Origin of the sequence: Klebsiella sp. S69 (assembly GCF_016516145.1) — a bacterium.
Classification (GTDB): Bacteria; Pseudomonadota; Gammaproteobacteria; order Enterobacterales; family Enterobacteriaceae; genus Klebsiella; species Klebsiella oxytoca.
The window spans coordinates 1-115,343 of record NZ_JACVUU010000014.1 but is presented as its reverse complement, the minus strand read 5'-3'; the positions used below and the strand labels follow the sequence as shown (position 1 = coordinate 115,343).

Genomic DNA, 115,343 nt, shown 5'->3' with positions numbered 1-115,343 from the left:
TGCGGGTGATGGTTACCGGCACCGGACGCTCGGGGATAAAGCGCATCCGCAGCGCCTGGAACTGATTAGGCAGGACAACATCCGCCCGGCTGACGATGCCAGCAGGCTGAATGCGGCTCAGAATGGCTTCCGCCTCCGGGATATCGGCTTTCAGAATAGCCGCTGACAGCGGTTCGCGAACGGAACGCGCAATGCTCTCTAACTGCGTGGCCGTGGTATAGCGACTCTGCTGAACAAAATGGAACAGCAAAATAGAACAGAAGACGAGTACAAACGCCATGGACACGCTCGCGACCATTGCCATCTGTTTAATTGTAAGTGAACGGCTGACGCGCAACGGGGTTCTCCACTGAAACTGAACGCATACCCGGTTTAGATCCATCATCTCCGGTCGTTTTCAGGCTGATTATATACTCAAATTGTTCGCTCACGCCCGCAAGGCGCGAAGCAATGCCATCGGGAGGCTTTCCCGGCGGCGGCACGGACCTGTAAGCATAGCGCGACCCGGGGACAATTCCCGGGCGGCGGCTGACGCCTTACCCGGGCTACAAAACGACAAAACCGTCCGGGGGACAAGTTCACCACCGCCATCGGGTCGGTAGCCCGGACAAGGTGCCTCTGGCACCGCCTCCGGGATACAGCGCGCAATGCAGCTTCGCTAGCTCTCCCCAGTGGCGCCGCGCTTACCGGAGCTAAAGGTTCACAATCGCCACCGGAGGGGAAATCGGGCTGTATGGCCGGAGGCAACGAGTATACGCGAAGAGCGCCGTGGAGTGACGCCCTGTCGCATAATTCAGCCTAATCTGCTACCAGTCGGCGTAAGGGACCAGCGGTTGCGGCGGCATATCCATATCGCCCTGCCAGCCGGAAGCCGAATAGCGGACGTACAGCAGCGCATGGCTCGGGGTATAATCCTTCGCCTGCTGAATATCCACCGCCGCCCCGACAAACCAGTTGCTGGTTACCCGTCGTTCAATCAGCGCCCGCGCGGTATAGCCGACGCCAGAGCTGCTGCTGCCTTCTTCCGTAAGCTGGCTGGCATCATGACGATACTGAGAGGGGATCAAATTGAGCAGCGGATAGCGCGCCTCGGTTTTGGTCCGCGAGTGGGACCACGACACCGAGCCCCCCAGCTCCCATGACCAGTTCTCCGTCCGCTGACGCCAGGTCACAGGTACCGAGAAGGAGACATATTCCTGCGGACTGTAATATCCCCCCTGACCCAGGGTATAGCCGCTCAGGTCTTTATCGTAGTGCCAGAGCATATTGTTCAGGCCGACGGTGACCCGGCGGTTATCTTCGTTGATCGCTTTATAGTAGTAGCCGGTCATCCAGCGCACGCGCCAGTTGTCGGCAACGTTTTTCCCGGTCAGCTGGTCGACGCCCAACGAAGACCAGACCCCGTTGGCCTCGCCTTTATCGTAGCTCAGACTCACACCGCCGCCGTCGGCGCGCACCCCGCCCCAGGTCTTGCCAGTATGGCCGCCGTTAGGGTTATCTTTCTGCCCGCCGAAGGCCAACAGCGAGCTGGAGATGGGTCGCCGATGAAGATTAACGGTGTAACCCAGCGGGCCAACGTCGCTGCTGTAGCTCAGGCCGCCCACCACATCAACGACGTTAAAGCCCATCGGCGTGGTGCCGATATCGCCGCTCCAGGTCTCGTTCTGCCAGCCCACCGCTACGCTGGCGCCGCTGTCGCTCTGATGTTTGCTGCCGCCGGTACAGGCGATTTCGCCGCAGGTGCCCCAGCTCGGCGCATAGCTGCCGTCGCTATTGGTAGAAAAACTCCCGGCATCCATATTAACCAGATCGGTACGGAAGAACATTCGCCCGTCGGCCAGCGGGGCATCTACGTGTAACATGGTGGTATGCGCTTTCAGATCGGAATAGCCGCCGGTACCGCTGGAGCCCCAGTAATCATGCTCGAGGGTGACGTTAAGATCCTGCTGGCGATAAAGATCGGCGGCATCGCTGCGGATCCCGCGCTTGAGCCAGTCATCGCTGCTGTCGTTACGCGTTAAGCGCGTAAAGGTGTCGTTATCCTGCGGGCGCTCGCGAGTAACCCCGGAGGCCACCATGGCGTCCTTATAACCTTCCAGCGCCTGCTGCGGCTCGCCGTTCTGCGCCTGGAAACGCGCGGCGTCGCGCAGCACCAGCGCGCTTTCCATCGACGGCGGCTGCGCTTTTGCCTGGGGCACGATGCGGGCGAAGGTTTGCTGCGCCTGAACGCGATCGCCCAGACCGGCCTGCGCGAGGGCAATACGCCGCTGCATATTGATAGAATCGATGTCTTCGCCCTTGAGCTGCGCCACCTGAGCGCGGGCAGCATTCTTATCGCCGTCGGCAAGATACACTTCCGCGAGTCCCAGACGCGCATCGCCGTTATCCGGCTGCTGGCCAAGCACCCGCTGATATTCCGCTATCGCCGTCTGGCTGTCGCCGCGCTGCTGCGCCCAGTCCGCCAGCGTGAGCGCGTAGCGCACCGACGTCGGTTGCTGTTTAATCAGCGCGATAGCCTGGGCCTCCTGGCCGCTATCGCGCAGCTGGTTTGCCTGCCGCAAGATCCTGTCGCTTTGCAGACGCGCCTCCAGCTCGCGAATATTGTCCGTCCACTGCCCTTGAGGCAGGGTGTTTATCTGCGCCAGCGCCATCTCATCCTGATTGTTACCGGATAAATAGAGGCCGTAGGCGTAAACCCGATCAGCATCGCCAGGCTGGCGGTTGACCATCGCGCGCATCAGCGCGTCAGCCTCGCTGCGGCTGCCCGCGCTGACCAGATCCCGCGCCAGGCGGTAGGTTATCCACACACTATCCGGATCCAGCGCCAGCCGACGGCGCTGCACTTCCGCCGCCTGCGCCCAGTTCCCCTGGCTCTCCAGCGCTTCGGCCTGTTTCTCCAGGCGTTCGTTCGTCAGGCTACGTTCAATATCATCAATGCTGCGCCGCTGGGCCGGCGACAGGCTGGCGATATACGCGCTAGCTTTTTCCGGCGATTCGCCGCGATACAGATTCGCCAGACCGCGTACCGCCAGGCTATTGCCGCGATCCATTCGCAGCGCGCGCTGGTAGTAACGCTCCGCCGCGGCGTTTTCTTTACGCGCCGCCGCCACGTCACCCAGCCCCAGCACCGCATAGCTATCGGTAGTGTCTATCCGCTGCGCCTGAGCGTAAGCATTTTGCGCCTGCGCCAGCTGGCCGCTTTTCAGAGCGCTATCGCCCTGCTTGATCAGCAGCCAGTAGCGGTTAGTCTTGAGCAGGCTGTCCCACTTATCGCGGCTCGGGCTATCCGGGGCCATTTTGATAGCTTTACTCAACTGAGCAACCGCCCGCGCCCGATCGCCGCGCTGGGAGTACGCCTGCCCCAATGCGCCAACCGCGTCGCTGTCTTTGGCATCCGCCCGGACAGCCTGTTGTAAATCGGCCACGGCCACCGAACCTTTCCCGGCCTTCACCGCCGCCAGCCCCTCCGCGCGATCGCGGAACGTCGGATCTTTGAGCTGGGTCTGCTGCTGATCGAGCAGAACGCGGGCATTTGCCGAGGTGGAACCGGTGGGGAATTGCGCGATAAACCGCTGTAGCGCCTGTACGCTGGCCCGGCTCACCGGCATGCTTTTCACTTCGTTAAACCAGATGTCTGCTGCGATGCCACGACCCGCCGCCGAGCGCGACATCTGTTCAAGATACGCAAATCCCTCTTCCGGCTTATTATCGCCAAACATCTGTTTCGCCAGCGCCGTTTGCAGCTGGACGTTGCCCGGTAAGCGGGCGTTGAGTTTTTTCAGCTGACTGATGCCTTCGTTATGTCGGGCGGGCAGGCGCGCCACCAGCGTCCAGTACTCAATCGCCGCCTCATCATCATCCGGGACGCCGTTAAACAACTTCTCGTAAGCGGCGATGGCCTCGTCAACTTTCCCGGCCACGCCCAGCAGGCGCGCCTGCTGCAGCTCCTGGCGGCCATCGCCGGTGCTGCTTTTCATCTCGTCGCGCGAAGCTTTCAGCTCCGCCGATTCCGGCGCCAGCTTCGCCAGACGCGCCAGCTGCTTCTGCGCCCCGGCCGTATCGCCCTGGCGGAGAAGATAGCGCACTCGCGCGGCGACAACGTCCGGATTGTTCGGATCGATCAATTCCAGGCGGTAGAGCGACTGACGCACCAAATCCTCTCGTTTGCTGGCCTCGCCGAGGCGCACCTGCTCCAGCAGATGCTCCTGAACGGGCGTGTTCACGGCGTGAGCCAGCGGCATCAGCGCGACGCTTAGGGAGAGCGTGAATAAGCTTAATGAGAACTTGTGCATTCCTGGTTCCAGTCAGGCCGTAATTCGCCACCGGCAGTGAAGCGAAAACGGTGTTGATCCCATCCCTGGCCGAAAAGGGTCAGGACCGTGCTGTAGTAAGCATCCGCGCCGGGATAGTGGTCGGCGACGCGCTGCCGCTGAATGGCCCGGGCATCTTCATTCTGCAAGAAAGGCAGTAGCGCCGCGGAGAAGCCCACCGGACCGTTGCCGGTGGTTTTACCGGTCGCAACGTTGGTTTTTTCCGGCGGCACACCCTGCACTACCGTCCGGGCCGCCATCGGTTTAAAGCGCGTCAGCAGGCGGGCTTTTTGCTTATCGCCGTCATCGAGCATACCGGCCCACAGATAGACGCGAATGGCGTCATAGCTGCCGATAATGGGTTTCTCCGCCTTCAACTGCCAGCCTTTGCCTTTTTCGTAACGGACCCAGTCAGGCGAAAAGCCTTTCGGCGCGGTCTCCAGCAGCAGGCGCAGATTGCCGTCGCGTATCTTTGGCCAGGGAGCGCCAAACGCCGCAAAGTAGGTCGCCAGCTGCGGCGGCAGATAGCTGGGATTAAAACGCCAGCCGCCGTCATCGACGAAGCCGACTCTCCCCGGCAAAATCATCGGCCCCAGCCCCGGTACGGTAGCCACTTCTTCATCAGCAATACGCGCCAGCAGCGCTTTGCCGACTTCCGTATACTGGGGCGTTTCCCACAGTCGTCCGGCCTCCAGCAGCGCCCAGGCTATCCACAGGTCGGAATCCGAGGCGGAGTTGTTATCGAGCACCGTCCATTCGTCATCGCTCTTTTTCCCCCACAGCCATCCCGGCAGATGCGCGCGCAGATCGCCCTCGGCAAGGTTGTTTTGCGTCCACTCGAACAGCTTGCGGAAGCCTTCGCGGTCGTTGGCCGCCAGGGCAAAGAACAGCCCGTAGCTTTGTCCTTCCGAGGTGGTGATTTTTCGTGAATCGCTGGGGTCGATAACCCGCCCTTCGGCGCTGACGTACTCTTGTTTAAACTGCTCCCAGGCCGGCCACCGGCAGGCGGCGCTCGCCTGCGCCGCCGCCAGCATGCATATCGACAACACCACTGCACGTACCGCGTTCATCAGCAACTACTCATCATCAAGGTGGAGGCGACGGCGGCTGATAATACGCAGCATGCGCCACAGCACCCACGCCAGTAGTACGATGCTTAATGCCGCCAGCACCGCCAGCAGTACCGGGTGGCTGGAGAGCGCAAACCAGATGCGTTCGAACCACGGCAGATGCCCGATATAGTAAACATCACCTACCCGCAGGCTGTTGACGCCCGACTCGCGAATCACCGAGACGGAGCCAAACATCGCCGCGCGTTTACCGCTATCGTTAAGCGCCTGGGTGAGCAATTCGTTACCGCGAGGGCTATCGGCCAGCAGCGCCACGACGCTGCGCTGATCGTTGTAAGGCGACTGGAAGCCGATTATCGCCGCCATCGGCCCGGATGACGTGATATCAGTGCGGGTATTCGGCGTTCTGGCTTCGGTATCGGGGTAGATGCTCGCCAGGTCGTAATGGCGCATCGGCATTTTCACCCAGCTTTTGGTCGCTTCAACCAGCAGGTTAATTTTCGTTTCGTCCTTCAGCGCCTGCGGAATAGAGCCAATCAGCAGCAGGTCGGCGTCTTTGTCCTTAATCTGGCTGCCGTCATCGGTCATGCGCAGGTTAATCGCCGCCAGGCCGGTTTGCGCGCCGATGCCGCCGGCCGTTTCCAGCAGCGTGGCCACCTGACCCTCGGTCGGCGCTTTCGGCACCACGATTAAGGTATCGGAGAGATCGGCCATCCGGCTGTAGGGGAAGCCCGCGTTAGCAAACACGCGCAGATCCGGCATGGCCATAAAGTGATAGTACTTCGAGAAGTCGATGGTCGAGTCGTCCCCAATCACCACATGATTCTGCACCGGCTGGAAGGTAATACAGTTATCGATAGAGCCGCCGGGCATCGGGTTCATATACTGAAAATCGAAGCGCAGCTGGTTCATTGCCCCAAGGCGCAGCGCCGGGATTGTCACTTCCGTTTTGCCATCCAGCAGCCCCTGCAGCACCGGCAGACGCAGAATCAGCTTATTCACATCCTGCGAACTGTTGAGGCTGAAAGACTGTAAGAACTGATCGTTCAGGCTGATATCCATGCGCGAGCTGTCCTTGATCGGCGGCATGGTGTAGCGATAGTTCAGGTTCATATCGATGCCGTTGGCGCGCAGCAGGTAGAGATCCGGCGGCAGGTTCAGCGCGACGTTAATGGAATCCGGCACCAGGCCGCTGGATTGCAGCTGCTGTTCGTAGGTTTTCAGCTCGGCAAAGGTCACCGCGCGATCGGTGCGCACCCAGTTTGGCGCATCGTACGGTTTACGCGCCTGCAGCTGTTTGACATCGTCAACCGTCACGCTGCTGCCGCGGAACAGAATATTGCCCTGCGCTATCCCCTTCGCCGCCTGCAGCAGGTCTTTGTCATCTCGCCCAAAGACCACCAGCAGCTTAACGTACGGATTATCCGGATGGTCGATCATTTCAATAGTCGGCGCGTTAACCGGTGGATGCTCGCGCAGGAAGTCCGGGCGCTTATCGTTGGTCGCAAAAACAACGGCGTTGCGGTCCGGCAGCGCGTTGAACTGCACCGGGAACTGCTGGCCGCGCCAGCCCGCCTTGCTGCCGAACCAGGAGGCAACGATCGCCGCCGCCTGCTGCTGCAGAACACCCGGCGAGGAGGCAAAGACCATCGGTAGCGTCAGCTGGCGGTTATCACGCGAATCGTAGAACGGCACAGGAAAATGCGAAAGATCGTTGCGCACGTTCAGCGACTGATAGGTTAAATCCAGATAGCTTTCGCGACCGACATCCAGCCACAGGGTACTGCTGGCCGGGTTTTCACAGACGTCGCGATAGTGGCCGACGAACTCAAGGCGCACGCGGTTAAAGTCGGTGATATAGAGCGGATCGATTGGGATCTGCGCGCTGACTTTTTTGCCCAACTGCTCTTTGGTGACCGGCAAAACGCCCATAAGCTCATCATTAAGATAAACCTTCAGCTGCGACTGCACCGGCAGCAGTGACGGAGAGGGGGTGTAGTCGAGATTAAGCAACGCTTTCGCCACCACCTCATCGCTGCGCATGCCGAACTCGACCGAACCCTCGGGGCGCGCGCCGCGCAGTACCATGCTGCCGGGAGGCGGAGCGATTTTGGCGAAGGTCAGCTTCACGTCGCGGCTCGGGGCGTTATCGAGCACCACCACCGGTGCCGCCGGATCGGCAAGGGTCGCCGTTGGCTGGCCGTCCGCTACCGTACCGGCAATACCGGGCACGGTTGTCGTCTGCGCCGCTGCCGTTGCCGCCGTCGGTTCCGCATACGACGCGAAGGAGGACCAGCCGCCAATGCCCACCGCTACTGCACAAATCAAAGAGAGTTTTCTGTTCATCGCATTATCATCATTGTTGAGCCATCGCCGGTTCTGCCGAGAGTGTCGCCGCAGCGCGTTCCGGACGGCGCGGAATAAACGAAACAAACCAGGCCACCAGCATGGTGAGCGAGCGGAAAATAACCTTCACCGACGGCGGGGAGAACTCCGCCAGGTGACGATATCCACGGAACCCCAGCTTCAGGATGTCCAGCAGGCTTTCCATCGGCTTATCTTCCGGGAAGCTATCCTGCCAAAGCGCCCACGTATCTGCGCGGGCAAACGTACACTGCACAAAATCAATATGTTGTTGATTGCTTAGCGGCAGCAGCTGTAGCCCAACCTCACTGCCGTTGACCCGCGCGACCCGCACCGGGAAGGCATACTCCTGCTGCCCGCGTTTCAGCAGCAGCTTAACGTGCTGGCTTTCCAGCACCTGCGCCTCGCCGTGAATTCTGACGCCGAGGCCGCCGCCGGAGTAATCATGGACGGTACAGGAGAACAGGTGCCCGTCCTCGCGGGCAATCGCCGCCGGCATCGACATCTCCACGCGATGCGAGCGCCGCACCTGCTTGCTTTCAACCGATACCGCCACCGCGCCGCCGAGAATAATCAGGTTATAGAACACCCAGATAATGCTGACCCAGACGGTCAAAATTTCGTTTTCCGGGCCGTACATAAAGCGCCAGATACCCACGCCAACGCCGACCAGATTCAGCAGCACGAGGTAGATATAGGGACGCGAGATCACCCAGTCGACGTACTCGTCCTCCACCAGGCCGCCTTTTGCCGTCACGTTGAATTTGCCCTTATGCGGGTTAATCAACGCGACAACGGTCGGCGGCGCGATATACCACGCCAGTACCGTTTCATAGATCTCACTCCAGAAAGAGTGGCGGTATTTACCCTGAATCTTCGAGTTAGTCAGGCTGGCGTGAATCATATGCGGTAGCACGAACAGGGCGATCATCAGCGCCGGCGCATAGATGATATAGGCGTGGAGGAGCAGAAACGCCAGCGGCGCGGTCAGGAAGATCAGCCGCGGAATACCGGACAGGAAGTGCAGCATCGCGTTGACGTAGCAGATGCGCTGCGCCAGCTTCAGCCCTTTACCAAACAACGGGTTATCAAGGCGGAATATCTGCACCATCCCGCGCGCCCAGCGGATGCGCTGGCCGATATGCGCCGACAGGCTCTCCGTCGCCAGGCCGGCCGCCTGCGGAATACGCATATAGGCCGAAGTGTGCCCGCGACGATGCAGGCGCAAAGAGGTGTGGGCGTCTTCGGTGACCGTTTCCACGGCAATGCCGCCGATTTCATCCAGCGGGCCGCGGCGGATCACCGCACAGGAGCCGCAGAAGAAGGTGGCATCCCACATGTCGTTGCCGTCCTGCACCAGGCCATAAAACAACGTGCCTTCGTTCGGCGTTTTGCGAAAACGCCCCAGGTTACGTTCAAACGGGTCCGGAGAGAAGAAGTGGTGCGGCGTCTGCATCATCGCCAGCTCTTTCTCCTTCAGGAACCAGCCCATGGTCATCTGCAGGAACGAGCGGGTCGGCACGTGGTCGCAGTCGAAAATCGACACAAACTCGCCTTTGGCGTACTTCAGCGCATTGTTGATATTCCCGGCTTTCGCGTGTTCGTGCGTGGTGCGCGCGATGTAATGCACGCCAACGTCTTTGGCGAACTGGCGGAACTCTTCGCGCCCGCCGTCATCGAGGATCCAGATATTAAGCTTGTCCTTCGGCCAGTCGATCCCCTGCGAGGCGTAAATGGTGTTTTTCACCACGTTGAGATCTTCGTTATAAGTCGGCACGAAGATATCGACCGTCGGCCATTGCGCCATATCTTCCGGCAGCGGAACCGGCTGACGGTTCAGCGGCCAGACGACCTGGAAATAGCCCAGCACCAGCACCACCCAGGCGTAGGTTTCAGCGAACAGCAGGATTATCCCGCACACCAGGCTTACGGGGTCGTCCCAGTTTAGCGTCGAGGTGTAGCGCCACCAGATATAGCGGCACGAGACCGTCAGCGAAAGCACGATCAGCATCAGCGCCGAGAAGCGCCCGGGGATGCGCCGTACCAGCAGCGCCACGCCCCACAGCAGCAGCAGAAAAATAAACTGCGAGAGCGGATTAAACGGCTGGGTAATACAGAGTAGCGCCAGGATCAGCGAGAAAAAGGTTATCGTGCCAAGGAGAAGCCGCCGCACTTTTGGATGCAGATGCCCCAGCTCCTTATGCTTATCCAGATGACCGGTGCGGGCGTTGACCTTTTCCGGTAGCTTTTCCAGCCACTGCGCATAGCGCCCCTGCACGCCTTCCAGCGCCGCCAGCGAACGCCAGTTGATCTTTTTATCCGGCTCCGGCACCCGCGTCACCAGCAGCCACAGGGCTTGCAGCAGATAGCGAATCGGGTCCAGCGGGCGCGGTCGATGCGGATTAATATGCGGAAAAAACTCGCCATGACGTTCGCGAATTGCCTGCCAGCGCGGGGTTTCCAGCGGCATCAACGCCCATGCCAGAGATGCCCACAAGCAGCCCAGCGCGGCCGCCAGCCGCGACGCGCCGTGCTGGCGATAATCGCGATAGCGTTCGCTCAACCGCTCTCCAACCGGCGGCGCCAGCAGTAGCGTACTCAGGCGAATCATTCCGCGCCCCTTCCGGCGTAGTGCAGCAGGCACCAGTTGGCCAGCGTCAGTATCTCTTCCGCCGCCAGCGAGTCCTGGCGGTATTCGCCGAGCGGTTGCTTCGCCGCCAGACACTCCGCCATCGCTTCATCACGATGAATAGTCACCGGCAGAATGCGGCGCTGGCTCTCCAGCCACAGCTGATAGAGATCCTCCTGCAGCTGGCTGCCGACGCGCAGATCGTTAATCAAAATGTCGCTATTGACCGGCAGCGCCTGCTGATGCAGGCGAATATGGCTGTTGCCGTCCGGATGCACCACGACCAGCGTGCGATCGCAGACGTCAATCAGGGAGCGGGTCAGCGGTGAGAACCCGTCCGGCAGATCAATCAGAAGCCAGCGGTGATCGCCCTGCTGATGGAGCTTCTGCACCATCCCGGCCATCGGGGCCAGCGTCGTCTGAAGCTGGTCAATATTCTCGCGCTCGCCCGGCGTTAGCTGGCCAAAGGGCAGCAGATCGATATGCGAGGTGTAGCGCAGCCCGGCGTCTCGCCAGTCGTTCCCGTCGATGAGGGCGCGCGCCCAGCCCGCTTTGTGGCGGTAATCGACGTTGAAAAAGAAGCGCAGCATGTTATCCGGGCTGGCGTCCACCACCAGCACGGTTTCCCCGAGTAATTGCAGCGCCCAGGCCAGCGCAGCGGTGATCGACGTGGTGCCGGTGCCGCCGCGCACGCCTTGTAATCCCAGAATAGCCATCGATGGCTTCCTTACTTTTTCTCTGCTAATTCAGCCAGTAGCGGCCAGCGTTTCAGCGCCGCGGTTAACTGCTCGCGTCGGGAAATATCATGATAATCAATATCAGGCAGGGAAAATGCCCGGCTTAACGCCAGGAAATCATTTTGAAACGTATAGCCCAAAGTCGCATCGGTGGGTACAGCAGGCTCTTTTGCTGGCATTTCTCTGTCCGTTGGAAAAATTAATAAATTATACCGAGAGGCGTTCGTTCATCCTTAAAATAGGTTTACATGCTAAAACTGATGTCCTTTAATTTCAATGTTAGGTTTACTCTGTCGCTTTCGCTAGTAAACTAATCAAGTGTAAAACAGGTCTCACGAGGGACACCGTGGATATCGTATATTCTTTGGGTATTTCATCATTATGGGACGAAGTGTGCCATATGCCCGTTGGCGGGGTGTGGTGGCTCAATGTCGACCGCCATGCGGACGCGGTAAGCTTGCTCAACCAAACGCTTGCGGCCCAGGATAAACAGGCTCGCGTTGCGGCGATAGCCATGGGTGATAACCCAAATGAAATCATAAAATTAGAAAAAGATCGCGGGCCTGAAAAAATCACATTATTTACCATGCCGAACCGCTTTGAAGGGCTGGAAGAAATGCACCGCGATTTAGTCTGTTCCCTCGAACCTGGCAATTATTTGTTTATTCTGCTATGTGCTGAAAATGCCTGGCAGAATATTAAAAGCGAACAATTATGCAATTGGGTTGAGAAATCATATCGATGGACTAATTATCATCGTTGTTCATTATTAGTGCTTAATTCCGGGCACGATATCGATAAGCAACTTTCCCCTTTATTACGCGAGTACCGCTCGCTTTCCGGACTGGCAAGTATACGTTACCAGGGAGATAACCACCTGTTCGATATTGCCTGGTGGGGCAGCGAAAAGGGCATCAGCGCCCGGCAGCAGCTCATTGTTTTACACGATGAAAACGGCTGGCGGCTGGCGCAGGACGAGGAAACGGTGGTACAACCGCGCAGCGACGAGAAAACCATCCTCAGCAACCTGCGCGTACTGGAGGGGGCGCCCGCGCTTTCCGAATACTGGACGCTGTTCGAAACCAATGACGCCGTTTTCAACGCCGGCAGAATGGCGCAGGCGGCGACGCTGATTTTCTCCATTACCCAGAACGAACAGATTGAACAGCTGGGACGCTATATCCACACCCTGCGCCGCCAGCGCGGTAGCGCGCTGAAAATTGTCGTGCGCGAGCAAACGCCAAGCCTGCGCGCCACCGATGAACGCCTGCTGCTGAGCAGCGGCGCCAATATGGTTATTCCCAGCGGCGCACCGTTATCGCGCTGCCTCACGCTTATAGAAAGCGTTCAAAAACAGCAGTTTACTCGCCATATTCCGGAGGATTTTAATACTCTGCTGAACTGGAGCCAGCCGCTGAAGCTGCGCGGCTACCAGAAGTGGGATGCCTTCTGCGAAGCGGTGCACAATATTATGGCCAACACCATGCTGCCCGCCGACGGCAAAGGGGTGATGGTGGCGCTGCGCCCGGCGCCCGGTCTGCGCGTAGAGCAGGCGCTGACGCTGTGTAAGCCTAATCGCATGGGCGACATCATGACCATCGGTAATAATCGCCTGGTGCTGTTTCTGTCATTTTGCCGGGTGAACGACCTCGACACCGCGTTAAACCATATCTTCCCTTTACCTACCGGCGATATTTTCTCTAATCGTATGATTTGGTTCGAAGATAAGCAGATAGCGGCTGAAATCCTGCAGATGCGCGGGATTATGCCGGAGAACTGGAATACGCCGCTGCCTGTTTCGCTTGCCAAAAAAACGCCTATCAACGCGACCCACGACGGACGTAGCTGGCGGCGAACCCCCGAGCCGCATCGTCTGTCCATCGACGGGGAGCCAACCTTATGATGTCGATTGCCGATATTATTCAGCTGGTCGTCCTGTGCGCCCTGCTGTTCTTTCCGCTGGGTTACCTTACGCGCCACTACCAGCGGCGAATTCGCACCACGTTAAGACTGATGTTCTTTAAACCCCGTTATGTCAAACCGGCTGGCGTGCTGCGCCGGGAAGCGGCATCCAGGCAAGGCAAATCAACGAAATGACCAAACCTAAAACCCCCTCAGCGTCGCTTCCGCTCTGGCGCTACTGGCGCGGCCTATCTGGCTGGAACTTCTACTTTCTGGTGAAGTTTGCCTTGCTATGGGCGGGATACCTCAATTTTCATCCCATGCTAAACCTGGTGTTTCTGGCCTTTCTGCTGGTGCCGATTCCGCAATATAAGCTGCACCGTATTCGCCACTGGATAGCGATCCCGCTGGGCTTTATGCTGTTCTGGCACGACACCTGGCTGCCCGGCCCGGAAAGCATCGTCAGCCAGGGTTCGCAGATTGCCGGCTTCAGCGCCGACTATATCTGGGATTTGGTAACCCGCTTTATTAACTGGAATATGATTGGCGCGTTCTTCGTGCTGCTGGTTCTGTGGCTGTTTATCAGCCAGTGGCTACGGGTAACGGTATTTGTCTCAGCAATTATGATCTGGCTGGTCGCCAGTCCGCTGCTACCTTCGTTTACCCTTTGGCCGACAGGTCAGCCGACGACCGCGGCGGCGAATAACGCGCCGAATACCGGTGGCGGGGCAATCGTCGCGACCAACGCCGCCCCGGCGAATAACGACATCCCGGCGCAAACGGAGCCGCCGACATCGGCCAATCTGACCAACTGGCTGAATACCTTTTACGCCTCTGAGCAGAAACGCAAAACCACGTTTCCTGATGCACTCCCGGCCGATGCCCAGCCGTTTGATGTCTTGATCATCAACATCTGCTCGCTCTCATGGTCGGATATCGAAGCAGCGGGATTGATGGAGCATCCGCTGTGGAAGCATTTTGACCTGCTGTTCAAAAACTTTAACTCGGCGACCTCTTACAGCGGGCCGGCAGCGGCGCGTCTGCTGCGCGCCAGCTGCGGCCAGCTCTCTCACGCCAACCTTTATCAACCCTCAGGCAGCGAATGCTATCTGTTTGAAAACCTGGCGAAGCTGGGCTTCACCCAGCAGTTGATGCTCGGTCACAACGGTGTCTTCGGCGACTTCCTGAAAGAGCTTCGTTCGTTGGGCGGTATCCAGAGCCCGTTGATGGATCAAAGCGGCCTGCCGATCATTCTGCAGGGCTTTGACGGCTCACCGGTCTATGATGACCAGGCGACGCTGAACCGCTGGCTGCAGTCGCTGGATAAGCTGAATACGCCGCGCACGGCGACCTTCTACAACACGCTGCCGCTGCACGACGGCAACCACTATCCGGGCCAGAGCAAAACCGCGGACTATAAAGCCCGTGCGCAGAAGTTCTTCGACGAACTGGACAGTTTCTTTACTGAGCTGGAGAAATCGGGACGCAAGGTGATGGTCATCGTCGTGCCTGAACACGGCGCGGCATTAAAAGGCGATAAAATGCAGGTCTCCGGTCTGCGCGATATTCCCAGCCCATCCATTACCAACGTGCCGGCGGCGGTGAAATTCTTCGGCATTAAGGCAAGACATCCCGATGCGCCGATTATCATCAGCCAGCCAAGCAGCTACCTGGCGGTTTCTGAGCTGGTGGTTCGCGCCCTCGACGGCAAGATGTTTGATGAGAATGACATCAACTGGCAGCAGTACATTGCCAACCTGCCGCAGAGCGCGGCGGTGTCGGAAAACTCCAACGCCATCGTCATTCAGTATCAGGGTAAACCGTATGTTCAGCTGAACGGCGGCAGTTGGGTACCTTATCCGCAATAAAACGAAAAAGGCCGCAGGATGTTACCCCTGCGGCCCCGTTCGGGCGCATGCTGCCACTAAGGCAGGCAGATGCCCCCCGGTCGTCTACTTGCGATTATCCATCCAGCTCACGATGATGCTGACCAGAATGCCAGCAATGACCGGAGCCGCCAGATCGTCCCACAGCAGCAGACCCCACTGAGCAAGCGTCATACAGCCGCCTTATTGCAATGGCAACCGTTCGCGGCTATCCTCGAATTGTTGAGGTTCGAGATTAGCCCCCGAAACGTTGCCAGGTTGATACCAAACAACGTGCGGGGGTTTTCTCTTTCCAGCAACCCATCAATCGATGCCGCCGGGGTTCAAGCCCCCGCAACATTGCGCCTCACCGGGCAAGCCGGCTTGCCGACAATTCTACTGGCCCGATCGGCCACCCGCACTCCGCCATTACGCACCATGCGAGACGCATTCCAGGAAAGTGTTTTGTTGCTGCAACAAAACGAAAAAGGCCGCAGGATGTTACCCCTGCGGCCCCGTTCGGGCGCATGCTGCCACTAAGGCAGGCAGATGCCCACCGGTCGTCTACTTGCGATTATCCATCCAGCTCACGATGATGCTGACCAGAATGCCAGCAATGATCGGAGCCGCCAGATCGTCCCACAGCAGCAGACCCCACTGAGCGAGCGTCATACAGCCGCCTTATTGCAATGGCAACCGTTCGCGGCTATCCTCGAATTGTCTAGATGCGAGGTTAGCCCCCGAGACGTTGCCAGGTTGATACCAAACAACGTGCGGGGGTTTTCTCTTTCCAGCAACCCATCAATCGATGCCGCCGGGGTTCAAGCCCCCGCAACATTGCGCCTCACCGGGCAAGCCGGCTTGCCAACAATTCTACGGCGCCCTTCAGATCTCAGCACCCGGCTCGACTGCGTTATTCGAGGCGCATTCCACAGTTTACGACCGTTCTTTCTTTGCCAGCCATACCAACAGCTTCAGGCTGGCGGAGTAATAGTCGTCCTGGGAATTAATCTGCGGCTCGGCCTGCTCTTCACCAAGGGTTAAATCGCGTACCGCCAGTAGCCCGCCGGTCATAAACCACGGCGCGGCCTCATTGGTATTGACGTTTATCCAGGCCGGCGTCTGCAGACGCGGATAGCGCTGAAACCAGTTTTTCCACGGCGTCAGCAGGCTGCTTTGCGGGTCGTCCCAGTAGACATACATAGGAATGCGGATAGCATCGAAGCTCATCCGCGTCGGCCACTCTTTTGCCGGCTCCATCTTGCCGTCCGCTCTTAAGGCGACCCAGTCGCTGGGTAGCTGCGATTTCCCCCACGCCATTTTCCCCAGCAGCGCCTGAGCATCACTCTTCAGCTTTCGCCAGGCGGTCAAATGAGTACGCGCCGCGAAGGCCTGCCAGGCGGGAAAGATAAAGTAGGATGGATTCAGATTCAGATGGTCGTTGAGATAAAATCCCTTTGCGCCCGGGAGCATCACCTGACGGTCGGCGAAGGTCACCACCGTATGCTTCAGCAGCGAAGCGGTTATCGCATCCGAAGCGGTACCGTAGGTTTTTTCATGCCACTGCTGCTGCGCGCGCAGCAGCGCCCAGGCAATCAGGGTATCGCCATCGGTGGCGTCATTTTTATCCGCCACCGGATCGGGCGCCACCGGGTTATAGCGCCAGTAAAACAGCCCGTTATCTTTGTTGCGCAGGGTTTTATCTGTCCACTGCCAGAGCTTGTCAAAGGCGGGACGATCGTCGTTGGCCACCGCTAACAGCATGGCAAAACCCTGCCCTTCAGTATGAGAGACGTTGCCGTTACCGGTATCAACAATACGCCCGTCCGGCATCATAAAACGCGATTTATAACTTTCCCACGCCGTATCGGCCCACGCGTGGGGAAGCATCATCACCGTCGTGACCACGACTGTCGCTAAAGCACGCAAGGACATAAATTCACCCATTAGGGATGGAAGTAAAGAAACTGAACGTCAGAGACTGAAAACAGCCGCTCACGCTGTAAAACCACGTGCGCCGCGCCGCCCTGTCCCTGTAACCAGCGGGAATAGAGCCCCTCGAGTATGGCACAAAATGCATTACACCAGCGGATGCGCCGCGCTTCATCGCGGCTGACCGGCAGAGCCTGATGGCGTAATCGCAGGCCTTCATCGTTCACCTCGACGCTGACGAAGCCCCACTGAAAGCGGCTTAGCAGCGCATTCATGTTGGTCTCCAGCTGGCCGAGAGTCTCAGACTCCGGCAGCGGATGTTCATCGGCCAGCGCCTCGCCCATCTGCCGCAGAAAGGGCTGGCTCTCCAGCTCACCCGCGTTGTTGACCATCCCATCAACCATAATGAGCAGCAGATCGAACCATCCGGCAGGTGTTTGCTGCTGCTGAAACCACGTCATAACCTGCGCGTTATTATTGTCCGTCACGATCAGTTATCTCCCAGCATGTAGCGGATATAGAGACCAGCGGTGCTCTCGTTATAATCGCCGAAGGTGTCATAGCCAACCTGACCACCGAGCGTCATTTGTTTGTTGACTTTGTAATCTGCGCCGGCGCGTAGGGTATAGCCGATACCGCTCTTCGAAGTGGCTGAATAGTAGGCTTCTTTGGCAAAACCGTTGCTCACTGCGGTCTCGAGGGCCTGCTGCCACCCGGCGTTAGTCGGGAAATAAGCGCTCTTATCCTGGCTATAGGATTGATAGCCCACCGAGCCGCCAAGTTTCATCGTCCAGTTGTCATATTTTTCCGTCAGGCTCACCGGCAGCGATACGCTGACGTAGTTCTGCGGGCTGAAGTAGCCCCCTTGCCCGTAGGTGAAGTAGCTCAGGTTTTTCGAGTAATCCATGTAACTCATGCTCAACCCGGTCTGCAGCTGACGATACTCATCGTGGTAAGGCCGCAAATAAACTCCGGCGTTGGCGTTTATGCTGGTATTGCTGGCGACGTTTTGTCCCAGGTAGCTATAGCCCCCGCCGCCGACGTAGAAACCGGCATCGCCGTCGTCATAGCTTAGCTGCAGGGTACCGCCGTTTTTGGTCACCTGCCCCCAGGTCTTGCCGGAATAGGAATCCTTCAGCCCTACCCAGGAGAGCAGACTGTCGGTCAGCGACCGACGCTCGCCGGTAAAAATCAACGACAGATAGTTGGTCAGCTTCGGCGACCACTTTACGCCGCCCACCACGGTATTTAGATCCTGGCCCAGCGGCGTGCTGCCGATATCGACGCGGTATTCGTCGCCGCTCAGCGCCAGAGCCAGCTCCACGCCGTTGGCTTTTTGTGAATCGGTTGAGCCGCTCGCCTGATCGACATTCGGCTTCAGGCTGGAAGAGGCCAGATAGCTGGCGACCTGCCCGGAATCGTAAGTTCCGAGTTTCGCCAGATTCTCCATGCCGCTGCTGGTGGTGGCGTTAAAGTCAGAGGCCTTGAGCGTGCCCAAACCGCTCAAGGCTTCTGCCCCCGGATTGTTGGCAAAGTACGTCGTGCGCTCGGTCGCGGTCATCGCCGCAATCGCCGCCTGCTCGCTGGTCGCGGTGGAAATCATATTGGAGACTGCATTGGATAGCGGGTTCGCGCCGTAACGCCGCCAGGCGTCGCCGGTCGCCGTCCCCGCGTTCAGCGTAATCGGCGTAACGGTAAAATCGAAACGCGAATCACCAAACGGCGATGAGGACCAGGTGAGCGGGGTTTTTATCTCGCTGAGCTTACTGGTGCCGGATTCGCCGTCGCGACCGCGAACCTCCATGCCCCCCTGCAGCCAGGTGCCGGTTTTTTCCTGCAACGTCTCCATCATGGTATCCACCTGGCGCAGCATCCGGGTCTGGGCGGTTTCGACCGGCAGATCGGTGCGCTGGATCCCCGGCAGCGCGCCGCCATCCCCGGTCGATACCTGAGAGACCTGCCACGGCATATATTGCCCGTAGGCGGAGGCCGCACGCGTCGCCCCGGGGGTACGCGAGACGCCGACAAACGGATTATCCGCCGCCAGCGCGCCGCCCACGGTCGGCGTTTGCGCGCCATTGCTGCTCTGTTGTCCCAGCAGCCTGCCGCGGGCGCTGCGCAGGTAAGTCATCGCCTGCTGATGATGCCCCTGCGACTCGGCAACGCGCGCCAGCAGCAGCAAGCGGTCCGGCGAGTTATCCGGGCGCAGTCCACCCGCCAGCTGCGCCGCCCGTTCGCTATTCCCCGCCGAGAGTGCGACATCAATAGCCCCGCTGCGCGCATCCTGCGTCGGCGTATCGCGGGTCATCAGATAGTCATAGACGACACCGGCCTCTTTGTTCATTTTGCCGCTCTGATAGAGCCGCGCCATAGCGAACATCAGATCGGTATTTTGCGGGTCGTTCTGCATCGCGCCCATCAGCCTGTCATACGCTGCCGCGTAGTTGCCCTGCTCGCGCAGATGGTCCGCTTCGTTAATCACATAACCGTTGCGAATACTGGCCAGCTGCGTCGGCGTACTGCTTGCCTGCAGCTGCGGGTTAGTGAGCAGACTCTGCGCTTCGGTTGTCAGGCCCGCCTGGTTAAGTACCGTCACCTGATCGGCATAATCCCCGGCATTACCTGAGATACCGCCGTTAATATTGTTGCGCACCAGCGATACCGCGGTGGTGACATCACCACTCTGGGCCAGCAGCCGCGCCAGTTTACCGACATCCGCCGGGGCTTCAGGCGGCGTTGCGGTCATCGTCCTGAGCGTATTAGCAGCGGCAACGGTATTGCCCTGCGCCAGATAGCTCTCCGCCATCGCCAGCTGCAGGTTGTAGTTCACCCGTTGTTTCAGGTCGCGCATCTGGCTGGTCTGACTGGCGGGGGGAATTCTTGCCAGCAGGGTTTGCGCCTGCTGCCAGCCGCCGTTCTCGCTGGCAAAAAGTGCCGCAGCGTACAGCGAGCTGGCGCCGGCGCCGGGACGCCAGGCGGCGCCCATAACCGCATTTGCCTCACCGTCGTTACCGGCTTTTTGCAGCATACGGGCCAGATCGAGGCGCATCCACGCATCGTCCGGATAGCGAGAAAGCCCCTGGCGCAGCATGGCGATAGCCGCCGTCACGTTACCGGCGCTGGCCTGCTCCTGCGCCTGGCGACGCAGCGAATCGCCGGGCTGTCCGATGACCACCCGCGGCTGCAGTTTTTGCTGCAGGCTTTCCGGCAGCGTGCGCAGCATCGCCTGCGCTTCCGCCGTTTTATTCTGTTCGCGCAGAACGTAATAGAGATTCTCCCGCGCCGGGCCGTTTTGCGGCTGGTCGTTGAGCAGCGCCCGTAGCGTTTGTTCGGCCTGCGGCAAATCTTTGTTATGGCGCAGAACGTCGGCGCGGAACAGCTTCGCCGCCGTGCCCTGCGTCCCGCTCTGCTGCGCCAGCGGCGCAGAGAGCGCCAGCGCCTGGCTAATATTCCCTTGCTTGTAAGCCTGCTGCGCCTGGGCGAGCTGCCCGTAAAACAGCGCATCCGCCGCCTGCTGACGACGGGTTTCCGAGCCATCGCCGCCGAGATCCGCCGCCCGGCTCAAATACTGAGAGGCCGCCTGAAAATCGCCGCTGCGCTGGGCGATATAGCCCATACCGGCCAGCGCGTCAGCGTCCTGCGGGTTGCTTTGCAGAACCTGTTCAAACTGCTGCTTCGCCGCGGCGGTATTGCCGCTGTTGAGGTCAGAATAGCCCTGGCCGCGCGCCTGGCCGCTGCGCCGTTCGCGAAAGTAGTTCTGGACTTCAGTATCCTGCGGATGACGCTGCATCCAGGTGTCGTAAAACGGCTCATCCCCCAGCTGCGGCCCCAGCCACAGCAGCGCCTGACGCAGCCCGCTATCGGCTTCTTTGCTGCCGCTGGCCATCGGCTCCAGCATGGCGATGCCTTCCCGGCGGGTCTCTTCGCGCCAGGTGAGCACTTTGCCCAGGGCAACGCGCGGCGCGTTCTCCTGCGGATGCTGCGCGACGTATTGACGTAGTTCGCTCAACGCCTGTGGGTAGAGCGCCTTGTCGCTGGCCATGGTCATATAGTATTCGGCCGCCAGCCCGGAAGGCGGAACGTTGCCGTTAAACATACTCCGCCAGGTCGCCAGCGCGGCGGGAACATTGCCGCTGCGCGCCTGCTGTCTGGCCAGAGTGAGCTGTCCCTGCGGCACCTGCGCCATTTTTTTTGCGCTATCCAGATCCTGTAGTCCGGGGCTGTCGGGCGCCGCTTTCTCCAGCCGCGCCCGCCACTGGGCTGCGGCCTGCAGATTGCCCCCCTGCTGCGCCCATAGCGCCATCAGGTACAGCGCCTGAGCGTTGTTGGCATCCACCGATAGCACTTTTTGCAGCGATTCCATCGCCAGTTCGTCATGCGATTTTTCGTGCCAGTAGTTGGCCTGTGCGAACAACGCTTGTAGCGCGGCATCGTTACCCGCCGCGTGCGCTCCGCCGAATGCGCCAAGCGTCAGCGCGCCGGACAGGCACAGCGTAGAAAATTGACGGGCTGCATGGGTATTCATTCTGCTGGCTCTTTTCATTGGCTCTCTCCCGAATCCAGGCGCTTACGAGCATGACGTTTAAACATGGCGGTCAGCGCCAGACCCAGAATCGATGTCATAATCAACCCCAGCACCGCCAGCAGCCCGGAGTGCTGATTGGCGTACCATACCGCCATCATGTACCACGGCATCTGGCCGCTGGGGAACGGCGTGCTGACCTGGAAGCTACGCACGCCGTTATCGCTGGTGATCACTGCCGTATCGCCGCGAATACCGGCATTGATACGCGGGGAATTAAGATCGTCTTCCAGTTTCGCCAGCTGATCGTCGCTGCTGGCCATCGCCACCACCACCACCCGCTGCGGGTTCCACGGTGAGCGATAGCTGATAAAACCGCGCCAGGCGCTGCTGGAGGAGAAATAGCGGTCGGCATCGACGCCGTCAGAAGCCCAGTCGCCGCTCAGCCTGCGCTGAATCTTTTCCCACAGCGTCGGTTCACGTACGCTCAGCAGGTTATCGACCGGGGCGTAGGGGGAATGGGCCAGCAGGCGCTGGTTAAACCCTTGTTGCTCGAGGGAACTGACCGCCAGCACGTCGCGATCGCGCAGCAGCGGCGCATTGGCGCCGCCGTCAGGAACGCCCAATATTACGCGGTTGTTGGCTAACGCTTTGCCGGTTGAATTACCCGAACGGGCTGCCAGATTCAGCATCATCGCCACCTGGGTTTCCGAAGGCTGTTCCGGCAGCAGCAGCGTAGTTTGCGAATAATCCGCTAACCGGGAGAACGGGAACGAAGCGCCGACAAAATAGGAAAGATTCGGCAGCAGCGAGAAGTGCCGCGTACCGCTCAAATCGATCCACGAATCGTCGGTGATTCGACTCTTGATAGTGCTGTTCAGCAGGAGCGAACAGGGCGCGTTATCCTTCGGCACCAGGTTGAAATAGAGCGACAGCTGGTTATCACCGTAAATCAGATACGGCGCCAGCGGGATAGTAAACCGTTCCTGACGCGCGTCGCCGCCCAGATGCCGCCAGAGCTTCTCCAGCGGCCCCTGTTTGTTCATCGGTAGATTATTAAGGAAGGTGTTGTTCAGCGTCACGCTCAGCAGCGACTTATCCTCGTTAATCCAGTTCTCCGACGGGAAACGATAGCCAATTTGCAGGGGGATAGTTTCTCCATCCCACAGATAAAGATCCGGCGCGGCGCGAAAGGCCACGCGCAGCGGTTCATGCCACACGCCGCTGACGGTCATACTTTGATCCTGACGGATCAGCTCGCTGATTTTTACCGGACGATCGGTGGCGATCCAGCGCGGCGCATCGTAGGGCTTGCCGACGGGAATCGCCTGCGGATCCACGGTCATGCTGGCCGTCTGCGGGGCGAAATCGCCGCGGGTCAGGCGCCACGCGGCCATGCGCAGTGCGGCGTCATTCTGGCCGACGATCAGCAGCAGCTTATAAGCCGGATTACCGGGATTTTCCACGATCCGCAGCAGCGGTTTGTCGGTTTGCGGCAGCGTCAGGCCGCCCACCCGATCCCCGGGATGACCGATGATAATCCCGTGTTTCTCGGGCAGGCGATCGCGCAGCGCGTCAAAAGCGATACCGCGATAGTCGGCCTGAATACCCAGCCATGACGACACCAGCGCCGCTGCGCTGAAAATATCCGCCGTTGGTTTCTCCGGATACGCGATAGCGATATCCGCTGGCGTCATCTGCATACGGTCGAAAAACGGGCGCGGGAAGTGGCCCAAATCGTTGCTGATATTGAGCTGCTGGCTCTCCCAGCTAAAGTGGGAGCCGGGCAGAATGGTTACCCGCGAGGTGTCGTGAATATCGAGCCGGCACTGCAGCGCATCGCCGTCGTTAATCTTAAAGCTCAGGTTGTTGCTGGACACCATCAGCGCCGCCGGGATATCCAGCTGGTAGTGCGAAATATCCTCGCCATCAGCCCCCAGCGGCAAGGTGCCGAGCGGCTGGCCGTTGAGCATTAATTGCAGCGTGGCGTTGCGGGACGCCATCTCCGGCGAAACCTTGACCTCCAGCATCAGCTGGGCGTGGGTGACCACCTGATCGGAGGGGAGCGTAAAGCTGGCGCCGCCCTGATTTTGTCCACCGCTGAGGATAATGCCGTCCGGCATGCCCATCTGCATCAGGTTAAGATTGCCGCCAACGATCGGCGTAAGCGGTACCGTATCAGGGACAACAGGCGTTATCGGCGGCAGCGCGGGTAGCGAATCCGGCTGAGCGGCGTTTGCCGACGCGGCTTCCGTCGTCGCCGGTGAATTCGCTTCGCTAGCGGGCGCCGATGCGCTGTTCGCAGCCGCATCTGGAAGCGGAAAGTTAAGCTCCGGCAATGAATCTGCGGGCATCTCCTCGCTGTGCAGCGCTGGCGCAGAGAGCACTCCAACCAGCAGAGCGAGCGTCGTTAAGGATTTCATAGACTGCCATCCTCCTGCGCGGGGTTTGCCGCAGAGGGCTGACGACGCTGGCTGCGGCGCGTCTTCCACGTCAGCCAGAAGAGTTCAAATACGCAGCGTAAAATCGTGGCGAAAGAGCGGAACGGGTTGTCCTGCGGGCGCGGCGGATTAATCCACGCATCGGCGCGGGCCAGCACCACCCGCACCAGTTCACGGCGACGGGAAAGCTGAATGTTTTCATCAAATTGCAGGCGGATAAACCGATCGTCAGCGGTGACCTGGCGTACCGGGATCGAAATCGCTCCGGACTGAAGAATTAGCTCAATCTCTTCGATTTCATCCTCCAGGTGACGCTTATCCGGCGCGCTTACGCGGCAACCGCCCATGGACAGATCTGCGGTGTGGCTGCGGGAGACAATGCCGCTGGTGTAGTGGATAAGCACCGGGATATCGACATCAATACGAATCGTTTTTCGTACCTGACGGGTTTCGCGCGCCACGGCAATGGCGGCCAGCAGGAAAATCAGGCTATAAATCCCCCAACCGACGTTCAGCGCGATAACGTTCGGGTCTGAGCCAAAATAGTCGTGACCGATGGCGCGGACGATACCAACCACCACTCCCAGGCCCAGCAGGCAGGCGACGACCAGGTGTGGCCTGACGACGGTAAAGTCGAAGTAGCCCACGTCCAGCAGGCCGCCTTTATCGGTCACGTTGAATTTTCCGCGTTTGGGGAAAATCATGGTGACCAGCGTTGGCAGTACCAGGTGGAAGGCCAGCACGATATCGTAGATTTCGCCCCAGAAACTGTAGCGATAGCGGCCGTTCATGCGCGATCCGACATAGATCGCGAGGAACAGATGCGGCAGCGCGTAGGAAACAATCAGGCTCGCCGAGGAGTAGATGATATTCAGGTTGAACAGCAGATAGGCCAGCGGTGCGGTGACAAAGACCACGCGCGGCAGAGCGAACTGATAATAGAGCATGGCGCTGAGGTAACACAGACGCTGCTGGAACGTTAGCCCACGGCCAAGTAGCGGGTTATCCAGACGGAAAATTTGCGTCATCCCGCGGGCCCAGCGGGTACGCTGAATGACGTGCACCACCAGGCGTTCGGTAGCCAAACCTGCCGCCAGAGGAATATCCAGGAACGCCGATTTCCAGCCCAGACGCTGGAACTTCAGCGCGGTATGGGCGTCTTCGGTGACGGTCTCAACCGCAAAGCCACCGATCTGCTCCAGCGCAGCGCGGCGAATAACCGCGCAGGAACCGCAGAAGAAGGTCGCATTCCAGTTGTCGTTTCCCTGCTGAATCGGACCATAAAACAGCATCCCTTCGTTGGGAATATTGCGGCCGACGGAGAGATTGCGCTCGAAGGGATCCGGCGAGTAAAAATAGTGCGGCGTCTGCACCAGCGCCAGCATCGGGTCTTTGAGGAATCCCCCCACCGTTGCCTGCAAGAAGACGCGGGTTGCCACGTGGTCGCAGTCAAAAACGCAGATCAGCTCGCCGTTGGTTAGCGTCATCGCGTGGTTGAGGTTGCCTGCCTTGGCGTGTTTGTTATCGTTGCGGGTGATATACCCTACCCCAACGTCGGCGGCGAATACCGCGAATTCGTTACGCTTGCCGTCATCCAGCAAATAGATTTTTAATTTATCTTTTGGATAATCAATACATTGCGCAGCGAGCACGGTATCACGCACCACTTCAAGCGGTTCGTTATAGCTGGGAATATAGATATCTACCGTCGGCCACTGGCTCATATCATCGGGCAACGGGACGATTTCACGCTTCAGCGGCCAGACCGTTTGCAGGTAGTTCAGCAGCAACATCACCCAGATATAGACTTCCGCCAGAAACAACCCCATTCCCAGAATCGCTTCGATGGTGGAGTTGAAATGCAGGGTCTGCGTCAGACGAAAATACATATAACGGGTCGACATCAACAGCGATGTCACCACCATAATGACGGAAACGCTGCGGTTTTTACTGAAACCCATAACAAAGAGAATACCGATGCTCAGCAGGCCAAAAATAGACTGCTTTTGGCTGTCCATCGGCGTAATCACCACCAGCACGGCAATGGGCGCAAGCACCAGTACCAGCGCCCAGAAAAGCGTTTTTTTCATTCAGCAGCCCTGCAGTTAAATTAAAGACCTGACCTGCGAGGCTGGCTGTGCACCGTGCCGTCGCCGATATTGATACCCAACTGCGCAGAGATTTTTTTGGCAATAATTTCAATATCAAAGGCGGCTGCGGAGGATGAGTTAAAGTCGAGGATCGACTTCTGGGAGGCATTTGCCTCCACCACGCTTTCATCACGATGAATAATGCCCAGCAGACGATCGCCCAGCTTTTCTTCCATCAACGCCGTGACATCGCGACTGACCTGGCGACGGTTATCGCTCTGGTTAATCACAAAATAGTGACCGTGTTTAGCGTTGAGAGCGCCTCCGGTCAGGCGCTGCTTTTCCACGTGCGACAATGCGGACATCGATGCGGTATCCGCCAGCAGCGGTACCAGATGCATGTCGGCCAGCGAAGTCAGCGCCTTTAGCGCGGGTGAAGGACCCGGCGGCAGGTCGGCAACGGTAATCAGCCCAGGGTAGTTAAGCAGTGCCGCCAGCCCGCGCGTCAGGAAATGCGCGTCATGGGTCAGACGCTCATCGAACGCCTGTCGCTGCGCCTCGCTCACCTCGCCGTAGGGCAAAACGAAAATATTGCTGCCGGCGCTTAACACGCACTGGCTCCAGTCATGGAGCTCCAGCGCTTTTGCGGCATACCCACGCTCATCGCCGAGAGGCACGCCAAAATGCAGGCGCAGCGCGTTCTGCACATCAAAATCCAGAGCGAGGACTTTGCTGCCTGCGCGGGCCAACGCCCAAGCCAGGTTTGCCGCCAGGGTCGTCTTTCCTACGCCGCCTTTCGGCGAACACACGCAGATCAACGGCATGTCGCAATCCTTTCTAAGAGTGATTTCAGGGGCTGATCTTTATCTTTCGCCGCTGGCGCCACCGTTTTTGCCGCAAAGAGATGGGCAAAACCGTCCACCGTCGGCGCTATCGCCGGGCGAGGTCTGACAGCCGGAGCTGGCACGTGGTCAGATAGCGGCGCAACAGGTTGCGATACGGCTGTCCGGAACGCTTGCCCGGTCGCGGCCTCGCCTGCCTGCACTATCGGTTCTACGGCAACCGGAGCAATATGACTCACCGCGGGAACAGGCTGCGGCGCGGATGGGGCGACAGGGTCGGGAATCATTACCGACGGCGCAACCGACGATGCCGCCGGCGCGGTCTGAATGGCTGTCCGCTCCACCTGATGAAACATATTGGCCGGCACCAGCTGCGGCAGGGGTAAAGATACCGATCCTCCCATAGCCAAAGAGGATGCTTGCTCCGCAGGAATAAGCTGATTGAGAATAACCCAATCGCCTTTTTCACCGGCGCCGGTTTCTGATGAGAGGTCCTTGAATGGGAGACTGTGTGTCCGCGTCTTTTCCTTAAAGCGCTGCAAATCATCATAATGGTTCATAGATAACCTCATGATTTTAAATACATCATATTTAATCTGTTTTAATTGTCATGCTATGCCGCCAGAGCATAGTTTAATGGGTTGTTTTTTGGGGAGTTACGCCCGTCACGATACGCTAACTTTAGTATTAATTTGATTATTTTGAATAAGCCTGACTGGTTTAATTCCATAGCGGTAGTGCGGCTACACTAACAGCTCTTTTTCAAAATGATAGCCCCATTTTTTGGGCGGCAGCGTCATCAATCCCCCCGCAACCTGCCGGGCTATCAGCAGACCGTAGTTTTTTATGCCGTTTAACTTTTAAAAACCGTGTAATACGCGCCGACTGAATACGAAAGAGAAAACATTTTAATATTTTTTAATGTCTTTAGTAATCACCTGCCACGCTTAATTAAAATAATAAATAACACCGTGGCGCAAAATAAATAGCTCAGGATGTTAGCCAAAAACCAGGAATATAAAGCGTTGACCGAACAACAAGGAACAACTTCATGAATCACCTTTGCTGCTTATCCGCTCCAACCAAAGAAAGAACGAAGATAAAACAAAATATTTTCATGTAGTTATCTCGCTCTCCCGCAATAACTATTGTACTGGCGTAGGGTGCCAGCATTGTTCGTTGTAGGTTTGTTCCAACAGCGCTGAGTCCGGGCTAAAAAAAGCCGAAGCACAGGCTTCGGCTTTGATTATCGGTTACCTGGATCAGCTCAGCGGCTTCTCGCCGTTTTGATCCTGGTCGACCGCAAAGCAGGCCACCAGCTGGCCGCTGTAGTCTTTCAACTGCGGTTGAAGCTGGGTACATGGGCCAAAACGGCGGCGACAGCGGGCGTTAAACGCGCATCCCGGCGGCGGATTCAGCGGGCTCGGCAGCTCGCCGGTGAGCTTGATACGCTCGCGGCGGTCATCCGGATTCAGACGCGGCGTGGCTGACAGCAGCGCCTGAGTGTACGGATGCTGCGGGTTATTGAAGATTTGATCCTTCGTCCCTTTCTCCACGCAGCGGCCCAGATACATCACCATGACTTCATCAGCGATATGCTCCACGACCGACAAATCGTGAGAGATGAAGACGTAAGAAAGCCCCAGATCCTGCTGTAAATCCATCATCAGGTTCAGCACCTGCGCGCGCACCGAAACGTCCAGCGCGGAGACCGGTTCATCGGCAATCACCACGTCCGGGTCCAGCATCAGACCGCGGGCAATCGCGATACGCTGACGCTGGCCGCCGGAGAACATATGCGGATAACGGTCGTAATGTTCGGTTTTCAGACCCACTTTCGCCATCATCGCCAGCGCCTTCTCCCGGCGCTGCTCTTTGCTCAAGCTGGTGTTGATCTGCAGCGGCTCCTCGAGAATCTGCCCCACCTTTTTACGCGGGTTAAGCGAACCGTAGGGATTCTGGAACACAATCTGGATTTTCTGCCGGCGCAGCTTCTGCGCCTGCGGATCGTGCTTCAACAGGTCCTGTCCCTGGTAGTAAAGCTCGCCGCCGGTGGGAATTTCAATCATCGTCAGCAGACGACCGAGCGTCGACTTGCCGCAGCCAGACTCCCCTACCACCGCCAGCGTTTTACCGCGTTCAAGGGTAAACGAAACGCCGTCCAGCGCTTTGACCAGGCGTTCCGGCGCAAACAGCCCCTTCTTCACCGGGTAGTATTTTTTCAGATCGGTGGCCAGCAACAGAGGCTGTTGCGTGATGGCCTCATGCGTACTCATAGCCCAGGCCTCCCGGCATCATCAAGTGGGTAATGACATTTCGACTGGCGACCGCCGTTAAGCAGGTTCAGCTCAGGTTCTTCACTGCGGCATTTGTCTGTCGCATAGGGGCAGCGCGGATTGAGCAAACAGCCGTTCGGACGGTCGTATTTACCCGGCACCACACCCGGCAGCGAGGCAAGGCGCGCTTTATCCTGAGCGAACTCCGGCAGCGCGCGCAGCAGCGCCTGCGTATAGGGGTGGCGAGGCGCGCGGAAGATATCCTGCGCGTCGCCGGTTTCCACCACCTGCCCCGCGTACATGACGATGATTTTGTGCGCCGCTTCGGCCACCAGCGCCAGATCGTGGGTGATCAGGATCAGCGCCATATTCTCTTTTTGCTGCAGCTCCAGCAGCAGCTCAATGATCTGCGCCTGGATAGTCACATCCAGCGCCGTCGTGGGTTCATCGGCAATCAGCAGCTTTGGCCGACAGGCGATGGCCATCGCAATCATCACGCGCTGGCTCATACCGCCGGAAAGCTGATGCGGATAGACATCAAGACGCGAAGCCGGGTCGGGGATACCGACCAGCGTCAGCAGATCAATCGCCCGCTGCACGCGGGTTTTCTTGTTGCCGCCCTGGTGCACCTTAATGGCTTCCATAATCTGGTAGCCGACGGTATAGCACGGATTCAGGCTGGTCATCGGGTCCTGGAAGATCATCGCCACTTCCGCGCCCACCAGCTGGCGGCGCTCTTTTTCGGAAATGCGCTTCAGGTCGCGACCGTTAAACTCCAGCTTTTCAGCCATCACCCGGCCGGGATAGTCAATCAGCCCCATAATCGCCAAAGAGCTAACCGATTTACCCGAACCGGACTCGCCGACGATACCAACCACTTCGCCCTGATTTACGCTGTAGCTCACGCGATCTACGACGCGGAACGGCGTCCCTTCGTCGCCGAAGTGCACCGAGAGTTTATCTACATTTAATAACGCCATCTCGAACCTCTTACTGCTTCAGTTTGGGATCGAGCGCGTCACGCAGACCGTCACCCATCAGGTTAAATGCCAGCACCGTCAGCAGGATAGCGACACCGGGAAAGGTGACGACCCACCAGGCGCTCTGCGCGAACTGCAACACGTCGGAGAGCATCGTGCCCCACTCCGGTGTCGGCGGCTGCGCACCCATGCCAAGGAAGCCAAGAGCGGCCATATCGAGAATGGCGTTAGAGAAGCCCAGAGACGCCTGAACAATCAGCGGCGCAAGGCAGTTAGGAAGAATGTTGATGAACATCTGACGCATCGCGCCAGCCCCCGCCACGCGGGAAGCGGTGACGTAATCGCGGTTCACCTCTACCAGCACCGCCGCGCGGGTCAGACGCACGTAGTGCGGCAGGGCGACAAAGGTCAGCGCTATTGATGCATTGACGATCGACGGGCCGAAGATGGCCACCAGCACCAGCGCCAACAGCAGACTTGGCAGGGCCAGCATAATGTCGACAACGCGCATAATGACCGAGTCAATCACGCCGCCAAAATAGCCCGCGACAAGACCGAGTACCACACCGAGGATCAGCGATAGCACAACGACCAGACAGCCTACCAGCAGCGACAGGCGCGCGCCGTACATCAGGCGCGACAGGATATCGCGGCCAACGTCATCGGTGCCAAGCAGGTGGGACATGCTGCCGCCCTCCTGCCAGAACGGCGGAGCCAGCAGCGCATCGCGGAACTGATCCGCCGGATTGTAAGGCGCGAGGAAGTTGGCGAAGACGGCGATGATGATCATCACCGCGACATAGGCCAGCCCCACGACGGCGCCTTTATTACGTTTAAAATAGTGCCAGAACTCCTGCAACGGGGTCATTGGCACCGGCGCGGCGACAACTTTATTTTCAGTAACTTGTGACATGATGGCCCCTTACTTCTTATGCCGGATACGCGGGTTCACCACGCCGTACAATAGGTCGACCAGCAGGTTGACGAGAATAATCATCGTCGCCACCAGCAGCACCCCGCCCTGCACCACCGGATAGTCGCGGCGCTGCAGCGCATCAATCAGCCAGCGGCCAAGGCCCGGCCAGGAGAAGATGGTTTCGGTCAGGATAGCCCCCGCCAGCAGCGTACCGACCTGCAGGCCGATAACCGTGACCACCGGCAGCATCGCGTTACGTAAAGCATGCACGATGATTACCCGCATCCGCGTCAGGCCTTTCGCGCGCGCGGTACGGATATAATCCTCACCCAGCACTTCCAGCATCGACGAACGGGTCATACGCACGATCACCGCCAGGGGAATCGTCCCCAGCACCACTGCGGGCAGGATCATATGCATTACCGCATCAATAAAGTCGCCCGGCTCGCCCCAAATCGCGGTATCGATCAGCATAAATCCGGTCAACGGCAGGGTATCGTCAAGGAAGACGGTATCGCTGATACGCCCGGAAACCGGCGTCAGATTGAGCTGCACCGACACCAGCATGATTAGCATCATGCCCCACCAGAAGATGGGCATAGAGTAGCCGGTCAGCGCGAGGCCAACGGAGGTGTGGTCGAAGATAGAGCCGCGCTTAACCGCCGCCAGCACGCCCACCGGGATACCGACAATGACGGCAAAAATCATCGCGCAGACGCCCAGCTCCATCGTGGCTTTAAAGCGCGGTACGAACTCTTCCCAGACCGGAATACGGCTTTTCAGCGAGATGCCCAAATCACCGTGCATCACGCCCCAAATATAGTTGACGTACTGCTGCCACATCGGTTTATCAAGGCCCATCTCGGCCAGCAGCTGCGCGTGACGTTCAGGGGAAATACCACGTTCGCCCGCCATAATCATCACCGGGTCGCCGGGAATCATATGAACGAAGGCAAAAGTGAGAAGGGTAATACCGATAAATGTCGGGATGACAAGTCCCAAACGTCGGAGAATGAACTGCAACATAACCCGGATTCTCTCTAGTGACGACCCGCCTGGTGACAGGACGTCTGTATTGCTCACAAATGTCAATTCCCTCTCCCCAAGGCGGGGAGAGGGGAAACACGCTGTTATTATTCGATAGAGACGTTATCGAAGTGGTGTTTACCTAATGGATCGACCACGTAGCCTTTGACCTCTTTACGCACCGGCTCATAGACGGTGGAGTGAGCGACGATCAGCGCCGGCGCCTGGTCGTGCATCACAACCTGAGCCTGTTTGTACAGCTCAATACGCTTGTTGTGGTCGTCGGTAGCGCGAGCCGGTTGAATCAAGTCTTCAAACGGCTTGTAGCACCAGCGGGAGTAGTTAGAACCGTCTTTTGCCGCGGCGCAGCTAAACAGGGTCGCGAAGAAGTTATCCGGATCCCCGTTGTCGCCGGTCCAGCCCATCATTACGGTCTGGTGCTCGCCCGCTTTCGCGCGCTTGAGGTATTCACCCCACTCGAAGGTCACGATCTTGGCCTGGACGCCAACTTTAGCCCAGTCGGCCTGAATCATCTCAGCCATACGGCGCGCGTTCGGGTTATACGGACGCTGTACCGGCATCGCCCACAGGTCGATGGTAAAGCCTTTTTCCAGTCCCGCCTCTTTCAGCAGCGCTTTCGCTTTTTCTGGATCGTAGGTGTAGTCTTTAATGTCGTCGTTATAGCCCCACATGGTCGGCGGGATCAGGTTCTTCGCGGCCTGGCCGGCGCCCTGATAAACGGCTTTGATAATCGCTTCTTTGTTTACCGCGTAGGTCAGCGCCTGACGAACTTTGACATCATCCAGCGGCTTCTTCTCGGTGTTGAAAGAGAGGTAGCCGACGTTCAGACCCGGCTGTTCCAGCAGGGTGATATTTTTGTCTTCCTTCATGCGCGCGATGTCTGCCGGGTTCGGGTACGGCATGATCTGGCATTCATTTTTCTGCAGCTTAGCGTAGCGCACGGAAGCATCAGGGGTGATGGAGAAGACCAGGCGATCGATTTTCGGCTTAGTGCCCCAGTAACCCGGGAAGGCTTTATAGAGAATACGGGAGTCTTTTTGATACTGCAGCAGCTGGAACGGACCGGTACCGATTGGGTTGAGGTCCACTTTCTCCGGCGTACCGGCTTTCAGCATGTTATCGGCATACTCTTTTGACAGAATAGAGGCGAAGTCCATAGCGAGGTCGGCAAGGAACGGCGATTCCGGACGGGTCAGCACGAACTGGACGGTATTATCGTCCACTTTCTTCACTTCGCTAATCAGGTCTGGTAATCCCATGCCTTCAAAATATTCATAGCTGCCGCCAGACACTTTGTGGTACGGGTTATTGGTATTTTTTTGTCTGTCGAATGAGAAAACGACGTCATCGGCGTTCAGCGTGCGGGTCGGTTTAAAATCTTTGTTATCCTGCCACTTCACGTCTTTACGCAGATGGAAAGTATAGGTTTTTCCGTCTTCACTAACTTCCCATTTCTCCGCCAGGCCCGGAATAACTTCCGTGGTGCCGGTTTTGAATTCTACCAGGCGGTTATAAATTGGCACTGAGCTGGCGTCATAGGTGGTACCAGAGGTGAAGAGCTGTGGGTTAAAGCCTTCCGGCGAACCTTCTGAACAATAAACCAGGGTCTTCGCTTGTACGCTTGCTGCGACGGTCATGGCAACCAGGCTCAGACCAAGCTTCAGCATCCCTGATTTCTTCAAGGAAATACTCATTATTCTGCTCCAAATGTGATGTTGTTTGCATATATCCGCCAGACCTTTATTTATTTTTATTCGTCATATTTCGAACTACGGATGCGTTGGCTGCGCTCGATCGCTCCAGTCACATAGCCATCTATGCTCCTGGGGATTCTCAAGCTTGCCGCCTTCCCGCAGCTCGAACTATTTAGAATATACCCGGTCCGGTCGGTGGTGCCCGAAAGCGTTGAGAGAGATGGGGATTCCTTTCGCAAAAACGACTGAGTTGCAGTACGGATTCTCCATGAAATGCCCCTCATGCCCTACAATCTGTCAACAGAATGGGGAAACGTCAATACAGCCAACCTGGTTTTACATCCGGGGTGAGAATCGGCAGGCAAAGATTAAAAAAAGTGCAATGCGCTATTTCCAGCAGAGAAATTTATGCTAGCGGCCAATAGACAGAATAAAGCCCTTTATATTTTTCAACAGGCAGTCATAAGCAATTCCAGGAAATGGTAAAAATTTCTTGCGATGTGACCAATATGTGAGCGATAAATAGCGTGAACGTTAAAACGCACAGCGGAAAATGCTGAAGTTATCCATAAGCTTCGCGAAAAAAGATCGGAGTATATATAAAAAAATACAATGGAAGATGTCACAAAACAGGGAATTGGCGGCAGGAAATGAGGATGGATGCGTTTTTTCACACTCTTAGCAAGCAGCGCCTTTTCCCGGAGGCGATGCTGCGCATCTGTCCGGGCTACCTGCCCGCAGACGACGCTGAACCTGTAGCCCGGGCAAGGCGCTTTGCGCCGCCCCCGGGAGCGGTGTGCGATGCGGCTAATTTCCCGGAGGCGATGCTGCATATCAGTAAGAGCTACAGATGCAAAAAAGCCTGCTCGTTGAGCAGGCTTTTGAATTTGGTCGGTGATAGAGGATTCGAACCTCCGACCCCTTCGTCCCGAACGAAGTGCGCTACCAGGCTGCGCCAATCACCGAATGCGGGCGCATCTTACTGCTGCGATACACACCCGTCAATGCCTTATTATGAAAAAGTCGCTCAAGCGGCGAGAAACTCGCCACTCCGCTACGGCTTTTTCGCCGCAGCGTCAGGAACGTGGCACCAGTTGTTATATTGGTTAATCCCGCCATCCGGCGAAGTATAGCCAAGACAGCCCATAATGGTGTCATACAGCTCTACGTGGCGGCGCGGCACCTTCATGGCTGCCTGCTGCTTCAGACGAGCAAAAGAGGCGGCATGATCGGGAGACGCCAGATACTTATCCGACATCCATACCATCATCGGCACGCGGAACTGCTCCGGCGGCGCCATCTTGCGAGGCGTACCGTGCAGGTGCTCGCGCTCATTAATGGACTCGCCGTGGTCGGCGGCATAGAAAACAATCGCTTTCTTATCCCGCAGCTGATCCAGCACGCTTACAATAAAGTGATCGACATAGGTCACGCTGTTATCATACGAGTTAATCAGCTCAGCCTTCGAACACTTATTATCGACGCCAACGCACTCCGGCTGCCACTGCGCAAAACTGCGCGGATAGCGCTGGGTATAGTTAAAGTGCGACCCTTTGGTATGCAGAATAATCAGATGCTTACCATTGGGATTCTTCGCCAGACCGCGCTTCATTTCGTCCACCAGCAGCATATCGTCAACGCTCTTGCCGCGGTTACTCGGCTCCGCGCCAATCTGCTCGCGATAGGCGATATTGTTCGCCATCGTGTTGCTGTAGAACCACATCTCGCTCTGCATGGCATACAGGTCGCCGGTAAAGCCAAGCTGATGCAGAACGGCAAAAACGTTCTGCTCTTTCAGCGTCCGCTGCGGATTATCATCCGCCCCGCCCTGACGGACGAACATACAGCGCAGGGACAGCTTAGTCGCGGTATCACAGGAGTATCCGCGAAAAGCGACCAGGTTTTTCTCCTGCGCCAGCTTAGGCGTGGTATTACGGCTATAGCCCAGAATCCCCATATGATCCCAGCGGGTGGTTTCGCCGATGATAAACACCACGTAGGTATCGTCGAGCCCTTCGGGCGCCACGTAGGTAAATTTTTTCGCCGGATTAATCAGGGATTTAGTATCCGATGACTCATCAACCTGCGCCCACGCGTACAGCCCCAGCGCCGAAAGCCAGTTTGACGGCAGGTAGGAGTTAGCCACTACGCCGCCGTAGCTTGGCAGATCGACCTCTGAGCTCCGCTCGAAGTTCTTCTGACGGACCTCCAGCAAACGGATTGGCCCCCAGACCATCAATCCCGCCAGCAATACGATCGTAATATTCTTCATCCGCTGGCCAGGGGTACGAATTTGCCGCAGCAGCGTGAAGCGGCAGCGGTTGCTCCAGATAAGCAGCAGCGGTAGCGCGCTCATCAGCACCAGCCAGAGGATCAGGTGCCAGCCGATCACCTCTCTGGATAAGTCGATGTCGGTGGTCATCACCGAGGCGATAATCCCGTAGCCGATCACCACGTTCAGGAAGGTCATGTAATAGCTGGCGGCAGCGGAGAATAGAACGACGATAGTCGCGAGGATACGCCAGACCCGGCGTCCGAACAGCGACAAAATACGCAGCAGAAAGAAGGTGACCAGGAAAGTCCCGACCAGTTCCACTGCCCCTGAGAGTCCTTTCCAGATGGTAAATTCCTGAGCGTACCCTTCGAAGCGGCGGAAGAGTACGGCAGCGTTCATAAACCAGCCGATGTACAGCGCCAGCCAGATACTGAGCTTCAGCTGCGTCATCGTTTTAATGTATTTCATGCAAAAAACCTGGAAAACGAAGAGATAAAACCGCCCGACTTAAGCAATATAAGTAAGCAGGTTAATAAAGTGCGTTTAGCTTGGTTATAAGAAACCTCTACAATGCGCGCTAAGTAGACCACAGCGGAAGGGAAAAGTATCAGGAGGGAATGTGATCCAACCAAACATTTACAAAACATTTGGTTGGATTGGCACTATTAGCTTAGGTGATTAATCATCGAGACCACGATAACGCCCGGCTTCAGGCATGCGCTTCGTGATAAATCTCACTTTTCGGCTGGCGGATGGTGGTCGATAGCGCCAGAGAGAGAATCAGCAGCGCAAAGATGACGCAGAAGGTCACGTAGAAACCGCCGAACAGGGACGCAATCAGGGAACCGCAAATGCTGCCGATACCAAAGCCGAGATAAATCACGCCGTAGTTTTTCGCCAGGTTATTGAGGCCAAAGAATTCGCTGACCAGCGACGGGAAGACGGTAATCGTACCGCCGAAGTTAAAGGCCACGCAGGCAATGGCGGCGAAGAAAGTGGTGGCGTTCAGCGGAGCGAACAGCAGCGCCGCCATACCGATAAGCGAAACAACCTGCCCGATGGTAATCACTCGAATACGGGACATTTTATCAGACAGGATCCCCAGCACCAGGCGACCGCTAAGGTTAGCGATAGAGATCACCGTGACCGCGTTAGCTGCCGTCGCCACATCAAGGTGCACCATCCCCTGGGCAATATCTTTCGCCACGCCAATCACGTACAGGCCGCTCATGCAGGCGGTCAGGAACATTACCGCCAGCATCCAGTACTGTGGTTTACGCATCGATTCGGCAAGGGTGAAGTCGTTTTCGACGACGCCGTTGTTGGCGGTAGCGGTATGGTTCGGTGCGTCTTTCATCAGCGTCGCGCCGAACACAATCATCACCAGCACGATAGCGCCCCAGATAATAAAGGTTTTCTCAAGGCCGACCGTCGCCAGCAGATGGGAATCAATAAATTTAAAGCCCAGGCTGCCAAGCCCATAAGAACCGATGGAAAAGGCGGAGATCAGCCCCTTACGTTCCGGGAACCATTTGACGCAGTTTGACAACGTGAGCAGATAGCCGGCGCCATCCGCCAGCCCCACCAGCAGGCCCGCGCTCAGCCACAGCATCATCAGGCTGTTTGAATGAGCGGTAAGGAAGAAACCGAGGCCCAGCAGAACGCCTGACGCCATGGTGACGCGTTTGACGCCAAAACGTTCCTGTAATTTACCCGCCACGGATGAGGAGAGCGCCAGACCAAGGCTTAGCAGGCCAAATGAGAACGCCACCTGGCTTACCGGTTCGTCCAGCTTGGCGGAAAGGGAACTATTGAACAAACTCCATGTATAAACCGATCCCAGCGCAAATTGCGTAATGATAGTGCCGAGCAGCGTGAGCCAGCGGGTGTATTGACGGTTTGCAGCGTTCATAGCAGTTGTCCTGAATAATTAACTGCCGCCACCATAACGAAGTCCCCTGTAAGCCTGGGGAAAAAAGGCATGAGCTGCCGCTACTGCGGAATGAAATGCATAAAAGACGGAATGAATGACATTGCAAAACATTCACGCCTTAAATATTTACTGCAAAGTTAGTGTCCACTATCACTGCAAGATGCGTCACTGCTGTAACTGATACGTTAATAAATTAAATAAAACATGATACAAATAAATTAAAAATTGGCGCTCACGCCCATTAAATAGAGATAGTTTTCCCCGGAGGGCACATTATCCGCCTGCGATAGCGCCGCCCAGGCGGCTATATGGGGGTTAAGCGACATATCCGCGCCAAAGGTCACGTCCCGCCAGGCGCCATCCTGCGCGCGATTCGGCCCGCCAGAATCCGTCGTTAATCCCTGGTTATAGCTCACCTGCGCCCACGGATGTACGCCCCATAATTTCTGGTAATCGACCCGCCAGCCCAGCGTATTCACATAGCCGGCTCCGGCGGCATTTCGGCTAAGCAACGGCGAAGTCAAATCGGTATGTAAACTGGCTACCGGACCGGACGTCATGCCCTCGAGCAGAGAGAAATTCCAGCCGACGCTCATCCCGCGGGCGCTATCTGCCGGGGAGACTGCCTTATTAAATGCCAGTCCTGAAGGATCGTCGGCCGCATTTATCCGCTCCGCGAGAATATCTTCATAGCGCGGTTGGTGATCGCTGTCCCATGTATAGCGTTCCGCTGTATTACTTTTTGTATCGATAGCGATATATTCCTGTTGCCAGGCATTCGCACCGGCAACACACGACGCCCAGACGGATACGCACGCCGGGACCAGGAATCCCCGGAGGCCATTGCATTTCTTTATTATCATTAATGCGACTCCAAAAAGAGCCGAAACGGCAAGGTTGCTGTGTTTTTTTATGGGGTGCCCTATTCCTGCTGTGGGAATAATAACCCTGTATTAACTATTATCTTTATCTTTCAGCCGTCAAGTTGAACGACTGATTTTTATGACAAAAGGGAGAGGCAGATGCAACGTTGCGGATGGGTCAGTCAGGATCCTTTATACATTGAGTATCACGATAGCGAGTGGGGCGTTGCGGAAAAGAATCCCCGTAAGCTGTTTGAGATGATTTGCCTTGAGGGCCAGCAGGCCGGACTATCGTGGATCACCGTGCTGAAAAAGCGTGAAAACTACCGCAACGCTTTTCACCAGTTTGACCCGGTTCGCGTCGCCGCTATGGGTGAAGAAGATATTGAACGTCTGCTTCTCGACGCCGGTATTATTCGCCACCGCGGTAAAATCCAGGCCATCATCGGCAACGCTCGCGCCTTCCTGGCAATGGAAGAAAATGGCGAACCTTTCGCAGATTTCGTCTGGTCGTTCGTCGACAATCAACCGCAGGTGACGACCGCCGCCACGCTGGCGGAGATCCCGACAACCACCCCCGCTTCTGACGCGCTATCGAAAGCGCTGAAAAAACGCGGCTTTAAGTTTGTCGGCTCCACTATCTGCTACTCCTTTATGCAGGCCTGCGGTCTGGTCAATGACCACGTCACCGGTTGTTTCTGTCGCACAGGAGGCCAGGATGATTCGCCACTGGGACGCTAGCGAAACCGGCCCGCTGCTTGAGCTGTGGCTGGAAAGTACGATCCACGCGCACCCGTTTATCGCCGAAAGCTACTGGCATGATAGCCTGGCGATAGTGCGCGACGTTTATCTGCCCGCCGCCCAAACCTGGGTATGGGAACAGGATGGCATGCTGAAGGGCTTTATCAGCGTAATGGAATCCCGCTTCATCGGCGCGCTGTTCGTTGCGCCGGACGCCGTCAGACAGGGTATCGGCAGCGCGCTAATCGGCGAAGTCAAAAAACACTACGGCTGGCTCAGCCTCGAGGTATATCAGAAAAACGTTCAGGCGGTAAATTTCTACCATGCGCAAGGCTTCCGCATTGAAGACTGCGCATGGCAGGATGAAACCCAGCATCCAACCTGGATTATGCATTGGTCGGCGGATCAAATGCCGTCAGCGTAAGCTCGGGTCCGGTATATTTTTCCAGCCAGGCCAGCGCCGTATTTCCGGCGCAGCCGTTGCCCAGCCGCGAGGTGGGAATATCTTTGGTGAGCACGTTTACCGCACCGTTTTTGCAGATACCCGCCTGAGCGTCGAGATCCGGCCACGCCCCTTCATGCAGGCAGATAACCCCCGGACGGATACCCTCGGTTACCACTGCGCCGGCCAGCACCTGACCGCGTGAATTCCATACCCGCACCAGATCGCCATCGGCAATATTGCGCGCCTGCGCATCCTGCGGATGAAGGGTTAACGGTTCACGGCCCGCCACCGCGTACCGTTCGCGCAGCGACGTCTGGTTGAGCTGGCTATGAAGGCGATGCGCCGGATGCGCGGAAAGCACCTGAAGCTGGCCTGCCTGCGCATTGCCGTGCCACTCGTCCGGCTCCAGCCACATAGGATGCGGCGGGCAATCCGCATAAGCAAACCCGGCGATGGTCGGCGAGTGAATTTCAATTTTTCCGCTGGCGGTTTTCAGCGGATTCGCCAGCGGATCGGCCCTAAAGGCGGCAAAGCGGGCGAAACGCGCGTTTTCAGGATTTTCCGGCATTTCAATCAACTGATTGTCCTGCCAGAACTGGGCGAACGGCGGCAGGGAAACCTGCTGCGCCGCCCCGCGCTGGGCGGCAATCTGGTAAAACGTCTCCAGCCACTGCAGATCGTTTTTACCCTCAGTGAAGCGCTCCCGCCCGCCCGCTTCCCAGCGCTCGCTGAGATCGGCGAAGACCTCGAAATCATCGCGCGCTTCATCGCGCGGCGCGACCACCCGCTTCATCGGCACCAGATGCTGGTTACTGTAATCGCCGGTCATCGTCATATCGTTGCGTTCAAATGAGGTTGTCGCAGGCAGGACGATATCGGCATGGCGCGCCGCCGCGGTCCAGAAGCATTCGGAAATCACCACCAGCTCCGGCTTTTGCCAGGCGCGGATCAGGCGATTGGTATCCTGATGATGGGTAAAGTTGGCGCCGCCCGCCCACCAGATAAAGCGGATATCCGGGAAGCGGCGTTCCATACCGTTATGTTGATAAGACGCCCCGGGGTTTTCCAGCGCTTCAACGATGCGCGCGACCGGGATTTTTTCCACTGCATCGGTACCGCCCGCCACGCTGCCCTGCATTGAGGCCAGCACCGCCGCGCGGCGCGTAGGGTTGCCGCCGTTGGCAAAGTGATAGGAGAGGCCAAAGCCTCCGCCCTCGGTGCCGATCTGGCCGAGCATGGCGGCAAGGGTCACCAGCATCCAGTGCTTTTGTTCGCCAAACTGCTGGCGCTGCATTCCCCAGCCGGACATTAACATGGTGGTGTTTTCGTGGAAAAGTTGTGCCAGTTCGCGAATTTTCTCCGCGCTAATGCCGCAGATCGCCGCCGCCCATTCCGCCGTTTTGGCCGTTCCGTCGCTCTCCCCGGTCAGATAGCGGGCGAAAACGTCATAGCCGCTGGTGCAGCGGGCCAAAAACGCGTCATCCTGCCAGCCGTTTTCCACCAGCGTATGGGCGATACCGAGCATCAGCGCCACGTCGGTGCCCATATGCGGGGCGATCCACTCCGCCGCGTCGCCAAAGAATTCCGCCGTTTCCGATCGCATTGGATCGATGCAGATCACCCGCTTCCCGCTCTGACGCAGACGATCGAACCACGGGATGCCCTGCTCATCGGAAGCGTTCCAGGCAATTTTTAGCGTATTTAATGGGTTAGCGCTCCACAGCACCACCACATCGCTATGTTTCAGCACCATTGGCCAGCTGGTCTGCTGCTGATAAACCTCATTACTGCCAACCACGTACGGCATGATCGCCTGCGCCGCGCCGGTGGAATAATCGCCCAGATGCCCGGTATAACCGCCCGCCAGGCTCATATAGCGCTGGAGCAGCGTCGCCGCTTTGTGCAGCACGCCGTTAGAACGCCAGCCGTAGGAACCCGCGAAGATGGCGCTCGGGCCATAGCTATCGCGAATGCGTCGATGCTGAGCGTGAATCAGATCCAGCGCCTGCTCCCAGCTCACCCGCACAAACTCGTCCTGCCCGCGCACGCCTTGTGGGCTTTCTGGCGAGGCGAGAAATCCCTTACGCACCATCGGGTAACGTACCCGAGTTTTGCTGTGCACCTGATCGCGCACGGCAGTTTGCAGGGAGTTGGCGAAAGGCGTATCAAGCGCTCCGCGCGACGAGATGACGTTTTCACCATCGGTTTCGACCAGTATGGGTCCCCAGTGGGCGGCGGTCAGAATAGTTTTGGTGGCAGATGAGGTTGGCAAAACGGGCTCCTGGTCAGCGATAGCAGGTGTAGTGACGACAAGTTATTCAGCCGTTCAATGTTATTTACAAATTGAGATGCTCTCTGCGGAATTTTCTCCGGCTTCGGGCGTCATAATCAACCGTCACGGTCGCTGTGGCAAAGAATAAAAAGGATTAAGGAATTAAGATGAAAAAACGCGTACTCATGATTGCGGCTATCGTTAGCGGCGCACTGGTCATTTCTGGCTGTACCACCAACCCCTACACTGGCGAACGCGAAGCGGGTAAATCCGGGATCGGCGCGGGCATTGGTTCATTGGTCGGCGCAGGCGTCGGCGTGCTCTCCTCTTCCAAACATGACCGCGGCAAAGGCGCGCTGATTGGCGCAGCGGCCGGTGCAGCGCTGGGCGGCGGCATCGGTTACTACATGGACGTGCAGGAAGCGAAGCTGCGCGACAAAATGCAGGGAACCGGCGTAAGCGTGACGCGCAACGGTGACAATATCGTACTGAATATGCCAAACAATGTGACCTTCGACAGCAGCAGCGCCAATCTCAAACCGGCAGGCGCCAATACCCTGACCGGGGTGGCAATGGTGCTCAAAGAGTATGAGAAAACCGCGGTTAACGTAGTTGGCTATACCGACAGTACCGGTAGCCAGGATCTGAATATGCGTCTTTCTCAGCAGCGCGCGGAGAGCGTCGCCAGCGCGCTTATCACCCAGGGCGTAGCGGCCAGTCGCATCCGCACGACTGGCATGGGTCCGGCGAACCCCATCGCCAGCAACAGCACGGCGGAAGGGAAAGCGCAGAACCGCCGCGTGGAAATTACCCTCAGCCCGCTGCAGTAACCTCCCCCTTTGCCCGGCGAATCGCCGGGCAAAATGCTTGATATAGCGGATTTTCGCGCTAAGGTGTGTGCAGATTTCAGCAAAGGAAGCCACCATGGCGAAAGCGGCGCGAGCAACCATTAGCGATGTGGCGAAAGCCGCAAAGACCGGCAAAACCAGCATTTCACGCTATCTGAACGGCGAGAAGCACCTGCTTTCCGACGATTTGCTGGGACGCATTGAAAAAGCCATTGCCGAGCTCGACTATCGTCCCAGCCTGATGGCCCGCGGCCTGAAGCATGGCCGCACCCGACTGATCGGCCTGATCATCGCCGATATTACCAATCCCTACTCCGTCAACGTGCTCAGCGGTATTGAAGCGGCCTGTCGTGAAAAGGGATTCACCCTACTGGTATGTAATACCAACAACGAGCTGGATCAGGAACTGCACTATCTCGACCTGCTGCGCAGCTACCAGGTCGAGGGGATTGTGGTCAACGCCGTCGGGATGCGTGAGGATGGCCTTAACCGCCTGCAGCAGTCGGCGCTGCCGATGGTGCTTATCGACCGCAAGATTCCGGAATTCGCCTGCGATGTCGTCGGCCTCGATAATACCCAGGCCGCCACCACGGCCACCGAACATCTGGTGGAGAAAGGCTTCGAAGCGCTGTTGTTCCTCAGCGAGCCTCTTGGCTCAGTCAATACCCGTCGCGAGCGCCTGAGCGCGTTTCGCCAGACGCTCCAGCGCCATACCGGCATCGTCGCGGAAAACGCCGAAGTGCCGTTGAACGATGGCGCGATGCTGGATAACGTCCTGCGTCATTTCCACTCCCACCATCGCGGCATGCGTAAGGCGGTAATTTCCGCCAACGGCGCGCTGACGCTGCAGGTGGCACGCTCCCTGAAACGCGTTGGCCTGATTTGGGGCAGCGATATCGGCCTGCTGGGCTTCGATGAACTGGAGTGGGCCGAGCTGGCGGGCGTGGGGATTACTACGCTCAAACAGCCGACCTGGCAGATTGGCTTCGCCGCCGTCGAGCAGGTGGTGCGCCGGATTGAAGGCAGCACCGACCCGGTCTGCGAAAGGGTATTTTCCGGAGAGCTGATCGTCAGAGGCTCAACCTCCCGCTAGCGATCCTTCGTGATGGCGATCATAAATCAGACATCCTGGCCTTTGCTTTGGAACCGATACCATCTAGCGTAATAAGCAACGCATCAGATAATCGTCGGGAGTATTGGGATGGCCAGAAAGATTATTGTCGTTACCGCCGCGTACGGGAATGACCACGTTAAAGCGCTGGGCGGACAGTCCGCCGTCCTGCCGTTTATCGCCGGTTCCGGCGCCGATGGCGTAGAGATCCGCCGCGAACTGTTCACCCCTGATGAACTGTCCCGCCTGGCGGAATTAGCGGCCGACATTGAGCGTCGCGGCCTGCTGGTCTGCTATTCCGCGCCGGAAGCCCTGTTTGCCGCAGACGGCTCGCTCAACCCGCGTCTTAGCGACTTTTTACAGGAAGCGCAAACGCTCAACGCGCTGTGGCTGAAGCTCTCGCTGGGCCACTTTAGCCACCACGATGACCTCGAAGCCCTGCGCGAAATTCTGCAGGAGAGCGGGATGGCGCTGGTGGTGGAAAACGACCAAACCGACTGCGGCCAGCTGGCGCCGATGCAGCGCTTCAAAGCCGCCTGCCGGGTTAATCAGCTGCCGATCACCCTCACCTTTGATATGGGCAACTGGCTATGGGTCGGCGACTCGCCGGAAGAGGCTGCTCGCCACCTGGCCCCGGCCGTTAGCTATATTCATGTTAAGGCGGCTGAGCCGCACCATTCGCAGTTTCGCGCCGTGCCGCCGGATGAGGCCTCCGCACGCTGGCTGGCGCTGCTCAACAACCTGCCCGCCGATGCCCCGCGGGGGATCGAATTTCCGCTGACTGGCCATGACCTGACGGCCGTGACCCGCCGCTACGTCAAGCTGTTACGTGAGGATTAAGTTATGCAAAAACCATTAGATGTCATCACGATAGGCGAAGCTATGGCGATGTTTGTCGCCACCGAAACCGGCGAGCTGGCCGATGTAGAACACTTTATGAAGCGCGTGGCGGGCGCGGAGCTGAACGTCGCGACCGGGCTGGCCCGCCTCGGCTTAAGCGTCGGCTGGGTAAGCCGCGTTGGCGCGGACAGCTTTGGCCGCTTCGTCCTCAATACGCTGGCGAAGGAGGGGATCGACGCCTGCGGCGTGAGCACCGATAGCCGCTACGCTACCGGCTTTCAGCTGAAATCTAAAGTTGAAAATGGAACCGATCCCATCGTGGAATACTTCCGTAAAGGATCCGCCGCCAGCCATCTTTCGCCGGACGACTTTAACGAATCGTACTTCGCCAGCGCCCGCCACCTGCACTTAAGCGGCGTGGCCGCCGCGCTGTCGGAAAGTTCATACGCCCTGCTGGACCGCGCGGCACGCACCATGAAGGCGCAGGGAAAAACCATTTCGTTCGACCCCAATCTGCGGCCGGTGCTGTGGAAAAGCGAAGCCGAAATGGTGGAGAAGCTTAACCAGCTCGCCTTCCAGGCCGACTGGGTTCTGCCGGGTTTAAAAGAAGGCATGATTCTGACCGGCCAGCAAACGCCGGAAGCTATTGCGGACTTTTATCTCCGCCACGGTGTTCGCGCGGTCATCATTAAAACCGGAACCGATGGCGCCTGGTATAAAACCGCCGACGGCGAACAGGGGGCCGTCGCGGCAATAAAAGTGGATAACGTCGTCGATACCGTCGGCGCGGGCGATGGTTTTGCCGTCGGGGTCATCAGCGCCCTGTTGGAAGGAAAACCGCTGCAGCAGGCGGTAAAACGTGGAAATAAAATTGGCTCCCTGGCCATACAGGTTCAGGGCGATAGCGAAGGCTTACCCACGCGCGAGGCGCTGGACGAGTAAACAGATTCAGCACAACGTCAGGCCGTTCTGTACCCTACATGCAGCGCGGCGTAACGGATCTTTTCTATGATGAGCGTCACCTCAATTACAGAGGCAAACCTATGAATAGTTCAACGAATGCAACAAAACGCTGGTGGTACATCATGCCTATCGTGTTTATCACGTATAGCCTGGCATACCTCGACCGCGCTAACTTCAGCTTCGCTTCGGCGGCCGGTATTACCGAAGACCTGGGGATCACCAAAGGTATCTCCTCCCTGCTGGGAGCGCTGTTCTTCCTCGGCTACTTCTTCTTTCAGATCCCCGGCGCGATTTACGCCGAACGCCGCAGCGTACGTAAACTGATTTTTATCTGTCTGATCCTGTGGGGTGCCTGCGCCTCGCTGACCGGGATGGTGCACAATATCCCCGCGCTGGCGGCGATTCGCTTTATCCTTGGCGTTGTCGAGGCTGCGGTCATGCCGGCGATGCTGATTTACATCAGCAACTGGTTTACGAAATCTGAACGCTCTCGCGCCAATACCTTCCTGATCCTCGGTAACCCGGTGACGGTGCTGTGGATGTCGGTCGTATCCGGCTATCTCATCCAGGCTTTCGGCTGGCGGGAAATGTTTATTATTGAAGGGGTTCCGGCGGTAATTTGGGCCTTCTGCTGGTGGGTGCTGGTAAAAGATAAACCGTCGCAGGTCAACTGGCTGGCGGAAAGTGAAAAAGCCGCGTTACAGGAGCAGCTGGAGCGTGAACAGCAGGGTATCAAACCGGTGCGCAACTACGGCGAAGCCTTCCGCTCGCGCAATGTTATCCTGCTGTGCATGCAGTATTTCGCCTGGAGCATCGGGGTTTACGGTTTCGTTCTGTGGCTGCCGTCCATTATCCGCAGCGGCGGCGAGAATATGGGCATGGTCGAAGTCGGCTGGCTCTCCTCGGTTCCCTATCTGGCGGCGACCATCGCGATGATCGTAGTCTCCTGGGCCTCTGATAAAATGCAGAACCGCAAGCTGTTTGTCTGGCCGCTGCTGCTGATTGCCGCCTTCGCCTTTATTGGTTCCTGGGCCGTTGGCGCCAACTATTTCTGGATCTCGTACACCCTGCTGGTGATTGCCGGCGCGGCGATGTACGCCCCCTACGGGCCGTTCTTCGCCATTATTCCTGAGATGTTACCGCGCAACGTCGCCGGCGGCGCCATGGCGCTGATTAACAGCATGGGCGCGCTGGGTTCGTTCTTCGGTTCATGGTTTGTCGGTTACCTGAACGGCACCACCGGCAGCCCCGCAGCCTCGTACATTTTCATGGGAGTGGCGCTTTTCGTCTCGGTATGGCTTACTTTGATTGTTAAGCCTGCTAATAATCAAAAACTTCCGCTTGGCGCACGTCACGCCTGAAACCTTAACGCAACGGAGAACCGCATGAAGCCGTCAGTTATTCTCTACAAAACGCTTCCCGACGACCTGCAACAGCGTCTGGAACAACACTTTACCGTCACTCAGGTGAAAAACCTGCGTCCGGAGACCGTTTCGCAGCACGCCGACGCGTTCGCTGAAGCGGTTGGCCTGCTGGGTTCCAGCGAAAAAGTCGATACCGCGTTACTGGAGAAAATGCCCAAGCTTCGTGCGACCTCGACCATTTCCGTCGGTTACGATAACTTCGACGTCGAGGCGCTGAATGCGCGTAAGGTGCTGCTGATGCACACCCCGACCGTGCTGACCGAAACCGTCGCCGATACCGTAATGGCCCTGGTACTGAGCACCGCGCGTCGGGTGGTTGAGGTGGCCAACCGCGTGAAGGCCGGGGAGTGGACCAAAAGCATCGGTTCGGACTGGTTTGGCAACGATGTGCATCATAAAACCCTCGGCATCGTGGGTATGGGGCGTATCGGGATGGCGCTCGCCCAGCGCGCCCACGCGGGCTTCGGTATGCCGATTCTCTACAATGCCCGCCGCCAGCACCCGCAGGCGGAAGAGCGCTTTAACGCCCGCTATTGCGATCTCGATACCCTGCTGCAGGAAGCGGATTTTGTCTGCCTGATCCTACCGCTGACCGACGAGACTTATCATCTGTTCGGCAAAGAACAGTTCGCCAAAATGAAGTCCAGCGCCATCTTTATTAACGCCGGGCGCGGCCCGGTAGTGGACGAAAAGGCGCTGATTGCCGCGCTGCAGGAAGGGGTTATTCACGCCGCCGGACTGGACGTTTTCGAACAAGAGCCGCTGGCGAAAGACTCCCCGCTGCTGACTATGCCGAACGTTGTTGCCGTGCCGCATATTGGCTCCGCAACGCATGAAACCCGCTATAACATGGCGGCCTGCGCGGTGGATAACCTGATTGATGCTCTGAACGGTAAAGTGGAAAAGAACTGCGTGAATCCGCAGGTGAAGTGAGAAGGGGAAAAAGAAAACCCGGGCGAAGGTGAAGCCTTGCCCGGGCTATCAGAGCCATTAACGAGTCGCGTTAACAGCTGCCGTCCACGCCTGGTTGAAGGCCTGGTGCTGAGCGGCCAGCGGGCCAATCAGCGTATTGTACTGGCTGGCCTGCTGCGAAGTCGGGAACTGAATACCGTTCGCCGCAAAGCTAACCTGGGATTCTTGCTGAGCAATAAAATCGCCTACCTGCACCAGCTGCTGGGTAAAGACCTGAGCGGCCGGAATAAGCGGCTGTAGCGCATTCGCCGGCGCGGTCACGACTTTATTATACACCTGGTCGAAGACCGGTTTGAGATCGTCCCCCTGCTTCAGCGCGCCGTGAGCGGCATCCGCCTGCATTTTTGCATTCTCCAGCTGCTGGCTCAGTACGCCCAGGGCGCCGTTTGCCTGACGCAGCGGCTCGCGCTGGGTGACATAATCCTGCGGTACGCGGATCGCGTTTACGCTATCCACCACCGGACGCAAACCCGCATCCATCGCCTGGCTTACCTGCTGTGAATAGCCATAAATCACCGCATAATCGGAAACGAAAGGCCCAAACTGTTTTTTCTGATCGGCGGTCAGCGTCGGCAGACGTTCGCCGCTACGCATTGCCGTATTTTGCAGGAAATCGATGAACGCTTTGCGCTGATCGCCTTCTTTATCAAAACACCCACTCAGGCTAACCACCATTAACAGGGCCGCAATAGCCGCAAACCAGCGAGAGCAGGACTTTCCTGTCGCCATTTTTTTACTCCTTTCAGCCAAAAAAAGCGCAAACAGACACACACGTGCCAGACGCTGACAAGGATAGTCCAGGTCGGCCTTGCAGGATACCTTTTCCTCACAATCTTCCTCCCTGAAAGCCGGCTTTTTAGCGTTTTAGCGGCCAGTCGCGCCGGCTGTTAAGTTCATCACAATTACCGCTATCATCCGGCATTCGAGCGAAACGCTTAACTATTTGATTTTACTATTATTAATCTATTCTTTTTTCTGCCCACGTCGCAAAGTGGACGATAATCGCACGCTTCCCTTTTCGCCTGCATTGCCTGAACCGCCGTTCGATGATTTTATTAAATGAGCGATTAACGGCTCTTTGTTCGATAATCGCACAAACAACATCAACGACCGCGAGGGAGATAACAATAATCGATACCCCAAGTAATTCGAGTTGCGGGACAAAGCGGTTAACCGTTTTGAACAGCGCTTGCGCTGGCACCGTAAGGGGCGAGGCCTTAAGCCGCGTAACGCGGCAAGTGAGAGAGTCCCAGGCGCTTACTGGTGTAAGTGACTGGGGTGAACGAGCGAAGCCAACGCACAGGCAACTTGAAGTATGACGGGTATATCTCTGTCCCCCGCTCTGCCTGCCAGGAATGCCGCATGAAGAAAACAACCATCGATATTCAGGCTTTTATCAATGAACATCCCTTCACGAAATACCAGTGGATGATTCTGGCCTTATGTTTTATCACCGTCGCGATGGACGGATTCGATACCGCGATAATCGGCTTTATCGCCTCTGACCTGGTGCAGGAATGGGGCGTCGAAAAATCGGCGTTAGGCCCGGTGATGAGCGCCGCCTTAGTCGGGCTCGCCGTCGGCGCGCTGACCGCCGGACCGCTCGCCGATCGCGTTGGGCGCAAAAAAGTTCTGATTTTGTCCATTGTGGTTTTCGGCGGCTTCAGCCTGCTGACCGCCTTTGCTACCAGCCTTAATCAGCTAACGCTGCTGCGTTTTCTCACCGGCCTTGGGCTGGGTGCCGCCATGCCGAACGCCGCGACGCTGATGAGCGAATATGCCCCTGAGCGCCGCAGAGCGCTAATGGTCAATCTGATGTTCGTTGGCTTTCCAATGGGCTCCTCGCTGGGCGGTTTTCTCTCCGCCTGGATGATCCCCCATTACGGCTGGCAAAGCGTGCTGGTGCTCGGTGGCGTAATGCCGCTGCTGCTGGCGGTCGTTTTGATCTTTTTTCTACCGGAATCCGCGCGCTATATGGTGGTCAAACGCCAGCCTGCGCAGCGTATCGCCGCGATCCTGCGCCGCATCGCACCTGTTCCTGAGCAGGCGGAATTTGAGCTACGCGAAGCGGGCCAGGTAAAAGAGAAATCGTCCATCGGCGTGATTTTTTCTCCGCGCTACGCCGTCGGCACCGTGATGCTTTGCCTGACCTACTTTATGGGCCTGCTGATCTTCTATTTACTGACCAGCTGGCTGCCGCTGCTCATCCGCGAAACCGGGGCGACGATGAGCCAGGCCTCCATTATCACCGCGCTGTTCCCGCTGGGTGGCGGCATTGGCGTACTCATTCTCGGCGCGCTGATGGATAAGCTCAATCCAAACAAAGTCGTGGCGGTAGGCTGGCTGCTGACGGGGGTCTTTGTTTGTCTGGTCGGTTTCTCAACCCATAACCTGCTGCTGATGGGGATTATGGTATTTATCGCCGGCAGCATTATGAACGGCGCGCAATCGTCGATGCCGGCGCTGGCTGCCGGCTTCTATCCCACTCAAGGACGCGCAACCGGCGTGGCCTGGATGCTGGGTATTGGCCGCTTTGGCGGCATTCTCGGGGCGTTTAGCGGCGCATTCCTGATGCAGGCCCAGCTCTCTTTCGAAACAATTTTCTCCCTGCTTGCTATCCCGGCATTTCTGTCGGCCATCGCCCTGCTAGTGAAATATAAGCTGGGTCAGCGGCAACCTGCGGCTGCGCCAGGCGAAGTGGAGAAGCTGCAAAAGGCGTAATACACCGGCCAGCGGGCGCGCGCTGGCCATTTCTGCTTTTCTTCTGACCTGTTTACAATAATTTGCTTAACTGCTCTCTCTATTACTTTTCAGCACCTTATAGCGTCTGTAACGGACCTGAAGAACCTCTGGTGATAAATAATTATCAGGGTAATCATTCCAGGGCTTTTTTTCCGACTATTCTTAAGAGGCTCTACATAATTCACCCTCCGCCGTATGAAAGAGAGGAGTCCTCAATGGAATATAAAGATCCTGCATTTGAACTGCTGAGCAACCTTGAACAAATTATTTTTAAAGATCAGGCTCAGGCGGCCTCCCTGACGCGTAAGCCCGCCGCATGCATTGAATTTGACCAGCTACGCAAAGGTACCGGGCTGAAAATAGATGATTTTGCCAACGCCATGGGCGTCAGCGTAGCAATGGTACAAGAGTGGGAGTCAAGACGCGTACGGCCTTCGCCCACGGAGCTTAAGCTGATGCGCCTGATACAGGCCAATCCGCAGCTTTCAAGACAGCTTATTGATTCATAATTTTAGCGTTTATAGGTTTCGGCTAGCGGTCCTGCTAAAGGACCGTTTTCAAGCCAACGAAAAAAAAGTTTGCTATCACGACGTGAAAATGCGTTAATGCTCGCAGGTTTGAAGTAAAGACCACAGAGCATTCGAATAGAGCAGTCCTTCAAAGGTTATCCGTTGATACCCCGGTAGTGAACTTTCCCTTTATCGCTTTAAATCTGTAGTCCAGACCGTAACGCCGCAAGGCTCATTTATTTTTTTAAAGGTAATTCACTATGTCCGGTAAAATGACTGGTATCGTAAAATGGTTCAACGCTGACAAAGGCTTTGGCTTCATCACTCCTGACGATGGCTCTAAAGACGTGTTCGTACACTTCTCTGCTATCCAGAACGATGGCTACAAATCTCTGGACGAAGGTCAGAAAGTTTCCTTCACCATCGAAAGCGGCGCTAAAGGCCCGGCAGCTGGCAACGTAACCAGCCTGTAAGCTTAAAAAGCTCAAAATTCTAAGTCCCTGCCATACGGCGGGGATTTTTTTTATTTGCAGCGTAGGTCACCGCCATCGTAAATGGCGGTTTTTCTTTTATAGCCTCTCAAAGCACCAGCCATCTTCCCGCCATGTCAGACTGTGGGTCAGCTTCAGCGCCTGCAAGAAAGCTTCATCATGCGAGACCACCAGCATCGCACCGGGAAACCGGGCCAGCGCTTTTTCAATCGCCTGAGTGGATGCCAAATCGAGATGATTCGTGGGCTCGTCCAGCAGCAGAAGCTGCGTGGCATCACGCCGCCAGAGTACGCAGGCCAGCGCCGCCTTCAATCTCTCGCCTCCGCTCAGGGCCGATAGCGGCAGATCGACTTTATCCGCCCCCAGCTGTAGCTGCGCCAGCTGGCTACGCAACGCGCCTTCTTCTAAGGGCGTATCGCCGAGGTTCAGGTGCTTCATAACCGATAATGACAGGTCCAGTTGGGTCAGATGCTGGTCCAGATACGCCGCGTTAACCGATAAGCGGCAGCGTCCAGCGATCGGCAGCTCCAGACCCAGCAGCGTTTTCAGCAACGTGGTTTTACCGCAGCCGTTGGGACCACGCAGCGCCACCCGCATTGGCCCATCCATCCGCCAGCTCAGCGGTGCCAACATCGTATGCGCCAACCGCACCGCATCCAGTTCCAGCACCTGTTTTCCCGGGGCTATCCGGTTGCCAGGTAACGTAAACATCACCGGGCTCTCCTCTTCCACTCTCTCCCGCGCCTGTACTACCGCGTTGTTAAGGGCGCCATTTTGCTGTCGATGCTGACGCTGCAGGCTGCCGGGACGTTCTTTTGCCGCGCCTTTCCAGGCAACCCGCTCGAATGACGCGATATTTAGCGTATCGACGGTGCGTAACGTTTGCGCGGAACGCCGCTGGCAGGCATCGTGCTCTTTGTGCATCCGCGCGCGGGTACGGCGCCGTTCAGCGACGGCATGATCCAGCGCGGAGCGAGCCGCCTGCTGTTCCAGCTCACGCTGCTGCTGATAATCCGCATAGTTGCCGCCGTAGCGACGCAAAGTCGCAGGCGTCAGCTCAAGGATACGCGGCATTACCGCTAATAACTCCCGGTCATGGCTGGCAATTAGCGCCCCGCCGCGCCATTGTTTAAGCTGCTGATACAGCCACTCGCGTCCCGGACGGTCGAGATGGTTGGTGGGTTCATCAAGTAGAAGAAAATCGGCGCCGGACAGGAATGCCCCGCAAAGCTGCGCCTTCACTCTTTCACCGCCGCTCAGCGAAGAGGCGGGCCGTGCAGGAGAATATGTACCTAAGCCAGCCACAAGAAACGCCGTATCCAGACGATCCGGGAGATCCCAAAAACCATCAAGACGTTCAAGATCGTCACTTCGTCCCTCTCCTCGATCAAGGCGAGCGAGAGCAGCGAAAATGGACTCCAGGCCCAGCAATTCCGCCAGCGTCATCTCTGAAGCCCTATCCCGCAGCTGAGCAACGTAGCTCACGGAAACCATGCGCTCGATGTGGCCGCTCGACGGCGTGTCATGGCCCGCCAGCAAGCGTAAAAGCCGGGTTTTACCGACGCCGTTGCGCCCGACAAGGCCGCAAAGAGAGGAGTCCAGCGATAAATTCAGCGGACCAAAAAGGGTATCTCCTGTCGCAAAGTGACAGGTGACCTGATGCAAAATAAAAGAGGGGATCTGGGCACAATGAGCCATAAGCACTCCTGAATGAAATCAATACTTCCCCTGCTCGCCAATAGCGCTAAGCAAGGCATGAGATTCATCAGTCGTGTTTGTTCATTTGGCGCGTGCTCTCCAGTAAGACGAGGGATTCGTCGGGCCATAGGATAGCCGCACCCTGATATGAATTTCAAGCCTGTTTTTTCACCGGATGGCAAAACGGTAAAAAAAAGCCTCCTGAAAACAGGAGGCAAATTATTTATTTGATGAAAAAAACAGGGTGCCTTGAGAATGCTTCACGCCGTAAGAATGGCGGAGATCGCTCTCCGCCACCGTCTCTTACGTTTTAATCCCACAGGCTAAGAACGCCACCAGCTCAATATTCCCCTGTCTGAGCTGTAATTCACACAGCGAATCACGCACCATCCAGGTAAATAATAAAATAGTGAGGCAAATCACTATTAAGCTAAACAACAGATACTTTTGCGGCATTCCTCGCCTCCCGTGTTGATTTTCAACAGGTAAGAGGCTACTCTTATGGTGTTGATGCATAGGGGAGCCTCACTTTGATTTATCATCAGGTGGGGCTTTTCTCTGTTTGTCTCCCGCTGAACGCCTGAGACAAACAGTCTCAAGCACCCGTCAGCATTCTACCGTAAATATCTGACCAGATTACGTTGGCATATTCCTAAAATAATTCCTGGCAATCAATGCAAATTAAATAAATATTATTCAGAGAATTATTAACGGTTCATTTATTTATATTCCATGCATAAAAAAACCTGCCCGCAGGCAGGTTTTTTATTATTACCCATTCACTTACTGCAGCAGGGAAATATCCGCTACCTGCAGGAACAGATCGCGCAGCTTGGACAGCAGCGTCAGTCGGTTTACGCGCACGTCCTGATCTTCTGCGTTCACCATCACGTTCTCAAAGAACTCATCCACCGGCTCGCGCAGGGACGCCAGCTCAATCAGCGCATCCTGGTAACGCCCTTCGGCGAAGTACGGCTGCAGCTTATCGCGCAGCACGACTAAATTGCCTGCCAGCTTGATCTCGGCCGCTTCTTTCAATACCGAAGCATGGACGATATCGTTCAGCGTAACGTCTGATTTCGCCAGAATGTTAGAAACACGCTTGTTGGCCGCCGCCAGCGCAGAGGACTCTTCGAGGGTACGGAAGTGGGAAACCGCCTTCATACGCGCATCGAAGTCTGCCGGACGGGTCGGACGACGCGCCAGTACCGCCTGAATCGTGTCGACGGTATAGCCTTCATCCTGATACCAGGCGCGGAAGCGCCCCAGCATGAAGTCGATAACATCATCAACAACGTTGCCGTTGGTCAGCTTATCGCCGTACAGACGCACCGCTTCTTCGGTGAGGGTCTGCAGGTCCAGATTGAGGTTCTTCTCAACGATAATACGCAGCACGCCCAGCGCGGCGCGGCGCAGCGCAAACGGGTCCTTATCGCCTTTCGGATGCTGACCGATGCCAAAGATACCCGCCAGGGTGTCCATCTTATCGGCAATCGCAACCGCGCAGGCTACCGGGTTAGACGGCAGGTCATCGCCGGCAAAGCGCGGCTGATACTGCTCGTTCAGGGCAACCGCAACGTCTTCCGCTTCGCCATCATGGCGCGCGTAGTGCATGCCCATCACGCCCTGCGTATCGGTGAACTCGAAGACCATGTTGGTCATCAGGTCGCACTTGGAGAGCAGGCCCGCGCGGGTGGCATGATTCACGTCAGCGCCAATCTGCTCGGCGATCCAGCCGGCCAGCGCCTGAATACGATCGGTCTTATCGCGCAGCGTACCCAGTTGCTGCTGGAACAGGACGGTTTGCAGACGCGGAAGGTTATCTTCCAGACGTTTTTTACGGTCGGTATTGAAGAAGAACTCAGCATCCGCCAGGCGCGGGCGAACCACTTTCTCGTTACCGGAGATAATCTGCTGCGGATCTTTCGACTCAATGTTGGCGACGAAGATGAAGTTCGGCAGCAGCTTGCCCGCGTTGTCGTAAACCGGGAAGTACTTCTGGTCGCCCTTCATGGTGTAAACCAGCGCTTCGGCAGGCACCGCAAGGAATTTCTCTTCGAACTTCGCGGTGAGGACTACCGGCCATTCCACCAGTGAAGTCACCTCTTCCAGCAGACTTTCGCTCAGATCGGCGTTGCCGCCAATTTTACGCGCTGCTTCTTCTGCATCGGCTTTAATTTTGGCTTTACGCTGTTCGTAATCGGCGATGACTTTACCGCGCTCCAGCAGGATCTGCGGATACTGATCGGCATTGTCGATAGTGAACTCAGCCTCGCCCATAAAGCGGTGGCCGCGAATAACGCGATCGGACTGGACGCCCAGAATAGTTGCCGGGATGACTTTGTCGCCCAGCAGCAGGGTCACGGTATGAACCGGACGCACGAAGTGGACGTCGGACGCGCCCCAGCGCATCAGTTTCGGGATCGGCAGCTTCGCCAACGAGGTTGCGATCATGTTTGGCAGCAGCGCTTCGGTGCTCTCGCCTTTCACGTGAGCACGATACAGCAGCCATTCGCCCTTATCGGTCGTCAGACGTTCCGCCTGATCGACGGTGATACCGCAGCCGCGCGCCCAGCCTTCGGCCGCTTTACTCGGGTGGCCGCTGGCGTCAAACGCCTGGGCAATCGCCGGACCACGTTTTTCGACTTCGCGGTCTGCTTGCGCAGCCGCCAGATTCGCCACTTTCAGCGCCAGACGGCGCGGCGCGGCAAACCATTCAACTTTACCGTGCGCAAGGCCAGCGTTATCCAGCTCTGCGGTCACGTTCGCAGCAAAGGATTCAGCCAGGCTGCGCAGGGCTTTTGGTGGCAGTTCTTCAGTGCCGATTTCCACCAGGAAAGTTTTCTCAGACATGGCCGCCTCTTATTTATTCTTGTTGCACATCGGGAAGCCAAGGGCTTCACGGGAAGCATAGTAAGCTTCAGCCACTGCTTTGGTCAGGGTGCGAATGCGCAGGATATAGCGCTGACGCTCGGTGACGGAGATGGCTTTACGCGCGTCCAGCAGGTTAAAGCTATGGGCGGCTTTGAGAATGCGCTCGTAGGCAGGCAGCGGCAGCGGGTTTTCCAGCGCCAGCAGCTGCTGGGCTTCTTTCTCGTACTGCTCGAAGCAGGAGAACAGGAAGTCCACGTCAGCGTATTCGAAGTTATAGGTGGATTGCTCCACTTCGTTCTGATGGAACACGTCGCCGTAGGTCGTTTTCCCCAGCGGGCCATCGCTCCAGACCAGATCGTAAACGCTGTCGACACCCTGGATATACATCGCCAGACGTTCCAGACCGTAGGTGATCTCGCCGGTAACCGGCTTACACTCCAGACCGCCCACCTGCTGGAAGTAGGTGAACTGCGTGACTTCCATACCGTTCAGCCACACTTCCCAACCCAGACCCCAGGCGCCCAGCGTCGGGTTTTCCCAGTTGTCTTCGACGAAGCGAATGTCGTGGATGGTCGGGTCCATACCCAGCTCTTTCAGCGAGCCAAGGTAGAGCTCCTGGATGTTCTCCGGGGAGGGTTTTATCACTACCTGGAACTGATAGTAGTGCTGTAAGCGGTTCGGGTTTTCACCGTAACGGCCATCGGTCGGGCGACGAGACGGCTGCACGTAGGCGGTCGCCATCGGCTCTGGACCCAATGCGCGTAAGCAGGTCATCGGGTGAGAGGTGCCTGCGCCGACTTCCATGTCCAGTGGTTGAACAATGGTGCAGCCCTGGCGAGCCCAGTAATCCTGTAAGGTCAGGATCAGGCCCTGGAAGGTCCTGGTATCAAACTTTTGCATATGATTTCGTGCTGGATACGTGTGGATTTAAAGGAAGGAGCCAGTATACCCGCTGGCTGCGAGATATACAGTACGAAACGGGGTTGTTTAGGGAAAATTGCGGAAATTAGCGCCAGCGCGACCGTCGTTAGCGCATCGAAAGATGTAAAAACTGCCCGTCCGGGTCAAAAGAACAGATAAAGCGTTCATTCCGCGCAGTCTTGCCCGAAAGCTCAAAGCTGCCCTGGAACTGCTCGAAATGGCTGACGTCCACCTGGCTCACGCCTGTATTATAACGGACGGCGGCATTATCCTTGCAAAGCAGCTCCATATTGAGGGTAGTCTGCGGCGTTATCCGCGCTTTCTGCGCCTTCTGCGTAGGCTGAGGCGGCGTTGCGCTACAGCCCGCCAGCAGGCACAGCAGTAGTCCAGAAAACGCATATTTCATCACCATTTGTTCTCGACCGCCTTGTTAGTAAATTGTTATCGTGCAGCTTACGTAAAATAACCGGCTCATTGTGCGAATTGGGCCACACCTCGACAAGTCTATGGCGAAAAACTCAGATTATTCCACTGCGACAGGGTCGAATATGGATAGTCAGAGCCAGATGGAGAAGGTGAAACTGAGGTTCTGATGCAGGAAAAAATACACTGGATTACTCATTTGCGCGGCATTGCCTGTCTGATGGTCGTCATGATTCATAGCACTACCTGGTATATTACGCACCCGCACGCGATTAGCCTGCTGGAGTGGGATTTGGCCAATATCCTCAACTCTGCGTCCCGCGTCAGCGTACCGCTATTTTTCATGATTTCAGGCTATCTGTTTTTCGGTGAGCGCAGCGCCCAGCCCCGCCATTTTCTGCGTATCGCGCTGTGCATTCTCTTCTATAGCACGCTATCGCTGCTCTATATCACCCTGTTCACCCATATCAACGTTGAGCTGTCGCTGAAGAATTTGCTGCAAAAACCGGTGTTCTACCATCTGTGGTTTTTCTTCGCCATCGTCGTGATATATCTGCTTTCGCCGCTGGTGCAGGTTAAACAGGTAAGCGGCAGGATGCTGCTGGCGCTGATGCTGGTACTGGGCATTCTGGCGAACCCCAATATGGTCCAGGTAAAAGCCGGAGGCGTTGAATGGTTGCCGTTCAATCTTTATATCAACGGCGACACGTTTTACTACGTGATGTATGGCGTGCTGGGACGGGCTATCGGCATGCTGGATACCGAGAAAAAATGGCTGACCGCCCTCTGCGCCGCGCTGTTCATCGCCGGCGTGTGGGTAATCTCACGCGGCACGCTGCACGAGCTGCGCTGGCGCGGCGATTTCGGCGATACCTGGTATTTATACTGCGGTCCTGCGGTTTTTGTCTGCGCCATCGCTCTGCTGACGCTGGTAAAAAACACGCTCAATCGGCGTCAGCTGCCGCTTATTGCGCCGATTGCGCGCCATTCTTTAGGGATTTACGGTTTTCATGCACTGATCATTCACGCGCTGCGCGCCAGCGGGCTTGAACTAAGCCGCTGGCCGTTACTGGATATTATCTGGATATTCAGCGCCGCGCTGCTGGGCAGCTTACTGCTCTCGGCTCTGGTTCAGCGGTTTGATAGCCGCCGTTTCGTCAGCTAAGGCTATTCCGTAGGGTCTTGCGGCGCCACGCCCGCCGCCAGTGCTTTATGCGGCAAGGCTGACGCGCCGTACATGCACACAAACCAGGCCGCCACGTAGATGCTTTTCTCATCCCAATCGGCAGGTACAAACCTCGCGCCGACCATTAACAGGCCAAGCGAAAGCAGGAGCACCAGTCGGCATAGCGATACAAACCCGTCGTCATTTCTGCGCTCCTCCTGCATCGTGCGCTGATGGGCCAGCATGGCGAACATCCCCATCACCAGTACGCCGAGGAAATAGCCTTTACCGCTAAATAACGGACAGGTGTGCCAGATCCCCATCAGATACACCAGCGCCCCGATGACCATCAACAGTTTCGGCGCAATATTCTTATTTTTCATGGAGCCTCCCTGCGAAAGATGGCGTCCATTATGTACCGGTAAAGCTTTACTGCTGATGCTTCAGGAAGCAGAAACGACAAATTCGGAATATATAAATACGCAGGACAGATAAATGCGAACGATGCATTCATGGATGTAATTTGCCCTCGTTAACCGAGGGCAAAATATTACGACATCAGCGGTAAAAGCTGCTGATAAATCTGTCGGAATGTCTCCCGACGGGGGGCGTAGCGGGCAAAACGTTCGTCATCAGGGCAGTGGGCCTGCTCCAGCGGGAGCTGCGGCAGCAGATCGGAGAATGCGACGTTTTTATGCAGCGCCAGCTGCGCCAGTCGCGCCGCGCCAAGCGCCGGTCCCACGTCGCCGCCGGTGCGGAAATCAAGCTGCTGACCGCTGATATCCGCCAGCATTTGCCGCCAGTACGCGCTGCGCGCGCCGCCGCCAATCAGCGTCACGCTTTCCGGCTTCACGCCGCAGGAGTGCACCACGTCCATGCCATCCGCCAGCGCATAACCGACGCCCTCCAGCACCGCCCGCGCCAGCTCCGCCGGACCATGTTGATGAGTCAGGCCAAAAAAGACGCCTTTCGCCTGCGGATTGTTGTGCGGCGTACGTTCACCGGAGAGGTAAGGCAGAAACCAGATAGGATCGGCACTCTCGTTCGCCGACTCCGCCGCCGCAATCAACGCCGGAACCGTGCCAAGGCCGGTTAATGTCGCCGCCCAATCCAGACAGGAAGCCGCGCTCAGCATCACCGACATCAGGTGCCAGCGCCCGGGCAGCGCGTGGCAGAAACTGTGTACGGCGCTTTCCGGCTTACTAAGAAAGCCGTCGCTAACCGCAAAGTAGACGCCCGAGGTCCCCAGCGACAGCATCGCCTGCCCCGCATCCGCCATACCCACGCCAACCGCACCGGCTGCGTTATCGCCGCCGCCGGCTACCACCAGCGCTTCCGGCATATTCCACGACTGCGCAACCGTCGGGCGCAGCGCCCCCGTCACTTCACATCCTTCGAACAGCGTCGGCATGTTATCGCGGTTCAGACCGCAGGCGGCGAGCATCTCATCGCTCCAGTCCCTTCGCGCTACGTCCATCCACATCGTTCCAGCGGCATCGGACATATCGCTGGCAAACTCGCCGGTCATGCGTAAACGTAGATAATCTTTAGGCAGCAGGACTTTATCAACCCGCTCGAAGATCTCAGGCTCGTGGCGTTGTACCCACAGCAGCTTCGGCGCGGTGAATCCCGGCATCATCAGGTTGCCGGTTATCTGCCGCGAGCGGCTGACTTTCTCTTCCAGCAGCGCGCACTCTTCACCGCAGCGGCCATCATTCCATAAAATCGCCGGGCGCAGGACGCGCTGTTGCTTATCCAGCAGCGTCGCGCCGTGCATCTGGCCCGCAATACCTAACGCTTTGACTTCGCGCAGCGAGTGCTGCGCACCCAGCGCTTTCATCGCGCGGTCCGTCGCCTGCCACCAGTGCTCGGGGTCCTGTTCAGACCATAGAGGGTGCGGACGCGACACGTTGAGCTTTTCAGTATGCGAAGCCACGACCTCGCCCTGCTCATTGAGCAGAATAGCTTTGACGCCCGAGGTGCCCAGATCAATCCCGATATACATACAGCCTCTCCTTACTGACGCGCCACGGCTAAGCGTGGCGCGAATAAAGCATCGGTTATAGCCAATGCCCGGTCCCGCCGGGCATCATCGCCTTCATTAGCGATCAAAAAGGTAGCGGTTTACCACATTTTCCAGCAGCTCCTGATGGCCGCTCTGGTGCTGCGGCGCCAGGTCATGCTGAGTGGCATAGCGAGCAATATCCGCCAGGTTCATCTGGCCTTTCAGGATCTGCTGACCCAGCTCGCCGTTCCAGCCGGCATAACGTTTGGCAACGCGTTTATCCAGCTCGCCGCCTTCAATCATGCGCGCGGCAACTTTCAGCGCCAGCGCCATGGTGTCCATTGCGCCGATATGGCCGTAGAACAGGTCGTATTTATCGGTGCTCTGACGACGCACTTTAGCATCAAAGTTCAGGCCGCCGGTGGTGAAACCACCCGCTTTCAGGATTTCGTACATCACCAGCGCGTTTTCTTCAACGCTGTTCGGGAACTGGTCGGTATCCCAGCCCAGCTGCGGGTCACCGCGGTTAGCGTCAACGGAACCAAACAGTCCCAGAGCAATGGCAGTCGCAATTTCGTGATGGAACGTATGACCGGCCAGCGTCGCGTGGTTCGCTTCGATGTTCAGTTTGATCTCTTTTTCCAGGCCGAACTGTTTCAGGAAACCATAGACGGTAGAAGCGTCGTAATCATACTGATGTTTGGTTGGCTCCTGCGGTTTGGGTTCAATCAGCAGCGTACCCTGGAAGCCAATCTTGTGTTTGTGCTCAACGACCAGCTGCATAAAGCGGCCAATCTGCTCGCGCTCCTGACGCAGATCGGTATTCAGCAGGGTTTCATAACCTTCACGGCCGCCCCACAGGACATAGTTTTCGCCGCCCAGCTTGTGGGTCGCATCCATTGCGGTGACCACCTGAGTCGCCGCCCAGCTGAACACTTCCGGATCCGGATTGGTTGCCGCCCCGGCGCCATAGCGCGGGTTCGTAAAGCAGTTTGCCGTTCCCCACAGCAGCTTGACGCCGCTCTGCTGCTGTTTTTCCGCCAGCACTTCAACCATTTGCGCAAAGTTGTTGGCATACTCTTTCAGCGATGCCCCTTCAGGGGAAACGTCAACGTCGTGGAAACAGTAGTACGGTACGTTCAGTTTGTGGAAAAACTCAAACGCGACATCCGCTTTGCGTTTCGCCATTTCCAGCGCTTCGCCCGGCTGCTGCCACGGGCGGTTAAAGGAGCCCACGCCAAACATGTCAGCACCATTCCAGCAGAAGGTGTGCCAGTAGCAGGCCGCAAAGCGCAGGTGGTCTTCCATCCGTTTGCCCAGCACCAGTTCATCCGGGTTGTAATGACGGAAAGCCAGTGGGTTAGCGGATGTCGGGCCTTCATAACGAACGCGATCGAGTTGATCAAAATAGGTCTGCATAATGAACTCCATATTCAGGGATGCGGCGAGTAATAAGTCATAAGCCAATATAGAATTCTCTTTTTACTTTCCTCAATTACGTTATTTCACACCGTGATTGAGAGAATTCACAAACGTGCGCCAGGTCGCAAAAACAATAGAACAACGCCCTCACTTCGCTGCTTACGCCACGAGAGATCAATGAAATACGATGAGAACTAATTATTAAAGTACGATCCCGGTCATAAATTAACAAATAAACAAAATTTCATAACGGCAAAATAAGCATAGATAATTGCCAGCGCCCCTTTCCGCGTTAAAAATCTGCTACGTATCAGGCCGTTTATTTTTATCGTTCGTCTTATCCTGCACTTTACAAAAAAGGTGTTATTATTATGAAGATAAAGAACCTTTGCCTAACGCTCTGTGCTTCACTCCTCCTCACCAGCCTGTCGGGCATTGCGAAAGAAGTTAAAATTGGCATGGCGATTGACGACCTGCGTCTTGAGCGCTGGCAAAAAGATCGCGATATTTTTGTCAATAAAGCTGAATCATTAGGTGCAAAAGTATTCGTCCAGTCAGCCAATGGCAACGAAGAAACGCAAATGTCGCAAATCGAAAACATGATTAATCGCGGCGTCGACGTTCTGGTTATTATTCCCTATAACGGTCAAGTGCTGAGTAATGTGAAAAAGAGGCTAAACAGGAGGGAATTAAAGTTCTCGCCTACGATCGTCTCATCAATAATGCCGACATTGATTTTTATATTTCTTTTAATAATGAGAAAGTGGGCGAAATGCAGGCGCAAAGCCTGGTCGATAAAGTGCCTCAGGGTAACTATTTCTTAATGGGCGGCTCGCCCGTTGATAATAACGCCAAGCTTTTCCGCGCTGGCCAAATGAAAGTCCTTAAGCCCTATATTGATGAAGGCAAAATTAAAGTCGTCGGCGATCAGTGGGTTGACGGATGGCTACCTGAAAACGCATTGAAAATTATGGAAAACGCCCTGACCGCCAACAATAACAAAATTGATGCGGTTGTCGCCTCTAACGATGCCACCGCCGGCGGCGCCATTCAGGCCCTGAGCGCCCAGGGGCTCGCAGGCAAAGTGGCGATCTCCGGTCAGGATGCCGACCTCGCCGGCGTGAAGCGCATTATCGCTGGCACCCAAACGATGACCGTCTACAAACCGATCGCCACCCTTGCCACCACCGCGGCGGAGATTGCCGTCGAACTGGGCAACGACAAACAGCCGAAGGCTGACGCCACGCTCAACAACGGCCTGAAAGATGTCCCTTCTCGTCTGCTGACGCCCATTGAAGTCAATAAAGACAACATTGACCAGACGGTGATCAAAGACGGTTTCCATAAAAAAAGCGAGCTGTAATCTCTGACGCCCTCTGCCGGGGGCGTTACTCCATCCAGCCGGATATCGCTTATGCGGAGCCTCTATGTCCTGGTTACTCGAAATGAAAAACATGACTAAAACCTTCGGCGCGGTGAAGGCGATTGATAATGTCAGCCTGCGGCTGAACGCCGGGGAAGTGGTCTCATTATGCGGAGAAAACGGCTCCGGGAAATCTACGCTCATGAAGGTGCTTTGCGGAATATACCCGCACGGTAGCTATGAGGGAGAGATTATTTTTTCCGGAGAAACTTTGCAGCCGGGCCATATTCGCGATACCGAACGCAAAGGAATTGCCATCATTCATCAGGAGCTGGCGCTGGTAAAACACCTGACCGTTCTGGAGAATATTTTTCTCGGCGCGGAGATCTCCCGCCACGGTCTGCTGGATTACGAAACCATGACCTTACGCTGCGAGAAGCTGCTGGCCCAGGTCAATTTAGCCATATCACCCGACACCCGCGTCGGCGATTTAGGCCTTGGCCAGCAGCAGCTGGTCGAAATAGCGAAAGCGCTAAATAAACAGGTACGGTTGTTAATTCTCGACGAACCCACCGCCTCATTAACGGAACAAGAAACGGCCATTCTGCTGAATATTATTCGCGATCTGCAAAATCACGGTATTGCCTGTATTTACATTTCCCACAAACTCAATGAAGTCAAAGCGATATCCAATACTATCTGCGTGATCCGCGATGGGCAGCATATCGGTACCCGTAACGCTGACGGCATGAACGAAGATGACATCATCACCATGATGGTCGGCCGCGAGCTTACCGCCCTCTATCCGAACGAAGCCCATAGCTGCGGCGATGAAATCCTGCGCGTAGAAAATTTAACCGCCTGGCATCCGGTCAATCGCCACATTAAGCGGGTCAATGACGTCTCTTTTTCACTGCGGCGCGGCGAAATTCTGGGGATAGCCGGACTGGTCGGCGCGGGCCGTACCGAAGCGGTACAGTGCCTGTTTGGCGTCTGGCCGGGCCGCTGGCAGGGGAAAATTTTCATCGATGGCCAGCAGGTGACGATTCACAACTGCCAGCAGGCCATCGCGCAGGGCATCGCCATGGTGCCGGAAGACAGAAAGAAAGACGGCATCGTGCCGGTGATGGCGGTGGGTAAAAATATCACCCTCGCCGCGTTAAACCAGTTTACCGGCCCGCTGAGCAGCCTTGACGATGCCGGAGAGCAACACTGCATTCAGCAATCCATCCAGCGTTTGAAAATCAAAACCTCATCGCCAGAGCTGGCGATCGGTCGCCTGAGCGGCGGCAATCAGCAAAAGGCGATCCTCGCCCGCTGCCTGCTGCTGAACCCGCGCATTCTGATACTCGATGAGCCTACCCGCGGCATTGATATCGGCGCCAAGTACGAAATCTACAAGTTGATTAATCAGCTGGTGCAGCAGGGGATCGCCGTCATTGTCATTTCATCCGAACTGCCCGAAGTACTGGGGCTAAGCGATCGGGTGCTGGTGATGCATGAGGGCAAACTGAAGGCCGATTTGATTAATCAGGGCCTGACACAGGAACAGGTGATGGAAGCCGCACTGAGGAGCGAACGCCATGTCGAAGAACACGTCTGAAATGAAACTCACCCCGCCCGTCTCCGGGGCTTTTTCCGGGCTAAAAGGGATGAATCTCCAGGTATTCGTGATGATCGCCGCTATCGTGGCCATTATGCTGTTTTTCACCTGGACTACCGAAGGCGCTTATCTGAGCGCGCGTAATATCTCTAACCTGCTGCGCCAGACCGCCATCACCGGCATTCTCGCGGTCGGCATGGTGTTTGTGATTATTTCCGCCGAGATCGATCTTTCCGTCGGCTCAATGATGGGCCTGCTCGGCGGCGCAGCGGCAATATTTGACGTCTGGCTCGGCTGGCCGCTGCCGCTGACGATTGTGGTCACGCTGGCGCTTGGCCTGCTGCTGGGCGCATGGAACGGTTGGTGGGTCGCCTACCGTAAAGTCCCGTCGTTTATCGTGACGCTCGCTGGTATGCTGGCATTCCGCGGTATTCTGATAGGTATCACCAACGGGACCACCGTCTCTCCCACCAGCCCGGCGATGTCGCAAATCGGCCAGAGCTATCTGCCTGATGGTATTGGCTTTGGTATCGGCGTGGCGGGAATGGCGGCCTTTATTATCTGGCAATGGCGCGGCCGTATGCGACGTCAGGCCCTGGGACTTGCCACGATCGCTTCCGCTTCGACCGTAGGTCGCCAGACGATTACCGCCGTTATTGTGCTGGGCGCTATCTGGCTATTAAACGACTATCGCGGCGTCCCGACGCCGGTACTGATTCTCGCCGCGTTGCTGCTGGCGGGTATGTTTATGGCCACCCGCACCGCGTTTGGCCGCCGCATCTACGCCATCGGCGGCAACCTGGAAGCCGCGCGTCTATCCGGTATTAGCGTGGAACGCACCAAGCTGGCGGTGTTCGCCATTAATGGCCTGATGGTGGCGATTGCCGGGTTGATTCTCAGTTCACGTCTGGGCGCCGGTTCTCCTTCTGCCGGCAACATCGCCGAACTGGACGCCATCGCCGCCTGCGTGATCGGCGGAACCAGCCTCGCCGGCGGCGTCGGCAGCGTTGCCGGCGCGGTCATGGGCGCGTTTATCATGTCCGCGCTGGACAACGGCATGAGCATGATGGATGTCGCCACCTTCTGGCAGTACATCGTTAAAGGGGTCATTTTATTACTCGCGGTGTGGATGGATTCAGCCACCAAACGCCGGAGCTGAGAGCTTTGAAAAAAATGCCCGAATTCTTTGCGCTACAGCCAAACTTAGGCACAAGTAGCTTGAAATAATCCGGGCATTGGCCGGTATTGTATGGCCTGCAAGAGAGACCAGGAACAACACTATGTTTGAAAAGCGTCACCGTATTACGTTGTTATTCAACGCCAACAAGGCCTATGACCGCCAGGTCGTTGAGGGCGTCGGCGAATATTTACAAGCATCGCAATTGGAATGGGATATCTTCATTGAGGAAGATTTTCGGGCGCGAATTGAAAACATCAAGGAGTGGTTAGGCGATGGCGTTATTGCCGATTACGACGACCCGGAGATTGAAAACCTGCTGCTCGACGTTAATGTTCCAATTGTCGGCGTCGGCGGCTCCTTCCACCGCCCGGAGTGCTATCCGCCGGTTCACTACATCGCTACCGACAACGCCGCGCTGGTCGAGAGCGCCTTCCTCCATCTGAAGGAAAAGGGCATTAACCGCTTTGCCTTTTACGGCCTGCCCACATCCAGCTGTAAAGGCTGGGCCGCAGAGCGCGAGCATGCTTTTTGTCAGCTGGTCGCCAGAGAGAAATATCGCGGCGTGGTCTATCAGGGGCTCGAGACAGCGCCGGAAAACTGGCAGCATGCGCAAAATCGCCTCGCCGACTGGCTACAAACCCTGCCGCCGCAAACCGGCATTATCGCCGTCACCGACGCCCGCGCCCGTCATGTGTTACAGGCCTGCGAGCTGTTGCATATCCCCGTTCCGGAAAAGCTGTGCGTTATTGGCATTGATAACGAAGAGCTTACCCGCTATCTGTCGCGCGTGGCGCTGTCTTCCGTTGCTCAGGGCACCCGCCAGATGGGCTATCAGGCGGCAAAGCTGCTGCATCGTCTGCTGGAGAATGAAGAGCTGCCGCTTCAACGACAGCTTATCCCGCCGATGCGCGTAGTAGAGCGCCGCTCCACCGACTACCGTTCGCTAACCGACCCTTCGGTTATCCAGGCGATGCACTATATTCGTAACCACGCCTGTAAAGGGATTAAGGTAGAGCAGGTACTGGACGCCGTAGGCATTTCCCGCTCGAATCTGGAAAAACGCTTCAAAGAGGAAGTGGGCGAGACCATTCATACGGTGATCCACAGCGAGAAGCTGGAAAAAGCGCGCAGCCTGCTGGTTTCAACCACCCTGTCGATTAATGAAATCTCGCAGATGTGCGGCTATCCGTCGTTGCAGTACTTCTATTCGGTGTTTAAGAAAGAGTACGACGTGACGCCGAAGGAGTATCGCGATCGGCACAGTGAAGTCATGATGTAGAGAGCAAAGAAAAATGCCCGGGCTTGCGCGCCGGGCATTAATAATGTCATGGATAAGCCATTACATATGCGCGGCAATCAACCGCTGGTTATCCTGATACATGGCGAAGAGATAGTTGTTATAGCTCGACCCTTTAGTCGAATAGCCCTTCAGCTTATGAATCATGGTGCTGGCGGTCACTTCCTGATCGGCCTTGCGCAGCTGCGCACGCGATTTACGGAACGATGAATAAGCCGGATGCGTATTCAGGTTTCTCACGTAGGCCTGAACGGACTCTTCCACCGAATCAAACTGCGAGTAGCCCTTCACCGCGCCGCGGCAGTTTCCACCACCACACTTCATACCAAACAGATTGTTGTTAACGCGCGCCAATTTTGACGTTCCCCAGCCGCTTTCCGCCGCCGCCATGGTTGCAACCATGCTGTTCGGGATAATATCGACGCGTTCAAGCAACGAGTTCCATGGAATATGGCGAGTATTGCCGGACCACTTCACTTTATAGCGCGAGGCGATCTCTTTCAGGCGCGTACGCTCGCTCGGCGACCAGCGCGCATCGTACTGCTTGGAAACCAGCCAGTTACGATCGGCAGTAATCACCTGATTCTGTTTCGTAATATAAGGCATTACCGTCCGGAGAAACGCTTTTTTCCTTGGTGTCCCGGAAGGGTATTTTCGCAAATCAGGAAGTGAACTGCTCTTTACACTATTGCGAGAATACTCTTGTTTACTGCTTACCTTGCTTACTTTAACGGTACTTTTCTTTTTAACTATTGGGGCTTTATGACTCGTTGTTGCTGTGTGTGTTGCTGCCAGCACACTACCTGAAAATATGCAGGTAAGTAACATGAGTATCGCGGCCCCATATCGTCGAATGGGAGTCGATATCATTAGGTCTCCTGGTCGGATGCAATCATTCCAACGCCTTGTTTTTCACAAAAAATCGATAGTTGAATCGCGAATAGTATCAAAAATACCCAGATGACGCACCCACAGAAATAGTCCAATTCCGAAATGGTGTCACCTGAAATCGGTTTCTGCCAGCCTGCGAAGGCGCAAAAATGCTAGCGCCGTCTCATTTTCTGCGCATTTTTTGAGCGCGATCACTCACCCCTTTTCATCCTCCCTGGAAAAGCGCGGCCGGGATGAGTTCATCAGGCGGGTAGACGCGCAAACTGAACAAAACACCGCCTACAGGACTCCGCAATGAAACTCGCTGCGCTTGCGTCGCTGCTGTTGCCTGGGATGGCCTTCGCCGCCTGGACTACCGCAGACTTCCCCGCCTTCACCGAAGAGGGCACCGGCAGATTTATCAGTCAAAACGAGGTAGCAAAGGGTACGCGCCCGCTGCGAATTAATTTTGACCAACAGTGCTGGCAGCCCGCTGGCATGATCAAGCTCAACCAGATGCTCTCGATGGAACCCTGTCGCGACCCGGTGCCGCAGTGGCGCATCTTTCGCGACGGGCGCTATACCCTGGAAGTGGACACCCGTTCGGGTACGCCAACCCTGATGGTCTCCCTTGAGGAGAAACAGTCCGCTGCCGCCGCGCCGCAGATCAAGCAGTGTCCGAAATGGGATGGCAAGCCGCTGACCATTGACGTCAGTAAATCCTTTGCCGAAGGCAGCAAAGTTCGCGACTTTTACAGCGGCAATATCGCGACCGTCAGCGGCGGTAAAATTACCCTCCAGCCGGCGTTTAACAGCAATGGTCTTCTGTTACTTGAGCGCGCGGAAACCGAATCCGCCGCGCCGTTCAACTGGCACAACGCCACCGTCTATTTCGTTCTGACCGATCGCTTTGTTAACGGCAACCCGGCCAACGACAATAGCTATGGCCGCCACAAAGACGGCATGCAGGAAATCGGCACCTTCCACGGCGGCGATCTGCAGGGCCTGACCAGCAAACTTGATTACATCCAGCAGCTCGGCGTTAACGCGCTCTGGATCAGTTCGCCGCTGGAGCAAATCCACGGCTGGGTCGGCGGCGGTACGAAAGGTGATTTCCCGCATTATGCCTATCACGGCTACTACACCCAGGACTGGACTAAGCTGGATGCCAATATGGGGACGGAAGAAGATTTGCGCCGTCTCGTAGACGAGGCCCACAAGCGCGGGATTCGCATTCTGTTCGACGTGGTGATGAACCATACCGGCTACGCGACCCTGGCCGATATGCAGGAGTTTCAGTTTGGCTCGCTGTACATCCAGGGTGACGAACTGAAAAAGACGCTCGGAGAGCGCTGGACCGACTGGAAGCCTCGCGCGGGACAGAGCTGGCACAGTTTTAACGACTACATTAACTTCAGCGATAAAGCCGGATGGGAGAAATGGTGGGGTAAAAAATGGATCCGCACCGATATCGGCGATTACGACAACCCCGGCTTTGACGATCTGACCATGTCGCTGGCCTTCCTGCCGGATCTGAAAACCGAATCCACGGAGCCCTCCGGCTTGCCGAACTTCTATCGTCATAAGCCGGATACTGCCGCTAAAGCGATCCCCGGCTACACGCCGCGCGATTATTTGACCCACTGGCTGAGCCAATGGGTACGCGATTATGGCATCGACGGTTTCCGGGTTGATACCGCCAAACACGTCGAGCAGGCGGCCTGGCTGCAGCTAAAAACCCAGGCCAGTGAAGCGCTGGCGGAATGGAAAAAAGCCAATCCGGATAAAGCGCTGGATAACGCGCCGTTCTGGATGACCGGCGAAGCCTGGGGCCACGGCGTGATGCAGAGCGACTACTATCGTCACGGCTTTGATGCCATGCTGAACTTTGATTATCAGGATCAGGCAGCAAAAGCGACAAGCTGCCTGGCCAATATGGATCTGACCTGGCAACAAATGGCGGAAAAGCTCCAGGGTTTCAACGTCTTAAGCTACCTCTCTTCGCACGATACCAGTCTGTTCCGTGAAGGCGGCAGCACGGCGGCGGAACTGCTGCTGCTTGCGCCTGGCGCAGTGCAGATCTACTACGGCGATGAATCCTCACGACCATTCGGTCCGACCGGCTCCGACCCGCTTCAGGGAACGCGTTCAGATATGAACTGGCAGGACATCAACGGCAAAGCCGCGCGCAGCGTGACCCATTGGGAGAAACTGGGCCAGTTCCGCGCCCGTCATCCGGCCATTGGCATGGGTAAACAAACCACGCTATCGATGGCGACAGGCTACGGCTTTATCCGCGAGAGCGGTGATGACAAAGTCATGGTGGTGTGGGCAGGACAGCAGTAGCTTTTTGATGAGCGGCTCCCCCGGCGATCGCGGGAGCCTTTTCAGGATAAACGACCAAAAATCATCTACCTCAAAGCATAAAAACGAATTATCTTCCTGATACCTCGATTTGCACCCTGTCTGCGCTGGCGTTATGGTTACCCACTTTCCTGGGATACCGACAGACTAATCGCGATGACATTTTCACTTTTTGGCGACAAATTTACCCGTCATTCGGGCATCACCCGCTTGATGGAAGACCTCAATGACGGCCTGCGTACGCCAGGCGCCATCATGCTGGGCGGCGGCAATCCCGCACAGATTCCGGAAATGAATGATTACTTCCACAGCCTGCTGAGCGACATGCTGAATAACGGCAAAGCCCTTGATGCGCTTTGCAATTATGACGGCCCGCAGGGTAAAAGCGAGCTGCTGACCCTGCTGGCGCAAATGCTGCGTGATGAACTGGGTTGGGAGATCGAGCCGCAGAATATTGCACTGACAAACGGCAGTCAGAGCGCGTTTTTCTACTTGTTTAACCTCTTCGCAGGACGTCGCGCGGATGGAACCACGCGTAAAGTGCTGTTTCCATTGACGCCTGAGTATATCGGCTACGCCGACTCCGGCCTCGAAGAAGAGCTGTTTGTCGCCACTCGCCCGAACATTGAACTGCTGCCGGAAGGCCAGTTTAAATACCATGTGGATTTCGAACATTTGCAGGTCACGGACGAAACGGGAATGATCTGCGTTTCCCGTCCCACCAACCCAACCGGTAACGTGATCACCGATGATGAGCTGATCAAGCTCGATGCGCTGGCCAATCAGCACGGCATCCCGTTGGTTATCGATAATGCCTACGGCGTTCCGTTCCCGGGCATTATTTTCAGCGACGCCCGACCGCTGTGGAATCCGAATATCGTCCTGTGCATGAGCCTCTCCAAGCTTGGCCTGCCGGGCAGCCGCTGCGGGATTATCATCGCTAACGAAAAAATCATCACCGCCATCAGCAATATGAACGGCATTATCAGCCTCGCCCCCGGTGGAATGGGGCCGGCCATGATGTGCGAGATGATTAAACGCAACGACCTGCTGCGCCTGTCGGAAACGGTGATTAAGCCGTTTTACTACCAGCGCGTTCAGGAGACTATCGCTATTATTCGCCGCTACCTGCCGGAAGATCGCTGCTTGATTCATAAGCCGGAAGGGGCCATTTTCCTCTGGCTGTGGTTTAAAGATTTGCCGATATCTACCGAGCTGCTGTACCAGCGCCTGAAAAAGCGCGGCGTCCTGATGGTGCCGGGCGACTATTTCTTCCCGGGGCTGGATAAGCCGTGGCCGCACACGCATCAGTGCATGCGCATGAACTACGTGCCGGATCCGGAGAAGATTGAAGCGGGCGTGAAGATTCTCGCCGAAGAAGTTGAACGCGCATGGAGCGAACAGGGCGCGTCATAGGCCCGAATAAGCCAGATCTATCCCGGCTCGCACTGCGTTTAGCCGGGCTACAAGTCCCGTAGCCCGGCAAGGCGCGCCAGCGCCGCCTCCGGGTAACACGTCGCTACATCGCCAGCGCCATCCGCTGGCGACGTTCAGCGGCTATTCTTTCCAGCTCCATGGGCTCTATGCAGCGTAGCGCCTGCGTCGGGCATGCCGCCACGCAGGCCGGGCCCTCTTCACGATGGCTGCACAAATCGCACTTCAGCGCCTGTACGCCCTCCTCCACCCGCATCACCGTCATCGCGCCATAGGGGCACGCCACCATACAGCTTTTGCACCCAATGCAGCGGCGCTGATCCACGCGCCAGACCGAATTTTCTCGGCGGATAGCGCCCTCGGGGCAGACGTTGGCGCAGGGCGCATCTTCACACTGGCGGCACAACGTCGCCGTCGAAAGTTCATCATTCTTTACCACGCGGATCCGCGGTGCAAAGCGCGTAGCGGATACGCCAGAACAATCCTGATTCTGCTGATGGGACACCACGCAGGCGACTTCACAGGTACGGCAGCCGATGCACTTTTGCGCATCCGCGATAATAAACCGGTTCATCCTTGCTCCATTAGGGATAAAAATGCAGAGTGCCAGAAAAAGCCGCTTCCGCGCCTTGATCCTGAATGGAGTCAGCGGCGTTTTCTCTCAGATGCCCGGGACAATTAGGTCATCTGCCTTAGCCTTCCCGCACGGACAAGCCCAGTTCGCGAGAAATCGCCTCTGCCGTCTCGCGCAGCGGCTTGAGTAAACGCTTCGCTCCCGCCATTTCAGGGCGCAGTGCGAATCAGGGTAACAACAGAGAAACGAACTCAGAAGCAGCAATAAGCGGGCTATTTTCAGATTGACCCCCTCGCTCCCAGACCACATACTTTCTCCCGCCCCCCGCTGCTAGCGGGGGTTTGATGGCGCAAGCGACGTCATGTCTCCCGGTGTTTTAGAACAGGATCTTTTGATTTATGGATGAATTCATTACCGTTTCTTTAAAAAAAATGAGCGCGAGCAGTATTTATAAAATCCTGCTTATCGGCCTGACCTGCTCATTAGTGCCGCTCGGCCTTTTAAACGGCATTCTCGCGGCGGTTGGCGTCAATTTACTGACGCTGCGCTGGAACGGAGAAGCTGTCCATGGCTTCAGCGCGATTATTATCAGCCCGATCTTCTGCTTCATCCTGGCGCTGGTGTTGACCGGCATCGTCGGCAGCCTGGCCTGGCTCGGATTATGGATTTACGGCCAGTTTCGCCCGCTGACTCTGCGCATCTCTTCCAACGATCGGGGTTAATGCAACCCGCTGCCCGGGCCATCAGACCAGACCTGATAGCCCGGCCAGGCGTCTCCGGCAACTTCTGTTTATTCTTTTATGAACAATGCTTTATCCCGAAGAATATGGTCGTTACCGCGACGGCGAGTAAAACCGATGCGGTCAAAATACTCGAGGATCTGAATCGCCAGCTTGCGCCCGACGTTCAGCGTATCGCGGAAATCCGCCGCGCAGGTTGAACCCCTTTCCAGATCCAGTTCACGGATCATTTTGGCAAACTCCACGATCCGATCGTTGCGATAGTAGCGATCTTTGACGATCGCGGTAATCATCCCCTGCTGCGCCGCCTGGCGAAGCACCGCACGCATTAACGACTCTTCCACGCAGGCTTCCCGCGCCAGATCGCGAACCCACCAGGGCTCATCGGCAAACAGCCCGGCGACCCGCTGCCAGATGGCCTGCTGCTCGTCGGTAAAGCCCGCTTTATGTTCCGGCAGATGCAGCCAGCCGTGGTGGCTATGAACAATACCGCTTTCTCGCATTTGCTCAATCAGCAGCAGCACCAGCGCTTCATCTTCCATCGGCAGCGCAATACGCCGCAGCCGTTCGCGGCCCGGTCCCGGCTCATCGCGATGCTGATCGTGATAGCGCGCGAGGGCTTCAAGCAGCTTGCGCTGCCAGCGAGCGGCGAGCGGGGCGCTCAACAGGCTCTTTCCCGCCTGTAGATAGTCAGGGCGGTTAATCAGGGCGTTGAGGCCATCGCTACTGAGCTGACGCGCCCAGGCGAAATCATCGAGACGCACCGCATCGCGCTGAAGGTGAATATCCAGCGCCTGGACGTCATCGCTTTGCGCAGCAGCCAGCGCGTGCAGCCACTGTAAATACTCCGGCTTACGCTTGCCCCGGCGCGGCGGATTGAGCGTCACCACTCGCGCACCGGCGAGCGTCAGGCGCGCGGAAATATCGCGGAGCACCAGACGGTCATTATCCGCCAGCCGCAGCGGCGTATCGAGGACCAGCTCCGCCAGCGCGCCTTCAAGCAGCGACACCCGGCCGGTAATATGGCTGGCGGCGTGGTGGATATGCAGCGGCTGCCACTGGCTAAGCGGCGTGTGGCACTGGAGCTCGACAATGACCCGGTCACAGGCTTCCGGGGGCTGTACCGAGAGCAGCCAGTCGCCGCGATTGAGGTCCTCTTTTTGCGCATCGCCGACAATATTCAGGGCAATACGCTGGCCGGCCCGGGCCTGCTCAACCGGCTGATTTTGCGCGTGCAGACCGCGCACGCGCATCGGTTTATCCACACCGGTCAGCCACAGCGTCTCGCCAACGTTGACCTCGCCGGATAGCGCCGTCCCGGTAACCACCAGCCCCGCGCCTTTGACGGTAAATGCCCGGTCGATCGCCAGGCGAAAACGCTGATGCTGCGGATGCGCGCGCGCGGCAAGGCGCAGGAGATGCTCGCGCAGCTCGTCAATGCCCCGCCCTTCCGTCGCCGCGACGGTAAACAGGGTCGCGCCGGTAAAGCCGAACTCCGCCAGCGCCGCATCGATTTCCGCCTTTACCTCCTCGATCCGAGTTGCTTCTACGCGGTCAGCTTTGGTCAGCGCGACGGTTATCGTCGGCTGCCCGGTAAGCTGGAGGATCGCCAGATGTTCGCGCGTCTGCGCCATCACCCCATCATCGCAGGCCACCACCAGCAGCGCGTGATCGATACCGCCGACACCGGCCAGCATGTTGGACAAAAACTTTTCGTGACCGGGTACGTCGATAAACCCCAGTACCCGCCCGTCAGGCTGCGGCCAGTAGGCGTAGCCCAGATCGATTGTCATCCCGCGCGCTTTCTCTTCCGGCAGGCGATCGGCGTTGATGCCGGTTATCGCCTGCAGCAACGTGGTTTTGCCGTGATCAACGTGTCCGGCGGTGGCAATAATCATCTCAGTAACATCTCCATAAACCGGGTTTCATCCTCAAGACAGCGCAGGTCCAGCCACAGGCGGCCATCATAGATCCTGCCAATAACCGGCACGGACAGCAGACGCCAGCGTGCCGCCAGGGCCTCCAGCTGGCTGCCGCGACCATCGCGCGGAGTCAACGTCAACGCCGCGCTGGGCAAGCGGTCCACCGGCAGCGAGCCGCTGCCGATCTGCGACAGGCATGGCTCAACCCGCAGGTCAAAATCAGCATAATGCGCGACCAGAGCCGTTCGTATACGTTCGGCCTGCTGACGAATATCATCCGCCTGACGAGTCAGCAGGCGTAGAGTCGGCAGCTCTGCGGCCAACTTTTCCGGGTGCAGATAGAGGCGCAGCGTGGCTTCCAGGGCCGCGAGGGTCATTTTATCCGCCCGCAGGGCGCGCTTGAGCGGATGGCTCTGCAAACGGGCGATTAGCGATTTTTTGCCGACGATGATTCCCGCCTGCGGGCCCCCCAGCAGTTTATCGCCTGAGAAGCTCACCAGGCTGACGCCTGCGGCAATCATCTCCTGCGGCATCGGCTCTTTCGGCAGGCCGTACTGGCTTAAATCTACCAGCGAACCGCTACCGAGATCGGCCACCACCGGGATATTCAACTCGCGCCCCAGCTCGGCCAGCTCCGCTTCATCGACCGCTTTCGTGAAGCCCTCAATGCTGTAGTTGCTGGTATGCACCTTCATCAGCAGGCCGGTATTGTCGTTCACCGCCTGACGATAATCTTTCGCGTGGGTGCGGTTAGTGGTACCGACTTCATGCAGAACGCAGCCCGCCTGGCGCATCACGTCAGGAATACGAAACGCGCCGCCGATCTCCACCAGCTCACCGCGCGACACCACCACCTCGCTGCCGCCGGCGATCGCCGCCAGCATCAGCAGTACCGCCGCCGCGTTGTTATTGACGATACAGGCGTCTTCCGCACCGGTGATACGGCACAGGAGGTCGGCGAGCGCTCGGTCGCGGTGGCCGCGTCCGGCATCATCAAGATCGTATTCCAGCGTCACCGGCGCGCGCATCGCCCGGGCAACCGCCTCAACCGCCGCTTCCGCCTGAATCGCCCGGCCAAGATTGGTGTGCAACACGGTACCGGTCAGGTTAAAAACCGGACGCAGCGCGCTCTGCTGCGTCAGCGCCAGCCGCCTCGTCGTTTCCTGCAGCCAGTCATCGCACCAGCCCGGCAGCGCCTGGTTCTGACGGATATTTTCCCGCGCCTCGTCCAGCATCTGGCGCAGCAGCGCCACCGTCTGGGAGTGACCATATTGCATCAGCAGCGGCGAGAATGCGGGATCGCGGAGTAAACGGTCGATGGCCGGAAGCCGGGTATAAAGCGCACGAATCTCGGTAGTCATGAATGAGCCTATTTTCCCCCCTCCCGACGGGAGAGGGAGTCAACAAATGAGCAGCAATTGTAATCCCTTCACGAGAAAACTGTTACCTGCCTGGGTCAACTCACCGGCGGTTCGGTGCGCGCAAAGCTGGCGCGCTGAAAGAGGGAATCCACCAGACGGACCAGCTTCGGTCGGGTGGCGCACCAGCCTGGCGCGACGCGGCGGAAATTGAGATAAGCGATGGCGCAGGCTGCGGAGATGGTCGCCAGATTAACCTCATCAGGGCGCAACGTTCCGTCACTCGCATAGCCTTCCAGCGCATCGAGACCGCGCGCGACCTTTTCGCGCTGGCGCAGCAGTTCGCTTTCCGACTGCTGCGCCGCTGGCCACGCTTTCTCCCGTACCAGAGTTTGCGCGGCCTCCATCACCCCATCTGCCAGCGCCTCAATTTGACGCAGTTTCAGCGCGGCTTTCGGTTCCGCAGGCAGCATAGCCGGGGCGATGCCGAGCAGCTCCAGGTATTGAGCAATAATGGGAGAATCGTACCAGCAGTCGCCGTCATCGGTGACCAGCGCGGGCACTTTTCCCAGCGGATTATACTGCGCCACGCCGTTAGTCTCGTGGTAAGGGAATTCGTTGACGAACTCAAAGGGGATCGCTTTTTCCAGCAGTATGACGGAAATTTTGCGCACAAAGGGACTGGTGTAGCTGCCGATCAGTTTCATTGCCTGCTCCTTTCGCCAACAAAGTAATAAGTATGGCGCAGGCGCAGGCAAATAGCAGAGAGAGAAATCACCCCATGCCAGACTGACCCCGCTAATGGTCCAGATAGAGATAGTGCATCCAGCTGGTCATGCGCAGTAGCACTTTACGCATCACCGAAACGTGGGTGAAATGATCGGAGTAAACCGCCACCTGGGCATAGATCCCGTCAGGCAGAGCGTCGACGGCAGCGTTGGGCTCCAGCTCAATGGTCGCCAGCACGCCATCGGTACCCGGCGTCACCGTCAGTGCCTGCAGCGTGCCCTGCGCCTGGTATGTTCCGCCCGGCACGACCGGCAGGATACTCACCAGCTTGCCGCGAAAGACCTGTCCCGGCAGCGCGTTGAACACCGCTTCGGCATCGTCGCCCTGCTCCAGCCTGAGCAGCGAATTTTGCCGGAACTGCGCCACGATGAGGCGTTTCTGTTGCGGAATAAAGACCATCACCGGCCGCAGAGGCAGCGAGGCGGCATAGGTACCGGGACGAATCAGGACCTGGGTAATATAACCGTCGCTGGGCGCGCGCACGGTGGTCTGGTCAAGATTATATTTCGCCTCCGCCAGCTGCGCGCGGAGGCTCACTATCTGAGACTGCTCGCCGTTAACCATGCTGTCGAGCTGACTCTGAATTTGCGCCTGCTCCGCCACCGATCCTTTCACCATCGCATCCTGGGCGAGGTAGTTTTGCCGGGCATTATCGATATCGCTTTCCGAAAACGGATTAACCCGCGCCTGGCTTCCTTTCAGGTAGCGCTGATAATCCTTATACAGACGGTCGCGCTCCGCCGAAACGCGCGTGGTGTTGGCCTGAGCCTCAGAAAGCTGGGCTTTAAGGGTATTGATACTGTGCAGCGCGGTCACAAGATCGGCCTGGAGTCTGTCGACCCGCGCCTGATAACGTGTCGGGTCGATGGTAAACAGCACCTCTCCCTTTTTAACCCGTTGATTGGCTTTATCCGTAACGCTGCTGACCACTCCGGTAACCTGCGGGGTAATCGGAATAGAAATCACCGCCTTCTGCGCAGTGAAGGTATAAGGATGGTTGTAGTTCATTAATAAAATAAGCGCGCTAACAATAAATACGCCGCCCAGCGCCGCGGTGGGAACCGTCCATTTATTTACCGGGATCTTAAATATTTTAAATATCGACCAGGCTATCGCCACGTAGGTTAAAATAATCAGCAGATCCATGAGTTATTTCTCCACCGTAGGGGATTGAGCAGATGTCTGAATACCCGTTATCTGCTTTTCAAGCGCAATAACCCGTTGCCGCAGTTCGCTAAGTTCATCCTCGCTTTCCGTCGCCTCCGGCGACATCTCATCCCGCGGGTGCTGCATCCCCCAGCCGCGTTCAGGCCGATAAAGCGTGGCCCAGATCCATAAAAACGGCCAGATAACGTGCAGAGTAAAAAGACTCACCCAACCCGCAACGTGAATGGCATCGGCATGCGGGTGGTTACGTTTCTTCGCGATCAGATAAGGAATATCATGGAGAATGATGATTCCATAAAAAATCACCAGAAATACAAAGATCAGAACGCCGAGCGCAAAATAATTGAGAAACATAATTTCCTCGGATTTACGCTAATTATTTCCAGGATGTATGCCGGGCCCGACAAAAAAAAGGGCGGACAAATTGAGCATAATTCACCCGTTTCATTTTCGCCATTGACGACTAAAATGTTCTTTAAGCCCTCACGTTGCTGAATGACGCATCAGCAAGCAGAACGCGGTATAACCTGCGCGAGATCACATCAGGGAAAATCCAGGTGAAAATATTTTGTGATATACATCACAAATAAATAACAAAACGTCAAAGTAAATTTGTGATTTTAATCACATAAAAATGCATTATCCCCCCTTAAAACCGGGTCTGTTGTTTTTTTACACACCAATTTTGTGACAAAGATCACTACAAAAGACCCTCGTCGCCCTATATTCATGTGATCCAAGTCACATAAAAATCCATCGACTGGACAGCTTAACGATTCAGTGCCAGATTTCGCACTATCACTCAGGGCCCGGCTACCTCTGCCGCCTTATTAACAACAAGCCTCGGGCTTTCAGCCTGCCGATAGCAAAAACAGAAGAAGGGGTGTTTTATGTCATCCGATATCAAGATCAAAGTGCAAAGCTTTGGTCGTTTCCTCAGCAATATGGTGATGCCAAATATCGGCGCGTTTATCGCGTGGGGTATTATCACCGCACTATTCATTCCGACAGGATGGTTACCGAACGAAACGCTGGCGAAGCTGGTCGGTCCGATGATCACCTATCTGCTGCCGCTGCTGATCGGTTATACCGGCGGTAAGCTGGTTGGCGGCGAGCGCGGCGGCGTAGTCGGCGCGATTACCACCATGGGCGTTATCGTCGGCGCGGATATGCCGATGTTCCTCGGCTCCATGATCGCCGGTCCACTGGGCGGCTGGGCTATTAAAAAATTCGACGTGTGGGTAGACGGTAAGATCAAGTCCGGTTTTGAGATGCTGGTGAATAACTTCTCCGCAGGCATCATCGGTATGATCCTCGCTATCCTGGCGTTCCTCGGCATTGGCCCGGCGGTTGAAGTTCTGTCGAAAATCCTGGCTGCGGGCGTTAACTTCATGGTGGCGCACGACATGCTGCCGCTGGCGTCTATCTTTGTTGAACCGGCAAAAATCCTGTTCCTCAATAACGCCATCAACCACGGTATCTTCTCGCCGCTGGGCATCCAGCAGTCTCACGATCTCGGCAAATCTATTTTCTTCCTGATTGAAGCCAACCCGGGTCCGGGGATGGGCGTCCTGCTGGCATACATGTTCTTTGGTCGCGGTAGCGCGAAACAGTCTGCGGGCGGTGCGGCAATTATCCACTTCCTCGGCGGTATTCACGAAATTTACTTCCCGTACGTACTGATGAACCCGCGCCTGATTCTGGCGGTTATCCTCGGCGGTATGACCGGCGTGTTTACCCTGACCCTTCTCAACGGCGGTCTGGTTTCTCCGGCCTCTCCGGGCTCCATCCTCGCCGTGCTGGCAATGACGCCGAAAGGCGCCTACTTCGCTAACATCGCCGCGATTGTTGCCGCCATGGCCGTCTCCTTCGTGGTTTCAGCCGTGCTGCTGAAAACCAGCAAAGTTAAAGAAGAAGATGATATTGAGGCCGCAACCCGCCGTATGCAGGATATGAAAGCGCAGTCCAAAGGCGGCGCCACTCCGCTGGCCGCGGGAGACGTGGCTAACGACCTGAGCCACGTGCGTAAAATCATCGTTGCCTGCGATGCCGGTATGGGCTCCAGCGCAATGGGCGCAGGCGTGCTGCGTAAAAAAGTGCACGATGCCGGACTGAGTAATATCTCCGTCACCAACTGTGCGATCAACAACCTGCCGCCGGATGTTGACCTGGTCATCACCCACCGCGACCTGACCGAGCGTGCGATGCGCCAGGTGCCGCAGGCGCAGCATATTTCGTTGACTAACTTCCTCGACAGCGGCCTGTACACCAGCCTGACCGAACGTCTGGTTGCGGCGCAGCGCCACACGGATAACGAAGAGAAAGTTCGCGATAGCCTGAAAGACAGCTTCGACGCGTCTGACACCAACCTGTTCAAACTCGGCGCGGAGAACATCTTCCTCGGCCGTAAAGCGGCGACGAAAGAAGAAGCGATTCTGTTTGCCGGCGAACAGTTGGTGAAAGGCGGCTACGTTGAACCGGAATACGTCCAGGCGATGCTGGATCGTGAAAAGCTGACCTCCACCTATCTGGGTGAGTCCATCGCGGTACCGCACGGCACCATTGAAGCCAAAGACCGCGTTCTGAAAACCGGCATCGTCTTCTGCCAGTACCCGGAAGGCGTGCGCTTTGGTGAAGAAGAGGATGAGGTGGCTCGCCTGGTTATCGGTATCGCCGCCCGTAATAACGAGCATATCCAGGTGATTACCAGCCTGACCAACGCGCTGGACGATGAGTCGGTGATTGAGCGTCTGGCGAAAACCACCAGCGTTGAAGAAGTTCTGACGCTGCTGAAAGCGTAACCTGTAGCCCGGCAGTGCGCCGGGCAACGCCCGCCTCTCCTCATTCGTGGGGAGAGGGTTCGGGTGAGGGAAAAGCCTCACCCGAACCCTCTCAGGTAAAAACATTAATTGAAGGTTAATACTATGAAAGCATTACATTTTGGCGCAGGTAATATCGGTCGTGGTTTTATCGGCAAACTGCTGGCGGACGCGGGGATACAGCTGACGTTCGCGGATGTAAATCAGGTCGTGCTTGATGCCCTGAATGCCCGTCATAGCTATCAGGTTCACGTGGTCGGCGAGAATGAGCAGGTCGATACCGTTTCCGGCGTTGACGCCGTCAGCAGCATCGGCGACGAAGTTGTCGAGCTGATTGCCAGCGTGGATCTGGTGACCACCGCCGTCGGCCCGGTCGTGCTGGAACGTATCGCCCCGGCGATTGCCAAAGGCCTGGTCAAACGTAAGGCGCAGGGGGTTACTGCCCCGCTCAACATCATCGCCTGCGAGAACATGGTCCGCGGTACCACCCAGTTGAAGGGACATGTCTTTAACGCCCTGGCCGAAGAAGATAAAGCCTGGGTTGAAGCCAACGTCGGCTTCGTTGATTCCGCCGTTGACCGCATCGTTCCGCCATCGGCTTCCGCTACTCACGATCCGCTGGAAGTCACCGTGGAAACCTTCAGCGAGTGGATTGTCGACAAGACCCAGTTCAAAGGCGAACTGCCGAACATCCCCGGTATGGAATTAACCGATAACCTGATGGCATTTGTCGAACGTAAGCTATTCACCTTAAACACCGGACATGCTATAACCGCCTACCTCGGAAAACTGGCGGGTCATCAGACCATCCGTGACGCGATTCTTGATGAGAAGATTCGCGCTGTGGTTAAAGGGGCCATGGAAGAGAGCGGCGCGGTGCTGATCAAACGCTATGCCTTTGACGCGCAGAAGCACGCTGCTTACATCCAGAAAATTCTCGGTCGCTTTGAGAACCCGTATTTGAAAGATGACGTTGAGCGCGTTGGCCGCCAGCCGCTGCGTAAACTGAGCGCGGGCGACCGTTTAATTAAGCCGCTGCTTGGTACGCTGGAATACGGCCTGCCGCACCGGAATCTGCTGAAAGGGATCGCCGCGGCGATGCACTTCCGCAGCGAAGACGATCCGCAGGCGCAGGAGCTGGCGGCGCTGATTGCCGAGAAAGGCCCACAGGCCGCGCTGGCGCAGATTTCTGGTCTGGACGCGGCAAGCGAAGTGGTGGCGGAAGCCGTTACCGACTACAACGCGACCAAATGAGGCAAGACCTGGCGCGGTCCGAACCGCGCCCATTACTCATGTCAGATATGCAGGCAATAATGGAAGAAACACAGGCATTTGAAAACCGTGTGCTTGAACGTCTGAATGCTGGCAAAACCGTACGAAGCTTCCTGATCGCCGCCGTTGAACTGCTGACGGAAGCGGTCAATATCCTGGTGCTTCAGGTATTCCGTAAAGACGACTACGCGGTGAAATACGCAGTGGAGCCGTTGCTGGACGGCGACGGGCCGCTGGGCGACCTTTCCGTACGCCTGAAGCTGATCTACGGCCTTGGGGTGATTAGCCGCGCCGAATATGAAGATGCCGAACTGCTGATGGCCATGCGCGAAGAGTTGAATCACGATGGTAATGAGTACAGTTTTACCGACGATGAGATCCTCGGACCGTTTGGCGAGCTGCACTGCGTCGCCGCCCTGCCGCCCACGCCGCAATTCGATGATAGCGATGCGGAGCTGCTGGCAATGCAAAAGCTGCGCTACCAGCAGGTCGTACGTTCAACAATGATGCTTTCTCTGACCGAGCTGATTTCTAAAATCAGCTTAAAAAAAGCCTTTCAAAAATCAACGCTCTGATTCTGACTCTTGCTGGTCGCACGTCGGCCGATAAAGCTGACGATAATACTCAAGACGTCGCAGAAACAGCGCTTCTTTATCAGCCGGAATATCCGGCGGTATATGCTGCAAACGCGGAGATTTTTTTAGATATTCCATAAAAGCCTGACTTGAAGCCATAAAATCTACGGCTTTATCAATAATACGCGGTACGCCGTCGCCTATTTTCGCCATCACGCTCTCCTCTGCTGGGGAATGATCCTATTAAGGATTAGCCAAAAATAGCGTTTCAGATGAGGAAAACGTGCTTAACAGCCGACAGGCTTCACAGAAATGAGTATTCGCCAACTCTGCCTTGAAACAGGAATAATTTTCAATAAGTTATATTGTGCCGTTACGCCTGTTAAGGGTAAAAAAATGGCGTCGTTTTGATAAATAACTACCCACAACCCAAACGACAGCACATACTATAGTCTGATAATGCCCCTTTCTTAATAGATTAAACCACCATGAAAGAAGTCGAAAAAAACGAAATTAAGCGCCTGAGCGATCGTCTTGATGCTATCCGCCACCAGCAGGCCGAGCTGTCACTGGTCGAAGCTGCTGACAAGTACGCCGAACTGGAAAAAGAGAAAACCACCATTGAGACGGAGCTCGTCCGCCTGCGTGAGGTTCAGGGCCAGAAGCTGAGCAAAGAAGCGCAAAAGCTGATGAGCATGCCGCATCGCCGCGCCATCACCAAAAAAGAGCAGGCCGATATGGGCAAGCTTAAGAAAAGCGTACGCGGTTTGGTCGTTGTCCACCCGATGACCGCGCTGGGACGCGAAATGGGCCTCAAAGAGATGACCGGCTTCTCAAAAACCGAGTTCTGATATTTTCATCCCGTGAATCTCCCGGCTCACGCTGTGCTTAGCCGGGCTACGGGTTCACTCTCCTCTGCGAGACGGTAGCCCGGACAGATGCGCAGCATCGCCTCCGGGAAATGTGCCGAACCTGGTGTAACGGCGCCGCTGCCTCCCGCTGGCGCTGCGCTGACCGGGCTACGGGTTCACAGCCCTCTGCGAGACGGTAGCCCGGACAGATGCGCTGCATCGCCTCCGGGAAATGTGCCGAACCTGGTGTAACGGCGCCGCTGCCTCCCGGTGGCGCTGCGCTGACCGGACTACGGGTTCACAGCCCTCTGCGAGACGGTAGCCCGGACAGATGCGCAGCATCGCCTCCGGGATCTATTCTGTTTCTATCGTTATTCATCGCCCCAATTGGCCCTACCAATTATTTCTTAAACCCCCTAATGGTTCACATATCCATCATTCTCCGTCACAATCATATTGCCCAGCAATAACATTTGATTAACCATTCCTTGTCGTTAATCCTACAATCGCAATTTGGCTGGGCCAATTTTACAAATGATGTGACCTGCTAAGAGCACAAGACTCAGCACGGCATCATGGCGGCCCGATGGAGACCTGCATGAACCTCTGGCAACAAAATTACGATCCGGCCGGCAACATCTGGCTATCGAGTCTTATCGCATCGCTACCGATTCTTTTTTTCTTTTTTGCCCTGATTAAGCTCAAGCTGAAAGGGTACGTCGCCGCGACCTGGACCGTGGTCATTGCGCTCTCCGTCGCCCTGCTGTTCTACAAGATGCCGGTTGACCACGCGCTGGCCTCCGTCATCTACGGCTTCTTCTACGGCCTGTGGCCAATCGCGTGGATTATTATCGCCGCGGTCTTCGTCTATAAAATTTCGGTGAAAACCGGGCAGTTCGACATTATCCGCTCATCAATCTTATCGATTACTCCGGACCAGCGTCTGCAAATGCTGATCGTCGGTTTCTCCTTCGGCGCCTTCCTTGAAGGGGCCGCCGGTTTTGGCGCGCCGGTCGCCATCACCGCAGCGCTGCTGGTAGGACTCGGCTTTAACCCGCTGTATGCGGCGGGCCTGTGCCTGATCGTTAATACCGCGCCGGTGGCGTTTGGCGCGATGGGCATTCCGATTCTGGTCGCCGGGCAGGTTACGGGACTCGACAGCTTTGAAATTGGCCAGATGGTCGGCCGCCAGCTGCCATTTCTGACCATCATCGTGCTGTTCTGGATCATGGCGATTATGGACGGCTGGCGCGGCATTAAAGAGACCTGGCCTGCGGTCATGGTTGCCGGCGGCTCCTTTGCTATCGCTCAGTACCTCAGCTCAAACTTCCTCGGCCCGGAGCTGCCGGACATTATCTCTTCGCTGGTATCGCTGGTCTGTCTGACGCTGTTCCTCAAACGCTGGCAGCCGGTACGCATCTTTCGCTTCGGCGATATGGGCGCATCGCAGGTCGATATGAACCTGGCGCGCACGCACTACACGCCGGGACAGGTGATTCGCGCCTGGACACCGTTCCTGTTTCTGACCGCCACCGTGACCCTGTGGAGCGTGCCGCCGTTCAAAGCGCTCTTCGTTCCCGGCGGCGCAATGTACGATTTTGTGATTAATATTTCCGTGCCGTTCCTCGACAAGATGGTAGCGCGCATGCCGCCGGTGGTTAGCGAAGCCACGCCATATGCCGCGGTCTATAAATTTGACTGGCTCTCCGCCACCGGCACCGCGATCCTGTTCGCCGCGCTGCTTTCCATCGTCTGGCTGCGCATGAAGCCAAAAGATGCGATTTCCACCTTTGGCAGCACGCTGAGAGAGCTGGCGTTGCCGATTTACTCCATCGGCATGGTGCTGGCGTTCGCCTTTATTTCCAACTATTCCGGTCTATCCTCAACGCTGGCGCTGGCGCTGGCGCACACCGGCCATGCATTTACCTTCTTCTCGCCGTTCCTCGGTTGGCTGGGGGTATTCCTGACCGGTTCAGATACCTCGTCTAACGCGCTTTTTGCCGCGCTGCAGGCCACGGCGGCCCAGCAGATTGGCGTCTCCGATATCCTGCTGGTCGCAGCAAATACCACCGGCGGCGTGACCGGGAAAATGATCTCCCCGCAGTCGATCGCCATCGCCTGTGCGGCGGTCGGCCTGGTGGGTAAGGAGTCCGATCTGTTCCGCTTTACCGTCAAACACAGCCTGATTTTCACCTGTATGGTCGGCGTCATCACCACGCTGCAGGCGTATGTCTTAACCTGGATGATCCCGTGATAGTGATGCCAAAACGCCTTGCCGACGACGTCGCCCGTCGCGTGCGGGCGCTGATTGAAGAACAAAAGCTGGAGGCGGGCATGCGATTGCCCGCCGAGCGCCAGCTGGCAACGCAGCTCGGCGTATCGCGCAATTCTCTGCGCGAAGCGCTGGCGATGTTAGTCAACGAAGGGGTGCTGCTCAGCCGTCGCGGCGGCGGCACCTTCGTGCGCTGGCAGCACGAAGCGTGGTCGGAGCAAAACATCGTTCAACCGCTGAAGACGCTGCTCTCCGACGACCCCGATTACAGCTTTGATATCCTCGAAGCCCGTCATGCTATTGAAGCCAGCACCGCCTGGCATGCGGCAATGCGGGCAACCGATGCCGAAAAAGAGAAAATCCGCCTCTGCTTTGAAGCCACCCAAAGTGAAGACCCGGACCTGGCCTCGCAGGCCGATGTCCGCTTCCACCTGGCGATCGCCGAAGCCTCGCACAACGTGGTGCTCCTGCAAACCATGCGCGGTTTTTTTGACCTATTACAATCCTCAGTCAAGGAGAGCCGCCAGCGGATGTATCTCGTCCCGCCGGTATTCGCTCGCCTCACCGAACAGCACCTGGCGGTCATGGAGGCGATTGTCGCCGGTGACCCGGAAGGTGCCAGACAGGCGATGATGGCCCATCTGGGCTTCGTTCACGCCACCATCAAACGTTTTGATGAAGACCAGGCCCGCCAGGCGCGAATTACCCGCCTGCCCGGTGACCATAACGACAATTCCAGGGAGAACTTGTGATGATTATTTCCGCCGCCAGCGACTACCGCGCCGCCGCACAGCGTATCCTGCCACCGTTCCTGTTCCACTACATCGACGGCGGCGCTTACGCCGAGCACACCCTGCGCCGCAACGTTGAGGATCTCTCCGACGTGGCCCTGCGCCAGCGCATTCTGCGCAATATGTCGGACCTGAGCCTGGAAACCACCTTATTCAATGAGAAGCTGGCGATGCCAACGGCGCTGGCGCCGGTCGGGCTGTGCGGGATGTACGCGCGCCGTGGTGAAGTGCAGGCCGCCGGCGCAGCGGATGAGAAAGGCATCCCCTTCACCCTCTCTACCGTTTCCGTCTGCCCGATAGAAGAAGTTGCCCCGACCATTAAACGTCCGATGTGGTTCCAGCTGTACGTTCTGCGCGACCGAGGCTTTATGCGCAACGCGCTGGAGCGCGCGAAGGCGGCGGGTTGTTCAACGCTGGTCTTTACCGTCGATATGCCGACCCCCGGCGCACGCTATCGCGATGCTCACTCCGGGATGAGCGGCCCGAACGCGGCGATGCGCCGCTACTGGCAGGCAGTGACCCATCCGCAGTGGGCATGGGACGTCGGATTAAACGGCCGCCCACATGATTTAGGCAACATCTCCGCCTACCTCGGCAAGCCGACCGGCCTGGAGGATTACATCGGCTGGCTGGCGAATAACTTCGATCCCTCGATTTCCTGGAAAGACCTTGAGTGGATCCGTGAATTTTGGGATGGCCCGATGGTGATCAAGGGGATCCTCGATCCGGAGGACGCCCGCGACGCGGTGCGCTTCGGCGCTGATGGCATCGTGGTGTCTAACCACGGCGGCCGCCAGCTTGATGGGGTGCTCTCTTCCGCCCGCGCCCTGCCCGCGATTGCCGATGCAGTTAAAGGCGACATTACGATTCTCGCCGATAGCGGCATCCGCAACGGCCTCGATGTCGTGCGCATGATTGCCCTCGGCGCCGATAGCGTGCTGCTGGGCCGCGCTTATCTGTATGCGCTGGCCACGCACGGCAAGCAGGGTGTCGCCAATCTGCTGAACCTGATCGAAAAAGAGATGAAGGTGGCGATGACGCTGACCGGGACGAAAACCATCGGCGAAATCAGTCGTGAATCCCTGGTGCAAAACGCCGATGTGCTGCGGACTTTTGATGTTATTAAGGCGGGGAATGCGGCGGTTACCTCTAACCCTGAAGGAACCGTCCGGCAGGCGGGTTAACGTCCTCGTCGGGCCATCCGGCTCACAGGCTGGCGCCGGTTTGCTCCCGCTCCCTTTCCGCGAGAGGGTCGGGGTGAGGGTTAGCCAAATATCTGCTATTCTGCCCCCCGCAATTAAGGGGGCAGCATGCTTAACATCGTCTTATTTGAACCAGAAATCCCGCCAAATACCGGGAATATCATCCGCCTGTGCGCTAACACCGGCTTCAATCTGCATATTATCGAGCCTATGGGGTTTGCCTGGGATGATAAGCGCCTGCGCCGCGCCGGTCTGGATTACCACGAGTTCGCCGCCGTCCAGCGCCATCGCGATTACGCCGCGTTTGTTGAAAGCGCAAAGCCGCAGCGCCTGTTCGCCCTGACCACCAAAGGCACGCCGGCGCACAGCGCGGTGAGCTATCAGGACGGCGATTATCTGATGTTTGGCCCGGAAACTCGCGGACTGCCGGGCAGTATTCTTGATGCTCTGCCGCCAGAACAAAAAATCCGTATTCCGATGATGCCGGACAGCCGCAGCATGAACCTGTCAAATGCGGTGTCGGTGGTGGTCTATGAAGCCTGGCGCCAGCTGGGATATCCCGGCGCGGTACTGCGCAGCTGAGCTGGCTTTCTCCCGGAGGCGGCGCGTAGCGCCTGTCCGGGCTACCAGACTGCGCTCGGCTTTGTAGCCCGGATAGATGCGTAGCATCGCCTCCGGGAAATCAATCAAATACCGTCACCGTACTCGAAGGTATGGTGTATGCCATTAAAGTGCTGATCCATATCCATTGCGGGCTTATCGCTCTCTGGCTTGCCCACAATACGGGCCGGTACGCCTGCGGCGGTGGTATGCGGCGGCACCGGCTGCAGCACCACCGAACCCGCGCCGATTTTTGCTCCGCGCCCGACTTCGATGTTGCCAAGGATCTTCGCCCCGGCGCCAATCATCACCCCTTCACGAATTTTCGGATGACGATCGCCGCTAGTTTTACCGGTACCGCCGAGGGTCACGGATTGCAGAATCGACACATCGTCTTCAATCACCGCCGTTTCGCCGACAACAATACCGGTGGCGTGGTCAAGCATGATCCCGCGGCCAATCTTCGCCGCCGGGTGGATATCCACCTGGAACGATACGGAAACCTGATTTTGCAGGAAGATCGCCAGCGCCCGACGCCCCTGATTCCATAGCCAGTGGCCGATACGATAGGCCTGCAGCGCGTGGAACCCTTTCAGATAAAGCAGGGGGGTCGAGTATTTATCCACCGCCGGGTCGCGCGTTCGCACCGCCTGAATATCGCAGGCGGCGGAGGCGATCATTTCCGGGTCAGCGGCGTAGGCCTCTTCCACCACTTCTCGGATCGCGATGGCGGGCATAATCGGAGAAGCCAGCTTGTTCGCCAGCATATAGCTCAGGGCGCTGCCGAGATTTTCGTGCTTGAGTAGCGTGGCGTGGTAAAAACTGGCGAGCATCGGCTCACAGTCAGCTAAAGCCCGGGCTTCGGCTTTAATATTATTCCAGACGATATCCAGTTCTTCACACGGCATTGCTGACTCCAGACGGTATAATCATGACCGGCCAGTTCTTCGCTGGCCGGGTCATTCAGGTGATCCAGGTTCCATTACGGTTAATTGCTGCGCTCGTCCTTGCGTGCACGGCCTAATAAGGTCAATGCTGCCTCGCGCGCAATTTTTCCGCAATACAATACCTGATAAATTTCCTCGGTTATTGGCATTTCGACGCCTAAACGCTGCGCCAGAACGCGAACCTCTTTGGTATTGCGATAGCCTTCAACCACCTGGCCAATCTTCTCCTGAGCGCTTTGCACATCCATACCCTGGCCGAGCATCATGCCGAAGCGGCGGTTACGCGACTGGTTATCGGTGCAGGTGAGCACCAGATCGCCTAAGCCCGCCATACCCATAAAGGTTTCCGGATCGGCGCCAAGGGCCTCCCCGAGGCGAGACATTTCGACCAGCCCGCGGGTAATCAGCGCGGTACGCGCATTGGCGCCAAAGCCGATGCCGTCAGACATGCCGGCGCCGATAGCGATAACGTTTTTCACCGCTCCGCCGAGCTGCACGCCGATAAAATCCGGGTTGATATAGACGCGGAAGCTCTTGCCGCAGTGCAGCAAGCGTTGCAAATCATCAGCAAACTGCGGATCCGTTGACGCCAGCGATATCGCCGTCGGCAGGCCTGCCGCCAGCTCTTTCGCAAAGGTCGGACCGGAAATTACCGCCAGCGGAATATCATCGCCCAGGGCTTCACGGGCCACGTCCTGCAGCAGGCGTCCGGTTTCCGCTTCCAGACCTTTTGTCGCCCAGACCAGACGAGCGTCAGAGCGCATCAGCGGTTTAATCTGCCGCAGCACTTCGCCGAAAACGTGGCTCGGCACGACTACCAGAATATCGCGGCTGGCAGCCAGCGCGGTCTCCAGATCGCTTTCCAGATGCAGCGTGTCGGGGAAAGGAACGTCAGGAAGAAATGCGGCGTTGCAGCGATCGTGCTGCAGCGTCGCAATATGTTTCGGGTCATGGCCCCACAGCACAACGTGGTGGCCATTTCTTGCCAGGGTGATGGCAAGAGCGGTGCCGTAAGAGCCGGCACCGATTACAGTCATTGCAGCGTTAAGCGCGTTCATCAGGCATCCTGATGTTGTTCAGCACCTTCGCCAGCCTGCTGCTGCAGATAGTTCATAAACAGCGCATCGAAGTTCACTGGCGCAAGGTTCAGTTGCGGGAAGGTACCGCGAGAAACCAGGCTGGTGATGCACTCACGCGCGTACGGGAACAGAATGTTCGGGCAGTATGCGCCGAGGCAGTGCGCCATCTGGGTACCGTCGATGCCTTCGATGGAGAAAATACCGCCCTGCTGAACTTCACACAGGAATGCAGTTTCTTCGCCCAGCGAGGCGGTTACGGTGACACGCAGCACCACTTCATACACGCCTTCAGCCAGCTGGCTGGAAGCTGTATCCAGATCAAGTTTAACTTCCGGCTGCCAATCTTTCTGGAAAACTTGCGGCGCGTTCGGCGCTTCAAAAGAAATATCTTTGGTATAGATGCGCTGAATCTGGAAAGTCATTTCGGTGCTGTTTTGTTCTGACATAGTAAAACCCTTTCGTGTTGTCCTTAAGTACGCCCGTCCAATGGAGATGAGCGCAAAAAATTAGCGCAAGAGGGGATCGAGTCCACCACGTGAATCAAGCGCATACAAGTCGTCACAGCCGCCAATGTGCTGCGCATCAATAAAAATCTGCGGAACCGTCGTCCTACCGCTGCGCTGAATCATCTCTTCACGCTTTGCAGCATCGCCATCGATAGGCAACTCGTTGAACGTGACGCCCTTGCTGTTCAGCAGGGCTTTCGCACGCACGCAAAACGGACATGTCGCTTTGGTATAGATATCAATATTGGCCATGACTTCACTCCTGTTTTTACCCCCGAGGGTTTTACACCGCAGGCAATGTTCCCCCGCTGGCGAATCGCCGGCACAGGGGAAACCGCACTACGCCATAAAGACGCGGGTAAATTATTTACCGCGTACCAGCGGAAGGTTCTCGCCGCTCCAGCCTGCGATGCCTTCCTTCAGTACGAAGACCTTTTCAAAACCGGCTTTGTTCAGCGCGCTGGCGGGTTCTTGCGCCTGCATACCTGAGCCGTCTACTACTATAATGGGTTGTGCTTTGTGCTTTTCCAACTCGCCGACGTTATTTGCTTTGATATCGCTCGGCAGCAGGTTAATAGAACCCGCAATATGACCTTTGCGGAAATCGTCACGCTGACGCAGGTCGACAACCACGGCATCTTCTTTGTTGATCAGGCGCGTCGCTTCACCGCGGGTGATGACTTTAACTTTCGACATCAGCCCTTTAAAGGTGGTGAACAGCACCGCCGCCAGCAGCGCGACCCACGCGATGCTCAGGACGGGGTGACGGCTGATGAATTGCATAATTTCTTGCATGGGGGGTTACAACTCCCGACTAAGTGAGAAAAAAACCAGGGAAGGAGTATACCTGTGCATTGCGGCAAATACAGCCAGTGAGCGCGATGTAATGTATTTTCTGCGGCCCGTCACGAAAAAAAACCGCTCTCGCCGCGGCGATGCGCTCTGGCCGCCCTCTTTCTTTGATCTTTTACGGTGATTTGATCGATTCAGCTGTAGTAAAATTACGCAAATTTTCTGTCTTTGAGCATGAGGTTGTCGCAATGTCGGTTTCTAAAAAACCTATGGTACTGGTGATTCTGGATGGCTATGGCTACCGTGAAGACCAGCAGGATAACGCTATTTACAGCGCCAAAACCCCTGTTATGGACGCACTGTGGGCAAAACGTCCGCATACTCTGATTGATGCGTCAGGCCTGGAAGTCGGTCTGCCGGATCGTCAAATGGGTAACTCCGAAGTGGGCCACGTCAACCTCGGCGCGGGCCGCATCGTGTATCAGGACCTGACCCGCCTGGACGTTGAAATCAAAGAACGCACCTTCTTCGCCAACCCGGTACTGACCGGCGCGGTGGATAAAGCCGTTGCCGCTGGCAAAGCCGTGCATATCATGGGCCTGATGTCTCCGGGCGGCGTCCACAGCCACGAAGACCACATCATGGCGATGGTGGAGCTGGCGGCCGAACGCGGCGCGGATAAAATCTATTTGCACGCTTTCCTCGACGGCCGCGATACCCCGCCGCGCAGCGCTGAAAAGACGCTGGCGAAATTCGAAGACAAATTTGCCGCACTCGGCAAGGGCCGCGTCGCCTCAATCATTGGCCGCTACTACGCCATGGATCGCGACAACCGTTGGGATCGCGTTGAGCAGGCTTACGATCTGATGACTCTGGCGAAAGGCGAGTTCCAGGCCGATACCGCCGTTGCGGGCCTGCAGGCCGCTTATGCGCGCGATGAAAACGATGAATTCGTAAAAGCAACCGTTATTCGCGCTGAAGGCCAGGCCGATGCGGCCATGGAAGACGGCGATGCGCTGATTTTCATGAACTTCCGTGCCGATCGCGCTCGCGAAATCACCCGCGCCTTCGTTAACGCCGATTTCGACGGATTTGCCCGTAAGAAAGTGGTTAACCTCGATTTCGTCATGCTGACCGAGTACGCCGCAGACATTAAAGTCGCCTGTGCTTATCCGCCGGCATCTCTGGTGAACACCTTCGGCGAATGGATGGCGAAAAATGACAAAACCCAGCTGCGCATCTCCGAAACTGAAAAATACGCTCACGTCACCTTCTTCTTCAACGGCGGCGTTGAAGAGCCGTTCAAAGGCGAAGAGCACATTCTGATCAATTCACCGAAGGTCGCAACCTACGATCTGCAGCCGGAAATGAGCTCCGCTGAGCTGACCGAAAAACTGGTTGCCGCCATCAAGGGCGGTCAGTTCGACACCATCATCTGTAACTACCCGAACGGCGATATGGTTGGCCACACCGGGGTGATGGAAGCCGCCGTTAAAGCGGTCGAAGCGCTGGATGACTGCATCGACCAGGTGAGCAAAGCCGTTGAATCCGTAGGCGGACAGCTGCTGATCACCGCAGACCACGGCAACGCCGAGCAGATGCGCGATCCGGCCACTGGCCAGGCGCACACCGCGCACACCAACCTGCCGGTTCCGCTGATTTACGTTGGCGATAAAAACGTCAAAGCGGTCAACGGCGGCAAACTTTCCGACATCGCGCCGACCATGTTGACGCTGATGGGAATGGAAATCCCGCAAGAGATGACTGGCAAGCCGCTGTTCATCGTGGAATAATCCTTCCCCATGAGGGGAAAGGCGACTTATTCAACTACATGGATCGCAACGGCAGTTCGATCCGTCCTTTACGCCAGCGCGCTTAGCGCTGGCGTATTGCTGTGCGCCGCATCTGCTCACGCCGACGATCGCGACCAGCTTAAATCCATTCAGGCCGACATTGCCGCTAAACAGCGGGCGATTAAACAGCAGCAGCAGCAGCGTGCTTCCCTGGTTGCCCAGCTTAAAGCGCAGGAGGAGGCCATCTCCGCCGCCGCGCGCAAGCTGCGCGAAACCCAGGAAACGCTGAACCAGCTAAATAAGCAGATCGACGAAATGAACGCCGCGCTCGCGAAGCTGGAGCGTCAGCGCGCCTCGCAGGAGCGCAACCTTTCCGCCCAGCTCGATGCCGCGTTTCGTCAGGGGCCGCACACCGGCATCCAGATGATCCTCAGCGGCGAAGAGGGGCAGCGTAATCAGCGTCTGCAGGCCTACTTTGGCTATCTGAATCAGGCGCGTCAGGAAACCATCGCCCAGCTCAAGCAAACTCGCGAAGACGTGGCGGTGCAAAAATCCATGCTGGAAGAGAAACAGAGCCAGCAGCAAACCCTGGTGTACGAGCAGCGCGCCCAGCAGAGCAAGCTGGAGCAGGCGCGCAACGAGCGTAAAAAAACCCTCGCCAGCCTTGAATCCTCTATTCAGCAAGGCCAGCAGCAGCTCAGCGAAATGCGGGCTAACGAATCACGCCTGCGCGGTCGTATCGCCCAGGCGGCGGCGGCGGCCAAAGCGCGAGCGGATCGCGAAGCCCGCGAAGCGCAGGACGTACGCAATCGCCAGCAGGAAGCCTCACGTAAAGGCACCACCTACAAACCTACCGAAAGCGAACGCTCGCTGATGTCTCGCACCGGCGGGCTTGGTTCACCGCGAGGCCAGGCATTCTGGCCGGTTCGCGGCTCAATTCTCCATCGCTATGGCGAACAGCTGCAAGGTGAACTACGTTGGAAGGGGATGGTTATCGCTGCGTCTGAAGGCACCGAGGTCAAAGCCGTTGCCGATGGTCGGGTTATTCTTGCCGACTGGCTGCAGGGCTATGGCCTGGTGGTGGTCGTTGAACACGGCAAAGGCGACATGAGTCTTTACGGCTATAACCAAAGCGCGCTGGTCAGCGTCGGCACTCAGGTCCGGGCGGGCCAGCCGATCGCTCTCGTAGGCAGCAGCGGCGGTCAGGGCCGCCCGTCGCTCTATTTCGAAATTCGCCGCCAGGGTCAGGCGGTCAATCCACAGCCGTGGTTGGGAAGATAAGTTTTGCTTCAATTTCGCAGAATTGCACTCGCGGTAACCAGTACGCTGGTTATGGCGTCGCCGGTTTTTGCCGGCAAACTCTCCATTGTTATCGACGACTTTGGCTATCGCCCACAAACGGAAAATCAGGTGCTGGCGCTGCCAGCGACGATCTCCGTTGCCGTACTTCCTAATGCGCCCCACGCCCGCGAAATGGCGACGAAAGCGCATAATCTCGGCCACGAGGTGCTAATTCACCTGCCGATGGCGCCGATCAGTAAACAGCCGCTGGAAAAAGATACCCTCCGCCCGGAGATGAACAGCAGCGAGATAGAACGCATTATCCGAGAAGCCTACGGTAAGGTTCCGTACGCCGTGGGGCTGAATAACCATATGGGCAGCGCCATGACGTCGAATCTCTTCGGTATGCAGAAAGTGATGCAGGCGCTTGAGCGCTACAATCTCTACTTTCTGGATAGCGTCACCATCGGCAATACCCAGGCCATGCGGGCGGCGCAGGGCACCGGCGTTAAGGTGATTAAGCGTAAGGTTTTCCTCGACGATACCCAAAACGAAGCGGATATTCGCTATCAGTTCAACCGCGCCATCGCTTTGGCGCGACGCAACGGATCCGCAATTGCTATCGGCCACCCGCACCCGACGACGGTGCGCGTGCTGCAGCAGATGGTGTATAACCTGCCGCCGGATATCACCCTGGTTCACCCGAGCAGCCTGCTCAACGAGCCGCAGGTGGACACCTCAACGCCGAACGCTGCCCCGCCGCCGAAACAGCCGCCGCGCAACCCGTTCCGTGGCGTGAAGCAGTGCAAATCTAAGCGCCCTCCGGAGCCGATCAACGCCAGCCGCTTCTTTACCATTCTGAGCGAAAGCATCAGCAAGAGTACGCTGGTGCAGTATTACCAGCTGAAGTGGCAGGGCTGGGATACCCCCACCAACTAAACCGTCCTGGAGTCCCGGCGTTTATCCGCCGCGGATTCCGGCTTATCCTGATGGGCATACCAGGCTTTAAAGTATTTCAGAAAGCTATAAAAGGTCGCATAGAGCCCGGTGACCACGCCCACCTTACCCTTTCGCCAGGCCCCGCTGAACAGATACCATTTAAAGAAAGCGCCAATCGCGCTGATCGCTCCGCGTGCGAGAGATGGCCTGATCTTCTGGTATTTAACCAGCCGCGTAGTGTAGCTATTGAGCTTATTAAACACCTCATGCAGGGAGTAAAAGGTGTCGTGACGCACGAAGCCCGGTAGCTTGCTGGAGTGCTGAAAGCCCACGACCTGATCGTCTACCGGCCGATCGTTGAACCTGGCGACGGAGCGATTAAACAAGCGAACCGGGAAATCCGGCGATGATACCGGATAAATGGTGCGAACCTCCTCGCCCAGTACGAACCAGTAACGCGGCAGTCGCCAGGCGCGGGCCGGGTCGGGATCGTCCCCCGTCTTCAGCGCCAGAATAGCCGCCACCACTTCGTCGTCAAGAATCTCATCGCTATCCATACACAGCACCCAATCGTGGCAGGCCAGAGAGGTCGCGTAGTTCATCTGCGCGCCGTGAGAAGTATAGGGATGATGGTGAACGGTGAGCCCGAACTGTTGGCAAATCTGCAGCGTGGCATCCGTGCTGCCTGAGTCGATGACGATAAATTCATCGGCCACCTTAAGCAAAGGTGGTAAAACCTCCCGTAATAAGCGGGATGAATTACAGGTCAATAAGCATACAGAGAGTTTAAGCATAGTATTTGTGTGGTTAAACTGCGATTAAACTGACTGTATAAACGAATAGGTGAGAAAGCGATTTAGAAAAAGTGCGGAGTGGATTAAAAATCAGAAAAGTGGAAGTCAGCTCTCTAAATAAAGCGCCCGCAGGCGCTTTTTTAAGCTCAAATTCGGAGCAGGTTAATCCCAGCTGAGAATAACTTTGCCAGACTGGCCGGAGCGCATCGCGTCAAAGCCCTGCTGGAAATCATCAATGCCAAAGCGGTGGGTGATGATCGGCGACAGATCGAGGCCGGACTGGATGAGCGCGGCCATCTTGTACCAGGTTTCGAACATTTCGCGACCATAAATCCCTTTGATAAACAGCCCCTTGAAGATCACCTTGGTCCAATCGATGGACATATCCGACGGCGGAATACCCAGCATGGCGATGCGCCCGCCATGGTTCATGGTATCGAGCATGGTGCGGAACGCCGGCGGCGCACCGGACATCTCGAGGCCCACATCGAAGCCTTCCGTCATGCCCAGCTCGGCCATCACATCGTTAAGGTTCTCTTTCGCCACGTTCACCGCCCGGGTGACGCCCATTTTGCGCGCCAGTTCCAGGCGATATTCGTTAACGTCGGTAATCACGACGTTGCGCGCACCAACGTGTTTCGCCACCGCGGCCGCCATCACGCCGATGGGGCCTGCGCCGGAAACCAGTACGTCTTCACCCACGAGGTCGAATGAAAGCGCGGTATGTACAGCGTTGCCAAACGGGTCAAAAATCGATGCCAGATCGTCGGAGATATTGTCCGGAATTTTAAAAGCGTTAAACGCCGGGATCACCAGATATTCGGCAAAACAGCCCGGACGGTTCACGCCGACGCCCGTCGTATTGCGGCACAGATGCGTACGGCCGGCGCGGCAGTTACGGCAGTGGCCGCAGGTGATATGCCCCTCGCCGGAAACGCGGTCGCCCAGCTTAAAGCCGCGAACTTCCTGACCGATACCCACCACTTCGCCAACGTATTCATGGCCCACAACCATCGGTACCGGAATGGTCTTTTGCGACCATTCGTCCCAGTTATAGATATGCACGTCGGTACCGCAAATCGCGGTCTTGCGAATTTTAATCAGCAGATCGTTGTGGCCGACTTCCGGTTCCGGTACGTCGGTCATCCAGATGCCTTCTTCCGCCTTCAGTTTGGATAACGCTTTCATCTCACACCCTCAGGCAATGACGCCCAGTTGTTTACCGATGCGGGTAAAGGCTTCCACCGCACGTTCAATTTGTTCAGGGGTATGCGCCGCAGACATCTGGGTACGTATACGCGCCTGGCCTTTTGGAACCACCGGATAGAAGAATCCGGTGACGTAGATACCTTCTTTTTGCAGCTCGCGCGCGAACTGCTGCGCCACGGTGGCTTCACCGAGCATTACCGGGATAATGGCGTGGTCGGCGCCCGCGAGGGTAAACCCTGCCGCAGTCATTTTTTCGCGGAACAGGCGCGCGTTCGACCACAGGCGGTCGCGCAGTTCGCTGCCGGCTTCCACCATCTCCAGCACTTTGATCGAAGCGGCGACAATCGCCGGAGCCAGCGAGTTGGAGAACAAATACGGACGCGAGCGCTGGCGCAGCCACTCGACGACTTCTTTGCGCGCGGCAGTATAGCCGCCGGACGCGCCGCCCAGCGCTTTACCCAGCGTACCGGTGATAATGTCAACGCGGCCCATCACGTCGCAGTACTCATGGGAACCGCGGCCGTTTTCCCCTACGAAACCCACAGCATGAGAATCATCGACCATCACCAGCGCATCATATTTATCCGCGAGGTCGCAAACGCCTTTCAGGTTGGCTATCACGCCGTCCATCGAAAACACGCCGTCGGTGGCGATCAGCACATGACGCGCGCCGGCTTCACGCGCCTCTTTCAGACGGGCTTCCAGCTCCTGCATGTCGTTGTTGGCATAGCGGAAGCGCTTCGCTTTACACAGGCGCACGCCGTCGATGATCGACGCGTGGTTCAGGGCATCGGAGATAATCGCATCCTCTGCGCCGAGCAGAGTTTCAAACAGTCCGCCGTTGGCGTCGAAGCAGGAGGAGTACAGAATCGCATCTTCCATGCCTAAAAAATCCGCCAGCTTCTTCTCAAGCGCTTTGTGGCTATCCTGAGTGCCGCAGATAAAGCGCACGGAGGCCATGCCAAAACCGTGGCTATCCATACCGCTTTTCGCGGCGGCAATGAGATCCGGGTGGTTCGCGAGACCCAGATAGTTATTGGCGCAGAAGTTAATGACCTGGCTACCGCCGACGGTGATATCCGCCTGCTGCGCCGAAGTAATAATACGCTCTTCTTTAAACAACCCTTCCGCGCGCGCGGTATCGAGGTCATTGGTTAACTGTTTGTAGAAATCACCACGCATTGCAACTCTCCAGATTCGGCAAAATTTGGCACATATTACCTAAAGCTATACGCTGATACGAGATGATGCATTACTGCATGAATTATTTGCAGCATAAATCACGAGACCCTCTTCACCTTATCGGCGAATGGCTGAAGCCTTTCCGATGTGGTGATATGATAGGAGTATTCATGTCCGGATTGTCTCTGGACTACCCACTTCAAAGGTTACAGTTATGATCATCGTTACCGGCGGCGCAGGCTTTATCGGCAGCAATATCGTTAAGGCGCTGAATGACAAAGGCATTACCGACATTCTGGTCGTAGATAATCTGAAAGACGGTACTAAATTCATCAACCTGGTGGATTTGAACATTGCCGATTACATGGATAAAGAAGACTTCCTGATCCAAATTATGGCGGGCGAGGAGTTCGGCGATATCGACGCCATTTTCCATGAAGGCGCCTGCTCGTCCACTACAGAGTGGGACGGCAAGTACATGATGGATAACAACTATCAGTATTCCAAAGAGGTGCTGCACTACTGCCTGGAGCGTGAAATCCCGTTCCTGTACGCCTCTTCCGCCGCGACCTACGGCGGCCGCACCAGCGACTTTATTGAATCCCGCGAATACGAACAGCCGCTCAACGTTTACGGCTACTCCAAGTTTCTGTTTGATGAATACGTCCGTCAGATCCTGCCGGAAGCAAATTCGCAGATCGTCGGCTTCCGCTATTTCAACGTCTACGGGCCGCGCGAAGGTCATAAAGGCAGCATGGCCAGCGTCGCGTTCCACCTGAACACTCAGTTGAATAATGGCGAAAGTCCGAAACTGTTCGAAGGCAGCGATGGCTTCAAGCGCGACTTCGTCTACGTCGGCGACGTCGCGGCAGTAAACCTGTGGTTCTGGGAAAACGGCGTTTCCGGCATCTTTAACCTTGGCACCGGCCGCGCGGAGTCTTTCCAGGCCGTTGCAGACGCAACGCTGGCTTATCATAAGAAAGGCAGCATCGAATACATTCCGTTCCCGGACAAGCTGAAAGGCCGCTATCAGGCGTTTACCCAGGCGGATCTCACTAACCTGCGCGCAGCGGGCTATGATAAACCGTTCAAGACCGTCGCCGAAGGCGTAACGGAATATATGGCCTGGCTCAATCGCGACAATCATGCGAATTCATAAAATCATTCGGGCGGTATTAAGGCAGCAACTGAGCGAATCTTCAGGAACATAGGATATCGATGTGACTGAAGTGAACGAAGGCAGCCAACGCAGAGACAGCTTGAAGGATGAAATGAATGAAGATACTGGTGGTGGGCCCGTCATGGGTGGGCGACATGATGATGTCGCAAAGTCTCTATCGTACGCTCAGGGCGCGCTATCCCCAGGCGATAATCGACGTGATGGCGCCAGCATGGTGCCGTCCGCTGCTATCGCGCATGCCGGAAGTCAACGAAGCGATCCCGATGCCGCTCGGCCACGGCGCGCTGGAAATCGGCGAACGGCGCAAGCTTGGGCACAGCCTGCGCGAGCGTCGCTACGATCGCGCTTACGTGCTGCCGAACTCGTTTAAATCGGCGCTGGTGCCGTTTTTCGCCGGTATCCCGCATCGCACCGGCTGGCTCGGCGAGATGCGCTACGGCCTGCTGAACGATGCCCGTAAGCTGGATAAAGCGGCCTGGCCGCTGATGGTCGAACGCTACGTCGGTCTCGCATACGATAAAGGCGTGATGCGCTGCGCGAAAGATCTGCCGCAGCCGCTGCTCTGGCCGCAGCTGCAGGTGCATGAAGGCGAAAAATCGCAGGCCTGTAGCGCATTTAATATTTCAGCCGAGCGCCCGATAATCGGCTTCTGCCCAGGCGCAGAGTTCGGCCCGGCAAAACGCTGGCCGCACTATCACTACGCCGAGCTGGCGAAACAGCTGATCGATGAAGGCTTTCAAATCGTGCTGTTTGGTTCCGCAAAAGATCATGAAGCGGGTAATGAAATCCTTGCCGCGCTCACGACTGAGCAGCAGGCATGGTGCCGCAACCTGGCCGGGGAAACTCAGCTTGAGCAGGCCGTCATTCTGATCGCCGCCTGTAAAGCGGTGGTTAGCAACGATTCCGGCCTGATGCACGTTGCCGCGGCGCTGGATCGTCCGCTGGTGGCGCTCTATGGGCCAAGTAGCCCGGACTTCACCCCTCCGCTGTCGCACAAAGCGCGCGTTATCCGCCTGATCAGCGGCTACCACAAAGTGCGTAAAGGCGACGCCGCCGAAGGCTATCATCAGAGTTTGATCGACATTACGCCGCAGCGCGTACTGGAAGAATTAAACGACCTGCTGCTGGAAAAAACGGAACAAGAGGAAGCCTGACGGATGCGGGTATTGATCGTAAAAACCTCGTCCATGGGCGACGTGCTGCATACGCTGCCCGCGCTGAGCGACGCCGCGCTGGCCTTTCCCGGCATTCGTTTCGATTGGGTGGTTGAAGAGGGCTTCGCACAGATCCCCTCCTGGCATGAGACCGTCGACAGGGTCATTCCGGTGGCGATTCGTCGCTGGCGCAAAGCGTGGTTTTCCGCGCCCGTTAAAGCCGAACGCAAGGCATTTCGCGACGCCGTACAGGCGGAAAAGTACCACGCCATCATTGATGCCCAGGGGCTGGTGAAGAGCGCCGCGCTGGTCACCCGACTGGCCCGCGGCGTTAAGCACGGTATGGACTGGCAGACCGCTCGCGAACCGCTGGCGAGCCTGTTCTATAACCGTCGCCACCATATCGCCAAACAGCAGCACGCCGTTGAGCGCACCCGCGAGCTGTTTGCTAAAAGCCTTGGCTACGCGAAGCCGGAAACCCAGGGCGACTACGCTATCGCTCGCCATTTTTTGCGCCAGGCCGACGCCTCCGCTGTGCCCTATCTGGTATTTCTCCACGCCACAACGCGGGATGATAAACACTGGCCGGAAGAGAACTGGCGAGCGCTAATCGCTCTGCTTGCCGACAGCGGCGTGCGTATCAAACTGCCGTGGGGCGCCCCCCATGAAGAAGCGCGGGCCAGACGCCTGGCGGATGGGCACGATTTTGTCGACGTCCTGCCGCGTATGAGCCTGGAGCAGGTGGCCCAGGTGCTGGCAGGCGCGCGCGGAGTGGTTTCCGTCGATACCGGACTGAGCCATCTCACCGCCGCGCTCGATAAACCGAACTTCACGCTGTACGGCCCGACCGATCCGGGGCTGATTGGCGGCTACGGTAAAAACCAGTATGTCGTGCGCCCGGAAAGCGGCAACAGCACGGGGGATATTGCCGCCTCCCGGATTCTGCAACTGTTGAAATCTCAGGAACTGGCTTAATGGGTTCATTATTTAAGCAGATCTATCGCTACACGCATCGACGAGCCTTTCGCCATAACGAAAATCTTTGGCCGTTTACCCATATCACCCGCGCGGCAAGCGGTGAAATCCGCACCCTGAAATACAAAGGAAAAGCGGTCCCGCTGGTCAACCTCAGCGAACTAAAAGATAGCGCTCAGGGCGAAGTGCTGCTGACGGCAACCGGTCCCTCTACGCGTAGCATCGATTTTACGCGGCTGCCGAAAAGCATCCCGGTGATGGGGGTGAATGGCGCGTGGCATCTCTCTGATAAAATTAAATTTTCGCTCTATACCATTGTGGACATGGAGTTTTACGATAAAAAACCGGACATTATTCGTGCGGTGATTAGCCAACCGGACATCGTACTCTTCACCACCATGCATGGCATTGCCAAAATCCTCGACCGCCACGGCTCAGCGCTTCGCTGTCGTTTGGCATTAATTGAAGACGCCTGTTATAAAATTTACCAGCCTAAAGTCCCGAGAAGCGCGATACAGCAGGTCTGGCGCGGCGTCACCGCGCTACGCTTTCATCCGCAAAGGCAGGATATTTGCTTTAGCACCGACATCCGCCATGGCATTTTTGATGCCGGTACCGTGGTCTACTGGGCTCTGCAAATTCTGATGTGGCTGGGATTTAAAACTATTCTGATAAGCGGGCTGGATATGAGCAATTTCAACCAGCCGCGATTCTACGAAACGGAACAGGATAAACTCCCCTCCTGGCTGGCAAATAAGGTGGATGACCTGGTCATGCCGTCCTTTTCGCACGCTGCCAACGTGCTGCAACAAAACCATATTCGGGTCGTTAACTTCTCCTTAGAAAGCGCGGTTCCGGAAACGATTTTCGAAAAGGTTTCATTTGATGAGTACTTTAAAAATCAGTAGTTACGCCAGACAGGGTTACACCATTTTCTTTCCTTTGTTTCTGTTTTTTAGCGCTATTTTTTGCGTATCAACTCGCGCAAATAACCTTCTTCATTTATCCATTTTGCTGTTTTTGCTTTCACAGCTGAACACAGACAACCGCCGGGCATTAGCGGAGAACCTGCGCCAGCAGTGGCCGGTCTATGGTCTGCTGGTCGTATTCTGCGTGTACTATGCGCTAAGCAATATTTGGGGCCAGACGCCGCAGCATATCGATTCCCCTCTGACCCACGGCACCTATACCATTTTCTATCTTCTGCTGCTGACAACGCTACTTGGCCATCCTCGCACCCGGCATCTGACGCTGCTGAGCATCGTGGCCGGGATCGCGGTGCTGTCTATCTGGACGATGGTTATCGACTTCACCCTGGTCCTCAAGGAGCGCCTGGTGTCGCCGGATAATCCCGGCCCGACCAACGTTATCGACCTGGCGGGTTATTGCGGTATTGGGGTTCTTATTTGCGCCATGCTGCTGAAAGAAAAAGGCAGCCACCTTCTGTATGTGCCGATGGCTATCATGCTGGTGATGCTATTTCTGACCCAAAGCCGCGGCCCGATTATCGCCCTACTGGTGGCGTTTGTTTGCACCCTGCATCTGCACGTCTTTACCCGCCGTAATATCTTGATTGTCGCCGCGTTAGCGATGATTCTGGGACTGCTTTTCTTCTTCACCCCCACCGGAGACCTGCTGCTGGCGCGCTTTGAGGAGCTGGGGACGCAAAGCGGTTTGCGCATCAGCATCTGGCATCATACGATCGAGGAAGTGGCCAGCCAGCCGTGGCTGGGGCGAGGTTTTGACTACGAGCTGAACTTTACCAACTACAGCGGCGAACATATCACCACCACCCACAGCGTCTATCTTGGCGCCCTGCTGAAAGGCGGCATCATTGGTCTGGCGCTGCTGTTGGCGGTGATTGCCGGAGGGCTATGGCAGGCATGGCGCAAACAGCAGGATGGCCGCTACGGACTGGCGATTTTTATCTATGCGCTGATTTTTATGGCTTCGCAGGGCATGTTTATCATCAGCAATCCTCGCGAAACCTGGCCGCTGTTTTGGCTACCGCTGGGTATTGCGCTGAGCGGCAGCCTGAAGGCGAAACGCTAAGCAAAGGGCCCGTTACGGGCCTTTTTTATGTCTGCTCGCGAGAGGCAACCAGGTCGTCCGCCTGCGCTTTAATCACCGGCCAGACGGCGTCAATCGTCATGTCGGCGACGTGGGTCTCTTCACAGACAATCTGTCTGGCCTTGTCATAACCCGGCGCCCAAATAGTATAGCCCGGCAAACCGGTATCTTTGAGCTTACGTTTGTTGTAAACCGCCACCATGGGCTTGTCGAACGCGCGGGCAATATGCACGATGGCGGTATCCGCCGTAATCACCAGATCGCACTGGCGAACGATCTCTACCGCTGAATTAATATTGCTATCAGGCAGATATAGCGCTTTATCCAGATTTAGCTGGCGAATTTTTTCGCTATGCCCAACCATGACGACGCTCACGGCATACGGAAGCGTATGCAGGCGGTCAATCAGAGTCGCCACCTGGTGATGACAAAAGTCTTTATCCGTTGAAGCGGTAAACGGGTTGATCGCAATACAGAGCGCGCGCGCTTTTTCCTGATTAAGTAAAAGCTTAACTCTTTCCCGTTCGTGAAGATCGCCGGGCAGATGATAGTGGTAACGATCGTGTTCTATACCAAATAGCCTGGCCACTTCTTTGTAGCGGGCGGAAATATGCCTGGCGCTGTCAAAAAAAGGGATGGAGTGATCGTAAAGCTTATATTCTTGTTTATTAAAACCAATAACGCAGCCAGGCCGCAAATCAGAGAGCAGTTTAAAACGTTCGTAGGTTTTAACATCATCAAAATCAACGACCGCGTCAAATCCCACCGCACGCAGCGCATTTAAGGGCATCCGCGGCTGATATAAATAGACCTGCTCAAGAAAATCCGCACCGGCAAGCATCTGTTTACAGACAGGCCCGGTAAGAACAGACACCTTATAGCCCTGGTCGGCCAAAAGCTTTGCGCAGCCGGTCGTCACGACCATATCCCCGACTTTGTCATCCAGGCGCAATAATAAAACATGCTGAATCTTCGCGGGATTAAAAGGCTGGCGTGCGCTTTTATTTCTGTAACGATAGTTAATTAAATTAAATTTAATTTCGCGGAAGAAGGCATTTTTCTTCCGCGTGAACTGCTTCACGATACGCATACGGTACCTGGTTGTGATCTTTTATCGCTGTGCGCGTTTCTGTTGGTAATATTCCGCCAACGTCATTCCCTTCACCTGCGGTGCCAGCCAGCTGAAAAAAGCGTCCAGATCGGCATATAAGCGCTCAATATCCTGCTCGTTTTTAAACGTCGGGCTGCCGCCAGGCATATACTCAGAAGAGTGGAGCATATATTCGACGTAGTCATTACCCTGAGTCAACGTTTGTTCAACCACTTTTTTCATCGTCTCCACGTTGCCGCCCATCGGACGCAGCCAGTGTACCGACGGCGAGCGGACTTTGCCGCGCAGGCGATCGTAACCCTGCTTCAGGCTATTCATCCACGCAGAATGCTTGTACTGAATGCTCATTGGCACTTCCAGCAGCGACGACTGGCCTTCACGACGAATATCGTTCTCGTCGAGAAAGTAGGCGTACTGCGGGAAGTGACGATAATCGGTACCGCCGTCACCCTGCGGCGCGCCTTTCGCCGTTTTCCAGTTCACCCTGGGAGTAACCGAGCAATCGACCAGATAGCCATACTCCACCAGCAGACGCGCGTAGCGCTCGTCAAACGCCCAGCGTCCGGCGCGATGGCTGACCATTTTAGTCTGGAAGGTATCCTCCAGCAGACGGGTCATATAGTCGACTTTGGCACGCATCGCCGTATCGCTGTACTCGATCAGATACGGTTTATGCCGCCAGTCGTCATCGGTAAGCGGGTCGGTCGGTGGGCTATTCCAGGCATGCAGATGCATGCCGATTTCCGCCGTCCCCCGGGCAATCACATCTTTGGCGAATTCGATATAAACCGGGTCGATGGCCATTTCATAGTTGGTCAAATAAACCGGTTTGAAGCCATACTTTTCGCAAAGCTGCTGAAAACGCGGTAAATAGCGCGCATTCTCGGTGGTGATGCTGTCATGTTTTTGCCAGAGGTTATCGCCCTCTGTATCAATCGTGATGAGAAATGCGGGTTTGTGCACGAAAACGTCCTCAGGCCATACGTATCGGGTCATGGTAGAGCAAGACAAGGCTTCTCTCAATCTATCTGATCCCCTAGAATCGGAGCCCTGACCCTGAATGAAGAACAGAGAATGACGCCTGAAACCCGCACTTCCGGCCGCGTGAACCCGGCGCGAATCCTGGTTATTAAGCTTCGCCATCATGGCGATATGTTATTGATAACGCCGCTTATTCACGCGCTAAAACAGCAATACCCCGCCGCCTGCGTGGATGTGCTGCTTTATGAAGAAACCCGGGATATGCTCGCAGCGAATACTGAGATCCGCCATATTTATGGTATCGATCGGCGCTGGAAAAAACAGGGCACCGGCCATCAGCTCAAGATGGAATGGCAGCTGATCCGCACGCTCCGCCAGCAGCGCTACGATATGGTGCTCAATCTTGCCGATCAGTGGCCCAGCGCGATTATCACTAAACTGACCGGGGCGACCACCCGCATCGGCTTTGACTTTCCGAAGCGTCGTCATCCGGCCTGGCGTTTTTGCCATACCGCCCTCGCCTCAACCGAGCTGCACAACCAGCTGCATACCGTACAGCAGAATCTGTCGATTCTGGCGCCGCTTGGGCTGGATATTGATGATGCGCCGGCAACGATGGGCTACAGCGAACAGGACTGGCTCGCCAGCCGCGCGCTGCTACCGGAAGGATTTCAGGACAACTATATCGTCATTCAGCCGACCTCCCGCTGGTTCTTTAAATGCTGGCGCGAAGCGCGGATGAGCGCCCTGATAAACGCGCTTTCTGAGGCAGGCTATCCGGTCGTGCTGACCTCCGGCCCCGACGCCAAAGAGAAACAGATGATCGACGCGATTATGACGGGCTGTCCCAATGCTCGCCTGTACTCCCTCGCCGGGCAGCTCACCCTGCGCCAGCTGGCGTCTCTCATCGACCATGCCCGCCTGTTTATCGGCGTCGACTCCGTGCCGATGCATATGGCCGCCGCGCTGGGCACACCGCTGGTGGCGCTATTCGGCCCCTCCAAGCTCACTTTCTGGCGTCCATGGCAGGCGCAGGGTGAGGTAATTTGGGCGGGTGATTTCGGCTCGATTCCCGATCCTGACGACATAGATACCAACACCGAGGAACGCTATCTCGATTTAATCCCCACCGACGCGGTTATCGCGGCGGCGAAAAAGGTACTGGCATGAGTAAATTCAGGCTGGCTCTGGTACGCCAGAAGTATCGCCCGGACGGCGGCGCGGAACGATTTGTCTCCCGCGCGCTGGAGGCCCTCGACGACAGCGACCTTGAGCTGAACGTCATCACCCGCGAGTGGCAGGGGCCGGTGAAGCCCGAGTGGAACATCCACATCTGCAATCCGCGCAAGTGGGGGCGGATCAGCCGCGAGCGTGGGTTTGCCGACGCCGCCCGCCAGCTGTGGCAGCGCGAAGCCTTCGATCTGGTACAAAGCCATGAGCGTATCCCCGGCTGCGACCTGTACCGCGCCGGAGACGGCGTACACCGCCGCTGGCTGCAGCAGCGCTCGCGCATTTTGCCCGGCTGGAAAAGCCGCCTGCTGTTTGCCGATCGCTACCATCGCTATGTAATGCAGGCCGAGCGCGAAATGTACCAGGACTCGCACCTGCGCGGCGTTATCTGCAACGCGGAGATGATTAAACGCGAGATTATTGCAGACTTCGGCCTGCCGGCGGAAAAAATCCACGTTATCTATAACGCCATCGATAACCAGCGTTTTCTGCCGCCGACGGAAGCGGCCTTTGTCGCGCTGCGTACCAAATGGAATCTGCCGCTCCAGGCGACCTGCCTGATTTACGTCGGCTCCGGCTTTGAGCGCAAGGGGCTGGATGCGGCGATCCGCGCCATCGCGCCGACCAACCGCTACCTGCTGGTAGTGGGCAAAGATAAAGAGCAAAGTCGTTATCAGCAGCTGGCGAAAACGCTGAACTGCGAGGAGCGGGTGCGCTTTTTCGGCATGCAGTCGGAAACCCTGCCGTTCTATCAGATGGCCGACGGCCTGCTGCTGCCGACGCTGTACGACCCGTTCCCCAACGTTATTCTCGAAGCGATGGCCTGCGGCCTGCCGGTCATTACCACTACCGGCTGCGGCGGCGCGGAGTTTATTGTTCAGGGCAGCAATGGCTACGTTTGCGATGCGCTGGATATCCCGGCCCTGCAGGAGTCGGTTAGCGCCCTTCCCGCCCGGGCGTTAGGCTCCGCGGAAGGCGAACGCGCCCGCGAGCGCATCATGGCCTGCACCAGCGAACGCCTCTCGGCGCAGCTGCTCTCCCTTTATCAGGATTTGGTGAAATAACGATGCGCATATTGTTTGTTATCGACGGCCTGCCCGGCGGCGGCGCGGAAAAAGTCGTGCTGACGCTGGCGGCGCACTTTCTCAGCCAGGGGGAACAGGTATCGCTTTTTTCCCTGCGCGACGTCTGCGATTATCCGCTGCCGGAAGGACTGGATTATCAGGTCATCGCCGACCGCTGCCGCAAACCGTGGCGCAAACTGACGGAACTCTCCCGGCGCGCGCGCCAGCTTGATGCGGCCATCGATAGCGCAGAACGGCAGGGCCGCTTCGATCTGGTGCTCTCGAATCTGCATAAAACTGATCGCATTGTCTCCCGCAGCCGCCTGCTGAACGGGCGAAACGTCTGGTATTGCCTGCACGGCGTATTCTCTACTTCCTATCTCGGCCATCGCACCGGTTTTGACCGCTGGCTGAAGCAGCAGAAGATCGGACGCGTTTACCAGGGACGCAACGTCGTCACCGTCTCCGATGCCGTAGGTCAAGATCTGGTCGAGCAGTTCGCCATTCGCCCGGCCCAGCTGAAAACCATCTATAACCCGTTTGATATCGCCGCGCTGCGCGCAGCGGCTGAAGAGCCCAGCCAGCGACCCGACGGCGACTATATTATTCACGTGGGCCGCTTTCATCCCGGTAAACGCCACGACCGCCTGATTGAGGCGTATGCGCAAAGCGGTATCGATGCGCCGCTGGTGCTGCTGGGACAGGGAAAACCGGAACAAGAGCAGCGCCTGCGCCAGCTGGCGCAGCAGCTACAGGTTGCCGATCGCGTCCTGTTTAAAGGCTTCCAGAAAAATCCGCTGCCGTGGATCAAAGGCGCGCGGATGCTGGTCCTGAGCTCCGATAGCGAAGGTTTTGGCAACGTGGTGGTTGAAGCGCTGCTGCTGGATACGCCGGTCGCCAGCACCCGCTGCCCGGGCGGCGTGACCGAGATCCTCACCGGCGAGCTGTCGCGCGGCCTGGCGGATCTCAACAGCCCGGCGCTGGCTCAGACGATGCAAAGCATTTACCATAGCCCCCCTGCCATCGACGCCTCGGCGCTGGAGAAATTCAGCGTAGCATCGATTTGTCAGCAGTATCGTCAGCTGCGCAGCGCCTGACGCCGTTATTCAACCAGGATCGAATGATTTATGAGTCAAACGCCTTTACTAAGCATCGTAGCCGCCGTCTATAACGGCGAAAAATTCCTTGCGCAATTCTTTGAGTGCCTTGAGCAACAGCAGCTGGAAAGCTATGAACTGATCCTGGTGAACGACGGGTCGACGGACGGTAGCCTTGCGGTTATCGACCAGTGGAAAGAGCGCCTGCAAAACGTGCTCGTACTGGAACAGGAAAACCAGGGCGTGTCGGTGGCGCGCAATACCGGGCTCGCCGCGGCGACCGGTAAATACCTGACCTTTCCGGATATCGACGATAAGCTTTACCCGGGCATGTACCGTACGCTTCTGGAAATGGCGGAAAAGGGCAATCTTGACGTCGCCACCTGCAACGGCCGCTACGTCTACGAGACAAAAAAAGATATCCATCCTATTTTCCCGCTGGACCGGCTACAGTCGACCGGCGTTTTGCCCGGCCACGTCTGGTTAAAACAGGCGCTGGATTCTCGTAAGTTCCTGCATGTCACCTGGCTCAATATTTACCGCCGCGAGTTTATCGCGGATCACCGCTTCCATTTTGAGCCGGGCCTGCGTCATCAGGATATTCCCTGGACCACGGAAGTGCTGCTGGCGGCAGAACGCGTGCAGTACACCAGCGAGCAGTTCTACGATTACTACATCCATTCGGAATCGGTGTCGCATAAGCCGGACAATGACGATACGCTGATGCGCTCAGCGCGCCACTATATGAAGATTCTTGAGATGCTGGACGCCATCAACCAGCGCTATCCGGACAAGGTTCGCAATATTTCCGCCTGCCGCTGGCAGATCGCTAAAGAGGGGCTGGGAATTATTCATACCTTCGATAGCATGAAAGATGAGTCAAAAAAGCATATTATCATTAAAGAGTTCTTTGACCGCGGTATCTGGAGCCTGATCTGGAAAAATGCCCATACGTTCCGTCTACGCTGGCGTCTTGGACGCCGCTATCTGCGCATCAAGCGCTATCGCGACGCGGCTTAATACTGAATCCCTTAGTTTCCGCCAAAGAGATAGCTTTACGCGGGTTAAATGCTTAGAATTTGCCCGCAAAAACATAAATACGGATAAATCGCTTGGAATTGCTTTATACCGCCCTACTTTACCTCATTCAGCCGCTGGTGTGGCTGCGACTGCTGTTACGCAGCCGTAAGGCCCCTGCCTATCGTAAACGCTGGAAGGAACGTTATGGCTTCTGCCAGAACAAGGTAGAACCGGGTGGCATCCTGCTGCATTCCGTTTCCGTGGGTGAAACGCTGGCGGCTATCCCGCTGGTGCGCGCGCTACGCCACCGCTACCCCTATCTGCCGATCACCGTCACGACCATGACGCCAACCGGCTCCGAACGCGCGATGTCCGCTTTCGGTAAAGACGTCCATCACGTCTATCTGCCTTACGATCTTCCCGGCGCAATGAACCGCTTCTTCAATACCGTTCAGCCAAAGCTGGTTATCGTCATGGAAACCGAACTGTGGCCGAACATGGTCGCCACGCTGCATAAACGCAAAATTCCGCTGGTTATCGCCAACGCCCGGCTGTCCGAACGCTCGGCGAAAGGCTATGCCAAACTGGGCAAATTTATGCGTCGGCTGCTGAGCCGCATTACCCTTATCGCCGCACAGAATGAAGAAGACGCCAGCCGCTTTATCGCCCTTGGCCTGAAACGCAATCAACTGGCGGTCACCGGCAGCCTGAAGTTTGATATTTCAGTCACGCCGGAGCTGGCCGCTCGCGCTATCACCCTGCGTCGCCAGTGGGCGCCGCACCGCCAGGTATGGATTGCCACCAGCACCCACGACGGCGAAGAACAAATTATTCTTCAGGCGCATAAGCAGCTGCTGGAGCGTTTCCCCAACCTGCTGCTGATCCTTGTCCCGCGCCACCCGGAGCGCTTCGGCGACGCCCGCGAGATGGTGCAGAAAGCGGGAATGAGCTACACCCTGCGCAGTACCGGCGAAATCCCGTCGAACAGTACCCAGGTGGTGATTGGCGATACCATGGGCGAGCTGATGCTGCTGTACGGTATTGCCGACCTCGCGTTTGTCGGCGGTAGCCTGGTGGAGCGCGGCGGCCATAACCCGCTGGAGCCCGCTGCTCATGCGATACCGGTACTGATGGGCCCGCACACCTTTAACTTCAAAGATATCTGCGCCAAGCTGCAGCAGGACGATGGACTGATTACCGTCACCGACGCCGACTCGCTGGTGACGGAGGTGTCAAACCTGCTGACCGATGAAGATTACCGTCTGTGGTATGGTCGTCACGCGGTGGAAGTCCTGCATCAAAACCAGGGCGCCCTCTCCCGCCTGCTACAGTTACTCCAACCCTATCTGCCGCAGCGGAGCCACTAATGTCGCCTCGACTCTCGGTCGTGATGATCGCCAAAAACGCGGCGGATCTGCTGCCTGATTGTCTGGCGTCGGTAAGCTGGGCCGATGAGATAGTGCTGCTGGATTCCGGCAGCAGCGACAACACCGTCGAATTAGCCCGCAGTATGGGCGTTCAGGTGCATGTCAATCGCGACTGGCAGGGCTACGGTATTCAACGCCAGCGCGCCCAGGACTACGCCACCGGCGATTACGTGCTGATGATCGATACCGACGAGCGCGTCACTCCGGAGCTTGCGCAGTCTATCCGCAGCGTGCTGGCCGCGCCGCAAACCGGCGCAATATACAGCATTGCCCGGCGCAACTATTTTCTTGGCCGCTTTATGCGCCACAGCGGCTGGTATCCCGATCGCGTGATGCGCTTGTACGAACGCGGCCGTTACCGCTATAACGATAATCTGGTCCACGAATCTCTCGATGCCCGAGGCGCGCCGGTTATCGAGCTCGCGGGCGATCTGCTGCATCTGACCTGCCGTGATTTCTCCGGCTTTCAGCAAAAGCAGCTGGCCTACGCCGCCGCCTGGGCGCAGGAGCGCCATCAGAGAGGCAAAAAGACCTCGCTGGCCGCTATCTTCGGCCATACGCTGGGCGCCTTTGTGAAAACGCTGCTGCTGCGCGGCGGCATTCTGGATGGGAAACAAGGCTGGCTACTGGCGGTGGTCAACGCGCAATACACGTTTAATAAATACACCGAGCTGTGGGCCCTGAGCCGCGGCTACTCGGAGAAAGTGTCATTATGAGCACAAAAGCGATCTATCCGGGAACCTTCGACCCTATCACCAACGGCCATATCGATATCGTCACTCGCGCGGCCAGCATGTTCGATAAGGTGCTGTTGGCTATCGCCGCCAGCCCGAGCAAAAAGCCGATGTTCACTCTCGACGAGCGCATCGCGCTGGCCACCCAGGCAACGGCGCATCTGGTCAACGTTGAGGTTATTGGCTTCAGCGATTTAATGGCCAATTTTGCCCGCGCGCAGCAGGCGAACATTTTAATTCGCGGCCTGCGGGCGGTGGCGGATTTTGAATATGAGATGCAGCTGGCCCATATGAACCGTCATTTAATGCCGACGCTGGAGAGCGTGTTTCTGATGCCGTGCAAAGAGTGGTCGTTTATCTCCTCTTCGCTGGTAAAAGAAGTGGCGCGCCACCAGGGCGACGTCTCCCACTTTCTGCCGGCAAACGTTCACCAGGCGCTGCTGAAGAAACTGTAATCCTGCGCCATCGGGTCTCTTCCCGCAGGCGATGCTGCGCATCTGTCCGGGCTACCCAATCAAATCGCACGGACGCGTAGCCCGGCTAAGCGCAGCGCGAGCCGGGTTCACCGCAACCACCGCATATTATTTCTGGCACTGGCGACAATAAAACGTCGCCCGCTGGGCGTGTTTACTGCCGATAACCGGCGTCCCGCAAATGCGGCACGGCTCGCCCTTGCGGCCATACACCTGCAGCTCCTGGGCAAAATAACCCGGTTTACCGTCGCTTTGCAGGAAATCTTTCAGCGTCGTCCCACCCTGTTCAATGGAGCGCAGCAGGACCAGCTTAATCACTTTCACCAGCTGTTCGCACTCCTCGCGCGACAGCGAAGAGGCCAGCCTGTCGGGGTGAATACCCGCCGAAAATAGCGATTCGCTGGCGTAGATATTACCCACGCCGACCACCAGCTTGTTATCCATTAGCCAGGGCTTGATCGCAGTTTTCTTCTTCGCGCATTTCTGCTGGAGATAATCGGCGTTGAACTCATCGCTCAGCGGCTCCGGCCCCAGATGCGCCAGCACCGGATGCCCTTCCAGCTCTTTAGTCCACAGCCAGGCGCCAAAGCGTCGCGGATCGGTATAGCGCAGGACCTTGCCGTTACTCATCACCAGGTCCACATGGTCGTGTTTTTCCGCCGGCAGATCTCCGCTGAGGATACGCAGGCTTCCCGACATGCCGAGATG

Annotated in this window: 96 protein-coding genes, 1 tRNA gene and 3 pseudogenes (1 of these 100 running past the window's edge); 45 read left to right on the top strand and 55 right to left on the bottom strand. The window is 56.9% G+C overall.

Features of this window, described 5'->3' with window-relative positions; translation table 11 throughout:
- The 7 genes from hmsP to bcsR all read right to left on the bottom strand — a co-directional run.
- Positions 1-337, bottom strand: partial view of a biofilm formation regulator HmsP gene (gene hmsP, locus IAE27_RS15165; protein WP_024274799.1) — the 5' portion only. The gene continues 1,670 nt to the left of window position 1, outside the view; 337 of the gene's 2,007 nt are visible here — the first part of the coding sequence; it begins with the start codon at positions 335-337; its stop codon lies off the left edge, out of view.
- A 469-nt stretch (positions 338-806) separates the two neighbouring features.
- Positions 807-4,292: a cellulose synthase complex outer membrane protein BcsC gene (gene bcsC / locus IAE27_RS15160; RefSeq protein ID WP_200092617.1), complete on the bottom strand. Its 3,486-nt coding sequence runs from the start codon at positions 4,290-4,292 to the stop codon at positions 807-809.
- Positions 4,274-5,380: a cellulose synthase complex periplasmic endoglucanase BcsZ gene (gene bcsZ, locus IAE27_RS15155; RefSeq protein ID WP_070557361.1), complete on the bottom strand. Its 1,107-nt coding sequence runs from the start codon at positions 5,378-5,380 to the stop codon at positions 4,274-4,276. Before bcsZ ends, bcsC begins: the two co-directional genes overlap by 19 nt.
- Positions 5,381-5,386: 6 nt before the next feature.
- The gene (gene bcsB / locus IAE27_RS15150) at positions 5,387-7,726 is read right to left on the bottom strand and encodes a cellulose biosynthesis cyclic di-GMP-binding regulatory protein BcsB (protein WP_200092614.1); all 2,340 of its coding nucleotides are present in this window, start codon (positions 7,724-7,726) and stop codon (positions 5,387-5,389) included.
- A 10-nt stretch (positions 7,727-7,736) separates the two neighbouring features.
- Positions 7,737-10,355 (bottom strand): UDP-forming cellulose synthase catalytic subunit, encoded by a 2,619-nt coding sequence (gene bcsA / locus IAE27_RS15145; RefSeq protein ID WP_200092611.1) that lies wholly within the window; start codon positions 10,353-10,355, stop codon positions 7,737-7,739.
- Complete coding sequence (gene bcsQ / locus IAE27_RS15140) at positions 10,352-11,089, bottom strand: cellulose biosynthesis protein BcsQ (RefSeq protein ID WP_049593691.1); 738 nt, start codon at positions 11,087-11,089, stop codon at positions 10,352-10,354. The genes bcsA (IAE27_RS15145) and bcsQ (IAE27_RS15140) overlap by 4 nt, the downstream gene beginning before the upstream one ends.
- A gap of 11 nt (positions 11,090-11,100) precedes the next feature.
- Positions 11,101-11,289, bottom strand: coding sequence for a cellulose biosynthesis protein BcsR (gene bcsR / locus IAE27_RS15135; protein WP_004106713.1), 189 nt, complete (start codon positions 11,287-11,289; stop codon positions 11,101-11,103).
- A 167-nt stretch (positions 11,290-11,456) separates the two neighbouring features.
- Here bcsR and bcsE point away from each other — a divergent pair, with 167 nt between their 5' ends.
- Genes bcsE through bcsG form a run of 3 tightly spaced genes read left to right on the top strand, consistent with a single transcriptional unit; the run spans position 11,457 to position 14,880 of the window.
- Positions 11,457-13,013, top strand: coding sequence for a cellulose biosynthesis protein BcsE (gene bcsE, locus IAE27_RS15130; RefSeq protein ID WP_070557350.1), 1,557 nt, complete (start codon positions 11,457-11,459; stop codon positions 13,011-13,013).
- Positions 13,010-13,207, top strand: a complete 198-nt coding sequence (bcsF, locus tag IAE27_RS15125; RefSeq protein WP_004106715.1) for a cellulose biosynthesis protein BcsF — start codon at positions 13,010-13,012, stop codon at positions 13,205-13,207. Before bcsE ends, bcsF begins: the two co-directional genes overlap by 4 nt.
- Positions 13,204-14,880 (top strand): cellulose biosynthesis protein BcsG, encoded by a 1,677-nt coding sequence (bcsG, locus tag IAE27_RS15120; RefSeq protein ID WP_064343967.1) that lies wholly within the window; start codon positions 13,204-13,206, stop codon positions 14,878-14,880. The genes bcsF and bcsG overlap by 4 nt, the downstream gene beginning before the upstream one ends.
- Before the next feature lie 84 nt (positions 14,881-14,964).
- Here the strand turns inward: bcsG and IAE27_RS15115 are convergent, their stop codons facing one another.
- From IAE27_RS15115 to IAE27_RS15030, 18 genes and pseudogenes are all read right to left on the bottom strand, one after another.
- A complete protein-coding gene (locus tag IAE27_RS15115; protein ID WP_004116246.1) occupies positions 14,965-15,072 on the bottom strand; it encodes a type I toxin-antitoxin system toxin Ldr family protein in 108 nt (35 codons plus the stop codon).
- Between the two features lie 369 nt (positions 15,073-15,441).
- Complete coding sequence (locus IAE27_RS15110) at positions 15,442-15,549, bottom strand: type I toxin-antitoxin system toxin Ldr family protein (protein ID WP_064365044.1); 108 nt, start codon at positions 15,547-15,549, stop codon at positions 15,442-15,444.
- 264 nt (positions 15,550-15,813) lie between these two features.
- Positions 15,814-16,812 (bottom strand): glycosyl hydrolase family 8, encoded by a 999-nt coding sequence (locus IAE27_RS15105; protein WP_016807736.1) that lies wholly within the window; start codon positions 16,810-16,812, stop codon positions 15,814-15,816.
- Between the two features lie 11 nt (positions 16,813-16,823).
- Positions 16,824-17,300, bottom strand: coding sequence for a cellulose biosynthesis protein BcsD (gene bcsD, locus IAE27_RS15100; RefSeq protein ID WP_024274803.1), 477 nt, complete (start codon positions 17,298-17,300; stop codon positions 16,824-16,826).
- Positions 17,300-21,352: a cellulose biosynthesis protein BcsC gene (locus tag IAE27_RS15095; RefSeq protein WP_154022692.1), complete on the bottom strand. Its 4,053-nt coding sequence runs from the start codon at positions 21,350-21,352 to the stop codon at positions 17,300-17,302. Before IAE27_RS15095 ends, bcsD begins: the two co-directional genes overlap by 1 nt.
- Positions 21,349-23,754 carry a cellulose biosynthesis cyclic di-GMP-binding regulatory protein BcsB gene (bcsB, locus tag IAE27_RS15090; RefSeq protein WP_154022693.1) on the bottom strand — a complete coding sequence of 802 codons (2,406 nt, stop codon included), beginning with the start codon at positions 23,752-23,754 and terminating at the stop codon, positions 21,349-21,351. The genes IAE27_RS15095 and bcsB (IAE27_RS15090) overlap by 4 nt, the downstream gene beginning before the upstream one ends.
- A complete protein-coding gene (gene bcsA / locus IAE27_RS15085; protein WP_004106724.1) occupies positions 23,751-25,862 on the bottom strand; it encodes a UDP-forming cellulose synthase catalytic subunit in 2,112 nt (703 codons plus the stop codon). Before bcsA (IAE27_RS15085) ends, bcsB (IAE27_RS15090) begins: the two co-directional genes overlap by 4 nt.
- A gap of 20 nt (positions 25,863-25,882) precedes the next feature.
- Positions 25,883-26,675 (bottom strand): annotated as a pseudogene (gene bcsQ, locus IAE27_RS15080) (cellulose biosynthesis protein BcsQ).
- Position 26,676: 1 nt separating this feature from the next.
- The gene (locus IAE27_RS15075) at positions 26,677-27,264 is read right to left on the bottom strand and encodes a cellulose biosynthesis protein BcsO (protein WP_016807732.1); all 588 of its coding nucleotides are present in this window, start codon (positions 27,262-27,264) and stop codon (positions 26,677-26,679) included.
- Between the two features lie 702 nt (positions 27,265-27,966).
- Positions 27,967-28,980, bottom strand: coding sequence for a dipeptide ABC transporter ATP-binding subunit DppF (dppF, locus tag IAE27_RS15070; RefSeq protein WP_049591478.1), 1,014 nt, complete (start codon positions 28,978-28,980; stop codon positions 27,967-27,969).
- Positions 28,977-29,960, bottom strand: coding sequence for a dipeptide ABC transporter ATP-binding protein (gene dppD, locus IAE27_RS15065; RefSeq protein WP_200092608.1), 984 nt, complete (start codon positions 29,958-29,960; stop codon positions 28,977-28,979). The genes dppF and dppD overlap by 4 nt, the downstream gene beginning before the upstream one ends.
- Before the next feature lie 10 nt (positions 29,961-29,970).
- A complete protein-coding gene (dppC, locus tag IAE27_RS15060; protein ID WP_004106740.1) occupies positions 29,971-30,873 on the bottom strand; it encodes a dipeptide ABC transporter permease DppC in 903 nt (300 codons plus the stop codon).
- A gap of 9 nt (positions 30,874-30,882) precedes the next feature.
- Entirely contained in the window at positions 30,883-31,902 is a 1,020-nt protein-coding gene (gene dppB / locus IAE27_RS15055; protein WP_004106742.1) for a dipeptide ABC transporter permease DppB, read from the bottom strand.
- Positions 31,903-32,009: 107 nt separating this feature from the next.
- Entirely contained in the window at positions 32,010-33,617 is a 1,608-nt protein-coding gene (gene dppA / locus IAE27_RS15050) for a dipeptide ABC transporter periplasmic-binding protein DppA (RefSeq protein ID WP_004116299.1), read from the bottom strand.
- Between the two features lie 888 nt (positions 33,618-34,505).
- Positions 34,506-34,582: transfer RNA gene (locus IAE27_RS15045), tRNA-Pro, on the bottom strand.
- A gap of 89 nt (positions 34,583-34,671) precedes the next feature.
- Positions 34,672-36,360 carry a kdo(2)-lipid A phosphoethanolamine 7''-transferase gene (gene eptB, locus IAE27_RS15040; protein WP_004116305.1) on the bottom strand — a complete coding sequence of 563 codons (1,689 nt, stop codon included), beginning with the start codon at positions 36,358-36,360 and terminating at the stop codon, positions 34,672-34,674.
- Positions 36,361-36,601: 241 nt separating this feature from the next.
- Entirely contained in the window at positions 36,602-37,804 is a 1,203-nt protein-coding gene (locus IAE27_RS15035; RefSeq protein ID WP_017145261.1) for an MFS transporter, read from the bottom strand.
- Positions 37,805-38,043: 239 nt separating this feature from the next.
- Positions 38,044-38,688 carry a hypothetical protein gene (locus tag IAE27_RS15030; RefSeq protein ID WP_004116310.1) on the bottom strand — a complete coding sequence of 215 codons (645 nt, stop codon included), beginning with the start codon at positions 38,686-38,688 and terminating at the stop codon, positions 38,044-38,046.
- A 159-nt stretch (positions 38,689-38,847) separates the two neighbouring features.
- Here IAE27_RS15030 and tag point away from each other — a divergent pair, with 159 nt between their 5' ends.
- Together tag and IAE27_RS15020 are read left to right on the top strand one after the other, a co-directional pair.
- Complete coding sequence (tag, locus tag IAE27_RS15025; protein WP_004106751.1) at positions 38,848-39,429, top strand: DNA-3-methyladenine glycosylase I; 582 nt, start codon at positions 38,848-38,850, stop codon at positions 39,427-39,429.
- Positions 39,407-39,853, top strand: a complete 447-nt coding sequence (locus tag IAE27_RS15020) for an N-acetyltransferase (RefSeq protein WP_004116315.1) — start codon at positions 39,407-39,409, stop codon at positions 39,851-39,853. Before tag ends, IAE27_RS15020 begins: the two co-directional genes overlap by 23 nt.
- Here the strand turns inward: IAE27_RS15020 and IAE27_RS15015 are convergent.
- Positions 39,816-42,146 (bottom strand): molybdopterin guanine dinucleotide-containing S/N-oxide reductase, encoded by a 2,331-nt coding sequence (locus tag IAE27_RS15015; RefSeq protein ID WP_154022763.1) that lies wholly within the window; start codon positions 42,144-42,146, stop codon positions 39,816-39,818. The two genes, IAE27_RS15020 and IAE27_RS15015, sit on opposite strands and share 38 nt — an antisense overlap.
- A 167-nt stretch (positions 42,147-42,313) precedes the next feature.
- Here IAE27_RS15015 and IAE27_RS15010 point away from each other — a divergent pair, with 167 nt between their 5' ends.
- The 6 genes from IAE27_RS15010 (at position 42,314) to ghrB (ending at position 48,265) form a co-directional block, all read left to right on the top strand.
- Positions 42,314-42,976: an OmpA family lipoprotein gene (locus tag IAE27_RS15010; RefSeq protein WP_004106757.1), complete on the top strand. Its 663-nt coding sequence runs from the start codon at positions 42,314-42,316 to the stop codon at positions 42,974-42,976.
- A 94-nt stretch (positions 42,977-43,070) separates the two neighbouring features.
- The gene (locus IAE27_RS15005) at positions 43,071-44,087 is read left to right on the top strand and encodes a LacI family DNA-binding transcriptional regulator (RefSeq protein ID WP_004106759.1); all 1,017 of its coding nucleotides are present in this window, start codon (positions 43,071-43,073) and stop codon (positions 44,085-44,087) included.
- A 108-nt stretch (positions 44,088-44,195) separates the two neighbouring features.
- Positions 44,196-44,945: a sugar phosphate isomerase/epimerase family protein gene (locus IAE27_RS15000; protein ID WP_016807725.1), complete on the top strand. Its 750-nt coding sequence runs from the start codon at positions 44,196-44,198 to the stop codon at positions 44,943-44,945.
- A 3-nt stretch (positions 44,946-44,948) separates the two neighbouring features.
- Positions 44,949-45,887, top strand: a complete 939-nt coding sequence (locus tag IAE27_RS14995) for a sugar kinase (protein ID WP_004116328.1) — start codon at positions 44,949-44,951, stop codon at positions 45,885-45,887.
- Positions 45,888-45,988: 101 nt separating this feature from the next.
- On the top strand, positions 45,989-47,269 hold the full coding sequence (locus tag IAE27_RS14990; RefSeq protein WP_154022765.1) for an MFS transporter: 1,281 nt from the start codon (positions 45,989-45,991) through the stop codon (positions 47,267-47,269).
- Between the two features lie 24 nt (positions 47,270-47,293).
- Positions 47,294-48,265 carry a glyoxylate/hydroxypyruvate reductase GhrB gene (ghrB, locus tag IAE27_RS14985; protein ID WP_004116331.1) on the top strand — a complete coding sequence of 324 codons (972 nt, stop codon included), beginning with the start codon at positions 47,294-47,296 and terminating at the stop codon, positions 48,263-48,265.
- A gap of 57 nt (positions 48,266-48,322) precedes the next feature.
- Here ghrB and IAE27_RS14980 read toward each other — a convergent pair whose 3' ends face one another.
- Entirely contained in the window at positions 48,323-49,033 is a 711-nt protein-coding gene (locus tag IAE27_RS14980; protein WP_004106769.1) for a DUF3053 domain-containing protein, read from the bottom strand.
- Between the two features lie 633 nt (positions 49,034-49,666).
- Between IAE27_RS14980 and IAE27_RS14975 the strand changes: the two genes are divergently transcribed.
- The 3 genes from IAE27_RS14975 to cspA all read left to right on the top strand — a co-directional run bounded on the left by IAE27_RS14975 (position 49,667) and on the right by cspA (position 52,028).
- Complete coding sequence (locus IAE27_RS14975) at positions 49,667-51,025, top strand: MFS transporter (protein ID WP_004106772.1); 1,359 nt, start codon at positions 49,667-49,669, stop codon at positions 51,023-51,025.
- A 236-nt stretch (positions 51,026-51,261) separates the two neighbouring features.
- The gene (locus tag IAE27_RS14970; RefSeq protein WP_004106774.1) at positions 51,262-51,555 is read left to right on the top strand and encodes an HTH-type transcriptional regulator; all 294 of its coding nucleotides are present in this window, start codon (positions 51,262-51,264) and stop codon (positions 51,553-51,555) included.
- A gap of 260 nt (positions 51,556-51,815) precedes the next feature.
- Entirely contained in the window at positions 51,816-52,028 is a 213-nt protein-coding gene (gene cspA / locus IAE27_RS14965) for an RNA chaperone/antiterminator CspA (RefSeq protein ID WP_000014594.1), read from the top strand.
- Between the two features lie 96 nt (positions 52,029-52,124).
- Here the strand turns inward: cspA and IAE27_RS14960 are convergent, their stop codons facing one another.
- The 5 genes from IAE27_RS14960 to IAE27_RS14940 form a co-directional block, all read right to left on the bottom strand.
- Entirely contained in the window at positions 52,125-53,744 is a 1,620-nt protein-coding gene (locus tag IAE27_RS14960; RefSeq protein ID WP_154022779.1) for an ATP-binding cassette domain-containing protein, read from the bottom strand.
- A 303-nt stretch (positions 53,745-54,047) separates the two neighbouring features.
- Positions 54,048-54,200, bottom strand: a complete 153-nt coding sequence (gene hokA / locus IAE27_RS14955) for a type I toxin-antitoxin system toxin HokA (protein ID WP_070555571.1) — start codon at positions 54,198-54,200, stop codon at positions 54,048-54,050.
- 327 nt (positions 54,201-54,527) lie between these two features.
- On the bottom strand, positions 54,528-56,597 hold the full coding sequence (glyS, locus tag IAE27_RS14950) for a glycine--tRNA ligase subunit beta (RefSeq protein WP_004106780.1): 2,070 nt from the start codon (positions 56,595-56,597) through the stop codon (positions 54,528-54,530).
- A gap of 9 nt (positions 56,598-56,606) precedes the next feature.
- Entirely contained in the window at positions 56,607-57,518 is a 912-nt protein-coding gene (glyQ, locus tag IAE27_RS14945; RefSeq protein ID WP_004106786.1) for a glycine--tRNA ligase subunit alpha, read from the bottom strand.
- A 127-nt stretch (positions 57,519-57,645) separates the two neighbouring features.
- Entirely contained in the window at positions 57,646-57,951 is a 306-nt protein-coding gene (locus IAE27_RS14940) for a YsaB family lipoprotein (RefSeq protein ID WP_142475985.1), read from the bottom strand.
- A gap of 180 nt (positions 57,952-58,131) precedes the next feature.
- Here IAE27_RS14940 and IAE27_RS14935 point away from each other — a divergent pair, with 180 nt between their 5' ends.
- Positions 58,132-59,127, top strand: a complete 996-nt coding sequence (locus IAE27_RS14935) for an acyltransferase (RefSeq protein ID WP_004116344.1) — start codon at positions 58,132-58,134, stop codon at positions 59,125-59,127.
- Positions 59,128-59,129: 2 nt separating this feature from the next.
- On the opposite strand, the gene yiaB is transcribed toward IAE27_RS14935, so the two are convergent.
- The 3 genes from yiaB to xylA form a co-directional block, all read right to left on the bottom strand.
- Complete coding sequence (yiaB, locus tag IAE27_RS14930; RefSeq protein ID WP_154022778.1) at positions 59,130-59,510, bottom strand: inner membrane protein YiaB; 381 nt, start codon at positions 59,508-59,510, stop codon at positions 59,130-59,132.
- 167 nt (positions 59,511-59,677) lie between these two features.
- Complete coding sequence (gene xylB / locus IAE27_RS14925; RefSeq protein WP_024274806.1) at positions 59,678-61,132, bottom strand: xylulokinase; 1,455 nt, start codon at positions 61,130-61,132, stop codon at positions 59,678-59,680.
- A gap of 96 nt (positions 61,133-61,228) precedes the next feature.
- Entirely contained in the window at positions 61,229-62,551 is a 1,323-nt protein-coding gene (xylA, locus tag IAE27_RS14920) for a xylose isomerase (RefSeq protein ID WP_064356406.1), read from the bottom strand.
- Positions 62,552-62,925: 374 nt separating this feature from the next.
- On the opposite strand from xylA, the pseudogene xylF reads away from it, so the two are divergent.
- The 4 genes and pseudogenes from xylF to xylR all read left to right on the top strand — a co-directional run bounded on the left by xylF (position 62,926) and on the right by xylR (position 67,979).
- A pseudogene (gene xylF / locus IAE27_RS14915) lies at positions 62,926-63,917 on the top strand (D-xylose ABC transporter substrate-binding protein).
- A gap of 64 nt (positions 63,918-63,981) precedes the next feature.
- Positions 63,982-65,520, top strand: coding sequence for a xylose ABC transporter ATP-binding protein (locus IAE27_RS14910; protein ID WP_004106801.1), 1,539 nt, complete (start codon positions 63,982-63,984; stop codon positions 65,518-65,520).
- Positions 65,501-66,679 (top strand): xylose ABC transporter permease XylH, encoded by a 1,179-nt coding sequence (xylH, locus tag IAE27_RS14905; RefSeq protein ID WP_070555563.1) that lies wholly within the window; start codon positions 65,501-65,503, stop codon positions 66,677-66,679. The genes IAE27_RS14910 and xylH overlap by 20 nt, the downstream gene beginning before the upstream one ends.
- A 121-nt stretch (positions 66,680-66,800) precedes the next feature.
- Positions 66,801-67,979, top strand: a complete 1,179-nt coding sequence (gene xylR / locus IAE27_RS14900) for a D-xylose utilization transcriptional activator XylR (RefSeq protein ID WP_004106805.1) — start codon at positions 66,801-66,803, stop codon at positions 67,977-67,979.
- A 60-nt stretch (positions 67,980-68,039) separates the two neighbouring features.
- Here the strand turns inward: xylR and IAE27_RS14895 are convergent, their stop codons facing one another.
- The gene (locus IAE27_RS14895; protein ID WP_083307711.1) at positions 68,040-68,867 is read right to left on the bottom strand and encodes a protein bax; all 828 of its coding nucleotides are present in this window, start codon (positions 68,865-68,867) and stop codon (positions 68,040-68,042) included.
- A 315-nt stretch (positions 68,868-69,182) separates the two neighbouring features.
- On the opposite strand from IAE27_RS14895, the gene IAE27_RS14890 reads away from it, so the two are divergent.
- Together IAE27_RS14890 and avtA are read left to right on the top strand one after the other, a co-directional pair.
- Complete coding sequence (locus IAE27_RS14890) at positions 69,183-71,213, top strand: alpha-amylase (RefSeq protein ID WP_064383107.1); 2,031 nt, start codon at positions 69,183-69,185, stop codon at positions 71,211-71,213.
- Between the two features lie 174 nt (positions 71,214-71,387).
- Entirely contained in the window at positions 71,388-72,647 is a 1,260-nt protein-coding gene (avtA, locus tag IAE27_RS14885) for a valine--pyruvate transaminase (protein WP_004106812.1), read from the top strand.
- Positions 72,648-72,750: 103 nt separating this feature from the next.
- Here avtA and IAE27_RS14880 read toward each other — a convergent pair whose 3' ends face one another.
- Positions 72,751-73,239, bottom strand: coding sequence for a 4Fe-4S dicluster domain-containing protein (locus IAE27_RS14880; protein ID WP_016807718.1), 489 nt, complete (start codon positions 73,237-73,239; stop codon positions 72,751-72,753).
- A 118-nt stretch (positions 73,240-73,357) separates the two neighbouring features.
- Positions 73,358-73,441 (bottom strand): annotated as a pseudogene (locus tag IAE27_RS29605) (IclR family transcriptional regulator); the annotation flags it as partial.
- Positions 73,442-73,637: 196 nt separating this feature from the next.
- Between IAE27_RS29605 and IAE27_RS14875 the strand changes: the two are divergent.
- Positions 73,638-73,961 carry a hypothetical protein gene (locus IAE27_RS14875; RefSeq protein ID WP_115239118.1) on the top strand — a complete coding sequence of 108 codons (324 nt, stop codon included), beginning with the start codon at positions 73,638-73,640 and terminating at the stop codon, positions 73,959-73,961.
- Positions 73,962-74,029: 68 nt separating this feature from the next.
- Here IAE27_RS14875 and selB read toward each other — a convergent pair whose 3' ends face one another.
- The 5 genes from selB to IAE27_RS14850 form a co-directional block, all read right to left on the bottom strand.
- Positions 74,030-75,877, bottom strand: coding sequence for a selenocysteine-specific translation elongation factor (selB, locus tag IAE27_RS14870; protein ID WP_115239117.1), 1,848 nt, complete (start codon positions 75,875-75,877; stop codon positions 74,030-74,032).
- Positions 75,874-77,262 carry an L-seryl-tRNA(Sec) selenium transferase gene (gene selA / locus IAE27_RS14865; RefSeq protein ID WP_016807714.1) on the bottom strand — a complete coding sequence of 463 codons (1,389 nt, stop codon included), beginning with the start codon at positions 77,260-77,262 and terminating at the stop codon, positions 75,874-75,876. The genes selB and selA overlap by 4 nt, the downstream gene beginning before the upstream one ends.
- 95 nt (positions 77,263-77,357) lie before the next feature.
- Positions 77,358-77,966, bottom strand: coding sequence for a glutathione S-transferase (locus tag IAE27_RS14860; protein ID WP_004106819.1), 609 nt, complete (start codon positions 77,964-77,966; stop codon positions 77,358-77,360).
- 91 nt (positions 77,967-78,057) lie between these two features.
- On the bottom strand, positions 78,058-79,194 hold the full coding sequence (locus tag IAE27_RS14855) for an HlyD family secretion protein (RefSeq protein ID WP_004116365.1): 1,137 nt from the start codon (positions 79,192-79,194) through the stop codon (positions 78,058-78,060).
- 3 nt (positions 79,195-79,197) lie between these two features.
- Entirely contained in the window at positions 79,198-79,569 is a 372-nt protein-coding gene (locus tag IAE27_RS14850; RefSeq protein WP_004106822.1) for a DUF3302 domain-containing protein, read from the bottom strand.
- 536 nt (positions 79,570-80,105) lie between these two features.
- Here IAE27_RS14850 and mtlA point away from each other — a divergent pair.
- From mtlA to mtlR, 3 genes are all read left to right on the top strand, one after another.
- Positions 80,106-82,016: a PTS mannitol transporter subunit IICBA gene (gene mtlA, locus IAE27_RS14845; protein ID WP_004106823.1), complete on the top strand. Its 1,911-nt coding sequence runs from the start codon at positions 80,106-80,108 to the stop codon at positions 82,014-82,016.
- Positions 82,017-82,139: 123 nt separating this feature from the next.
- Positions 82,140-83,288 carry a mannitol-1-phosphate 5-dehydrogenase gene (mtlD, locus tag IAE27_RS14840; protein WP_023329077.1) on the top strand — a complete coding sequence of 383 codons (1,149 nt, stop codon included), beginning with the start codon at positions 82,140-82,142 and terminating at the stop codon, positions 83,286-83,288.
- Positions 83,285-83,881: a mannitol operon repressor MtlR gene (gene mtlR, locus IAE27_RS14835; protein WP_024274809.1), complete on the top strand. Its 597-nt coding sequence runs from the start codon at positions 83,285-83,287 to the stop codon at positions 83,879-83,881. The genes mtlD and mtlR overlap by 4 nt, the downstream gene beginning before the upstream one ends.
- Here mtlR and IAE27_RS14830 read toward each other — a convergent pair.
- Entirely contained in the window at positions 83,870-84,094 is a 225-nt protein-coding gene (locus IAE27_RS14830) for a hypothetical protein (RefSeq protein ID WP_004106828.1), read from the bottom strand. The two genes, mtlR and IAE27_RS14830, sit on opposite strands and share 12 nt — an antisense overlap.
- A 275-nt stretch (positions 84,095-84,369) precedes the next feature.
- On the opposite strand from IAE27_RS14830, the gene IAE27_RS14825 reads away from it, so the two are divergent.
- From IAE27_RS14825 to trmL, 5 genes are all read left to right on the top strand, one after another.
- Positions 84,370-84,732: a YibL family ribosome-associated protein gene (locus tag IAE27_RS14825; RefSeq protein ID WP_004106830.1), complete on the top strand. Its 363-nt coding sequence runs from the start codon at positions 84,370-84,372 to the stop codon at positions 84,730-84,732.
- A gap of 598 nt (positions 84,733-85,330) precedes the next feature.
- On the top strand, positions 85,331-86,986 hold the full coding sequence (lldP, locus tag IAE27_RS14820; RefSeq protein ID WP_004116379.1) for an L-lactate permease: 1,656 nt from the start codon (positions 85,331-85,333) through the stop codon (positions 86,984-86,986).
- The gene (gene lldR / locus IAE27_RS14815) at positions 86,983-87,756 is read left to right on the top strand and encodes a transcriptional regulator LldR (protein ID WP_004106838.1); all 774 of its coding nucleotides are present in this window, start codon (positions 86,983-86,985) and stop codon (positions 87,754-87,756) included. The genes lldP and lldR overlap by 4 nt, the downstream gene beginning before the upstream one ends.
- Positions 87,756-88,979 (top strand): FMN-dependent L-lactate dehydrogenase LldD, encoded by a 1,224-nt coding sequence (gene lldD / locus IAE27_RS14810; protein ID WP_154022832.1) that lies wholly within the window; start codon positions 87,756-87,758, stop codon positions 88,977-88,979. Before lldR ends, lldD begins: the two co-directional genes overlap by 1 nt.
- Before the next feature lie 126 nt (positions 88,980-89,105).
- Entirely contained in the window at positions 89,106-89,579 is a 474-nt protein-coding gene (gene trmL / locus IAE27_RS14805) for a tRNA (uridine(34)/cytosine(34)/5-carboxymethylaminomethyluridine(34)-2'-O)-methyltransferase TrmL (protein WP_004106843.1), read from the top strand.
- A gap of 104 nt (positions 89,580-89,683) precedes the next feature.
- Here the strand turns inward: trmL and cysE are convergent, their stop codons facing one another.
- The 5 genes from cysE to IAE27_RS14780 form a co-directional block, all read right to left on the bottom strand.
- Positions 89,684-90,505: a serine O-acetyltransferase gene (cysE, locus tag IAE27_RS14800; RefSeq protein ID WP_004106845.1), complete on the bottom strand. Its 822-nt coding sequence runs from the start codon at positions 90,503-90,505 to the stop codon at positions 89,684-89,686.
- An 80-nt stretch (positions 90,506-90,585) separates the two neighbouring features.
- Positions 90,586-91,602 (bottom strand): NAD(P)H-dependent glycerol-3-phosphate dehydrogenase, encoded by a 1,017-nt coding sequence (gene gpsA / locus IAE27_RS14795; RefSeq protein ID WP_154022830.1) that lies wholly within the window; start codon positions 91,600-91,602, stop codon positions 90,586-90,588.
- Positions 91,602-92,069, bottom strand: coding sequence for a protein-export chaperone SecB (gene secB, locus IAE27_RS14790; protein ID WP_004106849.1), 468 nt, complete (start codon positions 92,067-92,069; stop codon positions 91,602-91,604). Before secB ends, gpsA begins: the two co-directional genes overlap by 1 nt.
- Positions 92,070-92,129: 60 nt before the next feature.
- Positions 92,130-92,381 (bottom strand): glutaredoxin 3, encoded by a 252-nt coding sequence (grxC, locus tag IAE27_RS14785; RefSeq protein ID WP_004106850.1) that lies wholly within the window; start codon positions 92,379-92,381, stop codon positions 92,130-92,132.
- Between the two features lie 111 nt (positions 92,382-92,492).
- Entirely contained in the window at positions 92,493-92,924 is a 432-nt protein-coding gene (locus IAE27_RS14780; RefSeq protein ID WP_004106853.1) for a rhodanese-like domain-containing protein, read from the bottom strand.
- Between the two features lie 245 nt (positions 92,925-93,169).
- Here IAE27_RS14780 and gpmM point away from each other — a divergent pair, with 245 nt between their 5' ends.
- Genes gpmM through IAE27_RS14765 form a run of 3 tightly spaced genes read left to right on the top strand, consistent with a single transcriptional unit; the run spans position 93,170 to position 96,934 of the window.
- Entirely contained in the window at positions 93,170-94,714 is a 1,545-nt protein-coding gene (gpmM, locus tag IAE27_RS14775; protein ID WP_200092605.1) for a 2,3-bisphosphoglycerate-independent phosphoglycerate mutase, read from the top strand.
- A gap of 9 nt (positions 94,715-94,723) precedes the next feature.
- Positions 94,724-95,995 (top strand): murein hydrolase activator EnvC, encoded by a 1,272-nt coding sequence (envC, locus tag IAE27_RS14770; protein WP_004106857.1) that lies wholly within the window; start codon positions 94,724-94,726, stop codon positions 95,993-95,995.
- 3 nt (positions 95,996-95,998) lie between these two features.
- Entirely contained in the window at positions 95,999-96,934 is a 936-nt protein-coding gene (locus tag IAE27_RS14765) for a divergent polysaccharide deacetylase family protein (protein ID WP_187326143.1), read from the top strand.
- On the opposite strand, the gene IAE27_RS14760 is transcribed toward IAE27_RS14765, so the two are convergent.
- The 3 genes from IAE27_RS14760 to kbl all read right to left on the bottom strand — a co-directional run bounded on the left by IAE27_RS14760 (position 96,931) and on the right by kbl (position 100,119).
- Entirely contained in the window at positions 96,931-97,728 is a 798-nt protein-coding gene (locus IAE27_RS14760; protein WP_070556413.1) for a glycosyltransferase family 2 protein, read from the bottom strand. The two genes, IAE27_RS14765 and IAE27_RS14760, sit on opposite strands and share 4 nt — an antisense overlap.
- A 162-nt stretch (positions 97,729-97,890) precedes the next feature.
- Complete coding sequence (tdh, locus tag IAE27_RS14755; protein WP_004855475.1) at positions 97,891-98,916, bottom strand: L-threonine 3-dehydrogenase; 1,026 nt, start codon at positions 98,914-98,916, stop codon at positions 97,891-97,893.
- A 9-nt stretch (positions 98,917-98,925) separates the two neighbouring features.
- Positions 98,926-100,119 carry a glycine C-acetyltransferase gene (gene kbl, locus IAE27_RS14750; RefSeq protein ID WP_004116405.1) on the bottom strand — a complete coding sequence of 398 codons (1,194 nt, stop codon included), beginning with the start codon at positions 100,117-100,119 and terminating at the stop codon, positions 98,926-98,928.
- Between the two features lie 214 nt (positions 100,120-100,333).
- Between kbl and rfaD the strand changes: the two genes are divergently transcribed.
- The 5 genes from rfaD to IAE27_RS14725 all read left to right on the top strand — a co-directional run bounded on the left by rfaD (position 100,334) and on the right by IAE27_RS14725 (position 105,480).
- Complete coding sequence (rfaD, locus tag IAE27_RS14745; protein ID WP_004106868.1) at positions 100,334-101,278, top strand: ADP-glyceromanno-heptose 6-epimerase; 945 nt, start codon at positions 100,334-100,336, stop codon at positions 101,276-101,278.
- Positions 101,279-101,394: 116 nt separating this feature from the next.
- Positions 101,395-102,453, top strand: a complete 1,059-nt coding sequence (gene rfaF, locus IAE27_RS14740) for an ADP-heptose--LPS heptosyltransferase RfaF (RefSeq protein ID WP_016807661.1) — start codon at positions 101,395-101,397, stop codon at positions 102,451-102,453.
- A gap of 3 nt (positions 102,454-102,456) precedes the next feature.
- Positions 102,457-103,428: a lipopolysaccharide heptosyltransferase RfaC gene (gene rfaC / locus IAE27_RS14735; RefSeq protein WP_004106870.1), complete on the top strand. Its 972-nt coding sequence runs from the start codon at positions 102,457-102,459 to the stop codon at positions 103,426-103,428.
- The gene (locus IAE27_RS14730) at positions 103,428-104,336 is read left to right on the top strand and encodes a hypothetical protein (protein ID WP_004106872.1); all 909 of its coding nucleotides are present in this window, start codon (positions 103,428-103,430) and stop codon (positions 104,334-104,336) included. Before rfaC ends, IAE27_RS14730 begins: the two co-directional genes overlap by 1 nt.
- Positions 104,314-105,480, top strand: a complete 1,167-nt coding sequence (locus IAE27_RS14725) for an O-antigen ligase family protein (protein ID WP_004116425.1) — start codon at positions 104,314-104,316, stop codon at positions 105,478-105,480. Before IAE27_RS14730 ends, IAE27_RS14725 begins: the two co-directional genes overlap by 23 nt.
- 25 nt (positions 105,481-105,505) lie before the next feature.
- Here IAE27_RS14725 and IAE27_RS14720 read toward each other — a convergent pair whose 3' ends face one another.
- Both IAE27_RS14720 and IAE27_RS14715 read right to left on the bottom strand, forming a co-directional pair.
- A complete protein-coding gene (locus IAE27_RS14720; RefSeq protein WP_070556419.1) occupies positions 105,506-106,588 on the bottom strand; it encodes a glycosyltransferase family 9 protein in 1,083 nt (360 codons plus the stop codon).
- Positions 106,589-106,609: 21 nt separating this feature from the next.
- Complete coding sequence (locus tag IAE27_RS14715; RefSeq protein WP_154022829.1) at positions 106,610-107,572, bottom strand: polysaccharide deacetylase family protein; 963 nt, start codon at positions 107,570-107,572, stop codon at positions 106,610-106,612.
- A 111-nt stretch (positions 107,573-107,683) separates the two neighbouring features.
- Between IAE27_RS14715 and rfaQ the strand changes: the two genes are divergently transcribed.
- From rfaQ to coaD, 7 genes are all read left to right on the top strand, one after another.
- Positions 107,684-108,760 carry a putative lipopolysaccharide heptosyltransferase III gene (gene rfaQ / locus IAE27_RS14710; protein WP_070556423.1) on the top strand — a complete coding sequence of 359 codons (1,077 nt, stop codon included), beginning with the start codon at positions 107,684-107,686 and terminating at the stop codon, positions 108,758-108,760.
- Entirely contained in the window at positions 108,757-109,884 is a 1,128-nt protein-coding gene (locus tag IAE27_RS14705) for a glycosyltransferase family 4 protein (protein WP_004106887.1), read from the top strand. The genes rfaQ and IAE27_RS14705 overlap by 4 nt, the downstream gene beginning before the upstream one ends.
- 2 nt (positions 109,885-109,886) lie before the next feature.
- Positions 109,887-110,981, top strand: coding sequence for a glycosyltransferase (locus IAE27_RS14700; protein WP_004106890.1), 1,095 nt, complete (start codon positions 109,887-109,889; stop codon positions 110,979-110,981).
- 30 nt (positions 110,982-111,011) lie between these two features.
- Positions 111,012-112,001, top strand: a complete 990-nt coding sequence (locus IAE27_RS14695) for a glycosyltransferase (protein WP_004106893.1) — start codon at positions 111,012-111,014, stop codon at positions 111,999-112,001.
- A gap of 92 nt (positions 112,002-112,093) precedes the next feature.
- The gene (gene waaA, locus IAE27_RS14690) at positions 112,094-113,368 is read left to right on the top strand and encodes a lipid IV(A) 3-deoxy-D-manno-octulosonic acid transferase (protein ID WP_070556427.1); all 1,275 of its coding nucleotides are present in this window, start codon (positions 112,094-112,096) and stop codon (positions 113,366-113,368) included.
- The gene (locus tag IAE27_RS14685) at positions 113,368-114,144 is read left to right on the top strand and encodes a glycosyltransferase family 2 protein (RefSeq protein ID WP_004106899.1); all 777 of its coding nucleotides are present in this window, start codon (positions 113,368-113,370) and stop codon (positions 114,142-114,144) included. Before waaA ends, IAE27_RS14685 begins: the two co-directional genes overlap by 1 nt.
- Entirely contained in the window at positions 114,141-114,617 is a 477-nt protein-coding gene (gene coaD / locus IAE27_RS14680; RefSeq protein WP_004106901.1) for a pantetheine-phosphate adenylyltransferase, read from the top strand. Before IAE27_RS14685 ends, coaD begins: the two co-directional genes overlap by 4 nt.
- Positions 114,618-114,743: 126 nt before the next feature.
- Here the strand turns inward: coaD and mutM are convergent.
- Positions 114,744-115,343, bottom strand: a 600-nt coding sequence (mutM, locus tag IAE27_RS14675) for a bifunctional DNA-formamidopyrimidine glycosylase/DNA-(apurinic or apyrimidinic site) lyase (protein ID WP_200092602.1), incomplete at its 5' end; no start/stop codon positions are given.

Coding starts and splice junctions, on each gene's coding strand:
- IAE27_RS14875 (WP_115239118.1), top strand. CDS start 73,638: ATGGATGAATTCATTACCGTTTCTTTAAAAAAAATGAGCGCGAGCAGT.
- IAE27_RS14760 (WP_070556413.1), bottom strand. CDS start 97,728: ATGCTTAAACTCTCTGTATGCTTATTGACCTGTAATTCATCCCGCTTA.
- grxC (WP_004106850.1), bottom strand. CDS start 92,381: ATGGCCAATATTGATATCTATACCAAAGCGACATGTCCGTTTTGCGTG.
- bcsF (WP_004106715.1), top strand. CDS start 13,010: ATGATGTCGATTGCCGATATTATTCAGCTGGTCGTCCTGTGCGCCCTG.
- IAE27_RS15000 (WP_016807725.1), top strand. CDS start 44,196: ATGGCCAGAAAGATTATTGTCGTTACCGCCGCGTACGGGAATGACCAC.
- xylR (WP_004106805.1), top strand. CDS start 66,801: ATGTTTGAAAAGCGTCACCGTATTACGTTGTTATTCAACGCCAACAAG.
- IAE27_RS14720 (WP_070556419.1), bottom strand. CDS start 106,588: ATGCGTATCGTGAAGCAGTTCACGCGGAAGAAAAATGCCTTCTTCCGC.
- kbl (WP_004116405.1), bottom strand. CDS start 100,119: ATGCGTGGTGATTTCTACAAACAGTTAACCAATGACCTCGATACCGCG.
- IAE27_RS14910 (WP_004106801.1), top strand. CDS start 63,982: ATGTCCTGGTTACTCGAAATGAAAAACATGACTAAAACCTTCGGCGCG.
- bcsZ (WP_070557361.1), bottom strand. CDS start 5,380: ATGAACGCGGTACGTGCAGTGGTGTTGTCGATATGCATGCTGGCGGCG.
- IAE27_RS14860 (WP_004106819.1), bottom strand. CDS start 77,966: ATGAAACTGATCGGCAGCTACACCAGTCCCTTTGTGCGCAAAATTTCC.
- IAE27_RS14990 (WP_154022765.1), top strand. CDS start 45,989: ATGAATAGTTCAACGAATGCAACAAAACGCTGGTGGTACATCATGCCT.
- IAE27_RS14975 (WP_004106772.1), top strand. CDS start 49,667: ATGAAGAAAACAACCATCGATATTCAGGCTTTTATCAATGAACATCCC.
- selB (WP_115239117.1), bottom strand. CDS start 75,877: ATGATTATTGCCACCGCCGGACACGTTGATCACGGCAAAACCACGTTG.
- glyS (WP_004106780.1), bottom strand. CDS start 56,597: ATGTCTGAGAAAACTTTCCTGGTGGAAATCGGCACTGAAGAACTGCCA.
- yiaB (WP_154022778.1), bottom strand. CDS start 59,510: ATGAAAAATAAGAATATTGCGCCGAAACTGTTGATGGTCATCGGGGCG.
- trmL (WP_004106843.1), top strand. CDS start 89,106: ATGCTTAACATCGTCTTATTTGAACCAGAAATCCCGCCAAATACCGGG.
- coaD (WP_004106901.1), top strand. CDS start 114,141: ATGAGCACAAAAGCGATCTATCCGGGAACCTTCGACCCTATCACCAAC.
- dppF (WP_049591478.1), bottom strand. CDS start 28,980: ATGAGTACGCATGAGGCCATCACGCAACAGCCTCTGTTGCTGGCCACC.
- IAE27_RS15095 (WP_154022692.1), bottom strand. CDS start 21,352: ATGAAAAGAGCCAGCAGAATGAATACCCATGCAGCCCGTCAATTTTCT.
- IAE27_RS14940 (WP_142475985.1), bottom strand. CDS start 57,951: ATGGTGATGAAATATGCGTTTTCTGGACTACTGCTGTGCCTGCTGGCG.
- IAE27_RS14725 (WP_004116425.1), top strand. CDS start 104,314: ATGAGTACTTTAAAAATCAGTAGTTACGCCAGACAGGGTTACACCATT.
- bcsB (WP_154022693.1), bottom strand. CDS start 23,754: ATGAAATCCTTAACGACGCTCGCTCTGCTGGTTGGAGTGCTCTCTGCG.
- secB (WP_004106849.1), bottom strand. CDS start 92,069: ATGTCAGAACAAAACAGCACCGAAATGACTTTCCAGATTCAGCGCATC.
- IAE27_RS15005 (WP_004106759.1), top strand. CDS start 43,071: ATGGCGAAAGCGGCGCGAGCAACCATTAGCGATGTGGCGAAAGCCGCA.
- dppC (WP_004106740.1), bottom strand. CDS start 30,873: ATGTCACAAGTTACTGAAAATAAAGTTGTCGCCGCGCCGGTGCCAATG.
- IAE27_RS14695 (WP_004106893.1), top strand. CDS start 111,012: ATGAGTCAAACGCCTTTACTAAGCATCGTAGCCGCCGTCTATAACGGC.
- envC (WP_004106857.1), top strand. CDS start 94,724: ATGAGGGGAAAGGCGACTTATTCAACTACATGGATCGCAACGGCAGTT.
- bcsA (WP_200092611.1), bottom strand. CDS start 10,355: ATGATTCGCCTGAGTACGCTACTGCTGGCGCCGCCGGTTGGAGAGCGG.
- lldP (WP_004116379.1), top strand. CDS start 85,331: ATGAACCTCTGGCAACAAAATTACGATCCGGCCGGCAACATCTGGCTA.
- IAE27_RS15110 (WP_064365044.1), bottom strand. CDS start 15,549: ATGACGCTCGCTCAGTGGGGTCTGCTGCTGTGGGACGATCTGGCGGCT.
- IAE27_RS14890 (WP_064383107.1), top strand. CDS start 69,183: ATGAAACTCGCTGCGCTTGCGTCGCTGCTGTTGCCTGGGATGGCCTTC.
- bcsB (WP_200092614.1), bottom strand. CDS start 7,726: ATGAACAGAAAACTCTCTTTGATTTGTGCAGTAGCGGTGGGCATTGGC.
- dppB (WP_004106742.1), bottom strand. CDS start 31,902: ATGTTGCAGTTCATTCTCCGACGTTTGGGACTTGTCATCCCGACATTT.
- bcsG (WP_064343967.1), top strand. CDS start 13,204: ATGACCAAACCTAAAACCCCCTCAGCGTCGCTTCCGCTCTGGCGCTAC.
- selA (WP_016807714.1), bottom strand. CDS start 77,262: ATGACTACCGAGATTCGTGCGCTTTATACCCGGCTTCCGGCCATCGAC.
- IAE27_RS15075 (WP_016807732.1), bottom strand. CDS start 27,264: ATGAACCATTATGATGATTTGCAGCGCTTTAAGGAAAAGACGCGGACA.
- bcsA (WP_004106724.1), bottom strand. CDS start 25,862: ATGAAAAAAACGCTTTTCTGGGCGCTGGTACTGGTGCTTGCGCCCATT.
- gpsA (WP_154022830.1), bottom strand. CDS start 91,602: ATGAACGCGCTTAACGCTGCAATGACTGTAATCGGTGCCGGCTCTTAC.
- cysE (WP_004106845.1), bottom strand. CDS start 90,505: ATGCCGTGTGAAGAACTGGATATCGTCTGGAATAATATTAAAGCCGAA.
- cspA (WP_000014594.1), top strand. CDS start 51,816: ATGTCCGGTAAAATGACTGGTATCGTAAAATGGTTCAACGCTGACAAA.
- IAE27_RS15010 (WP_004106757.1), top strand. CDS start 42,314: ATGAAAAAACGCGTACTCATGATTGCGGCTATCGTTAGCGGCGCACTG.
- IAE27_RS14995 (WP_004116328.1), top strand. CDS start 44,949: ATGCAAAAACCATTAGATGTCATCACGATAGGCGAAGCTATGGCGATG.
- rfaQ (WP_070556423.1), top strand. CDS start 107,684: ATGACGCCTGAAACCCGCACTTCCGGCCGCGTGAACCCGGCGCGAATC.
- bcsC (WP_200092617.1), bottom strand. CDS start 4,292: ATGCACAAGTTCTCATTAAGCTTATTCACGCTCTCCCTAAGCGTCGCG.
- bcsR (WP_004106713.1), bottom strand. CDS start 11,289: ATGCCAGCAAAAGAGCCTGCTGTACCCACCGATGCGACTTTGGGCTAT.
- ghrB (WP_004116331.1), top strand. CDS start 47,294: ATGAAGCCGTCAGTTATTCTCTACAAAACGCTTCCCGACGACCTGCAA.
- IAE27_RS15105 (WP_016807736.1), bottom strand. CDS start 16,812: ATGTCCTTGCGTGCTTTAGCGACAGTCGTGGTCACGACGGTGATGATG.
- xylA (WP_064356406.1), bottom strand. CDS start 62,551: ATGCAGACCTATTTTGATCAACTCGATCGCGTTCGTTATGAAGGCCCG.
- rfaC (WP_004106870.1), top strand. CDS start 102,457: ATGCGGGTATTGATCGTAAAAACCTCGTCCATGGGCGACGTGCTGCAT.
- rfaD (WP_004106868.1), top strand. CDS start 100,334: ATGATCATCGTTACCGGCGGCGCAGGCTTTATCGGCAGCAATATCGTT.
- IAE27_RS14960 (WP_154022779.1), bottom strand. CDS start 53,744: ATGGCTCATTGTGCCCAGATCCCCTCTTTTATTTTGCATCAGGTCACC.
- IAE27_RS14850 (WP_004106822.1), bottom strand. CDS start 79,569: ATGTTTCTCAATTATTTTGCGCTCGGCGTTCTGATCTTTGTATTTCTG.
- IAE27_RS14825 (WP_004106830.1), top strand. CDS start 84,370: ATGAAAGAAGTCGAAAAAAACGAAATTAAGCGCCTGAGCGATCGTCTT.
- IAE27_RS14895 (WP_083307711.1), bottom strand. CDS start 68,867: ATGATATCGACTCCCATTCGACGATATGGGGCCGCGATACTCATGTTA.
- lldD (WP_154022832.1), top strand. CDS start 87,756: ATGATTATTTCCGCCGCCAGCGACTACCGCGCCGCCGCACAGCGTATC.
- IAE27_RS14980 (WP_004106769.1), bottom strand. CDS start 49,033: ATGGCGACAGGAAAGTCCTGCTCTCGCTGGTTTGCGGCTATTGCGGCC.
- rfaF (WP_016807661.1), top strand. CDS start 101,395: ATGAAGATACTGGTGGTGGGCCCGTCATGGGTGGGCGACATGATGATG.
- xylH (WP_070555563.1), top strand. CDS start 65,501: ATGTCGAAGAACACGTCTGAAATGAAACTCACCCCGCCCGTCTCCGGG.
- IAE27_RS14705 (WP_004106887.1), top strand. CDS start 108,757: ATGAGTAAATTCAGGCTGGCTCTGGTACGCCAGAAGTATCGCCCGGAC.
- IAE27_RS14935 (WP_004116344.1), top strand. CDS start 58,132: ATGCAGGAAAAAATACACTGGATTACTCATTTGCGCGGCATTGCCTGT.
- xylB (WP_024274806.1), bottom strand. CDS start 61,132: ATGTATATCGGGATTGATCTGGGCACCTCGGGCGTCAAAGCTATTCTG.
- IAE27_RS15115 (WP_004116246.1), bottom strand. CDS start 15,072: ATGACGCTTGCTCAGTGGGGTCTGCTGCTGTGGGACGATCTGGCGGCT.
- IAE27_RS15030 (WP_004116310.1), bottom strand. CDS start 38,688: ATGATAATAAAGAAATGCAATGGCCTCCGGGGATTCCTGGTCCCGGCG.
- IAE27_RS14780 (WP_004106853.1), bottom strand. CDS start 92,924: ATGCAAGAAATTATGCAATTCATCAGCCGTCACCCCGTCCTGAGCATC.
- dppA (WP_004116299.1), bottom strand. CDS start 33,617: ATGAGTATTTCCTTGAAGAAATCAGGGATGCTGAAGCTTGGTCTGAGC.
- avtA (WP_004106812.1), top strand. CDS start 71,388: ATGACATTTTCACTTTTTGGCGACAAATTTACCCGTCATTCGGGCATC.
- IAE27_RS14880 (WP_016807718.1), bottom strand. CDS start 73,239: ATGAACCGGTTTATTATCGCGGATGCGCAAAAGTGCATCGGCTGCCGT.
- dppD (WP_200092608.1), bottom strand. CDS start 29,960: ATGGCGTTATTAAATGTAGATAAACTCTCGGTGCACTTCGGCGACGAA.
- IAE27_RS14685 (WP_004106899.1), top strand. CDS start 113,368: ATGTCGCCTCGACTCTCGGTCGTGATGATCGCCAAAAACGCGGCGGAT.
- glyQ (WP_004106786.1), bottom strand. CDS start 57,518: ATGCAAAAGTTTGATACCAGGACCTTCCAGGGCCTGATCCTGACCTTA.
- IAE27_RS14830 (WP_004106828.1), bottom strand. CDS start 84,094: ATGGCGAAAATAGGCGACGGCGTACCGCGTATTATTGATAAAGCCGTA.
- mtlA (WP_004106823.1), top strand. CDS start 80,106: ATGTCATCCGATATCAAGATCAAAGTGCAAAGCTTTGGTCGTTTCCTC.
- IAE27_RS14855 (WP_004116365.1), bottom strand. CDS start 79,194: ATGGATCTGCTGATTATTTTAACCTACGTGGCGATAGCCTGGTCGATA.
- tag (WP_004106751.1), top strand. CDS start 38,848: ATGCAACGTTGCGGATGGGTCAGTCAGGATCCTTTATACATTGAGTAT.
- gpmM (WP_200092605.1), top strand. CDS start 93,170: ATGTCGGTTTCTAAAAAACCTATGGTACTGGTGATTCTGGATGGCTAT.
- eptB (WP_004116305.1), bottom strand. CDS start 36,360: ATGAAATACATTAAAACGATGACGCAGCTGAAGCTCAGTATCTGGCTG.
- IAE27_RS15020 (WP_004116315.1), top strand. CDS start 39,407: ATGATTCGCCACTGGGACGCTAGCGAAACCGGCCCGCTGCTTGAGCTG.
- IAE27_RS15035 (WP_017145261.1), bottom strand. CDS start 37,804: ATGAACGCTGCAAACCGTCAATACACCCGCTGGCTCACGCTGCTCGGC.
- tdh (WP_004855475.1), bottom strand. CDS start 98,916: ATGAAAGCGTTATCCAAACTGAAGGCGGAAGAAGGCATCTGGATGACC.
- mtlR (WP_024274809.1), top strand. CDS start 83,285: ATGAGGCAAGACCTGGCGCGGTCCGAACCGCGCCCATTACTCATGTCA.
- hokA (WP_070555571.1), bottom strand. CDS start 54,200: ATGCCGCAAAAGTATCTGTTGTTTAGCTTAATAGTGATTTGCCTCACT.
- bcsQ (WP_049593691.1), bottom strand. CDS start 11,089: ATGGCTATTCTGGGATTACAAGGCGTGCGCGGCGGCACCGGCACCACG.
- IAE27_RS14730 (WP_004106872.1), top strand. CDS start 103,428: ATGGGTTCATTATTTAAGCAGATCTATCGCTACACGCATCGACGAGCC.
- mtlD (WP_023329077.1), top strand. CDS start 82,140: ATGAAAGCATTACATTTTGGCGCAGGTAATATCGGTCGTGGTTTTATC.
- IAE27_RS14700 (WP_004106890.1), top strand. CDS start 109,887: ATGCGCATATTGTTTGTTATCGACGGCCTGCCCGGCGGCGGCGCGGAA.
- IAE27_RS14970 (WP_004106774.1), top strand. CDS start 51,262: ATGGAATATAAAGATCCTGCATTTGAACTGCTGAGCAACCTTGAACAA.